General features: G+C 59.6%; 105 protein-coding genes and 1 tRNA gene (2 of these 106 running past the window's edge). 60 read left to right on the top strand and 46 right to left on the bottom strand.

All coding sequences use genetic code 11. The features are described 5' to 3' along the window. Together HDF09_RS07060 and HDF09_RS07055 are read right to left on the bottom strand one after the other, a co-directional pair. Positions 1–1,483, bottom strand: partial view of a sigma 54-interacting transcriptional regulator gene (locus tag HDF09_RS07060; protein WP_183763918.1) — the 5' portion only. 50 nt of this gene lie to the left of the window's left edge; only the first 1,483 of its 1,533 coding nucleotides appear in the window; it begins with the start codon at positions 1,481–1,483; the stop codon falls past the left edge of the window. A gap of 129 nt (positions 1,484–1,612) precedes the next feature. After that, complete coding sequence (locus HDF09_RS07055; protein ID WP_183763915.1) at positions 1,613–1,924, bottom strand: tetratricopeptide repeat protein; 312 nt, start codon at positions 1,922–1,924, stop codon at positions 1,613–1,615. Positions 1,925–2,150: 226 nt separating this feature from the next. On the opposite strand from HDF09_RS07055, the gene HDF09_RS07050 reads away from it, so the two are divergent. The 7 genes from HDF09_RS07050 (at position 2,151) to HDF09_RS07020 (ending at position 9,727) form a co-directional block, all read left to right on the top strand. Next, positions 2,151–2,672, top strand: coding sequence for an acyl-CoA thioesterase (locus HDF09_RS07050; RefSeq protein ID WP_183763912.1), 522 nt, complete (start codon positions 2,151–2,153; stop codon positions 2,670–2,672). 33 nt (positions 2,673–2,705) lie between these two features. Next, complete coding sequence (locus HDF09_RS07045; protein ID WP_183763909.1) at positions 2,706–3,266, top strand: hypothetical protein; 561 nt, start codon at positions 2,706–2,708, stop codon at positions 3,264–3,266. Between the two features lie 34 nt (positions 3,267–3,300). Then, a complete protein-coding gene (locus HDF09_RS07040; protein ID WP_183763906.1) occupies positions 3,301–4,134 on the top strand; it encodes an Mrp/NBP35 family ATP-binding protein in 834 nt (277 codons plus the stop codon). Between the two features lie 242 nt (positions 4,135–4,376). Continuing rightward, complete coding sequence (hrcA, locus tag HDF09_RS07035) at positions 4,377–5,453, top strand: heat-inducible transcriptional repressor HrcA (protein WP_183763903.1); 1,077 nt, start codon at positions 4,377–4,379, stop codon at positions 5,451–5,453. 775 nt (positions 5,454–6,228) lie between these two features. Continuing rightward, positions 6,229–6,813, top strand: a complete 585-nt coding sequence (locus tag HDF09_RS07030; protein WP_183763900.1) for a nucleotide exchange factor GrpE — start codon at positions 6,229–6,231, stop codon at positions 6,811–6,813. Positions 6,814–7,180: 367 nt separating this feature from the next. Next, complete coding sequence (dnaJ, locus tag HDF09_RS07025; protein ID WP_183763897.1) at positions 7,181–8,329, top strand: molecular chaperone DnaJ; 1,149 nt, start codon at positions 7,181–7,183, stop codon at positions 8,327–8,329. Positions 8,330–8,539: 210 nt separating this feature from the next. Then, complete coding sequence (locus HDF09_RS07020) at positions 8,540–9,727, top strand: permease (RefSeq protein ID WP_183763895.1); 1,188 nt, start codon at positions 8,540–8,542, stop codon at positions 9,725–9,727. 84 nt (positions 9,728–9,811) lie between these two features. On the opposite strand, the gene HDF09_RS07015 is transcribed toward HDF09_RS07020, so the two are convergent. The 13 genes from HDF09_RS07015 to HDF09_RS06955 form a co-directional block, all read right to left on the bottom strand. Next, on the bottom strand, positions 9,812–10,378 hold the full coding sequence (locus tag HDF09_RS07015) for a methyltransferase family protein (protein ID WP_183763892.1): 567 nt from the start codon (positions 10,376–10,378) through the stop codon (positions 9,812–9,814). Between the two features lie 13 nt (positions 10,379–10,391). Continuing rightward, positions 10,392–11,117, bottom strand: coding sequence for an RsmE family RNA methyltransferase (locus tag HDF09_RS07010; protein WP_183763889.1), 726 nt, complete (start codon positions 11,115–11,117; stop codon positions 10,392–10,394). Positions 11,118–11,346: 229 nt separating this feature from the next. Then, positions 11,347–11,946 carry a hypothetical protein gene (locus tag HDF09_RS07005; protein WP_183763886.1) on the bottom strand — a complete coding sequence of 200 codons (600 nt, stop codon included), beginning with the start codon at positions 11,944–11,946 and terminating at the stop codon, positions 11,347–11,349. A gap of 140 nt (positions 11,947–12,086) precedes the next feature. After that, complete coding sequence (locus tag HDF09_RS07000) at positions 12,087–13,274, bottom strand: AI-2E family transporter (protein WP_311718937.1); 1,188 nt, start codon at positions 13,272–13,274, stop codon at positions 12,087–12,089. 37 nt (positions 13,275–13,311) lie between these two features. Continuing rightward, complete coding sequence (locus HDF09_RS06995; RefSeq protein ID WP_183763883.1) at positions 13,312–13,923, bottom strand: shikimate kinase; 612 nt, start codon at positions 13,921–13,923, stop codon at positions 13,312–13,314. Between the two features lie 712 nt (positions 13,924–14,635). Continuing rightward, positions 14,636–14,959 carry a GIY-YIG nuclease family protein gene (locus tag HDF09_RS06990; protein WP_183763880.1) on the bottom strand — a complete coding sequence of 108 codons (324 nt, stop codon included), beginning with the start codon at positions 14,957–14,959 and terminating at the stop codon, positions 14,636–14,638. A 221-nt stretch (positions 14,960–15,180) separates the two neighbouring features. Further along, positions 15,181–15,729 carry a carboxymuconolactone decarboxylase family protein gene (locus tag HDF09_RS06985; protein ID WP_183763877.1) on the bottom strand — a complete coding sequence of 183 codons (549 nt, stop codon included), beginning with the start codon at positions 15,727–15,729 and terminating at the stop codon, positions 15,181–15,183. A gap of 30 nt (positions 15,730–15,759) precedes the next feature. Continuing rightward, positions 15,760–16,329, bottom strand: coding sequence for a carboxymuconolactone decarboxylase family protein (locus HDF09_RS06980; RefSeq protein WP_183763874.1), 570 nt, complete (start codon positions 16,327–16,329; stop codon positions 15,760–15,762). 13 nt (positions 16,330–16,342) lie between these two features. After that, a complete protein-coding gene (locus HDF09_RS06975; RefSeq protein WP_183763871.1) occupies positions 16,343–17,668 on the bottom strand; it encodes an APC family permease in 1,326 nt (441 codons plus the stop codon). 385 nt (positions 17,669–18,053) lie between these two features. Beyond that, positions 18,054–20,489, bottom strand: coding sequence for an ABC transporter permease (locus HDF09_RS06970; RefSeq protein ID WP_183763868.1), 2,436 nt, complete (start codon positions 20,487–20,489; stop codon positions 18,054–18,056). 463 nt (positions 20,490–20,952) lie between these two features. Then, entirely contained in the window at positions 20,953–21,261 is a 309-nt protein-coding gene (locus HDF09_RS06965; protein ID WP_183763866.1) for a hypothetical protein, read from the bottom strand. Beyond that, on the bottom strand, positions 21,258–21,902 hold the full coding sequence (locus HDF09_RS06960; protein ID WP_260180998.1) for an RNA polymerase sigma factor: 645 nt from the start codon (positions 21,900–21,902) through the stop codon (positions 21,258–21,260). Before HDF09_RS06960 ends, HDF09_RS06965 begins: the two co-directional genes overlap by 4 nt. Positions 21,903–22,110: 208 nt before the next feature. Next, a complete protein-coding gene (locus HDF09_RS06955; protein WP_406704529.1) occupies positions 22,111–23,346 on the bottom strand; it encodes a ThiF family adenylyltransferase in 1,236 nt (411 codons plus the stop codon). Between the two features lie 278 nt (positions 23,347–23,624). On the opposite strand from HDF09_RS06955, the gene HDF09_RS06950 reads away from it, so the two are divergent. From HDF09_RS06950 to HDF09_RS06930, 5 genes are all read left to right on the top strand, one after another. After that, the gene (locus tag HDF09_RS06950; protein WP_311718930.1) at positions 23,625–26,819 is read left to right on the top strand and encodes a POTRA domain-containing protein; all 3,195 of its coding nucleotides are present in this window, start codon (positions 23,625–23,627) and stop codon (positions 26,817–26,819) included. Further along, a complete protein-coding gene (locus tag HDF09_RS06945; protein ID WP_183763857.1) occupies positions 26,820–27,626 on the top strand; it encodes a peptidylprolyl isomerase in 807 nt (268 codons plus the stop codon). Next, positions 27,623–32,020, top strand: coding sequence for a translocation/assembly module TamB domain-containing protein (locus HDF09_RS06940; protein WP_183763854.1), 4,398 nt, complete (start codon positions 27,623–27,625; stop codon positions 32,018–32,020). The genes HDF09_RS06945 and HDF09_RS06940 overlap by 4 nt, the downstream gene beginning before the upstream one ends. A 36-nt stretch (positions 32,021–32,056) precedes the next feature. Beyond that, on the top strand, positions 32,057–32,917 hold the full coding sequence (locus HDF09_RS06935) for a BON domain-containing protein (protein WP_260180997.1): 861 nt from the start codon (positions 32,057–32,059) through the stop codon (positions 32,915–32,917). A 66-nt stretch (positions 32,918–32,983) separates the two neighbouring features. Then, positions 32,984–33,850, top strand: a complete 867-nt coding sequence (locus tag HDF09_RS06930) for a UbiA-like polyprenyltransferase (RefSeq protein ID WP_183763850.1) — start codon at positions 32,984–32,986, stop codon at positions 33,848–33,850. A gap of 45 nt (positions 33,851–33,895) precedes the next feature. Here HDF09_RS06930 and HDF09_RS06925 read toward each other — a convergent pair whose 3' ends face one another. Together HDF09_RS06925 and HDF09_RS06920 are read right to left on the bottom strand one after the other, a co-directional pair. Then, the gene (locus tag HDF09_RS06925) at positions 33,896–34,231 is read right to left on the bottom strand and encodes a CsbD family protein (RefSeq protein ID WP_183763847.1); all 336 of its coding nucleotides are present in this window, start codon (positions 34,229–34,231) and stop codon (positions 33,896–33,898) included. 56 nt (positions 34,232–34,287) lie between these two features. Then, positions 34,288–34,437: a lmo0937 family membrane protein gene (locus HDF09_RS06920; protein WP_125484556.1), complete on the bottom strand. Its 150-nt coding sequence runs from the start codon at positions 34,435–34,437 to the stop codon at positions 34,288–34,290. Positions 34,438–34,603: 166 nt separating this feature from the next. Here HDF09_RS06920 and pheA point away from each other — a divergent pair, with 166 nt between their 5' ends. Continuing rightward, a complete protein-coding gene (gene pheA / locus HDF09_RS06915; RefSeq protein WP_311718923.1) occupies positions 34,604–35,422 on the top strand; it encodes a prephenate dehydratase in 819 nt (272 codons plus the stop codon). Here pheA and HDF09_RS06910 read toward each other — a convergent pair. Beyond that, on the bottom strand, positions 35,419–36,426 hold the full coding sequence (locus HDF09_RS06910; protein WP_183763844.1) for a hypothetical protein: 1,008 nt from the start codon (positions 36,424–36,426) through the stop codon (positions 35,419–35,421). The genes pheA and HDF09_RS06910 overlap by 4 nt on opposite strands. Positions 36,427–36,667: 241 nt before the next feature. Between HDF09_RS06910 and lon the strand changes: the two genes are divergently transcribed. The 3 genes from lon (at position 36,668) to HDF09_RS06895 (ending at position 40,829) form a co-directional block, all read left to right on the top strand. Then, a complete protein-coding gene (gene lon / locus HDF09_RS06905; protein WP_183763841.1) occupies positions 36,668–39,118 on the top strand; it encodes an endopeptidase La in 2,451 nt (816 codons plus the stop codon). A 266-nt stretch (positions 39,119–39,384) separates the two neighbouring features. Further along, a complete protein-coding gene (locus tag HDF09_RS06900) occupies positions 39,385–39,927 on the top strand; it encodes a DUF488 domain-containing protein (protein WP_183763838.1) in 543 nt (180 codons plus the stop codon). 338 nt (positions 39,928–40,265) lie between these two features. Further along, complete coding sequence (locus HDF09_RS06895) at positions 40,266–40,829, top strand: dihydrofolate reductase family protein (RefSeq protein WP_183763835.1); 564 nt, start codon at positions 40,266–40,268, stop codon at positions 40,827–40,829. A 19-nt stretch (positions 40,830–40,848) separates the two neighbouring features. Here the strand turns inward: HDF09_RS06895 and HDF09_RS06890 are convergent, their stop codons facing one another. Then, positions 40,849–41,736, bottom strand: a complete 888-nt coding sequence (locus HDF09_RS06890; RefSeq protein ID WP_183763832.1) for a GGDEF domain-containing protein — start codon at positions 41,734–41,736, stop codon at positions 40,849–40,851. 240 nt (positions 41,737–41,976) lie between these two features. Between HDF09_RS06890 and HDF09_RS06885 the strand changes: the two genes are divergently transcribed. From HDF09_RS06885 to HDF09_RS06875, 3 genes are read left to right on the top strand one after another with little or no spacing between them, the layout of a single operon-like run. After that, complete coding sequence (locus HDF09_RS06885; protein ID WP_183763829.1) at positions 41,977–42,255, top strand: MoaD/ThiS family protein; 279 nt, start codon at positions 41,977–41,979, stop codon at positions 42,253–42,255. After that, on the top strand, positions 42,245–42,955 hold the full coding sequence (locus HDF09_RS20660) for a molybdenum cofactor biosynthesis protein MoaE (RefSeq protein ID WP_260180996.1): 711 nt from the start codon (positions 42,245–42,247) through the stop codon (positions 42,953–42,955). Before HDF09_RS06885 ends, HDF09_RS20660 begins: the two co-directional genes overlap by 11 nt. Next, positions 42,952–44,001, top strand: a complete 1,050-nt coding sequence (locus HDF09_RS06875) for a VWA domain-containing protein (protein ID WP_311718919.1) — start codon at positions 42,952–42,954, stop codon at positions 43,999–44,001. Before HDF09_RS20660 ends, HDF09_RS06875 begins: the two co-directional genes overlap by 4 nt. Before the next feature lie 3 nt (positions 44,002–44,004). Here HDF09_RS06875 and HDF09_RS06870 read toward each other — a convergent pair whose 3' ends face one another. Further along, positions 44,005–44,280 carry a DUF4242 domain-containing protein gene (locus HDF09_RS06870; RefSeq protein ID WP_183763826.1) on the bottom strand — a complete coding sequence of 92 codons (276 nt, stop codon included), beginning with the start codon at positions 44,278–44,280 and terminating at the stop codon, positions 44,005–44,007. 17 nt (positions 44,281–44,297) lie between these two features. Here HDF09_RS06870 and HDF09_RS06865 point away from each other — a divergent pair, with 17 nt between their 5' ends. From HDF09_RS06865 to HDF09_RS06855, 3 genes are all read left to right on the top strand, one after another. Beyond that, complete coding sequence (locus HDF09_RS06865; protein WP_183763823.1) at positions 44,298–45,260, top strand: inositol monophosphatase family protein; 963 nt, start codon at positions 44,298–44,300, stop codon at positions 45,258–45,260. A gap of 1 nt (position 45,261) precedes the next feature. Further along, positions 45,262–45,705, top strand: a complete 444-nt coding sequence (locus HDF09_RS06860) for an NUDIX domain-containing protein (protein WP_183763820.1) — start codon at positions 45,262–45,264, stop codon at positions 45,703–45,705. Positions 45,706–45,852: 147 nt separating this feature from the next. Beyond that, positions 45,853–46,113, top strand: coding sequence for a 4Fe-4S dicluster domain-containing protein (locus HDF09_RS06855; RefSeq protein ID WP_158943206.1), 261 nt, complete (start codon positions 45,853–45,855; stop codon positions 46,111–46,113). A gap of 119 nt (positions 46,114–46,232) precedes the next feature. Here HDF09_RS06855 and HDF09_RS06850 read toward each other — a convergent pair whose 3' ends face one another. Continuing rightward, complete coding sequence (locus HDF09_RS06850) at positions 46,233–46,559, bottom strand: hypothetical protein (RefSeq protein ID WP_183763817.1); 327 nt, start codon at positions 46,557–46,559, stop codon at positions 46,233–46,235. Positions 46,560–46,708: 149 nt separating this feature from the next. Between HDF09_RS06850 and recO the strand changes: the two genes are divergently transcribed. Together recO and HDF09_RS06840 are read left to right on the top strand one after the other, a co-directional pair. Further along, entirely contained in the window at positions 46,709–47,455 is a 747-nt protein-coding gene (gene recO / locus HDF09_RS06845) for a DNA repair protein RecO (protein WP_183763814.1), read from the top strand. A gap of 196 nt (positions 47,456–47,651) precedes the next feature. Then, positions 47,652–48,725 (top strand): hypothetical protein, encoded by a 1,074-nt coding sequence (locus tag HDF09_RS06840; RefSeq protein ID WP_183763811.1) that lies wholly within the window; start codon positions 47,652–47,654, stop codon positions 48,723–48,725. Positions 48,726–48,881: 156 nt separating this feature from the next. On the opposite strand, the gene HDF09_RS06835 is transcribed toward HDF09_RS06840, so the two are convergent. Then, entirely contained in the window at positions 48,882–49,658 is a 777-nt protein-coding gene (locus HDF09_RS06835) for an SDR family oxidoreductase (RefSeq protein WP_183763808.1), read from the bottom strand. Positions 49,659–49,757: 99 nt separating this feature from the next. Between HDF09_RS06835 and HDF09_RS06830 the strand changes: the two genes are divergently transcribed. Both HDF09_RS06830 and HDF09_RS06825 read left to right on the top strand, forming a co-directional pair. After that, positions 49,758–50,234, top strand: coding sequence for a winged helix-turn-helix transcriptional regulator (locus tag HDF09_RS06830; RefSeq protein WP_183763805.1), 477 nt, complete (start codon positions 49,758–49,760; stop codon positions 50,232–50,234). Continuing rightward, complete coding sequence (locus tag HDF09_RS06825; RefSeq protein ID WP_260180995.1) at positions 50,235–51,395, top strand: vWA domain-containing protein; 1,161 nt, start codon at positions 50,235–50,237, stop codon at positions 51,393–51,395. Positions 51,396–51,489: 94 nt separating this feature from the next. On the opposite strand, the gene HDF09_RS06820 is transcribed toward HDF09_RS06825, so the two are convergent. After that, a complete protein-coding gene (locus HDF09_RS06820; RefSeq protein ID WP_183763802.1) occupies positions 51,490–53,694 on the bottom strand; it encodes a DUF6600 domain-containing protein in 2,205 nt (734 codons plus the stop codon). 244 nt (positions 53,695–53,938) lie between these two features. On the opposite strand from HDF09_RS06820, the gene HDF09_RS06815 reads away from it, so the two are divergent. Both HDF09_RS06815 and glyS read left to right on the top strand, forming a co-directional pair. Then, positions 53,939–54,910 (top strand): glycine--tRNA ligase subunit alpha, encoded by a 972-nt coding sequence (locus HDF09_RS06815; protein WP_183763799.1) that lies wholly within the window; start codon positions 53,939–53,941, stop codon positions 54,908–54,910. 41 nt (positions 54,911–54,951) lie between these two features. Next, positions 54,952–57,063, top strand: coding sequence for a glycine--tRNA ligase subunit beta (gene glyS, locus HDF09_RS06810; protein WP_183763796.1), 2,112 nt, complete (start codon positions 54,952–54,954; stop codon positions 57,061–57,063). Here the strand turns inward: glyS and HDF09_RS06805 are convergent. The 3 genes from HDF09_RS06805 to HDF09_RS06795 form a co-directional block, all read right to left on the bottom strand. Further along, positions 57,060–57,236, bottom strand: coding sequence for a hypothetical protein (locus tag HDF09_RS06805; RefSeq protein WP_183763793.1), 177 nt, complete (start codon positions 57,234–57,236; stop codon positions 57,060–57,062). The two genes, glyS and HDF09_RS06805, sit on opposite strands and share 4 nt — an antisense overlap. Before the next feature lie 226 nt (positions 57,237–57,462). Beyond that, a complete protein-coding gene (locus HDF09_RS06800) occupies positions 57,463–58,152 on the bottom strand; it encodes a GNAT family N-acetyltransferase (protein ID WP_183763791.1) in 690 nt (229 codons plus the stop codon). Between the two features lie 84 nt (positions 58,153–58,236). Then, on the bottom strand, positions 58,237–58,461 hold the full coding sequence (locus HDF09_RS06795; protein WP_183763788.1) for a hypothetical protein: 225 nt from the start codon (positions 58,459–58,461) through the stop codon (positions 58,237–58,239). A gap of 316 nt (positions 58,462–58,777) precedes the next feature. Here HDF09_RS06795 and opgC point away from each other — a divergent pair, with 316 nt between their 5' ends. Next, positions 58,778–59,941, top strand: coding sequence for an OpgC domain-containing protein (gene opgC, locus HDF09_RS06790; RefSeq protein WP_183763786.1), 1,164 nt, complete (start codon positions 58,778–58,780; stop codon positions 59,939–59,941). On the opposite strand, the gene HDF09_RS06785 is transcribed toward opgC, so the two are convergent. After that, on the bottom strand, positions 59,934–60,638 hold the full coding sequence (locus tag HDF09_RS06785) for a hypothetical protein (RefSeq protein ID WP_183763784.1): 705 nt from the start codon (positions 60,636–60,638) through the stop codon (positions 59,934–59,936). The two genes, opgC and HDF09_RS06785, sit on opposite strands and share 8 nt — an antisense overlap. Positions 60,639–60,882: 244 nt before the next feature. Between HDF09_RS06785 and HDF09_RS06780 the strand changes: the two genes are divergently transcribed. From HDF09_RS06780 to HDF09_RS06735, 10 genes are all read left to right on the top strand, one after another. Further along, positions 60,883–63,423 (top strand): LptA/OstA family protein, encoded by a 2,541-nt coding sequence (locus tag HDF09_RS06780; protein WP_183763783.1) that lies wholly within the window; start codon positions 60,883–60,885, stop codon positions 63,421–63,423. After that, entirely contained in the window at positions 63,420–64,148 is a 729-nt protein-coding gene (gene lptB / locus HDF09_RS06775) for an LPS export ABC transporter ATP-binding protein (protein WP_183763782.1), read from the top strand. The genes HDF09_RS06780 and lptB overlap by 4 nt, the downstream gene beginning before the upstream one ends. Positions 64,149–64,373: 225 nt before the next feature. Further along, positions 64,374–66,116, top strand: coding sequence for an RNA polymerase factor sigma-54 (rpoN, locus tag HDF09_RS06770; RefSeq protein WP_183763780.1), 1,743 nt, complete (start codon positions 64,374–64,376; stop codon positions 66,114–66,116). Between the two features lie 53 nt (positions 66,117–66,169). Next, positions 66,170–66,793: a ribosome hibernation-promoting factor, HPF/YfiA family gene (hpf, locus tag HDF09_RS06765; protein ID WP_183763776.1), complete on the top strand. Its 624-nt coding sequence runs from the start codon at positions 66,170–66,172 to the stop codon at positions 66,791–66,793. Positions 66,794–66,844: 51 nt separating this feature from the next. Beyond that, complete coding sequence (gene rapZ / locus HDF09_RS06760) at positions 66,845–67,786, top strand: RNase adapter RapZ (RefSeq protein WP_183763773.1); 942 nt, start codon at positions 66,845–66,847, stop codon at positions 67,784–67,786. Positions 67,787–67,875: 89 nt separating this feature from the next. Further along, positions 67,876–69,753 carry an ABC transporter ATP-binding protein gene (locus tag HDF09_RS06755; protein ID WP_183763770.1) on the top strand — a complete coding sequence of 626 codons (1,878 nt, stop codon included), beginning with the start codon at positions 67,876–67,878 and terminating at the stop codon, positions 69,751–69,753. Next, positions 69,750–70,655: a YicC/YloC family endoribonuclease gene (locus HDF09_RS06750; protein WP_183763768.1), complete on the top strand. Its 906-nt coding sequence runs from the start codon at positions 69,750–69,752 to the stop codon at positions 70,653–70,655. Before HDF09_RS06755 ends, HDF09_RS06750 begins: the two co-directional genes overlap by 4 nt. A 56-nt stretch (positions 70,656–70,711) precedes the next feature. Then, positions 70,712–71,371, top strand: a complete 660-nt coding sequence (gene gmk, locus HDF09_RS06745) for a guanylate kinase (protein WP_183763764.1) — start codon at positions 70,712–70,714, stop codon at positions 71,369–71,371. 76 nt (positions 71,372–71,447) lie between these two features. After that, a complete protein-coding gene (gene rpoZ, locus HDF09_RS06740; protein ID WP_179639266.1) occupies positions 71,448–71,660 on the top strand; it encodes a DNA-directed RNA polymerase subunit omega in 213 nt (70 codons plus the stop codon). A gap of 47 nt (positions 71,661–71,707) precedes the next feature. Continuing rightward, positions 71,708–72,598 carry a uracil-DNA glycosylase gene (locus HDF09_RS06735; protein WP_183763761.1) on the top strand — a complete coding sequence of 297 codons (891 nt, stop codon included), beginning with the start codon at positions 71,708–71,710 and terminating at the stop codon, positions 72,596–72,598. A 626-nt stretch (positions 72,599–73,224) separates the two neighbouring features. On the opposite strand, the gene HDF09_RS06730 is transcribed toward HDF09_RS06735, so the two are convergent. The 4 genes from HDF09_RS06730 to HDF09_RS06715 all read right to left on the bottom strand — a co-directional run bounded on the left by HDF09_RS06730 (position 73,225) and on the right by HDF09_RS06715 (position 76,657). Continuing rightward, positions 73,225–73,929 (bottom strand): ribonuclease T2 family protein, encoded by a 705-nt coding sequence (locus HDF09_RS06730; protein WP_183763757.1) that lies wholly within the window; start codon positions 73,927–73,929, stop codon positions 73,225–73,227. 300 nt (positions 73,930–74,229) lie between these two features. Continuing rightward, the gene (locus tag HDF09_RS06725; protein ID WP_183763754.1) at positions 74,230–75,399 is read right to left on the bottom strand and encodes an LssY C-terminal domain-containing protein; all 1,170 of its coding nucleotides are present in this window, start codon (positions 75,397–75,399) and stop codon (positions 74,230–74,232) included. A 39-nt stretch (positions 75,400–75,438) separates the two neighbouring features. Then, positions 75,439–76,197, bottom strand: coding sequence for a helix-turn-helix domain-containing protein (locus HDF09_RS06720; protein ID WP_183763751.1), 759 nt, complete (start codon positions 76,195–76,197; stop codon positions 75,439–75,441). Positions 76,198–76,267: 70 nt separating this feature from the next. Then, a complete protein-coding gene (locus HDF09_RS06715; protein WP_183763748.1) occupies positions 76,268–76,657 on the bottom strand; it encodes a nuclear transport factor 2 family protein in 390 nt (129 codons plus the stop codon). Positions 76,658–76,870: 213 nt separating this feature from the next. On the opposite strand from HDF09_RS06715, the gene HDF09_RS06710 reads away from it, so the two are divergent. Together HDF09_RS06710 and priA are read left to right on the top strand one after the other, a co-directional pair. After that, positions 76,871–77,419, top strand: a complete 549-nt coding sequence (locus tag HDF09_RS06710) for an inorganic diphosphatase (RefSeq protein WP_183763745.1) — start codon at positions 76,871–76,873, stop codon at positions 77,417–77,419. 116 nt (positions 77,420–77,535) lie between these two features. Next, positions 77,536–80,079: a replication restart helicase PriA gene (gene priA / locus HDF09_RS06705; protein WP_183763742.1), complete on the top strand. Its 2,544-nt coding sequence runs from the start codon at positions 77,536–77,538 to the stop codon at positions 80,077–80,079. 83 nt (positions 80,080–80,162) lie between these two features. Here the strand turns inward: priA and HDF09_RS06700 are convergent, their stop codons facing one another. Then, complete coding sequence (locus tag HDF09_RS06700; RefSeq protein ID WP_158943184.1) at positions 80,163–80,432, bottom strand: HU family DNA-binding protein; 270 nt, start codon at positions 80,430–80,432, stop codon at positions 80,163–80,165. Between the two features lie 245 nt (positions 80,433–80,677). Between HDF09_RS06700 and dcd the strand changes: the two genes are divergently transcribed. The 6 genes from dcd (at position 80,678) to HDF09_RS06670 (ending at position 85,982) form a co-directional block, all read left to right on the top strand. Continuing rightward, positions 80,678–81,232, top strand: a complete 555-nt coding sequence (gene dcd / locus HDF09_RS06695) for a dCTP deaminase (RefSeq protein WP_183763739.1) — start codon at positions 80,678–80,680, stop codon at positions 81,230–81,232. An 84-nt stretch (positions 81,233–81,316) separates the two neighbouring features. After that, a complete protein-coding gene (locus HDF09_RS06690; protein WP_183763736.1) occupies positions 81,317–81,991 on the top strand; it encodes a helix-turn-helix transcriptional regulator in 675 nt (224 codons plus the stop codon). Between the two features lie 423 nt (positions 81,992–82,414). Then, positions 82,415–83,119 (top strand): lipid-binding SYLF domain-containing protein, encoded by a 705-nt coding sequence (locus HDF09_RS06685; RefSeq protein WP_406704277.1) that lies wholly within the window; start codon positions 82,415–82,417, stop codon positions 83,117–83,119. A 102-nt stretch (positions 83,120–83,221) separates the two neighbouring features. Next, entirely contained in the window at positions 83,222–84,166 is a 945-nt protein-coding gene (locus tag HDF09_RS06680) for a lysophospholipid acyltransferase family protein (protein ID WP_183763732.1), read from the top strand. Between the two features lie 33 nt (positions 84,167–84,199). Further along, positions 84,200–85,138: a UDP-3-O-(3-hydroxymyristoyl)glucosamine N-acyltransferase gene (gene lpxD / locus HDF09_RS06675; protein ID WP_183763729.1), complete on the top strand. Its 939-nt coding sequence runs from the start codon at positions 84,200–84,202 to the stop codon at positions 85,136–85,138. 223 nt (positions 85,139–85,361) lie between these two features. Then, a complete protein-coding gene (locus HDF09_RS06670) occupies positions 85,362–85,982 on the top strand; it encodes a hypothetical protein (RefSeq protein ID WP_183763726.1) in 621 nt (206 codons plus the stop codon). Positions 85,983–86,056: 74 nt separating this feature from the next. Here HDF09_RS06670 and HDF09_RS06665 read toward each other — a convergent pair whose 3' ends face one another. The 4 genes from HDF09_RS06665 to HDF09_RS06650 form a co-directional block, all read right to left on the bottom strand. Continuing rightward, positions 86,057–87,076: a ferritin-like domain-containing protein gene (locus HDF09_RS06665; protein WP_183763723.1), complete on the bottom strand. Its 1,020-nt coding sequence runs from the start codon at positions 87,074–87,076 to the stop codon at positions 86,057–86,059. A gap of 13 nt (positions 87,077–87,089) precedes the next feature. Then, complete coding sequence (locus HDF09_RS06660; RefSeq protein ID WP_221270063.1) at positions 87,090–88,031, bottom strand: ferritin-like domain-containing protein; 942 nt, start codon at positions 88,029–88,031, stop codon at positions 87,090–87,092. A 94-nt stretch (positions 88,032–88,125) separates the two neighbouring features. Then, positions 88,126–88,857 (bottom strand): bacillithiol biosynthesis deacetylase BshB1, encoded by a 732-nt coding sequence (gene bshB1, locus HDF09_RS06655; RefSeq protein ID WP_183763720.1) that lies wholly within the window; start codon positions 88,855–88,857, stop codon positions 88,126–88,128. Between the two features lie 126 nt (positions 88,858–88,983). Continuing rightward, positions 88,984–90,537, bottom strand: a complete 1,554-nt coding sequence (locus tag HDF09_RS06650; RefSeq protein ID WP_183763717.1) for a hypothetical protein — start codon at positions 90,535–90,537, stop codon at positions 88,984–88,986. Between the two features lie 180 nt (positions 90,538–90,717). Between HDF09_RS06650 and HDF09_RS06645 the strand changes: the two genes are divergently transcribed. Then, on the top strand, positions 90,718–92,658 hold the full coding sequence (locus HDF09_RS06645; RefSeq protein ID WP_183763714.1) for a bifunctional homocysteine S-methyltransferase/methylenetetrahydrofolate reductase: 1,941 nt from the start codon (positions 90,718–90,720) through the stop codon (positions 92,656–92,658). After that, entirely contained in the window at positions 92,658–92,894 is a 237-nt protein-coding gene (locus HDF09_RS06640) for an exodeoxyribonuclease VII small subunit (protein ID WP_183763711.1), read from the top strand. Before HDF09_RS06645 ends, HDF09_RS06640 begins: the two co-directional genes overlap by 1 nt. Before the next feature lie 79 nt (positions 92,895–92,973). On the opposite strand, the gene HDF09_RS06635 is transcribed toward HDF09_RS06640, so the two are convergent. From HDF09_RS06635 to HDF09_RS06620, 4 genes are all read right to left on the bottom strand, one after another. After that, complete coding sequence (locus tag HDF09_RS06635) at positions 92,974–93,408, bottom strand: hypothetical protein (protein WP_183763708.1); 435 nt, start codon at positions 93,406–93,408, stop codon at positions 92,974–92,976. Positions 93,409–93,478: 70 nt separating this feature from the next. Continuing rightward, positions 93,479–94,483 (bottom strand): polyprenyl synthetase family protein, encoded by a 1,005-nt coding sequence (locus tag HDF09_RS06630; protein WP_183763705.1) that lies wholly within the window; start codon positions 94,481–94,483, stop codon positions 93,479–93,481. A gap of 169 nt (positions 94,484–94,652) precedes the next feature. Continuing rightward, positions 94,653–95,153: a YajQ family cyclic di-GMP-binding protein gene (locus HDF09_RS06625; RefSeq protein WP_183763702.1), complete on the bottom strand. Its 501-nt coding sequence runs from the start codon at positions 95,151–95,153 to the stop codon at positions 94,653–94,655. A 106-nt stretch (positions 95,154–95,259) separates the two neighbouring features. After that, complete coding sequence (locus HDF09_RS06620) at positions 95,260–96,135, bottom strand: TatD family hydrolase (protein ID WP_183766045.1); 876 nt, start codon at positions 96,133–96,135, stop codon at positions 95,260–95,262. A gap of 124 nt (positions 96,136–96,259) precedes the next feature. On the opposite strand from HDF09_RS06620, the gene HDF09_RS06615 reads away from it, so the two are divergent. Further along, positions 96,260–96,745 carry a cupin domain-containing protein gene (locus HDF09_RS06615; RefSeq protein ID WP_183763699.1) on the top strand — a complete coding sequence of 162 codons (486 nt, stop codon included), beginning with the start codon at positions 96,260–96,262 and terminating at the stop codon, positions 96,743–96,745. A 187-nt stretch (positions 96,746–96,932) separates the two neighbouring features. On the opposite strand, the gene HDF09_RS06610 is transcribed toward HDF09_RS06615, so the two are convergent. From HDF09_RS06610 to HDF09_RS06595, 4 genes are all read right to left on the bottom strand, one after another. After that, positions 96,933–97,466 (bottom strand): PEP-CTERM sorting domain-containing protein, encoded by a 534-nt coding sequence (locus HDF09_RS06610; RefSeq protein ID WP_183763695.1) that lies wholly within the window; start codon positions 97,464–97,466, stop codon positions 96,933–96,935. A gap of 316 nt (positions 97,467–97,782) precedes the next feature. Next, positions 97,783–100,317 (bottom strand): methionine--tRNA ligase subunit beta, encoded by a 2,535-nt coding sequence (gene metG, locus HDF09_RS06605; RefSeq protein ID WP_183763692.1) that lies wholly within the window; start codon positions 100,315–100,317, stop codon positions 97,783–97,785. A gap of 255 nt (positions 100,318–100,572) precedes the next feature. Next, positions 100,573–101,370, bottom strand: a complete 798-nt coding sequence (locus tag HDF09_RS06600; RefSeq protein ID WP_311718896.1) for a FadR/GntR family transcriptional regulator — start codon at positions 101,368–101,370, stop codon at positions 100,573–100,575. A 142-nt stretch (positions 101,371–101,512) separates the two neighbouring features. After that, entirely contained in the window at positions 101,513–102,841 is a 1,329-nt protein-coding gene (locus HDF09_RS06595) for an MFS transporter (protein ID WP_183763688.1), read from the bottom strand. Between the two features lie 287 nt (positions 102,842–103,128). Between HDF09_RS06595 and meaB the strand changes: the two genes are divergently transcribed. The 10 genes from meaB to HDF09_RS06545 all read left to right on the top strand — a co-directional run bounded on the left by meaB (position 103,129) and on the right by HDF09_RS06545 (position 111,105). Further along, complete coding sequence (gene meaB / locus HDF09_RS06590) at positions 103,129–104,379, top strand: methylmalonyl Co-A mutase-associated GTPase MeaB (protein ID WP_183763686.1); 1,251 nt, start codon at positions 103,129–103,131, stop codon at positions 104,377–104,379. Between the two features lie 11 nt (positions 104,380–104,390). Next, positions 104,391–105,047, top strand: a complete 657-nt coding sequence (gene tsaB, locus HDF09_RS06585) for a tRNA (adenosine(37)-N6)-threonylcarbamoyltransferase complex dimerization subunit type 1 TsaB (protein WP_183763683.1) — start codon at positions 104,391–104,393, stop codon at positions 105,045–105,047. Further along, complete coding sequence (locus HDF09_RS06580) at positions 105,044–105,541, top strand: GNAT family N-acetyltransferase (RefSeq protein WP_183763680.1); 498 nt, start codon at positions 105,044–105,046, stop codon at positions 105,539–105,541. Before tsaB ends, HDF09_RS06580 begins: the two co-directional genes overlap by 4 nt. A gap of 82 nt (positions 105,542–105,623) precedes the next feature. Beyond that, positions 105,624–105,842: a DUF465 domain-containing protein gene (locus HDF09_RS06575; RefSeq protein ID WP_218884705.1), complete on the top strand. Its 219-nt coding sequence runs from the start codon at positions 105,624–105,626 to the stop codon at positions 105,840–105,842. Positions 105,843–105,936: 94 nt separating this feature from the next. Next, positions 105,937–106,587 (top strand): phosphatidylserine decarboxylase, encoded by a 651-nt coding sequence (locus tag HDF09_RS06570; RefSeq protein ID WP_183763677.1) that lies wholly within the window; start codon positions 105,937–105,939, stop codon positions 106,585–106,587. After that, the gene (gene pssA, locus HDF09_RS06565; protein ID WP_260177576.1) at positions 106,587–107,426 is read left to right on the top strand and encodes a CDP-diacylglycerol--serine O-phosphatidyltransferase; all 840 of its coding nucleotides are present in this window, start codon (positions 106,587–106,589) and stop codon (positions 107,424–107,426) included. The genes HDF09_RS06570 and pssA overlap by 1 nt, the downstream gene beginning before the upstream one ends. Before the next feature lie 90 nt (positions 107,427–107,516). Beyond that, positions 107,517–108,560, top strand: coding sequence for an Asd/ArgC dimerization domain-containing protein (locus HDF09_RS06560; RefSeq protein WP_260180992.1), 1,044 nt, complete (start codon positions 107,517–107,519; stop codon positions 108,558–108,560). Between the two features lie 52 nt (positions 108,561–108,612). Further along, positions 108,613–109,533, top strand: a complete 921-nt coding sequence (gene mak, locus HDF09_RS06555) for a fructokinase (protein WP_221270061.1) — start codon at positions 108,613–108,615, stop codon at positions 109,531–109,533. A gap of 130 nt (positions 109,534–109,663) precedes the next feature. Next, positions 109,664–109,750 (top strand) — tRNA-Leu (locus HDF09_RS06550). 149 nt (positions 109,751–109,899) lie between these two features. After that, positions 109,900–111,105 (top strand): class-III pyridoxal-phosphate-dependent aminotransferase, encoded by a 1,206-nt coding sequence (locus HDF09_RS06545; RefSeq protein ID WP_183763672.1) that lies wholly within the window; start codon positions 109,900–109,902, stop codon positions 111,103–111,105. Here HDF09_RS06545 and HDF09_RS06540 read toward each other — a convergent pair. Both HDF09_RS06540 and HDF09_RS06535 read right to left on the bottom strand, forming a co-directional pair. Continuing rightward, positions 111,099–111,308, bottom strand: coding sequence for a hypothetical protein (locus tag HDF09_RS06540; protein ID WP_183763669.1), 210 nt, complete (start codon positions 111,306–111,308; stop codon positions 111,099–111,101). The genes HDF09_RS06545 and HDF09_RS06540 overlap by 7 nt on opposite strands. A 20-nt stretch (positions 111,309–111,328) precedes the next feature. Next, positions 111,329–112,395, bottom strand: the 3' portion of a protein-coding gene (locus tag HDF09_RS06535; RefSeq protein ID WP_183763666.1) for a phenylacetate--CoA ligase family protein. Its footprint extends 274 nt past the window's final position; the window shows 1,067 of its 1,341 coding nt (coding positions 275–1,341); the start codon falls outside the window, past its right edge; it ends in the stop codon at positions 111,329–111,331.

The following is a 112,395-nucleotide window of genomic DNA, read 5'->3' as shown; positions in this document are numbered from 1 at the left end:
CGCGTTCGCGCATCTTTTCGGCGTACTGCGAGGCTTGGTCGTTGCGGGACTTCTTTTCGGCGGCGCTGAAGGAGCGCTCTTCGGTGCGGCTGAGACGCTTGTGGGCGTACATGCCTTCGAGGAGGAACTCGGCGGCGCTTACAGTGATCTCGGGTTTGGACTTTGAGTTGATCTCGAGTGGTGAGAGTTTTTCGATGAGGCCTTGAATCTGTTTTAGCTCTTCGAGGGAGCCGCTGGAGGGCTGTTCGTCGTTGAGCTGGACGGTGCCGCCGAGGTTGAACCACTGCTCGATCTGCTGGGTGTTGGTGGCGGCGAAGTACTTGTCGAAGACGTTCGCTACGCTGGTGCGGATGATCTCGCGGATGACGGTGTCGGCTCCGCGCATCTCGCCTTCGTACTCCAGTTCGATCTTGCCGCTGATGCCGGGAAGCGCGGTGTAGATGTCGCCTACGCGGGGGACGGCTACGGCTTCGTCGTGGAGGAGGGCGCGGCGTTCGGCGTTGGAGACGACAAGTTCCATGGTGCTGATGGGGAGGCGCTGCGAGACTCCGCTGCGCTTGTCGACCTTCTTGTCTTCGCGTGCGGTGAAGGCGATCTGTTCGACGATCTGGCGGATGTAGTGGGGGATTTCGATCTTCGAGGCCGGGCGTGTGGACCAGGCTTCCTGCGCGGTGATCGTGATGCCTTCTTCTACGTTCTCTGGATAGTGGGTGCGGATCTCGCTGCCGATGCGGTCTTTGAGCGGGGTTACGATCTTGCCGCGGGCGGTGTAGTCCTCGGGGTTGGCCGAGAAGACGATGGCCACGTCGAGCGGGAGACGAACGGGATAGCCTTTGATCTGCACGTCGCCCTCCTGCATGATGTTGAAGAGAGCGACTTGAATTTTGCCGGCGAGGTCGGGGATCTCGTTGATGGCGAAGATGCCGCGGTTGGCGCGGGGAAGAAGGCCGTAGTGCATGGTGAGTTCGCTGCCGAGGTCCTGGTTCGAGCGTGCGGCCTTGATGGGGTCGATATCTCCAACCAGATCAGCTACTGTCACGTCGGGGGTGGCGAGCTTTTCGACGAAGCGGTCATTAGGTGTAAGCCACGCTATTGGCGTGTCTTCTCCGAGGCGCGCGATGAGGTCGCGGCTGAACTTGGAGATGGGGGCGTAGGGGTTGTCGCGGATCTCGGAGCCGGCGATGTAGGGGCAGTGCGGGTCAAGCAGGGTGGTGAGGGAGCGCAGAATGCGGGACTTTGCCTGACCGCGGAGGCCGAGAAGGATGAAGTTGTGCTTGGAGAGGACGGCGTTGACGATCTGGGGGACGACGGTGTCCTCGAAGCCGACGATGCCGGGGAAGAGGGGGGCCTTAGTCTTCGCGGAGGCGCGGAGTTTGGCGATGAGATTTTCGCGGAGCTCGTCTTTGACGCTGCGGGCGAGGCGGGCTGGGGTGAATTCGCTGGCGCGGAGAGAGCCTAGGGTGGTCGGGAGTGAGGTCGCCATGTCTAAGTATAGATGTTTGGCGGGGGCGAAGGGTTCGGATGCAGGCCAGCGTAGGCTGAGGTGAAACAAATGCCGATAATTTTCAGTGTCGGAGGCGGATTGTGTTTGTCTTTGTGTTTGTCTGCGGTTTTAGAGTGTGAGGTCGTCGCGGAGGGCTTCCATCTCGGCGAGGGCATGCTGGTTGTTGGTGCGGTTGGCGGTGGCGATGCCGTGGTGGAGGCGATCGAGGGCCTCTTTGGTACGGCCTAGTTTGGCGAGGGTCTGTGCGGACATCTGATAGGCGGGGACGTAGTCGGGGCTGTGGTAGATGAGGGTGGTGAATTCGGCGAGGGCGGTGTCGGTGTGGCCCTGACTGATGTGCTCCATGGCGAGGCCGTAGCGGGCGAAGGCGTTGGTAGGGTCGGTGGTGAGGATTTCGGTGAGAGCGGCAATCTTGTCCATAGCTGGATTCTAGTGGGTCTAGAAGCGGAATGCCGACCGCGGGTTGGCGCGATGAGCACGGATCAGGTGGGGAGCTTTGAAAGTTCTTCGAGGCGCTTGGGCCTGTAGATGGTCTGTAGATCGATTGTTTGGCGATGTTGGATTCTTCGTTCCAATCTGGTGCTTTTGATCCGTGCTTATCCGCGCTGATCCGCGGTCAGTGTTCTGGGGATTTAGACTTGTAGGAATGAGCGATTTGGTTTTAGAGCGGACAGTAGCGGAGTCGCAGTCGGAGCGAAGTGAGATCGTGTTGCCGGCGGACTCGAATGCGCTGGGGAGCCTGTTTGGCGGGCGTTTGATGCAGTACATCGATCTGGTTGGCGCTATGGCCGCCAGCCGGCATGCGCGGGCGTTTACGGTGACGGCGAGCATGGATCATCTGGACTTTGTTGCTCCGGTACGGGTTGGAGAGCTGCTGATCTTGAAGGCGAGTGTGAACCGGGCGTTTCGAACGTCGATGGAGATTGGGGTGCGCGTGATGGTGGAGGATGTGCGGGAGCAGAGATTGCGGCATGTTTCTTCGGCTTATCTAACGTTTGTCGCCGTGGATCGAGAGGGGAACCGGCTGGTGGTGCCACAGGTGGTGCCGGAGACAGATCATCAAAAGCGCAGGTTTGAAGATGCGGGGCGCAGGCGCGAGATGCGGGCAGGAGAGACGCAGAGGAAGAAGGAGATGAGGGCTGCGTTAGGGGCGGGATGGCATGTTTGACCTGACCGCAAATCTTGAAAGGAAAATATTCGCATGATAACTCGCAAGCTAATGTGTCTACTGCTCGCATTACTTTATCTTTCCCCGCGTTCTGAAAGTCAAAGTGCTAGTAGTCAGCAAAATTTGGATATATACAAGAATTTTATTGGTCGATGGATCGGATACAACGAGACTCTTCAAAATGGCTCCCTAAAACGTGTCCCATTAGAACTCCTCGTGACTGAAGAGAAAGATGGTAAATCAATACGCGTCGACTACACCTACGGAAGGAAAGGCGACGATGGTTTTGAACGTCAAACCCGATATATCGAACTGCGACCTGAAAAGGCGGAAATGATTTTGCATTGGAAGGGCGAGGAAAGGGAAAAATTTCAGACGGATGGTCTAGAGCAATTTGCTGAAAACGGGCTTGGTAAATTTGTGGCTCAACAAAAGCCCTCTGGGAATGGGCAGAAAGTCATCTATAGAGCTACATTCGAACTTCAACCGAAGACCTTTTCTTATGTATGGGAGCGCAGCGGTGATGGTCAGAAATATGGAATAACAGGAACGTTTTCGTTTACGCGTGATACGGGTGAGGAAGCTAAAAAGTGATTCCGATTGCAAGTGAAAGTAAAAAGGGGATTTTATGGGACATATGGGAGCAGGAGCACCGCAGGGGCCGCAGCCTTTGCCGGGAGTAGCGCATGTGGTGGCGATTGGCAGTGGCAAAGGCGGAGTGGGGAAGACGACCGTTGCGGTGAACCTGGCGGTTTCGCTGGTGAGGCTGGGATATCGGGTTGGGTTGATCGATGCCGACATCTATGGGCCGAATGTGCCGATGATGCTGGGCGTGACGCGGCAGCCGAATATTGTGGGGGAGAACCGGATTGAGCCGATTCTGGCGCATGGGGTGAAGTTTATTTCTGTGGGGCTGATCTCGCCCGGCGACAAGCCGATGGTGATGCGCGGGCCGATGCTGCACCAGATCATCCGGCAGTTTCTGCAGCAGGTGGAGTGGGGGGAGCTGGATTATCTAATTGTCGATCTGCCTCCTGGGACGGGCGATGTGGTGATCTCGCTGGTGCAGACGGTGCCTTTGACGGGGGCGGTGGTGGTTTCGACGGGGTCGGGCGTGGCGCTGCAGGATGCGCGGAAGGCGTTGGAGATGTTTCATCAGGTGAAGGTGGAGGTGATTGGCCTGGTGGAGAATATGTCGCAGATGACGCTCGCGGATGGTCAGGTGATCGACGTGTTTGGCGCGGGTGGGACGGAGCGGACGGCGGCGCAGTTTGGGCTGGAGTTTCTTGGGGCTGTGGAGCTTGATCCGCAGATTCGAGAGGGTGGGGATAAGGGGCTTCCTGTGGCGCTGGCGGGGCCTGATTCGAAGCTGGCTAAGAGCTTTTATGAGGTTGCGGCTAAGGTTGCGGAGAGAGCTAAGGCGATTGCTGCGAAGACGGAGGATGTGCTGGAGATTTCGTAAATTGCTTGTCCTGCCGGACGGGCCCGCTGCGCGCGGGGCGGTCACTTCGTGACTTGTGTACCGCTTCGCGTGGCGCTCCCGTTGGTCGCGAGGGAAGATGATTCCGACCGACGGGAGGACCGATGCAGATCATCTTGCCGAGACCGGTATACGCGTCACGAAGTGACTGCCCCCGCAGCGGGCCCCTCCGGCAGGGCAGAGGCGCTTGACGGGTTGGCGTAAAGTTAAGGGTGGAGGGACGAATGGCGGATGCGGAGCGGGTTACGGCGCGGCAGAGAGCTATTCTGACCGCCATTATCGAGAGCTACATCGAGACGGGCGAGCCGGTTGGGTCGGGGACGATTGCTCGGCTGCAAAGCGGTGAGAGCGTGGGGCTTAGCCCGGCTACGGTGCGGAACGAGATGGCGGAACTGGCGGACGCGGGTTTGCTGGAGCAGCCGCATACCTCGGCTGGGCGGGTGCCTACGGCTCGGGCGTTTCGGATGTTTGTGGAGCAGTTGAGCGGCGGGGTGAACCCGAGGATCGATGCGGCGCGTTTGTCGGCGCGGTCGCGGTCGCAGATTGACTTGAGTTTTGTTGGAGTTGCGGGGACGCAGGCGGTGTTGGAGAGGACCTCGCATGTGCTGGCTACGCTGTCAAGCGGTGTGGGCGTGGCCATTGCAGCGGCTGCGGATGGAGACATGCTGGAGCATGTGCACTTTTCGCGGTTGGCTCCGGCGCGGGTGCTGGCGGTGGTGGTAACGCGCAGCGGGCTGGTGCGGGATCGGGTGTTGGCGCTTGATAAAGACTTGACGGTGAGGGAGTTAGAGGTTGCGGCTAATTTTCTGAATGAGAACTTTCGCGGGTGGAGCGTGGAGCGGGTTCGGGTGGAGATTGCGCGGTTGGTGGAGCGGGAGAAGAGTGAGTATCAGCGGTTGCTGAACTCGGTGCAGCAGCTTTGGGTGAAGGCGGTGCCGGAGATGGATGTGCCGGTGCAGACGGTTTATGTGGATGGGGTGGCGAATCTTGTTGGTTCTCAAGAGGATAGGGAGAGGCTGCGGGAGGTGTTGACGGCGCTCGAGGCGAAGCAGCGGCTGGTGGAGCTGTTGAATGCTTACATCGATGCGCGGCAGGAGAGCGTGCGGGTGGTGTTTGATCTGGAGGAGCAAGCTCCTGAAATGGCGGGACTTGTGTTGATTGCTGCGCCGGCGCGGATGGGCGGGGAGAGCCGCGGGACGGTGGGAGTGATTGGGCCGAAGCGGATGCACTACGAGAACACGATGAATGCCGTGAGCTATATTGCGCAGGTTTTTGACCGGATGCTGCATCCGGAGGAGTGATTTTTTTCTGGCGTGGCGGGGCGTGGTTTTTGCTGGGGTTTTTGAGAAAATAGGGTGTTTGGACGTGGTGAATCTGTGGTGTGGTTGTGGTGTTTTGCGTGGTGGATGTGGTGTTTTGGATGTTGTTTTTTGAGGCTCGAAAGATACGCCATGTTTTTGAGATTTATTTTGTGGGTTGATGGAGGAAGGCATACCCCAGGGGCTAAAGCCCCCTTTCTTGCCGGAGTGAGAGAGATCCGAGGCTGAAGCCTTGGGGTACCTAGAGGCAAGGGCAACTGCAAGGGCCACGGCAAAAGCAATGGCAACAGCAACTGCAAGGACAGAAGCAGATCCCCTTCGGGGATGACAACCAAAAGGCCACTGCAACGACGAGGGCCACTGCAACGACGAGGGCCACTGCAACGACGAGGGCTACTGCAACGACGAGGGCCACTGCAACGACGAGGGCTACTGCAACGACGAGGGCAACTGCAACGACGAGGGCTACTGCAACGACGAGGGCAACTGCAACGACGAGGGCAACTGCAACGACGAGGGCGGGTGGAAGGGGACGAGCGGTTTGGGCAGGACGAAGTTTGTCGGGATCCTTCACTGCGCTCAGGATGACAGCAAAGGCGTAAATACGGTGCTTCGCCAGGAAGTAGACCCTTTTCGGGGATGACAAACGAAGGCACAAAGAGTTTTTTGCGGACGGCAAGAGAGGTTTTTGGGGATGAACGCCAGGGAGCAGTTCGCGCGATGGGCCCGGATGGGCAACAATGGAAGAGGTAACGCGATGAGGAGTTCAAAGAAGATGCAGGATCAGATGGCGGGACACGAAACGACTGGGCAGGGAACGATGGAGCCGGAGGTGGCTGTGGGTTCTGAGGTTGAGCCGATCAATGAGATGAGCCCTGCTCAGGCGGAGCTGGAGCAGGTGAAGGGCGAGCGGGACCAGTTGCTGGACCGTCTGGCGCGACTGCAGGCCGAGTTCGACAATGCGCGGAAGCGTGAGGCGAAGGAGCGGGCTGACTCGCGGGACTATACGGTTTCGAATACGGTTGAGCCGTTTCTGGGCGTGATGGACAACTTTCAGCTGGCGCTGAAGGCGAATGGGACTGCTGCGCAGCTTCGTAGCGGAGTCGAGCTGATTCTGAAGCAGATGGAAGATGCGCTGAAAGGGTTGAACGTTCAGGCGGTGGAGACGGTTGGGACGCAGTTCGACCCCCGAATCCACGAGGCTCTGGGGAGCATCGAAACCAAGGAGTTCCCGGACCACCAGGTGCTGGAGGAGATTCGGCGGGGATACAGGATCCGCGAGAAGCTGTTGCGGCCGGCACTGGTCAGGATTGCCGCGAATCCGAATCAGGTTGCGGATTAGTGGCTGGGCAACAGCAAATGCAACAGCAAATGCAAATGCGGGGGTTTCTCCACTACGCGGACCACGATGAGACTGTGGTCCGCTTCGGTCGAAATGACGGTTTTATTGAGTGGGTGAGAAAAAGCAGATCCCTGCGGGATGACAAACAAAAGAGCAAGTGCAAGGACAGAATGCAACGACAAAATGCGGCTGAGTGAAGGCGTACTTTCCCACCCATCGCAAAAGCGCGATGGATGGGGCACCCGATGGGTATTGGCCGGTTGAGGGCGAGAAAGACACAACAGCAACTGCAAATGGATACCAGTACTGCGAGAGTTGTAGCTGCATAGATCTGTAGCTGCATAGAATGGAAAGAGATTTCAGGGATATGGCGACGGCAAACGTGACGAAGGTTGACTACTACGAAGTATTGAGTGTTTCGCGGGATGCGAGCGACCAGGAGTTGAAGACTGCGTATCGCAAGCTTGCCATGCAGTATCACCCGGACCGGAACCCGAACAATCCCTCTGCGGAGGAGAAGTTCAAGGAGTGCGGCGAGGCCTACTCGGTGCTGAGCGATGTGGAGAAGCGCGCGGCGTATGACCGGTATGGTCATGCGGCGTTTCAGAACGGCGGCGGCGCCGGTGGTCCGTTCGGCGGTGGGTTCAGTGGCAATCCGCAGGACCTGGGGGATATCTTCGGCGATCTGTTCGGCGAGATGTTCAACATGGGCGGGAATGGGCGCCAACAGGCCTCGCGAGTTCAGCGTGGACGCGACCTGCGGTACGACATGAAGCTCGAGTTTGAAGAGGCGGTGTTCGGCAAGGAGAAGGAGATTACGATTCGGCGGATGGAGACCTGCATTGATTGCAAGGGCTCGGGTGCGGCGAGGGGTAAGGCTCCGGTGACTTGTACGCAGTGCGGCGGGCGCGGACAGCAGAGGTTTCAGCAGGGGTTCTTTTCGGTGGCGCGGACCTGCTCGGCGTGCGGAGGGACGGGGTCGCTGATCGTTGACCCGTGCCAGACGTGTAAGGGCGAGACGCGGGTACAACGCGAGCACTCGATTTTGGTGAAGGTGCCGGCGGGTGTGGAGCAGGATACGCGGATTCGCTACTCGGGCGAGGGCGAGGCGGGTAAGTATGCCGGACCTGCCGGGGATCTGTATGTCGTGCTGAGTGTGAAGGCGCACAAGTTCTTTGAGCGCGATGGCGATGATCTGCATTGCGTGATGCCGATCTCGTTTCCGCAGGCGGCGCTGGGAACGGAGCTGGAGATTCAGACGCTGGAGGGCGCGGCGACGATCAAGGTTCCTGAGGGGACTCAGAATGGGAAGGCGTTCAAGCTGAAGGGCAAGGGTGTGCCGCATCTGAACTCGCATGGCAAGGGCGATTTGATTGTGGAGATTCGGGTGCAGACGCCGGGCAAGCTGAATAAGCAGCAGCGGGAGTTGTTGAAGCAACTGAGCGAGACGATGGTGGTGGAGAATACGCCGACCTCGCGCGGGCTGTTCGATAAGGTGAAGGATATGTTCAGCTAGATGTAGCGAGTCAGCTGGTTAGCGAGTTAGCGAGTCAGCTGGTTAGCGAGTTAGCGAGTCAGCTAGAGATTGAAGATGCCCGGGCCTTTTGCTCGGGCATTTTTTTTTGAAGCTCCACGCTATGTTTGGCATTCTTCGGATTGCAACGGCGAGGGTCTGGGCAGGGTTATAAGAGAGACGGCGGTATTGTAATTTGAAGCGGGGGATGGAATGTTTCAGGCGATTGGGCATGCGGTGATGATGTCGTTGACGATGGCCTGGGAGATTCTGTGGGCGTTGATTCTTGGATTTCTGCTGTCGGCAGTGGTGCAGGCGGTGGTGTCGAAGGAGGAGATGTCTAGGCTGCTGCCGGATGACAGGCCGAGCACGATTGTGAAGGCGTGCTGGCTGGGGGCGGCGAGTTCGTCGTGCTCGTATGCGGCGGTGGCGCTGGCGAGATCGATGTTCAGGAAAGGGGCGAACTTTACTGCTTCGATGGCGTTCCAGTTTGCTTCGACGAACCTGGTGATGGAGCTGGGGATTCTGCTGGCGGTGCTGATGGGATGGCGGTTTACGCTTGCGGAGTTTGTGGGTGGACCGGTGATGATCTGGGTGCTGGTGGTGCTGTTCAGGATGCTGCTTCGGCCTGAGATGGTGGAGGCTGCGCGGCAGCAGGCGGAGCGAGGGATTCAGGGTCGCATGGAAGGGCATGCGGCGATGGACATGAGTGTGCATGAAGGAACGCTGTGGCAGCGGGCTACCTCGGATAAGGGAAGAACGGCGATTAGTCACTTTTTTGTGATGGACTGGGCGTCGTTGTGGGTGGATATCGGAGTGGGGCTGCTGATTGCGGGAGCGCTGGCGGCGTGGGTCCCGAAGCATTTTTGGCAGACGTTCTTCTTTGCGGGGCATCCGTTGTTGGCGAAGCTGTGGGGGCCGCTGGTGGGGCCGGCGGTGGCGGTGATCTCGTTTGTGTGCTCGGTGGGCAATGTGCCGCTGGCGGCGGTGCTGTGGAATGGAGGCATCAGCTTTGGTGGCGTGATTGCGTTTCTTTTTGCGGACCTGATTATTCTTCCGATCCTGAATATCTATCGCAAGTATTACGGATGGAAGGTGAGCGCGTTTCTTTTTGTGACGTTCTACGTGGCGATGGCGGCTGCAGCTTTCGTGGTGGAGATTGTGTTCGGTGCGCTGCACCTGATTCCGGAGCAGAGGGATGTGCGGGTAATGGAGGAGGCCATATCGTGGAATTACACGACGTGGCTAAACATCGGATTTCTGGTAGTGGCGGGGGTGCTGGTGGTTAGGTTTTTGAGGACAGGCGGCCCGGCGATGCTGCGGATGATGGGTGAACCACAGAAGGCGGGTGGGAATCACTCCCATTCTCATACTGCGGCGACCATGGATGACCACGGATAAGGGGGTGAAGGACTCCTCTTAGCCGTCTACCCTGGACCTGCTCTAATACCTGTCGTTTACCTGTCGTTTCGGCGATCTTACTGCTTATAGATACCGCCTCACTCGATTGGAGTATTCGGAGTACTGCTGGCCGTAGTGACTTCTCAGGTATTGCTCTTCACGCAATACCTGGCGGTGGAATAGCCAGATGGCGGCAAACAGATAGACGAGGAGAATCCAGTTTGAGAAGAGCAGGAACTGGCCCAGCAGGACCGACGCAAAGGCCACGTAGATTGGGTTGCGGCTGAAGGCAAATATGCCGGTGGTTACGAGTTGGTCCGGGTGGGCCTGGTCGATGCCAACGCGGAAGCTCTTCCCGAAGGAGATGAGACTCAGGAGCAGGAGGAACAATCCTGCGAGACAGAGTAGGACCCCGAGCCAGAGGGCTATTGGGGAGTGAAAGAGTTCCTGGCTGCTTATCGTCGGAAGATTGAATGCAGCGGCAAACACGAGGTAGAAATAGAAAAAGGCAAAGGGTGGAATCAGGAAGTCCTTTTTGTCGATCTTGCCGAAGTTCATCGCCTGGATTCCTTTGCTTCTCATCAGCAAGACGCGGGTTCCTATCAGGCCCAGCAGCAGCACGATGGTCAGAGGTCCGAAGTACTTTTGCATGGAGGTCCTGCGTTCAGATGAGATGGGTGGAGGCTATGGCGATGGCGGCGATAGCGGCGGTTTCGGCGCGGAGGATGCGGGGGCCGAGGGTTACGGGCTGCCATTGATGGTGGGTGAAGAGGGTCATCTCTTCGGGGGTCCAGCCGCCTTCCGGGCCTATGGCTATGGCGGTGTCGGTTTCTTTTTGCGAAGAGGTTGCGGCTTTGAGGGCTGTGGTCAGGGTGAGGGTCTGTTCGGTTTCGCTTAGGAGGATGCGGGTGGGGGATTTTTCGCTTTCCAGGGCGGACTTTAGTGGGGTGGGATCGGCGATCTCGGGGATGTCGGTGCGGCGGGATTGCTTGGAGGCCTCGAGGGCTATGCGGCGCCAGCGTTCGGCGCGTTTGGCGGCGGATTGGGCGAGATGCTTTTCGGTGCGGCGGGCGAGGATGGGTGTGATCTTCGCTATGCCTAGTTCGGTGGCTTTTTCGATGGCCCACTCCATGTGGTCGAACTTGAAGACGGCGAGGAGGAGATGGAGGGGAAGGTTGGCGTCGGACGCGAGCTCTTCGTGGAGGGTGAAGAGGACTTCGTCTTCGGAGGCGCGGGTGATCTCGGCGCGGTGGAGGAAGCCGTCGGAGACGACATCGTAGATCTGGCCGGGTTCGGCGCGGAGGACGCGGGCGAGGTGGACGGCCTGGTCGCCGGTGAGGGATGCGGTGGTGGCGGTCCAGGTGTCGGCGATCCAGCGGCGTCGGGTCATGGGGTTAGTTTACGGGTTGGTAGGGTGGATTCTCACCGGGGGGTGGGGCGCTTCGGGCGAAATGCGGGGTCCCTCCACTGCCCCTTCGACGCGCTCCGCTGCTCAGGGTCCGGTCGGGATGACGGATTTGAGCGGATTTGCTGTTGGGGGAGGAGGGCAAACGCAGATTCCCTTCGGGAATGACAATCAAAAAAGGCAGGGCAACTGCAGATTCCAACGGTAAGTGGAGTCAGTTGGCTACTTTGGGGGCGGGGTTGGGGACGGCTTCGCTGGCGCGGCTGATCATGACGGCCTGTTTGCCCTGATGGTAGAGGTCGACGTTGAGGATGGCGGTGCGGCGGTGGTCCCATACGTCCTGTTTGACGGGGAAGTGGAGGAGGATCATGCCTTCGGCGGATTGGCCGGGGCTGATCATGGTCTCGCGGAGGAGGGGTTCGGAGGCGAGGGGCTTGAGGGCGGGAAAGGAGGTGTAGAGGTTGGCGAAGTCGTCTTTTTCGACGGCGCTGGTGGTGATCTCCTGGCCGTCGCCGGTGGTGAGGGTGGCGGTGAAGTCCTTGAGGAAGAGGGGGAGGCGGAGGCCGTCGGTGATGCGGAGGGTGGTGAGGACGTAGAGGTCGTCCTGGCCCTGATCGTGGCCGACGAGGATGGATTCGCCCTTGAAGACGGTGTGGGCGGGGTAGACGGTGGTGTGGAGGATGTCGAGGTCGGCGGTCTTATGCGGGGTGAAGCGCATGACCAGGGCGAGGGTGATGCCAAGGATCAGAAACGCCAGAAGGACCGGTGCCAGCAGGTTGCGGCGAGCGGATTGGGCAAACTTGAGGTCGGACACTGGGATGAGAATAGCAAGGCTGGTTGGTTTTCAGAAGATTAAAAAAGCTGGAATTTAACTTAGTCACGGTGGTGCAGGTCTGTAAACGCTGGTGGAGGTGAGAATGCGGGCGGTGTACCACAAGAGTTGCAGGTGGGAGGTCAGTCCTTTTGGACGGCGTACTCCTCCAGAAGGACGGTGATGAGGGCGGCGGTGGGGACCGAGACGAGGGCGCCGACGATGCCGGCGAGGGCGGTTCCGAGGAGAAGGGCTACGAGGACGGTGAGGCCCATGAGGTTGACGCTGGAACGCATGATGCGGGGGGTGAGGACGGCGTTTTCGAGATTGATGTAGACGGCGTAGAAGATGAGGACGCCTCCCATCTTGGTCCAGGAGTCGAGCGCGGCGACTCCAGCGGCGATGACGATGGTGATGACTCCGCCGGCGATGGGGATGAGGTTGAAGAGGCCCATGAGGAAGCCGAGGAGGAGGAAGTATCGGACGTGAAGGAGGCCGAAGACGATGGTGCTGGAGACTCCGAGGATGAGCATGAGGAGCCCCTGGCCGACGAGCCACTTGCTGATCTTGCGCTCGGCCTTTTTGAGGGTGTTGTTGAGGCGGTGGCGTTCGGCGCCGGGGAAGAGGGAGAGGAAGAAGTGGTAGGCGTGCTCGCCTTCGAGCATGAAGTAGATGCAGAGGAAGGCGGCGGTGAGGATGTCGAAGAGGTGGGAGAGCCAGAGGGGGAGTGAGGTGAAGAGATAGCTGGCGGTGGCGTCGAAGGCTCCGGCGGCGCGCTGGGCGAGGGAGTCGATGCCGAATTTGTCGGCGAGGGGGAGCTTCTTGATGCGGGCGACGACCTCGGGGATGCGGTGGGGGAGTTCGGCGGAGAAGTTGCGGAGGTCGCTGAGGACGGGAGGCAAGCCGGTGGTGAAGAAGACGGCGAGGACGAGGGCGACGGCTGCGATGAGAAGGACGATGGCGACGCCGCGGGAGGGCTGGTAGTTGCGGATCTTCAGCTCGCGGATGCGCGTGACTGCGGGCATGAGGACGACGGCGAAGAGAGCGCTGACGTAGAGGATCAGCAGCTCTTTCTGGAGGGTCCAGGCGAGGGCGAGCAGAAGGATAACGACGAAGAAGAAGAGGATGTTGCCGCGGACCTGGGCGCGGGTTTTTTTCTCGTAGGGGGTGAGGTCGTCTGGGATGGGGTTGGTCAGCCGGGTTCTCCTGTGGGTGCTGACGTTGAGATGCAGATAGTGTGCGCTTAATCGCTCAGGTCCGGGAGTGCGGAGTCTGAGTCTGGGGTTTGGGCTGTCTTCACGGTGGTGTGATGGGACGGTATCGCATCCCACCCTTCGCAAAGGCGCGAAGGATGGGGCACCCGGGCATTTACAGTCTGCTGGAAGGTGCTTTCGATGGGGGCAAGGCGAGGAGGAGGGCTTCGACGGTCTGGGCGGGCGTCTGGTCGGCGGTGGGGATGGTGAGTGCGGCCATTCGGCGGTAGAGGGGGTGGCGGCGCTCGAAGCGGAGTTGAGCGGCGGCGGGGTCTTCGAGGACGGGGCGGGCGATGTCCTGAAGCATGCAACGGTCGAAGAGGGTGGGGAAGGGGGCGTCAAGGAAGATGGTGAAGGTGGCGGGGGTCTGCTCGAGGAGGAGGCGGTTGGTGAGGTCCTCGGGGGTTCCTCCGCCGAGGGCGAGGACGATGTTGCTGTAGCCGAGGGCGGAGGCGAGGGCGGTGGACTCGAGGCGGCGGAAGCGGGCTTCGCCTTGCTGCTCGAAGAGCTGGGGGATGGTGGCGTTGGTGCGGGCTTCGAGGTGGGCGTCGAGGTCGAGGAAGTTCCAGCCGATACGGGCGGCGAGGAGGCGGCCGATGGTGGATTTGCCTGCGCCCATGAAGCCGGTGAGGACGAGACGTTTGAGGTGGGCTGGGGCCTGGGTCATGGTTTCGGTCTGGGTCTTGATTTGGGTCTGGGATTCGGTTTGGGATTCGGTGGACGTCATTGCCTCTCCTTAGTGTGCCTGTGAAACGAGTGGGGCGGAAAATGAAAGAGCCGCAACCTGGTGTGGGTTGCGGCTCGGGAAGGTCGAAGACTCTGAAGTTTTTAGGTGTTTTCAGAGATGCATGCGAGGACTCCACTGGCCGCTGGATGGCGCCAATAGGAGAAGGTAAAAAAAGCGGACTGGAAGCGGCTCGACATGCTGGTATGACGATACACCGTGGGTTTGGGGGATTGCAAGGTGAAACGTTGGGTAGTGAGTTAGTTTGAATTTAGGTTGCCGCTAAGAATGAAGGCTATGAATCCGAAGTAGGCGACGAAAGCTAAAGCGTAGATACCTAGAGCCCCGAGCATAATCCGCCTGCGAATTAGCTTGTTTTCAAAAAGCTTCCCAATGAGAAACGCTATTAAGAGCGTCGCCACAAATATTGCTACCGCGAGAGATAGCAACTCGATCAGTTGAGGTATCCCGCCCATTGCGTCATGCTCTCACCTCTTTTATGACGGTACAAGCTCTTCAACGATCCGTTGGTGGTGAACAAAAGGACAGACAAACAACAAAGACTGAATGCGGGGGTCTCTCCACTGCGCGACGGACGATAAGACGGTCCGTCGCTTCGGTCGAGATGACGTTTTTTGGGGTTCTGAGGGTGTTCTGGGTGCTGTGGTGTTCTGGGTGCTGTGGTGTTCTGGGTGCTGGGGGCGCTCTAAGGGTGTTATGGAGCTGGTTCTGTGAAGGGTGCGACGGGTTTGCCCCATTCTTCGCTCAAATCTTTCCAGGTCGGATTTTGCGCGACAATCAGGCGGATCTTCTTGATGCGAGACCAGCGTTTAAGCTGCTTCTCCCGCGCGATGGCGGCAGTGACTTCAGTGTACCGCTCGAAATAGACGAGCTTTTCGATCTTGTACTTCGAGGTAAAGCTGCTTTCGTAACTCCCTGCTTTGTGTTGGCTGGTACGGAGTGCGATTTGGGTCGTTATGCCTATGTAGAGTTTTTGAAAGGTGCTGGAGAGGATGTACACGTAGGCTTGCTCGACCATAGCGGGATTATTGCAGGGTTCGATGGAGGACAAACAACAGCAAAGACAGAATGCGGGGGTCTCTCCACTGCGCGACGGACGATGAGACTGTCCGTCGCTTCGGTCGAGATGACGATTTCTGGGTGTTATGGAGTTGGTTCAGTGAAGGGTGCGACGGGTTTGCCTCACTCCTCGCTCAGATCTTTTTGGAGGCGGCGGATTCCGACAGTGCTGAAGGCGCGTCAGGCTTTTATGGAGGGGGCCAGGTAGCCTTCGGTGGCGAGGTGCTGGCCCATTTTGGCGTACATCGCGGGGTCTTCGGGTTGCCAGGTGGCGAGGCCGTCGACGTAGCGGTTGAACATGCAGAAGGCTGCGGCGATCAGGACGGTGTCGTGGATTTCGAGGTCGGTGGCGCCTTGCTCGCGGGCTTTTGCGACGTCTTCTGAGGTGACGTGCTTGCCGCCTTGTTGGACCTTGCCTGCGATGGTTAGCAGGGCTTTTAGTTTTTCGGAGACGGGTGCTTGCTCGTAGTTTTGTTTTACCTGTTCGACGAGACCCCAGTCGTTGGCGAGATGCGCGGCGGCGGCTGAGGCGTGGCTGGTCTGGCAGAAGTAGCAGTCGTTTTGGGTGGAGACGTAGGTTGCGATTAGTTCGCGCTCGCCGGGGGTTAGCGTGCTGGGCTCGTGCAGGAGGACGTGGGCGAGCTCGCGCATGGGCTTGGCGGTCTCGGGGCGATAGACGAAGCCGCTGCTGATTCCTGCGAAGCCTTCGGGCAGTTTGATGTGGGGCATGAGAGCTCTCCTTTGTGTGTTAAGCGTGTGTTAGCGTGCGGCTTCGGCTGGTAGATATTCTTTGCTGACGTTGACGTATCCGTCGCGTGCGATCCACTTGCCGCGCTCGCGATACATGGCTTCGTCGCGGGGCTGGGTGGTTGCGAGTCCGTCGACGTAGCGATTGAACATGCAGAAGGCGGCGGCGATCAGGACGGTGTCGTGGATCTCGATGTCGGTTGCGCCGTGGGTGCGGGCGGCGGCTACGTCTTCGGTGGTGACGTGCTTGCCGCCGCGCTGGACCTTGCCGGCGATGACGAGGAGGGCTTTTAGTTTTTCGGAGATGGCGGCGTTGTGGAAGTCGTGCTTCACCTGTTTGACGAGTGCTTCGTCTCCGTTGAGGCTGGCGGCGGCGACGGCTCCGTGAATGGTTTGACAGTAGTAGCAGTCGTTTTCGGAGGAGACGTAGGTTGCGATCAGCTCGCGCTCTGCCGGGGTGAGGGAGTTGGGGGCGTGGAGGAGGATCTCTACGAGATCGTTGAGCGGCCTTGCGGTTGCGGGACGGAAGGCCATTGCGCCGCGGATGCCGGGGAGACCTTCGGGAAGTTGGATGTGTGCCATGAGGGTGGTCCTTTCAGGATGGAATTTGTTGGGGAAGTGGGTTGGCTTCAACGCTGGTCTTTGAAAAAAAGAGACGGCGGACGGGGTCGCCGCAGAGGACGATGACTAGGCCTACGAGTGCGGGGATGGGATCGTGCATGAGGATCATCAGGTTGATGACGGCGCAGCCGAGGAGGAAGACGATGGGCGCGGTGGGGAACCACCATCGGCGCACGGGCTGCGGCATGCGGAAGAGGGTGGTGACTGAGAGAGCGAGAAAGCAGACTGCGGAGAAGATGATGAAGGAGAGGATGCGGTTGAAGGCTCCGAAGGTAAGGACCAGGAGCGCGAGGCTCGTTTGCAGGAGTACGGCGTTTGCGGGAGTTCCGAAGCGCGGATGGAGCCTTCCGAATGGAGCGAAGAATGCGCCGTCTTTTGCCATGGCGTAGTAGACGCGTGGGGCCGCCATGGTGAGGGCCATGAGTCCTCCGAGGACGGAGAGCAGGACGCAGGCGGAGAGGACTTTGCCTCCGGTGGTGCCGAAGAGTGCTTCGCCGAACTGGGCGACGAAGGCTGTGTTGGAGACGATTTTTTCGAGCGGGACGACCATCAGGAACGAGGCGCTGACCAGGAGATAGACAGCGGTTACGAGGAGCACTCCACAGGTGAAGGCGAGGGGCATGTTGCGGCGTGGGTTGCGGACTTCGCCGGCGATCTTGCCTGCCTCCCACCATCCGCCGAAGCTGAAGAAGGCGCTGACGGTGGCTCCGGCGATGGCGGCGAAGAGAGGCTCGGAGCCGGTGCGGCGTACGGTGAGGGGCAGGAGGTTTGAGGTGGTGGCGTGTCCGGAGATCCATGCCCAGAGCACGAGGCATAGGAGGACTCCGATCTTCAAGAGGTTGGCTGTGGTCATGACGCGGCGGCTGAGGCGAGACCCTACGTAGTTGAGGAGAGCGAGGCCGATGAGGATCAGCGCGGGGATGACGATTTGTGTGTGCGGTGGGAGGCCGAAGAGGGACAGGACATAGGGGGCTGCGCCTACGGCGAGAGCGGCGGCGAGGCCTGGGTCCATGACTGCGGCGGACATCCAGCCGTAGAGGAATGCGAGGCGGGTGCCGTAGCCCTGGCGGAGGTAGATGTATTCGCCGCCGGTGAGGGGGTAGTTGATGGCCAGCTCTGAGTAGCAGAGTGCTCCGCATAGCGTGATGAGGCCCATGCCGCACCATACGGCTGCGAGGAGGAGAGGCGAGCCCAGCGATCTTGCCATCGCTGCGGGAGTGAGAAAGATGCCGAGCGCAATGGACTCTCCTGTAACTACGGAGAGGGTTGCGGCTAGGCCCATCTGCCGGCGCTGTTCCATCAGGGAGCCATGCTACTCGACGGAGCTGGAATAGCCCATCCATCAAAGGGTTGAGATTGTGGTTGCTCAACAGCCAGATGCCGGTTGGGAATGACAAGAAAAGGGCAAAGACAAATACGGGGATTCTTCGACTGCGTTGCTCACAAAAAGCCGTGAGCAACTTCGCTCAGAATGACGATCCTCTTTTGGGGAGGGGAACAATGCAAAGGCAAATGCAACAGCAAAGGCTGAATGCGGGGGATCTTGACGGATACCGCAGCATGAATTGGTTCGCTGCAACTGAGAGCTGTGGCTGCAATCCACTGCGCGACGGACGGTGAGACTGTCCGTCACTTCGGTCGAGATGACGATTCTGGGGTGTTATTGCGCTTCGGCTATGGGAGGGTTACTCGTAGCGGAGGGCTTCCATTGGTTCTACTTGGGTGGCGCGGCGGGCGGGGATTCCGCTGGCGATGAGGACTACGGATGCGAGGATGGCTACCGCGAAGAGCAGAGGAGTGAACGTCTGATTGGTCGCCGCTGCCCAGTGCGCCAGACCTTTTTGCAGCAGGATGGTGAGCAGGATTCCAATCGCAACGCCGGTGCCGACGCTGGTGATGGCTGAGCGCACGACTAACTCGAGTACGCTGCCGCGGGGGGCGCCGAGGGCCATGCGGATGCCGAACTCGTTGGTGCGCTGAGAGACGGTGTAGGAGACGACGCTGTAGAGGCCGACCGCTGCGAGAAGGAGAGCGAGCACGGCGAATCCGGCGAAGAGCCAGGAGAGGAGCTGGCCCTGGGCGTACTCCTGCTGGGTGCTGATCCAGTGGTCGAGGTCGCGGACCTGTCCGCCGATCTGCTGATCGTGATCGACTGAGGCGATCTGCAGACCGATGGTGTGGATCATTGCGGTGGGTGGGCCATCGGTGTGTACCAGAAACTGGGTATAACCCCACATGGCGAGTGTGTATGGGAGGAAGACCTCGGGGACGACTGGATTGCGCAGGCCGTCATCGAGCTTGTCTTCGATCACCCCGATGATTGGGATCCACCCTGTTGCACTCGGTTGAGGGGTCACCTCTGGAGGCGCGTTTTTGATAGCCCCCACCTGGAGGGAGTGGCCGATGGCATCGCCCTTCGGGAAGTACTTGCGGGCGAAGGTTTGGTTGATGACTGCGACCGCGTTTGCGTTATGGTTCTCGGCTTCGGTCCAGAGGCGGCCCTGGAGGAGGGAGATTTTGAGCAGCGGAAAGTATCCCTCGCTGACAAAGTTGAACCGCGCGGTGCGGTCCTGGGAGGAGGGTTGGCCGAGGAGCTCCATCGGCGAGTTGAGGCCGTTGTTTGGCGGCGTGGCGTTGGCGGAGATGGCTACCATGCGAACGCCGGGGATCTCGGCGATCTTGTTGCGGAGGAGTTCGACGTAGGCGATGCGATTGGGGAGGGTGGAGTAGGAGTCGCGAATGGGCAGACCGATGGACATGGTGTTGTGCGGGTCGTATCCGAGAGGCGTGTGGGCGAGCTTGAGGAAGCTTTGAACGGCTGCGCCGGCGGCGGAGAGGAGCAGGAGCGTGAGTGCGATCTGGCCGGCGATGAGTGCGTTGTGGAGGGCCCGGCCGCTGACGGTGCCGGCGACCTTGCGGGTGCCGGTCTGCATGGCCTCGCGAACATCGGGGCGCGAGAGACGCAGCGCAGGCCAGAGGCCGAAGAGGATGCCGGTAAGCAGAGAGACCACGACAGAGAACGCCAGGACGGGGAGGTTGATGGCGAAGGCGGCCTCGTGGGGGAAGGAGTATTCGGGCAGGAGCGCGATGATGCCGGCGAGCAGCTTGTAGGCGAGGAGCACTCCCAGCGCGGCGCCGGTGACGGAGAGGAGGAGGGCTTCGGTGAGGAGCTGGCGGACGATGCGCCCCCGCGAGGCACCGATGGCGGCGCGGACGGCAAACTCATGCTCGCGCGCCACACCGCGGGCGAGGAGAAGGATCGACACGTTGCCGCAGCCGATGGCGAGGAGCAGGAGCACGGCACCGAAGAGGAGGGCGAGGGAGGGGCCGATCGCTTTCATGAACTGATCGTTGAGGCCGATGACGGTCAACGGTCCAGGGTTGGGTGGGAAGTTTCGCGGAGAGTCCTTTTCAAACTGGGTGAGGAGCGGTTGCATCTGCTGTTCGGCGAGGTGGTGGCTGACTCCGGGCTTGAGGCGGGCCTCTACCTCGTAGGCGTCGGGGCCTGTGGTGGTCTTCAGGGGGAGATAGACGTCTGCGTCATTCCAGGTGAATCGCTTTGCGGCGACGCCTACTACGTTGTACGGCTGGTGATCCAGTTGGATGGTCTTGCCGATGATGGCGGGGTCGCCGTTGAAGCGGCGCTGCCAGAACTTGTAGCCGAGGACGAGGACGGGTTGCGGGTCGTGACCTTCGATTGCGTCCGATGGCAGAATTGCTCGGCCGAGCAGGGTGGGCACGCCGAAGAAGTTGAAGGCGTTGGACGTCATCTGGCTGCCCTGCACGTCTTCGGGCAGGTCGCTTCCGGTGATGGTGAAGCGTTTGAAGTTCATCAGGGCCGAGTCCTCGATGGATGGGACCTGGCGGAGTTGTTGCCATTGGGTGGCGGTTAGCTGGACGGGATAGTAGCCGTTGCCTGTGGTGCCGCCGAGGGTAAAGTGAACCATGCGGTCGGGTGCGGCGTAGGGGTAGGGATTCATCACGACTCCCCAGACCACGCTGAAGACGGCTGAGGTTGCTGCGATTCCGCAGGCGAGGGAAAGGATGGCGGTGGCTGCGAAGCCGGGACTCTTGAAGAGTTGGCGGAGGGCGTAACGAATGTCTTGAAGGAGAGATCTCATGCAGACTCCTTGCGCAGCCGATTGGACCTGCCGGAGTGAGTGCATGTGAGTGACCAAAGGAGATGGGGCGGGGGAGGGGTTAGATGGCCTGTATTTGCGGTGTTTCTGCGGTGTTTGCTGGTCTTCGGGGGTGAGGATTGCGAGAACGATGTCCGCTAATGGACGGAGGAGTCCATATACGCACAGGTTGCATAAGCTTGCAGCTTCGGCAGGAAGAGGCTTGGCGACAAATACAAATACAGGGATTCTTCGACTGCGTTGCTCACAAAAAGCCGTGAGCAACTTCGCTCAGAATGACGCTCCTTTTGGTGGAGGGGAAACAATACAAAGGCAAATGCAACAGCAAAGGCAAAATGCGGCGGTCTCTCCACTTCGCGACAGACGATGAGACTGTCCGTCGCTTCGGTCGAGATGACGATCTCCGGGGGATGGCGCTTAAACCCGCCGAATAGGTCGATACGCCCTAGACGGTTAGTGGGATGGGGAGGTCGTCGTCGCCGGCGACGCCCTGCTTCAGCTTGTTCTGGATGTTGCTCCAGACGGCGTCGCTGGGGTCCTGGTCCTCGGTGGGTTCGAAGAGGCTGCGGGCCTGGTCGGCGATGGCTTCGAGGTCGCGGACGAGGGCGGCGCAGTCGGGGTTGTTACGGAGGAAGGTCTGGAGGCGTGGATCGGTGCTGACGTGGCCGTCTCCGTTGGCAAAGAACTCGGGCAGATAAGTCTCGAAGTCGGCGGGAGTCATGGTGTCGAAGTCGAGAGATTTGAATTCAGTCATACCGCTACCTCCTTGAGGCCGTTTGGCTGGGCAGCTGGTTGAGGCTGGCGGAGGAGTTCGCGAAGTTTGAGGCGGGCCTTGTGGAGCTGCGACTTGCTGTTTCCGGTGGAGCACTCGAGCATGGTGGCGATCTCGTTGTGTTCGAAGCCTTCGACATCGTGAAGGACGAAGACCATGCGATAGCCGGGGGGCAGGGAGGCTACGGCGCGCTCGAGGGCTACGCGGTCGACCGAGCCGGTGAGGGCCAGGTCTCGACTGCCGAAGTCGCGCTTGGGTGCGTCTTCTTCCGAAGGGTTGATGGTCTCTTCGAGCGAGACCAGGTTGAGGCCTTTCTTGCGGAGGTGCATGAGCACCAAGTTTACGGTAAGCCTGTGGAGCCAGGTGGAGAAGGCGGACTCTCCGCGGAAGCTGCCGATCTTGCGGAAGAGATGCAGGAAGGCCTCCTGGGTCATGTCTTCGGCCTCTGAGACGTTGCCGAGCATGCGGAGGCAAAGGGTGTAGACGCGGCGTTTGTGCAGGGCGTAGAGCTTGGAGAAGGCTTCTGCGTCGCCGTTCTTCGCGGCTTCGATGGCTTCGGCTTCGCCCGCGATGGGTGGATTGCGTTTGAAGACGCCAGGAGTGGGTAGTGTTGGTTGGGTCATTTGTAGGCCTTGGACGTCCATAGCTAGACTCCGGACTAAATTAATCATTCACCGTTAGTTTTCGCCTGCATCGAGCCTACCGCAAACGGAGGAAATATTGTGTCGTAGAAACATTGGATGGAGGACGGGCGGGAAGGGTTGTTTTGAGGGGGTAAACAGCTGATCTCTGTTGATCTCTGTGGTTTCCGCCGATCTTTTGTTTGGTTGATCAGGAGCCGATGAAACGGGCGTAGAGAGAGCGTGCGAGGGTGATGTCGGTGGTGCCCTGGATGAGGGCGCGGCCGTCTGGGAAGAGGGTGAAGGTGTGAGGGCCGCGTTGGAAGCGGAGGAGGAGGTCGTTGAAGCGGAGGTTGTGGATGTCGGCGTGGGGCGCGAGCCGGTTGCGCATGGCTGCGAAGTCGACGGGGCGGTGGTGCTCGTGAATCTGGACGGAGTTGCGGCCGCAGAGAGTGATGTGAGGGCGGCCTTCGCCGGCAAGGTGGGTGAAGAGGCGTTGGCCGCAGACGGTGCAGGAGGGGTTGGGGCGGGCGGTGCTGATCTCGGTGCGCTCGTTAGACCAGAGGTCGTGGGAGAGGAGGGTGCGGCGCATGAGATGGGGCTGGTTGGTGAGGAGCTTGAGGGCCTCTGTGGTTTGGATGGAGGCGGCGAGGTTGACGGCGGTGGAGAGGATGCCGGCGGTGTCGCAGGTCTCTACCGGGCCGGTGGGTGGCTTGGGGAAGATGCAGGCGAGGCAGGCGGTGGGGGCGTAGTTCTCCGTTGCCGGTTCACCGTTTTCAGTCCCGGCTTGCATTCGACGCGGGAGGATGTTCATGGTGGCGGCATAGGCGCCGATGGCGGCGGCGTAGATCCAGGGTTTGGATTGCTGGACGCAGTAGTCGTTGAGGAGGTAGCGGGTCTCGAAGTTGTCGGTGGCGTCGAGGACGAGGTGAGCGGGGGCGAGGAGTTCGTGGATGTTGGCGGGGACGAGGTCGGCGATGTGCGAGTGGACGGTGACGTCGGAGTTGAAGAGGGCGATCTTGCGTCGGGCGGCTTCGGCCTTGGGGAGGGAGTCGCGGGCGTCGGCCTCATCGAAGAGGATCTGGCGCTGGAGGTTGGAGGGCTCGACGAAGTCGCGGTCGATGAGGGTGAGGGTGCCGACGCCGGCGCGGGCGAGGAGGGAGGCGGTGGCGGCTCCGGTGGCTCCGATGCCGATGATGGCGACGTGGGCGGAGGCTAGAAGTTGCTGGCCGGTGGCTCCGATGCCGGGGAAGAGAATCTGGCGGGAGTAGCGGTCCGTATCGAGGATGACGGGATGTGAGATGGCGCGATTGGGAGTGGAGGGAATGGTGGTGACAGTTTTAGGGGTCGTCTTGGGGGGCTTGGAGGATTGTGCGGCGGCGGGGGTGCCGATGTGGATGCTCTTGGCCGGTTCTTCGAAGGGAGGGGCTGGATGCTTTGACATGATGGAGGTCGCGCCGTCCAAAAAAGGCTGCTGTTTCGTAGTATAGGGAAGGACGGATGAGCAGGGAACCGGCTCGCAGGCCATTGGCTTTCGGCATCCTACGAAAAAAGAGCTTTGCCGCGATTGTGGAAGCTCTGGATGCGGGCTCGCGGGTGCATCGTGAAAGATTTGTCGGGCTCCTCAAAATTAGATAAGGAATGATGGGTGGTTTTTTGGGTCAGGTGCTTCGAGGTCGCGCGCGAATACCACGGTGGGTAAGGTGCGGGCGTGGGGCTGCGACTGTGTGGTTTGGTTTGTGGCTGATGGCGGGTGCGGCCCTGGGGCAGGCGGTCCCGGCCGCGTCGACTCCGGCACGGACGCCGAACACTGTGCCGAGTGGTGCGACTCCCGCGCAGGGGCAGCAGGCAAAACCGGTTGAGGATAAGCCGGATTCGGTTGACGAAAAAGGTGCGGGGCTGACTACTTCGCTGTGGCAGTGGAAGGGTCTGATTGTCGAGAAGATTTTGTTTGAGGGCGTGACGTTCGATGCGACCGATACGCTGCCGAAGGAGTTGACGCAGAAGGTGGGCGTGCCGCTGGATCCGCAGGAGGTGCGGGCGAGTCTGCGGCGACTGTTCGCGAGTGGGCGGTATCGGGATATTTCGGTTCGAGGGATTCGCCAGGGAGATCAGGTGACGCTGGTGTTTGCGGGGGCGGCGCGGTACTACGTGGGACGGGTGACGATCGCAGGGGTGAAGAGCGAACGGCTGACGTCGCTGCTGGAGTTTGCTACGAAGCTTTCGCCGGGGACTGCGTTTACCGAGGCGCAGATACCCGCGGGGACGACGGGGATCAAGGAGATTCTGCAACAGCAGGGGTACTACGAGCCGCAGGTCGCGGTGAAGTCGGAGATCGATGAGGCGGGCGATCAGGTTAATGTAACCTATACGGTTGCAATTGGACCGCAGGCGAGAGTGGGGCAGATAAAACTGGTGGGCGACGATACGGGGTTGACGCCGGAGGAGTTTCGCAAGAGGTCGAAGCTGAAGGAGAACAGCAAGGTGCGGCGCGATACGACGAGCAATGCGCTGGATCGGCTGCGGAAGTTGTATCAGAAGAAGAATCGCCTGGAGGCGACGGTTTCGCTGCAGAAGCAGACGTATGATGACGCGCGGGACAAGGTCGATTACGAGTTCCATGCGAGCCAGGGACCGGAGGTGAAGGTGTCGGTGGAGGGGGCGAAGATTTCGACAGGGCGGCTGCATCTTCTGGTTCCTATCTTCGAGGAAGGGACGATTGATAACGATCTGCTGAACGAGGGTGTGTTCAACATTCGCGACTACGAACAGCAGCAGGGATTCTTCGACTCGAAGGTGGATGTGAGGGTGGTGGGGAACGGTACGACGGCGGAGCAGGTGGTGTTTACGGTGGATCGCGGGGTGAAGCACAAGGTCGTGGCCGTGGATTTGAAAGGCAACAAATATTTCACGGACGATCTGCTGCGGGAGCGGATGCGGGTGCAGAAGTCGAATGCGTATCAGCGGAGTGGGCGGTATAGTCCTGCGCTGGTGTCGGGCGACGTGGGTGCGATTCAGGCGCTGTATCGGGCGAACGGATTCGATCAGGCCAAGGTGACGACAGATGTGAAGGATGTTACGACCGCGAAGAACGGAAAGAAGATGAAGGTGGGGGAGATTGCGGTGACCTTCACCATTGTTGAAGGGCCGCAGCAGAAGTTTGGCAAAGTTGATTTGAATGGAGTGGGCTCGACCAGAGTGCAGAATGTGCGGGGCCTGATGAATGCGCAGGCAGGCCAGCCGTTTTCGCTGGTGACGCTATCGGGCGATCGCGATACGGTGTTGCAGTATTACCTGGCGAACGGATTTGATCAGGTGAAGGTGGAGATACGGCAGACGAAGGAGACGGCGGATGCGGATAAGACGGATGTGTCGCTGAACGTGACCGAGGGGCAGCAGGTGTTTGTGAATCGTGTGCTGCTGTCGGGGGTGGAGAAGACGAGGCCGAGTGTTGTGGCGTCGCAGATTCTGGTGCATGCGGGGGATCCGCTGGACCAGACGGCACTGTTGCAGACACAGAGAAATCTTTACAACATTGCGTTGTTCAATGAGGTGGTGGCGGCGGTGCAGAACCCTGCGGGAGACGCACCGCAGAAGAATGTGGTGCTGCAGCTGACGGAGGCGAAGCGGTGGAACGTGACGTATGGGTTCGGCTTCGAGGCGGCGCTGGGAACACCGCAGACAGGGACCATCTCGGAGGCGTCGTGCATCCAGCTTGGACTGACCTATCCCTGTAACCAACTGTCTCCGGATGGCAAGCCCGGCGTGAGCCCACGGGTTTCGCTGGATGTGTCGAGGATTAATCTGCGGGGGTCGGAGGATTCGCTGACGCTGCACACGACGTACGGCTTGCTTGAGCAGGTGGCGACGTTGACGCTGCAGAATCCTCATCTGCGGGGGAGCAAGAACTTCAGTGCGGCGATCTCTGGCGGCTACTCGAATGTGCAGGATATTACGACGTTTCAAGCGTCGACGTTGCAGGGGGACTTTCGCATTACTGAGAAGTTTCGGCGGCGGGACACGTTTATCTATGACTTTCTCTATCGACGGGTGAAGGTGAATCCGAACAGCTTGCAGGTCTCGGCGGATCTGATTCCGCTGCTGTCGCAGCCGGTACGTGTGGGCGGGCCGAGCGTGACGTGGTTTCATGACACGCGGTCGCCGGGGCCGTTGGATGCGGTGAAGGGACAGTACTCGACGGTGCAGGGCTTTGTGGCTTCGTCGAAGTTTGGGTCGCAGACGGACTTCTGGAAGCTGGATGGAACGAACTCGACGTACTACCAGCTTGGCAAGCTGAAGTATGTGTTTGCTCGTGAGACACGAATTGGATATGAGCGGGCGTCGGGGATGAATCCGAATGCCGGAAGTGATGCCTGCGTGGGCGTACTGCTGACGACGAATCCGAGCTGCAATGCGATACCGCTGCCGGAACGGTTGTATGCGGGTGGTGCGAATTCACATCGGGGCTTTCCGATTAATGGCGCGGGGCCGAGGGACTTGCAGACCGGCTTTCCCGTGGGTGGATCGGCGGCGTTCGTAAATACGTTTGAGTTGAGACTGCCGGCGCAGACTTTGCCTCTGGTGGGCAATAACGTGAACTTTGTGATCTTTCACGATATGGGCAATGTGTTTCAGAATGCGAAGGATATGTTTCCGAGCTTTACGCGGTTTCATCAGCCGGACAAGGGGACTTGCGCGAATGTTTCAGGGATCATCGGGACCTGCAGCTTCAATTATTTTTCGCACGCGGTAGGGCTGGGCGCGCGGTACAGGACGCCGGTTGGGCCGATTCGTGTGGACTTCAGCTATAACCTTAATCCGCCGGTGTATCCGATTATTTATGACTTCAACAATAACCCTCCGCATGAGGGACAGGCTTCGCACTTCAACTTCTTCTTCAGCATTGGAGAGAGCTTCTAGATGCGTTGGATGACGCACAATACGAGGTTGTTGCTGGTTGCGTTTGCGATGACGCCTGCGTGGGGGAGCGGGCAGGTCTGGGCGTCTTTGCAGACATCTGCGGGGCAGACGGCGACGGCACAAACGGGGGCTGCGAGCTCCACGCCAGTTGCTACGCCTGGTTCTGCGCCTGGTGCTGGGGCGCAGAAGGGTGTGGTGCTGGATCGCGTGGTCGCGGTGGTGAATGGCGATGTGATTCTGGAGAGCGATGTCGATGAAGAACGGCGGTTCGAGGATATTCAGCCATATCGAAGGATCGCGGGTGACCGTTCGAGGGAGAGCACGATCGAACGATTGATCGATCGCGATTTGATCTTGCAGCAGGCGGAGCTCGAGCCGGAAGACGCAATCCCCGAAAAGGACTTGGATGACCAGTTGACGATGCTGCGAAAGGATATTCCCGACTGCAAGAAGTATCACTGCGAGACCGATGAGGGTTGGAAGAACTATCTTAGCGACCACGGATTTACGGTGGAGGAGTTCCGCGAGCGATGGCGGATGCGGATGCAGCTATTGAAGTTTATTGAGGTGCGGTTTCGGAATGGTATCAAGGTTTCGGACGCTGAGATCAAGGAGTTTTACGAGAAGAGGATGATGCCGGAGTATGCGGCGCGCAATGTGACTCCGCCCAAGCTGGATACGATCTCGAAGAGGATTGAAGAGGTGCTGCTGCAGCAGCAGGTGGGGGCGCTGCTGGTGGACTGGTTGAAGTCGCTGCGGGTGCAGGGCAGCGTGAAGATTATGAATCCAGGCGAGGTGGCGCCATGAGCGACCTGGAGAAGAGACTTCGCGACAAGGAGAAGGAGCTCGAGGCGAAGGTTGCCGGCGAGATTGCGAAGGTGAAGCGATCGCTGGCGAAGCGGATGATGATCTGGATCGGCTGGACCGTGGCGGCGTTGTTGTTGCTGGTGCTGGTGTTGTTCGGGGTGTTCGCGTGGTATTCGAGGACGAACGACTTCAACCGAAGAGTTGGCAAAGAGGTGGTTAAGGTTCTGGAGGACGCAACTGGCGGAAGGGTGGAGCTGGGGAAGATCAGCTTCGACCTCTGGCATCTTGCGGTCGAGGCTGATGGGTTGGTGATTCATGGGTTCGAGGGGCCGGGAGAGCCTCCTTATCTTGCGGTGGATAAGGTTCTGCTGCGGGTGGAGATCTTCGACTTCTTCACGCATGTAACCGGTAGCGGAGTCTCGTCGCATGTGCGGCTGAACTATCTCGGAGTGGAGCATCCTCAGTTCCACTTGATTGTTGATAAGGATGGAAAGACGAATCAGCCGGTGCCGAAGCATCCGAGCACAAGTAAAACTTCGGTTACCGATACGTTGCTTGATCTGAAGGCGCAACAGGTGGTGGTGTCGAATGGCGTGGCGCTTTTGAATAACCGGGCGATTCCGTTTAATCTCGCTGCGCGTGATCTGGATGCGGAGGTGCACTACATCGCGTCGACAGATCGCTATGGCGCGACGGTCGACCTGAAGGATCTGCGGACGAAGATGGGCAAGCAGGTGGAGGCGCAGTCGGCGTTGAGCCTGGCGGTAGAGCTGGGAAGAGACGCGATTGAGCTGCAGCGGTTGAATTTAACTACAGGCAAGAGTTCCAAACTGGATGCGACTGGGAGCTTCAAAGACTTTGCCAAGCCGGAGTGGCAGGCGACCGTAAAGGGAACGGTGGAGATCAGGCAGATCTCGGTGCTTGCCGATGTGGATGGTTTGAATGCAGGGACGGTGGACCTGGATTTGAATGGGCATAACTGCACGACCTCGCCTGCGGTGGCGCAGAAGCATCCACCGTTCTGGCGACGGAGCCATCCCGCGGAGACGACGAAGCCGCCGCGGCCGTTGCCACCGGATCCGGACTGTGTGGCTGGGTATCTTTTGGCGGGGACGGCGAAGATTCACAAGGCTGCTTACCGGAATGAGAATGTGCGATTGCACGATATCGATGGCGGTGCGACGCTGCATGTGACGCCGACGGAGTTGTTGTTGACGGCGTTGACGGGATATCTGCCGGGCGGGGGGAGTGCAGCGGGGGAGTTGCGGATTGCAAATTGGCTGGGTGAGGTGCCACCGCAGGATGTCGCGGTTAGCTCATCCTCGACGAAGGCTGCGATAACGACGGCCAATACAACAGCCAAGACGATTGGGGCGAAGGCTCCGATTACAGAGACTGCGAAGGTGCCGGCGGTACAAACGGCTCATGCGTATTTGACTGCGATGGTTACGAAGATTCCGCTGCGAACCATTATGGATGTGACGGCGCCGGAGGACTATGGCGATCTGGGATTTGATACCGCCGTGAGCGGGCCGGTGAAGGTGGAGTGGGGCGGACCCGCGAAGAACATTGCGGATACGGTGGAGGTGGATGGGAATCTGACGTTTGCGCCGACGGGGGTGAAACGGCGCGGCGCGTTGAACGATGTTCCCGTGACAGGACAGACTCTGGCGCACTACACGGGCCGTAACGAGACGGTGCGGATTCAGAGGATTACGTTGCAGATGCCACAGACGAACTTTGAGGCGTCGGGGATTCTGGGTGTGAATGAAGGCGATCCGCTGACGGATCTGCGGGTGGATCTGACGGTGCGGGATCTGTCGGAGTACAACCAGCTGCTGACGACGCTGGACCTGGAGGGAAATGGAAAGAGGGGCACGGCGGCGATTCCTGTGGTGCTGCATGGCGCGATGCAGTTCAACGGCACGGCTAAGGGGAAGATTGCGGATCTTGATGTGAAGGGGCATCTGCAGGCGACGAATGCGGAGTTTGCGCTGGGAACGACTGACGTGTTGCTTGATTCGCTAGTGACGGATGCGGAGTATTCGCCGAACTCCGGGGTGGTGGTGGCGAGTTCGACGATCAAGCGCGGGACCGCGGTGCTGAATGTGGAGGGCAAGATTGCGCCGCGGAAGGTGACGTCGCGGCGTGGTGTGGTGACTTATCTGTGGGACGACGGGATGGCTCTGGACGCGAAGGTGCAGCTGGCCAATGCGCAGGTCGTCGATGTGTTGCAGATTGTGGGACAGGAGGAGAAGGTTTCGCTGACGGGAACGGTAGCGGCGAACGGACATGCGGTGGGGACGCTGAGGAGTTTGAGTGGGGGTGGTCATGTCTCGTTGATGAACGGCGTGGCTTATGGGGAGCCGTATGAGTCGGCAGTAGCGGATTTGACGGTGCAGGGGAAGGACGTGGAGGCGAACAACGTTGTACTGCGGCTGCATGGGATGCAGATCGCGGGTAGCGGTGGGTACGACATGGGTACAGAGCACATGCATGGGCATGTCGAAGGGCATGATATTCAGCTGTCGAAGTTCGAGACGGTGAAGAAGGCGAAGAACGATGTCGATGGGACGGTGAACCTGGTTGCGGATGCGAATGGGACGCTGACGCAGCCGGGGTTGAAGGCGAATGTCACATTGAGTGGGGTGTCTTATCGAGGGCAGGCGATTGGCGAGGCGGCGGTGGAGGCGCATAGCGAGGGAGAGGTGATGTACTTCACCGCGGACTCGACGCTGGTGGGGGCGAAGCTGAATGCTTCGGGACAGTTGCGGCTGACGGGGGACTATCAGACGCAGGCGAAGATGACGGTGGCGGGTCTCGATATCGGCAAGCCGCTGGGGATGTTTGGGCCGGGGACGATGAAGGCACAGTCGATGATTAATGGGACTGCGACTGTGAGCGGGCCGCTGAAGACACCGAAGGCGTTGAGTGGCGAGGCTGAGTTCAACCAGGTGGATGTGAAGCTGCAGGGAGTGGAATTGAAGGCGGCGGAGCCATTGCGGGTGGGACTGCGTGATGGTTTGGCTACGCTCGAGCAGGTTCACATCACCGGGCAGGATACGGACATGCGGGCGAGCGGGACGGGACAGCTGTTTGGCGCGACGGATCCGAAGGGAGGCAAGCTGGATGTGAAGGCGACCGGGAGCGTGAGCATGACGGTGCTGCATACCTTCGACTCGGATGTTATTTCGACCGGCAAGGTGGAGTTCACCGTGGGCGCCGGCGGGTATGTGACGAATCCGGAGCTGACGGGAAAGGTTCAGTTTGACAAGGTGAATGTTGCGATCGATGGCGTGCCGAATGGGTTGAGCAATATGAACGGCACACTGGTGTTCAACGACGACCGGCTGCAGGTGCAGAGCCTGACTGCGACCACTGGTGGAGGAACGCTGAAGATTGGCGGATTTATTCGCTACAAGAATGGGTTGTATGCGGATCTGTCGGCGACCGGCGATGTGGTGAGGGTGAGGCTGTATGGGCTGAGCGCGACGGCGAATGCGAATCTGAAGTTGCAGGGGGGGCCGGAGAGCTCGCTGTTGAGCGGAACGATCTTGATTACGCGATTTGGTGTGGGGGCTGATGTAGATTTTGCGGCGTTTGGTTCTGCTGGTGGGGTGAGTCCGCCGCCCGATCCGAATGCTCCGGCGAACAGGATTCGTTTGGATGTGCATGTGACGAGTGCGCCGCAGCTTGATTTTCAGAACTCGTATGCGAAGCTGGCGGGGACGGTCGATCTGCAGATTCGCGGGACGGCTGCGGTGCCTTCCTTGCTGGGGCGGATCGAGATCAATGAGGGAAGCGCGACGTTCGCGGGGACGAAGTATCAACTGCAGCGCGGGGAGATTTACTTTACCAACCCAGTGCGTATCGATCCGATCATCGACCTGGATGCGACGGCGCAGGTGGAGAACTACGACATTACGATTGGGCTGCATGGGACTTCGACGAACTTGAAGCCGACGTATCGGTCGGAGCCGCCGCTGAGTGAGTCGGATGTGTTTGCTCTGCTGGCGCTGGGACGGACGCAGGAGGAGGCGCAGCTCTACCAGGAGCGGCAGGTGCAGCAGGGAACCGATCCGACGACGAGTGCGCTGTTGGGTGGTGCGTTGAACGCTACGGTCAGCAATCGCGTGGAGAAGCTGTTTGGGGTGGGCAGCGTGAAGATCGATCCGGCGTTTGTGGGGACGCTGGGCGGCTCGTCGGCGAGGATTACGGTGCAGCAACAGCTGTCGCGGCAGATTACGGCGACGTTTGCGACGAATGTGAATACTTCGGCGCAGCAGCTGATCCAGGTGCAGTATGACTTGAACCACGACAACTCGATTGTGGTGGCGCGAGACGAGTCGGGTGTATTCAGCATTGTCTATAAGCTGCGGAGAAGGTATCGTTAGCGCGCTGAGGCAGATGCTGCATCTTACGAAGTGTGGATGACGGCGCGGATGCCGTTTATCGCGGCGCTAACGATCTCCGGAGGGAAGACTATGGGCAGGATGAAGAACTTTGCATGCGTCGGCGTGTTGGGTTTTGCCGGTCTGGCGATGTTGGGCGGGGCATCGAGAGGCGTGGCCCAGAGTGCGGCCAGCAATGTCGGATCGGGGCCAAACGATGCGCAGATTCAGGCGGATGTGACGAAGGCGCTGGATAACAAGCGGTTCAAGGATGTGAAGAGTTCGGTGCAGAATGGCGTAGTGAAGCTGACGGGGACAGTGGAGCTTTACAGCGCGAAGCTGGACGCGGATGACCGTGCGCACCACCGCAAGAATGTGAAGGGGGTCGAGAATCAGATTGAGGTTGTGGGGCCTGAGGTCGATGATGTGACGCTTCGGAACAAACTGGCAGAGAAGCTGGCGTACGACCGGGTTGGGTATGGGACGACGGCGTTCAATGCGTTTACGATCGGCGTCGAGAAGGGTGTGGTGACTCTGGGCGGGACCGCGTATGGGCCTACGGATAAGGACTCGGCGTTGAGCCTGGCGGAGAACTATCCGGGGGTGAAAGATGTGATTGACAACGTGGAGGTGGCGCCGGTGTCGCCGATGGATGACCGGATTCGATTGGCGGAGGCGCGGTCGATCTATGGATTTCCGCAGCTGAACAAGTATGCGATTGATCCGGCAAAACCCATTCGGATCACGGTGGTGAATGGAAATGTGACCCTGTCGGGCGTGGTGGACAGCCAGTCGGATAAGGATGTGGCGAATATTCGGGCGAATGCTGTTCCGGGGGTGTTCAAGGTGGTGAACAACCTGGAGGTCGTTGGTGGTGAGGCGGAGAAATCGGATAAATAGAGCGGGTTTTTGAGGTTTGGGCACGCTGGTTAGGTTGGTGGGGCCTAACTCTTTTACGATAGAAGGATGGCATCGTTGTGGAAGAGTACAGTTGTAACGCTTGAGATGATCAAGTGGGAGCATTCGGTGTTTGCGCTGCCGTTTGCGTTGACGGGTGCTGTACTGGCGGCGGGTGGCTGGCCGACGTTGCGAGTTCTGGGCTGGATTATTGTGTGCATGGTGGCTGCGCGGTCTGCGGCGATGGCCTTCAATCGACTGGCTGATGCGCAGTTGGATGCGGCGAACCCGCGTACCGCGATGAGGGCTTTGCCTGCTGGTGCGCTGAGCAAGGGGTTTGTTGCGGGATTTGTGGTGGTGTCGATCGGGCTGTTCGTGGTGGGGGCGGCGATGCTGAACCGGCTGACGCTGGAGCTTGCTCCTGTGGCGCTTGCCGTGGTGCTGGCCTACAGCTACATGAAGCGGTTGACGCGGTGGTCGCATGTTGTGTTGGGACTGGCACTGGGGATTGCGCCTTCGGCAGCGTGGATTGCGGTGAGGGGATCGCTGGATATTAGGATTGTGGTGCTGACGGCGGCGGTGCTGTTGTGGGTCGGTGGCTTCGATGTGCTGTATGCGTGCCAGGACTTTGAACACGACCGCAAGGTGGGGCTGAACAGTGTGCCGCAGGCCTTCGGCATCACGGCGGCGTTTTGGATTGCGCGCGCGATGCATGTGGGGATGCTGCTGCTGCTGTGCTGGCTGATGGAGCTGTTTGGGCTGGGTTGGATTGCGATGCTGGGGGTTGGACTGGTTGCGATCCTGCTGCTGTATGAGCACTCCATTATTTCGCCGAAGGACCTGCGCCGCATGAATGCGGCTTTCTTTACGCTGAACGGCGTTATCTCGGTGGTGTTCTTTGGGTTTGTTGCCGCGGATGTATTGATGCACAAATAGAAAGGCCCGCTCGATGGCGGACCTTTCCAAAGGGTTGACTGCCGGTTAGGTGCGATGCTCTTTCTTGAAGTTGTCCAGCTTTTCGTTCACGCTGTCTTTGACATTGTGCGCTGTGTTGGCGATCTTTTCGCGCATATTGTGAGCCGCATCTTCAGCGCGGGCTTTCAAGTCTTCGCCTTTGACATCAGCGTGAGCGTGGACATCTTCATTCGCGGCAGCCGCGGCATCTTTAGCCTTGCCCCAGGTCTCCTTGGCGGCACCCTTGATCTGCTCGGCAACGCCGGAGTTGGCTAGTTTTTGATTGCCGACAGCTTCGCCAACGCCTTGTTTGATCTTGCCTGCTACCTGATCGAATTTACCTGTTACTTTTTCGGTGTTCATGGTTTGCTCCTTGCGTGTGTAAAGCGGGAGGGCTGCTGGGTGACTTCCAGGAACGGTTAGAGGGCTCGTCTACCGGACAGCAGGTTGAAGATGAGCACGATGATGGCGAGGACCAGAAGGATGTGAATCCATCCGCCGAGGGTGTAGCTGCTTACAAGCCCAACAACCCACAGGATGAAGAGAATAATTGTGATTGTCCAAAGCATTTGGGTCTCCTAGACGATTGCCGGTTTTGCGTCCCCGGTTCGCTGTGATGGTATTCAAAAACTCAGGCCCGTCTTGTGGTAAGTTGCCCGGTTCGACGAGGGGGTTGCCAGTGGGAATAAAATATGGATCAAACAGGAACGAATATACGGGGTGTTTGGATTGAAGGTGGCGATTCAAGGAGAGTTGGGCTCGAATAGCCACATGGCGACCGTCGAGATGCTGGGGAGCCGCGAGTTAGAGATTATCGCTTGTACCGTGTCGGCCCAGGTGCTGGCGAAGGTCATCGCCGGTGAGGTCGATGCGGCGGTGCTGCCGATTGAGAACAGCCTGCACGGATCGGTTGCCGAACACTATGATCTGCTGCTGGATCTTCCGGTGCATATTGAGCGCGAGAGCTTGCTAAGGATTCGACACAACGTGATTGTGATGCCGGGAGTAAAGCTGCAGGAGATAAGGAGAGTGATGTCGCATCCGGTGGCGTTGTCGCAGTGCCGGAGATTTCTGGCGTCGCATCCGGAGTGGGAGGTAGTTCCCTTCTACGACACGGCGGGGAGCGTGAAGCGACTGATGGGGGAGAGTCTGCGGGATGTGGCAGGGATCGCACCTGTGCTTGCGGCAACGGAGTATGGCGCAGAGGTAGTGGTGGCGGCCATTGAGGACCACGTGGAGAACTACACGAGGTTTCACCTGGTGCGGCGTGACGGTGCAGCTTTCGAGGAGCCGGCGGGTGACGAGAACAAGATGAGCCTGGCATTTGCCATCGAGCATCGCCCCGGAACGCTGGTGGCCGCGTTGCAGAGACTGGCGGAGGCCGGGGTAGATCTGACTAAGATCGAGTCCAGACCGGTTCCGGGGAGCCCATGGGAGTATGTCTTCTATGTCGATGTGCGATTCGATTCGGCGGAGAAGGCTGAGACTGCTTTGACTGCGTTGCGGGATCACTGCCGGATGGTGAAGGTGCTGGGGCGGTATCGGGCGGCTTAGGCTTCGAGCATCGTTTCAGGGGGTGGTACACGGAAGGCGGCGCGGTGGCGCTGAAGCAGCCAGATCAAGAAGAGGTTGATGATCAAACCGACCATGCCCGAAGAGATGATCATCGTGCTGGAGTAAAAGTAACTTGGTGTCGGCTGGCCAGGCATTGTGGGGATCATGGAGATGAAGTTAGCCGTGTATTGGCGGAACTGCGCCTGGTACCAGGGTAGAAAAGTGAGGGCCGCGTTGCAGATGCCCAGAATGAGGAATGCGATGGCGGCGATACGAGCCGGTTCCCTGAGTTTGATGAGGCCGTATCCGATTACCGAGATGAAGATCACGCATACGAGATAGAAGGCACGCGCTAAGGGTATCGGGAGGATGAAGCCCAAGAGGAAGGCCGGTAAGGGAAGAAAGAGAAGGGGTATGCAACAGACCGCGCCAAAGAGAAAGAAACAGGCTAAGAGGGTGATCGCAAGAGGAGCACTCTTGACGGCGCTCCCGGCGGTGCCAGGGTGCTCGGAGGCCAAAACTGGGTTTTGGAAGAGTTCGCGAACGGCGCGGCGATTGAAGTAGATCAGCCACCAGATACCAACGGCGGCGACGAGCAGATTGATTGCGCCCATGACCAGAAAGACGATGAACGTGATGCGAGGATCTGCTGCTGGTTGTTGAGTTTGAAGGGTGGGCAGCATCGTACGGCTAAGAAGCAAGCCAAATACGGCAAGAATGCTTATAAAGGCAAGTCCGCCGCCGATGATTAGGATGGAGTAGCGAGCCCAGGAGCGGAGGCGTAGGATTCCGATTACTGTGAGAATCGCCCAAATGGCGAGGGCGATATAGAAGCCGCTGATGGCAATCATCAGGTAGGTGACGAAATGTGGCGTCGCAGGGACGGTTGGCTGATGTCCGGCGGAAATACCTGCGAAAGCCATCAACGACGAGATGAGCAGAAGAAAAAGCGCTGCCAAACTGAGCACAACGGCAGAGAAGATAAGTCCTATGGGCCGCTTCATGAGGGCCCAGTTTAGCCGGTCAGGGAGACTCAGTTACAGATTATTTATGTTGGACTTCTAATTTGGTGGATTCCCTGGCTAGAACGGGAAGACTGAGGATTAGAGCTGACCATTGATGGGAATGGAGTTATGGCCGATGACAGAGTAGATAAACATACTTTCAGCGGAAGAGGGGCATAGTTTGCGACCAGACGAAGACTTGCTGCATCGAATAGTGGATAATCTGATAGAGGTACACTCAATGCCAAGCGACTTTGTAAGTGTGATTCAACCGACGGCGACCAAAACCAGCGAGGGGTCGGGTGTTGAAGTGGTAGGAAAACGTCCTGTTCCCGTGTTGCCGGTGCGGGATACCGTCCTGTTTCCTCACGCGGTGCTTCCGCTGACGGTGGGGCGCGATAGCTCGATTCAGCTGATTCAATCGCTGGGCGAGGAGAAGACCATCCTGGTAGTGGCGCAGCGTGATGCGCGGCAGGATGCTCCGCAGGCTGCGGATCTGTTTGCGACCGGTACCAGAGCGACGGTGCATAAGGTCGTCAAGATGCCGAACCAGAGCCTGTTCGTGTTTACCGAAGGCAATGAGAGGGTTCACCTTGGCGAGTTTGCGCAGCTGACGCCGTTTATGACCGCGGAGTATGAGGTTATTACCGACGTGGAGCCGGAGCGGACACCTGAGGCCGAAGCGTTGCAGCGGAATGTGGTCAGTCAGTTTCAGCAGATTGTGACGTCGTCGCCGACACTGAGCGACGACCTGCAGACCATTGCGATCAATATCGACGAGCCTGGAAGACTGGCGGACTTTATTGCTTCGTCGCTGCCGTTTTTGACTACGACGGACAAGCAGGAGCTGCTGGAGACGCCGGGTGTATCGGCTCGTTTGGAGCGCATCAACAAGCACCTGGCGAAGGAGCTCGAGGTGCAGCAGCTGCGCAACAAGATCCAGACCGAGGTGCAGGATTCGGTGCAGTCGTCGCAGCGGGATTACTATCTGCGCGAGCAGTTGAAGGCGATTCAGAAGGAGCTGGGCGATGTGGATGATACGCAGAAGGACATCGCTGAGCTGAAGGAGAAGATTGAGACCGCCGGGATGCCGGAGGATGTGAAGAAGGATGCGCTGAAGGAGCTGGGCCGGTTGAGCCGGATGAATCCTGCTGCTGCGGACTACTCTCTGACGCGGAACTATGTGGAGTGGCTGGCGGTGCTGCCGTGGTCGAAGACCTCTTCGGGCGAGGTGGACATTCTGAAGGCGAAGGCGATCCTCGATGAGGATCACTACGGCTTGAAGAAGGTGAAGGATCGCATTCTGGACTATCTTTCGGTGCGGCGTTTGAAGCCGGATATGAAGGGGCCGATTCTGTGCTTCGTTGGGCCTCCGGGCGTGGGTAAGACCTCGCTGGGCCGGTCGATTGCGAAGGCGCTGGATCGCAAGTTCTCACGTATCTCGCTGGGCGGTATGCATGATGAAGCCGAGATTCGCGGACATCGAAGGACGTACATCGGCGCGCTGCCGGGGCAGATTATTCAACACCTGAAGCGGGTTGAGGTGAAGGACCCGGTGTTCATGCTGGATGAGATCGATAAGCTGGGGCGCGACTTCAGGGGAGATCCTGCGAGTGCGTTGCTCGAGACGCTCGATCCGGAGCAGAACAATACGTTCCGCGACAACTATCTCGATCAGCCGTTTGATTTGAGCAAGGTGTTGTTTATCTGCACGGCGAACCAGCTGGATACGATTCCCGGTCCATTGCTTGATCGTATGGAGATCATTGAACTGACCGGTTATACGGAAGAGGAGAAGGTGAATATCGCCATCAAATACCTTATTCCGCGGCAGATCAAAGAGAACGGAATTACGGATGAGCAGATCGAGTTTCCGAAGGACAGCGTGCATCTGATTGCGCGACACTACACGCGGGAGGCTGGTGTTCGTAAGCTTGAGCAGCAGATTGGGACCGTATGCCGCAAGGTCGCCCGCAAGATTGCAGAGGGTCAGACGGAGAAGGTTGTGATCACTCCTGAGATCGTGCACGAGTTTCTTGGCGGCATCAAGGTGCGCGTGGATACCGAGATTGCGGAGCGGACCAAGCGCGCTGGGGTTGCGGTCGGACTGGCGTGGACACCGGCGGGCGGCGATGTTTTGTTCATCGAAGCGAACCGGATGAAGGGCAAGGGCGGGTTCACGATCACGGGTCAGATTGGCGATGTGATGAAGGAGAGCATGCAGGCTGCTTTGACCTGGGTGCGCTCGAATGCCGCGTCGTTAGGGCTCGATGAGGACTTTACCAAGGATGTGGACCTGCACATTCACGTGCCTGCAGGGGCGATTCCGAAGGATGGTCCTTCGGCTGGCGTGACGATGGCTACGGCTCTTGTCAGCCTGTTGACGGATACTCCGGTGCATCCGCTGACGGCGATGACGGGCGAGATTACGTTGAGCGGCAATGTGCTGCCGGTTGGCGGAATCAAGGAGAAGTTCCTTGCGGCGAAGCGGGCCGGCGTGCGGGATGTGATTCTGCCGGCGGATTGCAAACAGCAGGTGGATGAGGACTTGACGCCGGATCAGATTGAGGGCGTTACGTTGCACTACGCTACGCGGATCGAGGATGTCCTGGCGGTTGCGCTGCCGAAGACTCGAGCGGAGAAGGCCGAGGACGAGGTGGTTCGCGAAGAGGTCCTTCACGCTTCGGTGTAGTTTGGAGTGAGAAAAAAATGGGCGGTTCGGCGATCTGCCGGGCCGCCTTTTTTCTTTTTTTGGAGAGTTTTTTTGTTTTGTGGTGGAGGGGCGTTTTTGCAGGGGTTTTTTCGAAAAGTGGGTGTTTTGGTGTGGTGTTTTTGTGGTGTGGATGTGGTGATTTGCGTGGCTGGTGTGGTGATTTAGCCGTCATGTTTTTGGCGTCTAAAAATGTGACATGTTTTTGAAGTTTATTTTTTGCGGTGGCTGGGAGTGGGGAGGCTGGGATGATGACGGTTGGGCATTCGACGCTGGAGCTGGGGGCGTTTCTGCGGGCGCTCGGGGAGAACGGCTGCTCGACGCTGGTGGATGTGCGGCGGTATCCGGGGTCGAAGAGGTATCCGCAGTTTGGGCAGGAGAGGTTGTTTGCTTCGCTTGAGGGGGTCGGGATTCGTGGGGTTTGGCGGGTGGGGCTGGGAGGGCGGAGGGCGGCAAGGAAGGACAGCGTGAATACGGGGTGGCGGAACGAGAGCTTTCGCGGGTATGCGGACTATATGCAGACGCCGGAGTTTGGGGCGGAGATGGATTGGCTGATGGGGCTGCCGGATCTGGAGACTGCAGTGGTGATGTGCGCGGAGGCGGTGCCGTGGCGGTGTCACCGGTCGCTGATTGGGGATGCTGTGCTGGCTCGCGGTGGGGAAGTGGAGGATATCTTTGTGACGGCTGGGGGTGGGAGCTCGCGGAGGGTGCATGAGATGACGGAGTTTGCGCGGGTGGAGGGTGGGCGGGTGTGGTATCCGGGGAGCCAGGAGGCGCGGTTGTTCGATTGAGGGCTTGTTTGAGATGGGGACCGGACGGGTTAGCGAGTCAGCGAGTCAGCGAGTTGGCGAGACAGGGGAACTCTTCTGAAGGCGTTGCTTTTGGGCGGAGGGGTGGATTGGGGAGGAGATCGGTCGTCCTTCGGACGATGCCCACATCTCAAAATCGAGATATGGGGCACCCGGCTCGTGGGGATTGAGATGGGGTCTGAGCCTTGGCGGGGAAGGACGACAGACGACGGCAGCTAAAGGTACCATCTCGGGGGCGAAGCATAACGGGTTGCGTGGTCCCGTTCCAGCGTTGGATTCAGATTCAGGGTTCAGATTCAGGATGATCGGAGGAGAGAGCGATGCGCAGTGTGATGGTGTTCAATATGATTTCGCTGGATGGATATATCGCGGACGCGAACGGTGATATGAGCTGGGCGCGCCAGCAGGATAAGGAGTGGAACGAGTTTACGCAGGGGAACGCGAAGGGCGACGGCCTGATGCTGTTTGGCAGGAAGACCTATGACCTGATGGCCGGCTTCTGGCCGACACCGGCGGCGACTGCGATGATGCCTGAGGTTGCGGAGAGGATGAACAGCGCAAAGAAGGTGGTGTTTTCGCGGTCGATGGAGGGGGCGGGGTGGAAGAATACGACGCTGGTGAAGGGCGATCCGGTGGAGGCGGTACGGAAGATGAAGGCAGAGGGCGGGGAGGGTATGGTGATCTTCGGGAGTGGGACGATCGTTGCGCAGCTGGCGGGAGCCGGGCTGATTGACGAGTATCAGATTGCGGTGATCCCGATGGCTCTGGGCGGGGGGAAGACGATGTTCGAAGGGCTGGAGAAGCCTGTGAAGCTGAGGCTGATGAAGCATCGCGTGTTTGGGAATGGGTGTGTGCTGCTGCACTATGAGCCGGTGAAGCTGTGAGCCGGTGAGGAGATGGTGGTTATTGGGCTGCTGAGACTACGGTGAACTTCGACTCAAGTGGTCTTCCTGAAGATTCGAAGGCGTGGCAGACGCAGTTGCGCCCGGCGGCTTTGGCGGAGTAGAGGGCTTGGTCTGCGATCTCTATCAGGTCTTCGGAGGTCTCCTTCCAGCCGTAGGCGGTGGCGATGCCGATGCTGATGGTGGGGGAGTTGATGGGCGCTCTCTGGCTGGCGATCTTAGTGGACTGGACTGCTGCTCGAAGCTCTTCGGCGATGCGCCAGGCCTCGCTGGAGGCGGATTGCGGGAGGATGACGAGGAACTCCTCTCCTCCGTATCGGCCGATGCTTCTGGAGTCGGGGATGATGTGGGCGATGACGCGGCCAAGCTCTTTGAGCACGGTGTCTCCGGTGCGGTGGCCGAAGGTGTCGTTGATGGTTTTGAAGTTGTCGACGTCGATCAGGAGGATGGAGAAGGGGGAGTTGTGCTGGCTGGAGTGTTGGCACTGTGCGTCGAGAAGCGCCATGATGTGACGGCGGTTGAAGAGTTCGGTGACGGGATCGATGATGGCGGCATGCTCGAGATCTGCGATCTTCGAGAGGTCTTTGGCGGTATGGAGCGCCAGGGTGCAAACGGTGAGGACGAAGATGGATGCGGCAAGGAAGACGAGGCTGACGAGCCAGTCGTCGTGGGGGTTTGGGGCCTCTGTGGTGTTGATGCGGAGGAAGACCGCGACCCCGGCGGCAGAGAAGATGATGAGCACGCTCATGGAGCGCCAGGTGGAACGTGCGAGTCCACGAGGCAGCATGGCGCAGATCCAGCGGATGGGGAGGAGGGCTGAAAAAAGAAAAGCGACAGAGATGGCTAGTATCAGTTGAATGATGAGGTTTGAGATAGCTGGAATGGTCATGGGATAGTGCGGCGGCCGATGTGGATTTGATGCCAAAAGGTGCGTGGATGTTGGTCGGCTCGCTTTGCTTGAAAGGATGATGGGCAAGTGAGGCTATCGCAGCGGTTAGGGGGACGGGTTGGACGAGATCCATTACTACGGACTACGGATACCTTCGCGGCGGGGTGCGTTACTCCCTTGGGGAGTGATGTTGAGGTTGGCTGGACGTCAAAGAGTCGTGCTCGCGTATTCTGATGGGATATGCGGGTACGGGTTCTTTATTTTGGAGTGCTGAAGGATGTCTTTGGCAGGAGTGGTGAGGACGTGGAGCTCGCGGATGAGGCCTCGGTGGCGGATTTGATGGCGGCCTGCCGGGGGCGTGCTGTGGGCGTTGCGGGGGTTTGGGATTCGATGGCTGTCGCAGTGAATCAGGAGTATGCGCGGGGTGTGGATGTGTTGAAGGATGGCGATGAGGTAGCCTTGTTGCCGCCGGTGAGTGGGGGAGTTGAGAGCAGGTTTGAGGGCCAGGATGCGGGTTGAGATTACAGATGAGGTGATTCCGTCGGCGGAGATTGCGGCGGAGATTAAGGACGGCGCGGACGGCGCGGTGTGCGTCTTCGATGGGATCGTGCGGGATAATACGCGGGGACGGAAGACGCTGTATCTCGACTATGAGGCGTATCGGGAGATGGCGCTGGAGAAGATGCAGGGGTTGGCGGGTGAGGCGGTGGAGCGGTTCGGCGTAAGGGATGTGGCGCTGGTGCATCGGCTGGGGCGGCTTTATGTAGGGGAGACTAGCGTGCTGATTGTGGTGGCTTCGGCGCATCGAGGTGCGGCGTTTGAGGCTTGCCGGTGGCTGATCGATACGTTGAAGAAGACGGTGCCGATCTGGAAGAAGGAACAGTTTGTGGATGGGGCGGTGTGGGCGGATGGGGAGCCGTTTCCTGAGGAGCAGCGGGTTGGCGAGACAGCGAGTCAGCGAGTTAGCGAGTCGGAGGGCGCTTCCGAGGGTGTTGCTTTGGCAGGAGCGGATGGGCTTGGGGAGGAGAGCGGTCGTGCTTCGGACGATGCCCACATCTCAAAATCGAGATATGGGGCACCCGGTGGGTTAGCGAGTCAGCGAGTCAGCGAGACGGCGGGATCCGGCGGTCATGCTTCTTCGGATGATGCCGATACATCAGAGGCGATGTATGGGGCACCCGGTTCTGTGGCTAAGGTCGAGGGTGGAGGCGGTCGGTGAGAGTGCTGGTTGGGGCTGTGGTTGGGCTGGTGCTGGTGCGGGGGGATCTGCTGGCGCAGGCTCCGGTGGTGCGGCAGCCTCCTCCGGCGGTGGGGGCGCAGGCGCCTAAGGATCCGGAGGATGTGCAGAGTCCTCCGGTGGTGGCGACACAGACTCAGACGGGTGGTAAGGCGAACGGTGCGCCTGAGGGCGGGTTTCCTACTATTCGGGTGGAGACGCGGCTGGTGAACGTGGCTTTGAACGTGGTGGATGCGAAGGGTTCGCCGGTGGGTGGGTTGGGGCGGGATGACTTCCAGATTCTTGAGGATGGGAAGGTGCAGAAGATCGCGGTGTTTGAGAAGGAGGCTACGACGCCGCTGTCGATTGTGCTGGCGGTGGATGCGAGCGAGAGCGTGTTGAGCAATGAGCGGCTGGAGAAGGAGGCGGCGAAGCACTTTGTGCGGGCGCTGCTGCGGGAGCAGGATGAGCTGGATTTGATGGAGTTCTCGGATGTGGTGCGGGAGCTTGTGCCGTTTACGAATCAGCCGAAGCGGATTGAGAGTGGTTTGAACGCGATTCAGCATGGAGATGCTACGGCGTTGTATGACGCGATCTACCTGGCGTCGGACCGGCTGGCGGGGACTTCGGCTGCGAATGGGCGGAGGCGTGTGATTGTGCTGATCACCGATGGCGGCGATACGGTGAAGGGGGCGCGGTATACGCAGGCGCTGGAGGAGGCGCAGAGGGCGGGGGCGATGGTGTACTCGATCATTATTGTGCCGATCTATGCGGATGCGGGGAGGAATACGGGTGGGGAGCATGCGCTGATTCAGATGGCCGAGGATACGGGCGGGAAGTACTACTACGTGGTGGACCCGAAGGATCTGGAGCCGGCGTTCGCGCATGTGTCGGATGACCTGCGGACGCAGTATCTGCTGGGGTATTATGCGCCGCGGCGCGGGACGGATAGTTCGTTTCGGCAGATCAAGGTGCGGATGACGGATGCGGAGCTGAAGGGGAAGTATGATCTTCGGTATCGGTCGGGGTATTACGCGGATGCGAGGTAGCGGTCAGGCGTCGGCGTGGGTGGGGTCGATGGTGGAGTGGATGAGGGTGATGATGTTGGCGGGGAAGCCGTGCTCGAAGGCGTGGCGGCGGATGATCTCTTCGTCTGGCGCAATGTAGATGCAGTAGATCTTGTCGGCGGTGACGAAGGAGGTGAGCCACTTGACTTCGGTATCGATGCCGCGGAGGGTGGAGCAGGAGCTTTTGGAGATGGCGGTGAGCTGCTCGCGGGTGAGGTGCGCGGCGTCGGGGATGTCGCGTTCGATCAGAAATTTTGGCATGACTGACCTCGAGAGAGATGGAGTTTCGAGCGGGGCCGGCGGGGCACAGGATACTCTGGTGGACAACGATAGCACTGGAGAAGGCTTCGGTCGATGGGAGGGTTACGGTGAAGAAGTTTGAGTTTGCGCATATTGGTGAGGGGATCGCGCGGCAGGCGGGGGCGTTGTTGCGTGGGTTTTATACGAAGGGGGTGACGACGGAGTACAAGGGCGATGTGGACCTGGTGACGGAGGCCGATCGGGCGAGTGAGCGGTTGATTGTGGAGAAGCTGAAGGCGGCGTTTCCTGCGCATGGGGTGTATGGCGAGGAGGGGACGCGGAGTGGGTTGGAGAGCGAGTTCCGGTGGTATGTGGATCCGCTGGATGGGACGACGAACTTTGCGCATGGGTTTCCGGCGTTCTGCGTGGTGCTGGGGCTGGAGAGGCGCGTCGCGGGGTTGGCCGCGGATGCCGATGGAGAGATGGTGGCTGGGGTGATCTACGATCCGCTACGGGATGAGATGTTTTCTACAGAGAGGGGCAAGGGCGCGTGGCTGAATGGGCGTGCGATCCATGTGTCGAAGACCGCTTCGCTGCAGGAGTCGCTGACGGCCACGGGGTTTCCGAGCAAGAAGCGGCATGAGAGCCCGAATATTCACTTTTATAACGAGATCACGCTGCGGTCGCATGGGGTGAGGCGGGCGGGGAGTGCGGCGCTGGATATGGCTTATGTGGCGGCGGGGCGGCTGGATGGGTTCTGGGAGTTCAATCTGAATCCGTGGGATACTTCGGCGGGTTTTTTGCTGGTGGAGGAGGCGGGGGGGACGGTGACTCACTTCGATGGGGGGAAGTTCACGCTGGATAGCCGTGAGACTCTGGTTACGAATGGGCTGATTAAGAAGGAGATGGTGCATCTGTTTACGGAGATGTTTGCGGGGCGGGAGTTGACGGCGATTCCTTCGGCGGCGGAGTTTGCGGCGAAGCGGTTGACGGCGAAGTAGGGTGCGGAAGAGGCGGACGGCGCGGGTGATGCTGTTTGATGAGGCGGGAGATGTTCTGCTGATTCGATTTGTGGTGCCGCGGGAGGAGGGGGAGTTCGTCTTCTGGGCTTTGCCGGGTGGAGAGATTGAGGCGGGGGAGACCGAGGCTGCGGCGGCGGCGCGGGAGGTGAGGGAGGAGCTTGGGCTGGAGCTGGTGGTGACGGGGCCGGTGTACTGCGACAGGAATCAGTTTCTGCATCAGGGGGAGATGCAGGACAATACGGATTTTCTGTTCAGGGCGAAGTGTTGGCGGGAGGAGCCTCGGCTGATAGGAGTTACGCGGGATGAGAGGGAGATTATGAAGGAGATTCGCTGGTGGAGTGAGGCCAGGATTGTGGAGTCGCGGGAGAGAATCTTTCCGGAGAATCTGGCGGAGCGGATGCAGGAGCAGAGCGGCTTGAAGTGAGCGAAACAGGGGCTGAAACGTTCGTAGTTGCATTGAGGAGTGAGTTGCGGACGAGAGCGGATGTGCTGCTAGAATCTACGTACGAGCTGAATTTGCGCGGCGAGTTTGGACGGTGACTTTTAGACGTGGATAAGGGAGATTTTTAAGATGGCTTATGTGATTGCGGAACCGTGCATCGGGACGAAGGATTCGGCTTGCGTGGATGCCTGCCCGGTGGATTGTATCCATCCGAAGAAGGATGAGAACGGGTACAGCGACGCGGTGCAGCTGTTTATCGATCCGGTGGAGTGCATTGACTGCGGCGCGTGCGTGCCGGTTTGCCCGGTGTCGGCGATCTATGCGGGCGATGATCTCCCGGAGAAGTGGGCGGAGTATCAGACGAAGAATGCGGCTCACTTCGGGCGATAAAGTTCGTTCAGGTGATTTCAAAAAGAGACGCGTGGCCTACGGGCTGCGCGTCTTTTTTTGGATGCGGCTCCCCTCGAGCGACTACGCAGAGCAGTTCGGTCGAAGATCAGGCTGGCCGCTCATCTTGAGATAGTGTCGATGACGAGGCCGTGCGAGCCGTTTCTTGCGTAGTCCTTTCCGGTGATCGTAACGTGCTCTCCGGCGTAGGGCAGTAGCCTGGTGTTCTGGGATGCGGAGGGTGTGTTGCTGTCGATCGGCAGATAGATGGTTCCGTCATCCTGCAGGATGACCAGAGGCGAACCGTTTTTGGCGCAGGCTTTCGCGCACGCTACTCCGATGGGTTTGCTCAGGCCCTTGGTGTACGCACATGCTGAGTCGATGACCCAGCCGGTGACTTTGATGTTTGCCCCGGGTTCTTCTGCCATTGCGATTAGGGAAACTGTCATTGCTGCTGCGACAAAGAATCGTTGTTTTTTGTTCACGCTATTCCTCCAAGAGTGTTGCTGGCGGCAGATGGGTTTGCTCGCGGAACGCAATCCTATACCAGCGGTGGTGGTTTTCGTCTTCCAGTTAGCGGTGGAATAGTCTGGTAGGGATGATTGAGCGGCAGGGAGAGGCGATCGTGTTGCGGGTGTGGCCGTTTCAGGAGGCGGACCTGCTGGTGAGCCTGTTTACGCGGGAGCAGGGACGGGTGAAGGGGGTGGCTCGTCATGCGATGCGGTCGCGGCGTCGGTTTGGCGGGGCGCTGGAGCCGATGACGTATGTGCGGGCGACCTATGCGGAGAGGCCGAAGCAGGAGCTGGTGCGGCTGGATGCGTTTGAGATTTTGAGTTCGCCGCTGTCGCGGCCGATTGATTATGCGCGGACGGCGGCGCTGCAGTTTGTGGCGGAGGTGGTGGAGGAGGCGCTGCCGGAGCAGGCTCCGGAGGATGCGGTGTTTCGGCTGGTGCTGGCGGTGCTCGACCAGATACAGGTGGGGAAGGTGTGGATGCCGGTGACTTACTTTTCACTGTGGATGAGCAGGCTGATGGGATGGATGCCGGAGCTGGGACACTGTGTTGTTTGTGGGTTGGATCTGCGTGGGGGGACAGTTTGGTATTCGGCGACGAGCGATGGGGTGACCTGCGAGGATGACCGAAGGCCGGGGAGTGTGGCGCTGTTGGCGGGTTCGGTGGGGGAGGCGGTGAGGATCTTTCGCGGGACCGTGGGGGAGTTGGCGAAGGAGGATTGGCCTAAGGGGCGGGCGGCGGATCTGCGGAAGTTTGCGGTGGAGAACCTGGAGCGGCATCTGGAGCGGAGATTGGTGAGTGCTCGGGCGCTGGGGAGGGTCTTGGGCGATTGAGGGAGAGCGGTTCGCGCGTGGCGCGAATGGCCACATCTCAGAATCGAGATATGGGGCACCCGGCACCCGGCGCGTGGCGGATGCGTGCCTCTCAGAGGTCGAGATTTGGGCAGAGGCAGGTGAGGTGAGTCCGAACTAGTCAACCTTATGGTGGATGTTCAAAGGTGGGCAGCGTCGGGTAGACTTTGGCCTTCTTATGAGCACAACTGGGTTTACGGTTTCGACTTCGTCTCGACGTTCGCTTGAGATATCGCTGGCTGCGCTGATTGCTGTTGGCGTGCTGGTGACCTTCTGGAGTCAGCAGCGTTATCCTGCGTTGTTGAAGAAGCTGCATGCCGGTGCGGCGGTCAAGGTGGCGGGCCCGATATCGTTCGATGCGTTGTTGAAGGTGACGCCGACGATGCCGGCGCCGACCAGGGTGATGCGGACGAGTTTGAACTGGCTGTATACGAATCGGTTTGGGATGTACTTTGCGCTGCCATTCGGCGCTGCGATGATGACTCTGCTGGCGGGAGTTGGAATGCCGAAGCGGTTCAATTCGGCTGCGGGAAATGTGCTGTGTGGTGCGGTGGCTGGCGCGCCGATGGGAGTGTGTGCGAACTGCGCTACTCCGGTGGGTCAAAGTCTCCTGGCGAGTGGGGCGAGCACGCGGCTGACGGTGGCTGCGATGATCAGTTCGCCGAGCTTCAATCCTGTTGTGGTGGCGATGGCGTTTGTCTTGTTTCCGCTGCCGCTGGCTGCGATGCGAGTGGTGGTGCCGGCGTTATTGCTGATTGGTCTGCCGCTGCTGGTTTGGGAGAACGATGTGGTGGTGAGGAGTATTGGTGTTGCGATGGAGGGGGAGGGACTGGGTCCTCGGTTGGTGGCGCTTTGCCGAACGTACTTGCGGAATTTGCTGCGACTGACCGTGCTGACCTTGCCGTGGATGCTTCTGGCTGCAGTGTTTGGAGCGTTGGCGGCTGAGCTGATTCCGGCGTATGGGACGCATGTGCCGGTCTCGGTCGGTGGGGTTGTGCTGGTGGCGATTCTGGGTACGTTGCTGCCGGTTCCAATGGCGCTCGATGTGGCGTTGGCGTATGTGCTGTATCGCGCGGGCGCGCCGACGCCTTATGTTGCGGTGTTGCTGTGCACTCTGGGGCCGGTGAGTGTTTATTCGTTGAGTGCGCTGGGGAAGCAGCTGGACTGGCGGACGACCCTGCGGCTTGGTGGAGCGGTGGCTTTGCTGGGATGTGTTGTTGGGTTTGTTGTGATGCGGTTCCCGATTCTCTAAAAGACATTGTCCTGCCGGACGGGCCCACTGCGCGTGGGGCGGTCACTTCGTGACTTGTATACACCTTCGGTTTGCGCTCCCGTTGGTCGCGAGGGAAGATTGATTCCGACCAACGGGAGGACCACGCGAAGCTCTAAAAAGGCGTGCGAACGCCCACTAGTGAGGGTTGGCGGCCATGGCGTCGTTGAACTGTTTGAAGAAGGCGGTGTATTTTTCGGGGCCGTTTAGTTCGGAGAAGCGGAGAGGTTTGACGCGTTCGACGAGGACCTCGGTGACTTCGGGTTGGGATTTGAGGATGGCGATGGTCTCGTTGAGGTAGTCGGCGAGGGGCATGGCGCGTGGGTCGGAGGCTTGCTGGCTGCCCATGAGTTCGGTCTGGACGTAGGGTGGGACTAGCTCGATGACTTGAATGTTGGTGGACTGGAGCTGATAGCGCAGGGCCTGGGTGTAGGAGTGGATGGCAGCCTTGGTGGCGTTGTAGGTGGGCGTCATCGCCATGGGGATGAAGGCGAGGCCGGAGGAGACGGTGAGGATGGTGGCGTGGGGCTGCTTTTCAAGGTGAGGGAGCAGAGCCGCGGTGAGACGGATGGGGCCGAGGAGGTTGGTGGTGATGATGGCTTCGGCGTCGGTTAGGGCTTCTGGTTGAGTGAGGAGTTTTTCGGGACGCATGATGCCGGCGTTGTGGATGACGGCGTTGAGGGCGGGGAAGTCGGCGAGAAGTTTGGCGGCGAAGGCGCGGATGCTGGCGGCGTTTTCGATGTCGAGGATGGCGGAGGACATGCCGGGGTTGGCGGCGACGGTGTCGTCGAGGGCTTGCTTGCGGCGGCCGGCGATGATGACGTGGTTGCCGAGTTTGTGGAAGGCCTCTGCGAGGCCGCGTCCGATGCCGGAGCCGCCGCCGGTGATGAGGATGGTGTTTCCAGTGGTATTCATGGTGGTGATTTCTCCTGAGTTGATAGTAGGATCGTTTGTATCGATTGGGAAGTAGGCACCTGAAAAATCTATACTTACCTGAGAGAGAGTGAAGGATCTATGGGAAAAACGATTGGTTTGGCTCGGGGTGTCGATAAGAAAGTGGCGAAGAAGGTGGTCGCGAAGAAAGCAGCCGCGAAGGGGAGGCCGAAGTATGCGGTGGAGAACGATCCGAAGGTGGAGGCGCTGGTGCGGGAGATTATCGCGCGGGTGGCAGATAAGTGGACCATGCTGGTGTTGGAGGTGCTGGAGGAGCATGGGGTTGTGCGGTTTACGCGGCTGGGGAAGCTGGTGGGGGGCGTGAGCCAGAAGATGCTGACCAAGACGGTGCGGCAGATGGAGCGGGACGGGCTGGTGACGCGGACGGTGCATCCGGTGATTCCGCCGCGGGTGGAGTATGAGTTGACGGCGCTTGGGTCGAGTCTGGGCGAGGCGTTTTGTGGGGTGTGGATCTGGGCGGTGAAGCATGGGAAGGAGATCGAGCGGGCGCGGGCCTTGTTTGAGAGGGATGCCGCCGGACGACGGGACTCTGTCTAGATGCGGCTGCCAACCAAGTTCTGGCATACTGCTGCGATGGCGAGGATGAGCGGGTTCGCGTCTGGTTGGGGTAGGGTGGGCGGGTTTGCAGAGGGCTGTGTCTGGGAGCGTGGCTGGGTTTGTGTCTGGGTTTTTGTCTGGGCCTTGTGTGCGGAGGGGTGGGTAGGTGGCCTGCCGGCGAGGGCGCAGGATGCGGATGTTCCGACGTTGCATGTTTATGCGAACACGATCCAGATTCCGGTGCTGGTGCTGGGGGAGGATCGGAAGAAGATTGCTCCGATCGCGCCGAACAGGTTCAATGTGAGCTTTGATGGAGGGCCGCCGTTTCGCGCCTCGCATGTTCGCCTGGAGGGCGATGATCCGATCTCGCTTGCGATCCTGCTGGACATGAGCGGGCAGGAGGTGGAGCTGTCGTCGAAGCTGGAGGACGCGATTGCGGAGCTTGTGCCGTTGTCTCTGCGCGGGCAGGATCATGTCTCGGTCTACGGGCTGGATTGCGAGCTTACTCGCTATGCGAATGACGTGCCGGCGGATGCGGCGCATTTGAGGAAGCTGGTCCATGAGGAATTGCAGTCTTGGGTTGACCGGAGGCGTGCGAAGGGCGATTCGAGGTGCGAACCGGAGGTGAAGCTTTGGGACGCGCTGGCTTTCGTTACCAATCAACTTTCCGGGCTCCCTGGCCGGCGGGTGATTCTTGCGGTGACTGATGGAAAGGATAGGGGCAGTAAGTACAGATGGAACGAGGTGAGGGTTTTTGCGCAGGCCAGCGCGGTTGCGATCTTTGGCATGACGTATGTGCCGTGGCTTGCGGTGGGCGCACCAGGGGTGAGCAACGTGCTGGATCCCTTTCGTTCGATCTGCGAGCTGAGCGGAGGGTTGGTGTTTTCGGCGAATCGAAGTGACGTGGGGGCAAGGCTGAAGGGGTTTGTGGCACTCGTTCGCGGGCGCTATATTGTGGAGTTTCCACGGCCGTACAACTCGACCAAAGGACAGCACGAGCTTGTGGTGACCATTGATAAGAGCAAGGCGTTTATTCGCTCGACGGGGATTTCGGTTCCGCTTCAGGATGCGAAGGTGCTGGCCGATCCGACCACAATACACCCGGATAGTACCTCGGCTCCGGAGGAGGGGAGGCATCCCATTTTGACGCCGCCGCAGTAGGGGCGTGATTGCGATGTTCCTTTTAGAAAGAGACGCGAAAAAATCCCGCACTCCTTTTTGGGGATGCGGGATTGGGGTTGAGTGGCGGCAGCGGCTATTTGGGAGGCGACTGCTTTGACTCGTTTTTGGGTTGAGGGGGTTGAGGGGCGCGGGCGGCTGGATGGGCGATTGGCTCGGGCTGCTCATGTGGGCCGGCTGGGCGTCCGTTGCGGAGGTTTTCGACCTGCTGCGGGCCAAGAGGACGACCGGGATCGGTCTTCTGGATGGCTTGCCGCTGCTGGACGAAGGTAGGTTGGGCGGGTGGGGGCTCGCTTCGGTTGATGAGGGGACGAGGTTGATCCACGGGACGCGGCTGTGGCTTGGGTTGTGATGCTTGTACGGGAGGTTCAGGCCTCTGCTGGTTGATGGGTGCTGACTGCTGCGGCCTCTGTTGGTTGATGGGCGCTTCCGGTTGAGGCCTTTGCTGGTTGACGGGAGCTGCTGGTTGAGGCCTCTGCTGGTTGATGGGTGCTTCCTGTTGCGGCCTCTGCTGGTTGATAGGAGCTGTTGGTTGTGGTCTTGGCTGATTGAACTGGGTTGTTGGTTGTGCCTGTTGCGTTGGAACGGGGTGCGCGGGCGGGTTTGGAGTGGGGGTGGCTCGTTCTACGGGTGCCTGCCGTGAAACGGGTTGGGTTGCGGTCTGCTGGATTGGCTGTCGTTGGACGGGCGCGGGTGCAGGCTGTTGGATTGGTCGCTGGCCGTTGGGCAGAGGCTGGACTTTGACTGCCTGCTGCTGTTGCGGGGTGAGTGTGTGGACGGGGACGGGGTGGGCCTGCGCTCCGGGTACTGCTTGCGCGAGGCCGACGCGGGTTTGGAGGACGGGGCGTGCGATGTTGACGGGGACAGCTCGGGCGGGTGCCGGGGCTACGATCGCACGAGTGGGCGTGATCATGGGATGAGGCATGACCTGAGCCTGGGCGAGCTGCTTCTGGTCGACGTGAACGGCTGCTGAGGCTACGGGGCGTCCGGCAGCGAAGGAGCGCTGGGGAACGACGGTGGTGGCGACGGTGCGGTTGACGTAGGTGATGTTGTTGACGGTGGTGTTGTTGACGTAGATGTTGGTGGTCCGGTTGTTGTAGACGTTGCGGACCTCGGTGACGTTGCGGTTGTAGATGTTGGTTACGTTGACGCGGTTCACGTAGCCGGAGCTGGCGTGATACCAGGGAACGTAGGTCTCGCGCGGGCCGAGGGGGAACCATGCGGTAAGGCCAGCTCCGTTGCCTGCTCCAAAGCCGGCGCTGATGGAGAAGCTAGGGCCTCCGACGAAGGCTACCAGAGCGGGAGAGTAGACGGGGCGGACGATGGTGGGTCCGGGGATCCATCCCCAGCGTCCGTTGAAGCTGGCCCAGCGGCCGTAGTGGAAGGGAGCGAATCCCCAGGGCTCGGCTTCGACCCAGGTCCAGCCCCAGGGGGCGATCCAGGCCCAGTGGCCGTTGTGGTAGGGGGTCCAGTCGCGGTCGACGTTGCGGGGATACCAGACCTGACCGTAGTCGGATTGGGACGACCACTCGCCGTACTCCTGGAGGTCGCTGTATCCGATCATGTCGGGGTTGACGTACTGCTGCGAAGCGGCGCGTCCGGCCATCTGGCGGCGGTCGCGATCCTGATCGAAGCGATCGAGGTTGTCGCCGGGTGCGAGCTCTACGTATTCGACGTAGATGGGGTTGGAGCCGGTGAGGCGGAGTGCCTGGCCGGGGTTGATGGCCTGGGAGAGATTGGGGCCGGTGGCTTCGGCCTCGCCGGAGTTGACGGTGACGACGGTGGTGTCGTCCTGGGGGTAGCTGTCGATGCGGACGTCGCCGGGCTGGAGGATGGTGATGGTGCCGTTGGGGGTGTCGATTTCGATGGAGGCGCCATTCTGGAGGTTCCAGCTGCGGATATGGATGGAGCCCTGGGCGAGGCCGAGTTGGGCGACCTGGTCGGTCATGCTGGTGAGGGAGAGGTCGGCACCGAGGCCCATGCGGATGGCGAGGGCGTCGCTTTGGAGCTCGGCGAAGCTGGAGTTGTCGACGTAGACGCGGTCGCCGTTGGTGAGGGGATAGTTGGGCTCGGCCTGACTGAACTGATCGACGCCGGCGGGCTGGAGGGAGACATTGCCTTGAAGGATGCTGAGACGGGCGACGCGCTCGGGTGGGTCTGCGTCCTGCGGGTAGCTCTGGGCGTGGAGGGAGAGGGTGGTGAGGAGGGTTAGGACAAATGTGGCAAGGATGCTCTTTTTATAAAAGCCCCGGATGGTGGTATGCGCGTGCGAGGTGTTCATATTTGTTCCTCGATACTCAGGTTGTATCAACCCGGCTTTTTGCAGATGGTGTCGCCGATGGTTGGAATTGGGTTGTAAATACACTCGGCCATCATACATAGAGGGAAAGTTGATGCAGGAGGGAAGAGGCTGGAAGTTCCTTGTGTTTCTGCTGGGAGAAGATGTGTGCGTCACGAATGGTGCGGTGGGGAATTGGGCGATTGCATTTAGAATCGAGGGATTACCGTTTTGTGAAGAGAGATGCATGACTGAGAGAGTTGGAAAGAAGCGCGCGCTGACGTTTCAGGAGCTGTTGTTTACGCTGCAGCGTTTTTGGGCGGATCGGGGTTGCGTGCTGCAGCAGCCTTACGATGTGGAGGTTGGCGCGGGGACGATGTCTCCGGATACGTTTTTGCGGGTGCTGGGGCCGAAGCCGGTGCGGATCGCTTATGCGCAACCTTCGCGGAGGCCGGCCGACGGGCGCTATGGGGAGAATCCGAATCGGCTGTTTCGGCATACGCAGCTGCAGGTGATTTTGAAGCCGCCACCGGTAAGGATTCAGGAGATGTACCTCGAGTCGCTGGTGGCGATCGGGATCGATCTGAAGGAACATGACATCAAGTTCGAAGAGGACAACTGGGAGTGGCCGGTGGGCGGCGCGTGGGGCGTGGGCTGGCAGGTGATGCTGGATGGGCTGGAGATTACGCAGTTCACCTACTTTCAGCAGTGCGGCGGGATGGATCTGGATCCGATCTGCGGAGAGATTACGTATGGGCTGGAGCGGATCGCGGGATTTTTGCAGGATGTGGATTCGATCTACGACATTGTGTGGGCGGTGGAGCCGGATACGGGGCGCGAAGTGACGTATGGGGAGATGCGGTTGGCTGAGGAGGAGCAATTTTCGGCTTACAGCTTCGACTATGCGGATGTGGGGAAGCTTTGGGAGCATTTGAATCTGTATGAGAGTGAGTGCAAGGCTCTTTTGGAGAAGGCTGGATTTCGTGACGACTTCAAGGACTTCGCGAAGATGGATGAGCTAACACTGAAGCGGTTTCCGGTGATGGGGGCCTATGAGCTGGCGTTGAAGTGCTCGCATCTTTTCAATCTGCTGGATGCTCGCGGGGCGATCTCGGTGACCGAGCGCGTTGGCGTGATGGCGCGGATTCGGACGCTGGTGGTGGGAGTGGCGAAGGCTTATGCGGCGCAGGGTGAACGAGTCAGCGAGTTAGCAAGTTAGCAGGTCCGCGTTCAGGCGAATCAGATTTGAGTGAGAGGGTAATGGCTGATTTTTTGTTTGAGATTGGGTTGGAGGAAGTTCCGGCACGGATGATTGCGGGAGCGCAGGCGGAGCTGGAGCAGCGCGTGGTGAAGATGCTGGAGCGCGAGCGGCTGGTGCGGCTGGGTGCGGTAGCTAAGAGCTTTGCTACGCCGAGACGGCTGGCGGTTTGGGTGGAAGACGTTGCGGAGCAGCAGGAGGATGTGGCTGAGGAGCTGGTGGGGCCTTCGGTGAAGGTGGCTTATAAGGACGGGGTGGCGACTCCGGCGGCGGTGGCATTTGCGAAGAAGGCGGGGGTGGAGGTTGCTGCGCTGAAGACGATTACGAACGCTAAGGGGGAGTATCTTGCGGCGACTTCGGTGAAGGCGGGGCGGGGTGCGGCAGAGGTGATCGCGGCCGAGATGCCGAAGGAGCTGGCGGGGATCTATTGGGCGAAGAATATGTACTGGCGTGCAGGGCGGCCGGAGCGGTTTGTGAGACCGGTGCGGTGGATGGTGGCGATGCTGGGCGAGAAGACGGTGCCGGTGGAGTTTGGTGGATATGTAGCAGGCAGTGTTACGTATGGGCACCGGGTGTTGTTTGGGGATGCGGCGATTGGGTTGAAGGCTCCGGGGAAGTACGAGGATGCTTTGCTGGGCGGCTTTGTGGTTGCGGATGTGGAGGCGCGGCGGCAGAGGATTCGGAAGGCTCTGGATCATGTAACGCGGACGGTGCCTGGGCTGCGGTGGCGTGAGGACCATGAGCTGGTGGATAAGCTGACGCAACTGACGGAGTGGCCTTCGGCGCTGCTGGGTGGGTTTGAGAAGGAGTATCTGGCGCTGCCGGAGGAGGTGCTGGTGACGGTGATGCGGGATCACCAGAACTACTTTGCGGTGGAGACTGGATCTCCAAAGACGGGGGACGGGAAGCTTGCTCCGCACTTTGTGGCGGTGCTGAATACGGAGGCCGATGAGGCTGGGGTCGCGGTGATTCGGCACGGCAATGAACGGGTGCTGCGAGCGCGGTTCAATGATGCTCGGTTCTTCTGGGAGTTCGACCAGCGGGTGCCGTTGAGGGAGCGGGTGAAGCTGCTGGAGAATGTGACGTTTCAGAAGGATCTGGGGAGCTATGCGGCGAAGGCGGAGCGGGTGCGCGAGCTTTGCAAGAGGCTGGCCAGCAAGGTTGAAGGCCGTGGGGTTGCGGTGGATTTGAACGCGCTTTTGGATGCGGCTTCTTTGGCAAAGACGGATCTTACGACTGAGCTGGTCAAGGAGTTTACAGAGCTGCAGGGTGAGGTTGGTGGTCTTTATGCGCGTGCGCAGGGGATCAGTCCGGCGGCTTGTGACGCGATCTATGACCAGTACAGGCCCGTGTCGATGGAAGATAGGATTCCGCGAACGGCAGAGGGACAGTTGCTGGCCATTGCGGATAAAGCAGACACGATTGCCGGCATGTTTGGGTTGGGGCTTGAACCGACGGGATCGAAGGATCCGTTTGCGCTGCGACGGGCGGCGAATGGGATTGTCAAGATTCTGGGGGAGAGTTCGGTTGAACTTGGGTTGGGTGAGATTTCGCGGGCCGCTGTGGGTGGAAACGAAGAGCTCGTGCGAAAGATCGAGGTCTTTTTCGCGGAGCGGCTGGAGTTCTATCTGCGTGAGGCGAAGGGACAGGCCTATGACGTGGTGAAGGCTGTGTTGGCGGTGGGGGCAGATGATGTTCGCGATGCTTCGGCTCGGGCGGAGGCTGTGACGGCGGTTCGTGGGTCGGATGATTTTGCAGCGGTGTCTTCGGCGTTCAAGCGGATGAAGAATATTCTTACGCAGGCCAGAGAGAAGGGGATTTCGGCGGCGGGCGGTGTGAATGCTTCGCTGCTGAAGGAGCCTACGGAGAAGGCGCTGGCGGAGAAGTCGGCGGAGTTGGCGGAGAAGGTGAAGGGGCTGCGGGGGGAGAAGAGCTACAAGGCGGCGTTGGAGGAGATTGCTACGCTGCGGCCGCAGGTGGATGCGTTCTTCGAGGCGGTGATGGTGATGGCGCCCGAGGAGGCAGTGCGGGCGAACAGGTTGGCGCTGCTCGAGAAGGTGCTCGGGGATTTCTCCGGGATCGCAGAGTTTTCGGAGATCGTGATCGCGGGCTAGTGCGTGAGGAGCATGACGCCGAGCATGAAGAGAAAGACTGCGAAGAGGGAGCCCAGCGGGACGAGGACACCTTCGCGGAGGCCGCTCCAGCGACCGCGGTCGAGTTGGCCGTCTTCGGCGCGAATGTTGGATTGGAAGGTTGGGGCTATTTCTTTCGATTCGATGTAGTTCATCTTGTTTTCCTGGGCGATGTGTCGCTGGCATCCGGCAAGACGTACAGGCAGAGATTGCTTAGTTCTGCTTGTAAATCGATGCTGAATGCGAGATGCGAAGTGGGCAGCTAGAGTTGCCATTCTTCGCAAGACCACTATGTGCTCGTCATCATGCATGACGAAAACCATTGACGGCAAGGGTAACGCGAAGTGGTGGTGCCTTGAATGACACTTCCTGGGGATGCACTCAGAGCTGGAGTTGCACCAGCTCTGAATGTTGCCGGGGCAGAAAGAGGTCGTTCTGTGGCTTGTCTCGCGAGGCGGGAAGTTCGCCGATGGCCATGGCGGTCTCGTCGCAGGCGTTGCGGCGGGAGCAGTGCTGGCAGTCTTTGAGCACTTTGTCGCGGAAGAGTTGACGGTCGACAACTTCGAAGTGGAAGTGCTCGAAGAAAGCGGGGATGCGGGTGAAGAGGCAGAGGCACTGGATGCCGCGGGCGTTGGCCTGGCGCAGGAGCTCGTGGACGAGCTGGCCGCCGGCTCCGCAGCCTTTGATGTTGGGACGAACGACGATGGAACGGATCTCGGCGAGGTGCGGGCCGTAGATGTGGAGGGCGGCGCAGCCGAGGAACTGGTGGGTGTGGGTTTCGACGACGGTGAAGGTGCTGATGTTGGCGCAGACTTCAGCGTAGGAGCGGGGAAGGAGCGTGCCGTCGTGGGAGAAGCTGTCGATCAGTTGATGGATGGCGTGGGCGTCCTGCAGCTGCGCTTTGCGGGTTCGCAGGAAGATGGTTTTTGGTTCGCTGCGGAGGGTGGTGGAGTGGGCTGATGGGGCGATGCGCGGCTTTGAGAAGAGGGGTGAGGCTGTGGGAGTGATTGGTGTGGTTGGGGTGAAGTGGAACGGGGAGGTCGGAGGTTCCAGTACAGGGGACAATGCCATAGGACACTGCGCTTTTCTCTTTTTAGGATCGACGGCCGGGGCCGGTTGGTGGTTTTGGGTTGGACTTCTGACGGGAGAGACGGCTTAGCTGCCGTAGTGGCGGCCTTCGCTCGAGGACTCCCACGGGATGGGAGCGAAGGTGCGCTGGAAGAAGGCGTTGTCGACGATGTAACGCTCGCGGTTTTCGCCTTCGATGATCCAGTCGCCGGGATAGGCTTTGCGCTGGCCGGAGTCGGTGAGGATGAGGGTGGGGTGGAGGCATTGAGTGGCGTTTACCAGGAGCGGTCTGCGGGTGCGAAAGGTGTTCATCTAACTCTCCTGTCGGTTGTTGCTTCAGCCGACTTTCTATATTTCAGCACTGCGTTCGTAAAGAAGGCATAAGAGATTTCGATGAAGTTCGTAAAGACGATTGACCTCCGGGTTTCTGCTTCCTGATGCTCCCAGGGCTTTGAAAGTTGGTCTCGAACTTCGGCGCGGCTGAAGCGGATCTCTTGTTCGGGACGTCTCAATGTGAGGGGCTGGGAGAGGTTTTGGTGTTAGTCGACAGAGAGCGAATCGCTGCGCGGTTGCCGGTGGGTGTGTGGCCTATGCTGTAGGTGCGCTTTTTCGAGTGAGGGTTGCGGCGTTGACATTAACTAGTGCCAAGACGCAGAGGAGGCCGGAGCTGGATGCGTTGCGCGGGCTGTTCCTGGTGTGGATGACGTTCACGCACATGCCGACACACTTCAGCGACTTTGTGAATCAGCCGGTTGGTTTTGTGTCGTCGGCAGAGGGATTTGTGTTTCTTTCGGCGATGCTGGTGGGCACGGTCTATCTGCGGGACGCGTTGGAGGATGTGTCTGGTGTGATTGCGAGGCTGTGGCGGCGGACGTTGAAGATCTATGGGTATCACCTGCTGATGCTTGCGTTCGCGTTTACGATTGCGGCTGTATTTGCGGCTAAGACGCACCGGGCGGCGATCTATAACCTGATCAACTTTTATCTGGCTCATCCGAAGGAGGCGATAGTTGGCGGAGGGCTGCTGATCTACTGCCCTCCGCTGCTGGATATTCTGCCGATGTATGTGATCTTCATGTTTTTGACGCCGATTGCGCTGGCGGTGGGCGTGCGTTATGGGTGGAGGTGGGTGCTTGGGGGGAGCGCGGCGCTGTGGGTTTGGGCGCAGTTTGGGCTACGGGAGCTGGTGCATGATTGGACGGTGCGGGTGACTCATCTGCAGATTCCTTTGCAGGAGACGGGCGCGTTCAACTTGTTTGCGTGGCAGGCGGTTTGGATTGCGGGGCTATGGTTGGGGGCCAAGAGCGCTGAGGGCGAGATGCCGCTGAAGCGGGTTCCGGGATATGTGGTGGCGGTGTGCGGGGCGGTTTGTCTCTTATTTCTCGGGGTGAGGCATCACTGGCTGGGGCCTGTGTTGACGCAGGAGTCGCTGGGGATTGGGCTGGATAAGTGGCAGATTGGGCCTATGCGGGTGGTGAATCTGGCGGCTTTTCTAATCGTCTGCTACTCGATGCGGCGGTTTCTGGTGAAGCTGATCTCGGTTGAGCCGTTTTTGACGCTGGGGAAGGCTTCGCTGCAGGTGTTTTGCGCGCATGTGTTCTTTGTGTTCGTCGGGTTGACGCTGTTGTATGAAGATACTCCGCAGCTGCATGGTGCGCGGGCTTATGGGCTGCTGTCGCTGACCTTTGCCGGGCTGATGGTGGTGGCGATGCGGCAGGCTCGGCTGCGCAGAGAGGCCAGGGCTGTGGCGGCGGCGAAGAATGCGGCGGCTGTGGCTGAGAGCGCTAGTTGACGCGCTGCAGACGGTCGATGAGCTTCTGCGCGAGGGGTTCGCCGGACTCGGTCCAGAGGAGGCGGCTGCTGATGCCGCAGTTTTTTTCGACTGAGAGGGTGAAGGCTAAGAGCATCTCTACGTTCTGCTGGATGTGTTTGGTGGCGGCTTCGTCGAGCTGCTCGTCTTCGAGGGTCTCGGCGAGCCAGGGGGTGTCGAGGCCGAAGTCGATGCGGATGTGGCCGTTCTGGTCGAAGCTGGCATCGTCGAACTTGGGGCCGAAGCCGAGGATGCGGACGGTGGCTGGCTGGAGCTTCCAGAGGGGATCGAGAGCGGCGGACTGGTATTCGGGGTCGATGTCGGAGTCGGGATCGATGTCTGGGTTGGGGTAGTTGGGATCGATCTCAGGGGACCAGAGTTTCCAGCGCATCTCGAACTCGTAGGCCATGTCGTCGTGGAGCTGTTCGGTGGCTTCGGCTACGGCGTTTTCGATGATGGAGCCGGAGGTGTCGGAGTTCTCTTCGGCGCGGTCATCGTTGACGTAGATGCGCTGGTAGGTGGGGGCTTCGGTGAAGCTGATGGGATAGACGCTGGCTGCTGCTACGCGCTTTTCTCCGCTGATGAGCGCGAACTGGCGCATGACCGAGACCATGGTCGCGGGGAGGGTGTCGAAGCGGAAGTTGGGGAACCAGAGACTGAGGTAGAGCTGATCGGCCATGGGCTTAGTTTAGACCTTTAGTTGTATTTGATGACTTGTCCTGCCGGACGGGCCCCCTGCGCGGGCGGCGGTCACTTCGCGACGTGTATACCCCTTCGCTCGGCGCTCCCGTTGGTCGCGGGTTCAGATCTCGTGCCGACCAACGGGAGGGCCAGGCGAAGCTCTAAAAAGGCGTGCGAACGCCCGCCCCACGCGCAGTGGGCCCGTCCGGCAGGACACGTCGGGATGAGAAGATAGAAGATGAATGAACGTTTCGGTAGAACGGCTGCGTGTCTGGTTGCTGGCAGGTGCTGGCCTGCTGGTGATCGTGATCGCCTCTTTTCTGGGATATGCCCACTACCGGGCGCACCGCTTTCTGACCAATCTGCCGAAGAAGCTGGGGGTGAATGTTCGGCGGGAGACCAACGGGTTTACCTACTCTCAGTCGATGCAGGGTCGGACGATCTATACGGTTCATGCGGCGAAGGCGGTGGAACGCGCGGACGGCAAGGTGACGCTGCATGATGTGGGGATCGTGCTGTATGGGCGGAAGGAGGATCGGGCCGACAGGATCTACGGGAAAGAGTTTGAGTATGACCAGAAGAACGAGGTGATCCGTGCGGAGGGGGAGGTGCATATCGATCTGCAGGCCCCGGAGGCAGCGGATGCGAACGCGAAGATGGACTATGCGGCAGGGAAGGATCTGCATGGCGCGGGAGTGGGTGAGAAGGGTGCGGGATCGGCTGAGAAGAAAGATGTGAGGCTGATCCATGTGACGACCAGCGGGCTGGTGTTTTTGCAGAAGCTGGGTGTGGCGGCGACGGATAACGAGATTGAGTTCGAGTCGGGTGGGCTGACCGGACATGCGGTGGGCGCGGACTACAACTCGGATACTGGAGTGGTGGTGCTGCACTCGGCGGTGAGGGTGAATGGGCTGGAGCGCGACAGGCCGGTGGTGTTGACGGCGTCGCGGGCGGAGCTGGATCGGCAGAATGAGAGAGCGGTGCTGACGCAGGCGAAGTATATGGCGGTGGGCGGCAGAGGAGGCGCGGGGCAGACTGCGCAGGCGAGGAATGTTGTCGTGCATCTGCGGCCGGATGGGACGGCGGAGCGGATTGAGGCGGAGGGAGAGGTGACGCTCATGAATGGAATGGGCGGCATGGTGACGGCTCCGCGAGGCGAGATGACGTTGAGTGCGCAGAGTCAGCCGCAGTCGGCGGTGATGCTGGGCGGGGTGAAGTACTCGGCGGATGAATCGCTGCGGCAGGCTAAGGGGGAGGCATCGGAGGCACGGGCTGGGTTCGATAAGACGGGGCGGCCGGAGCATGTGGTGATGACAGGCGCGGTGCATCTGAACGAACGGGTTCGAACGGATGCGTCTAGTGACGCATGGGGTGAGCGTGAGTTGAACGCGGGGCAGGTAGAGTTAGCCTTATTTGCAGGGGCCGCTGGGAAGGCACAGTTGCGGGATGCGAAGGCTACTGGTGACGCGCGGTTGAAGGTGATGAACCCGGCTGCCAAGGGCGGTGGGCCGACGAGCAGTGGGTTGGCTGGAGATGTTTTGACGGCGCACTTTGTGCGTGTGGGGAGTGCGGATCATCTTGCGGAGGTGCATGGCGATGGGCATACAGCGATGCGTCGAGTGAATGGGAAGGGAGTTGTCGATACGAGTTCGGGGGATTCGCTGGTGGCGCACTTTCGGCCAGTGAGCGCGGGTGCAGCGCGTGGGGCAAATGCTACTGGTAAAGGTCAGAGTGCGGATGAGATTACGAGCGCGACGGAGCAGGGGCATGTGGTGATGACGGAGCTGCCGGTGAAGAAGCTGGGGGATTCTGCGGCTCCGGCAGAGGAGCGAGTGACGGCGGAGCGCGCTGTGTATGACGGCGAACTGGAACGGACGACGTTGACGGGCAATGTGCAGGTGAGCAATGGGACGAGCGTGTTGTGGGCCGATCGGGTGGTGACGGAGCAGCAGACGGGAGATGCTACTGCGGATGGTTCGGTGAAGGCGAGTTTCAGTCAGGTGGGGAGTGAAGGGGAGCCGGTGCATGTGCTGGCATCGCGTGCGGAGATGAAGCATGATTCGCAGATGGCGAAGTTTTATGGGGGGGGATTGAATGGCAAGCCGGCGCGGTTGTGGCAGGGTGCTTCGCAGGTAGACGCTCCGGTGATTGAGTTTGAACAGAAGCAGAAGAGGCTGCTGGCGCACGGCGAGGGACAGGGTGCTCCTGGCGCAGTGCATACTGTGTTGGTAAGTGGCGGGAGTGGTGTCAAAGCAGATTCAGCCAAGACTGATAACAAGGCCGGTAAGCAGGTGGGCGGCGGTAAGACCAGCGTGGTTCGGGTGATCAGCCGGGAGCTGGTTTATTCGGAAGAGGCACGCAGGGCGGACTTTACGGGTGGTGTTCAGGTGGATAGCGCGGATGGAAGTATGCGGGGGCAGCAGGCCGTGGTGTATCTGCAGGCGGCTCCGGCTATTGGTGGGAAAAAGGCTGATGGTGCGGCGGGGGGTGGATTTATGGGCGGCAATGTGGAGAGGGTCGTGGCGAGTGGGCATATCGAGATGCAACAACCTGGCCGGCGTGCGAGCGGGGAGCAGCTAGTGTATACCGCGAGTGATGGCATGTTTGTTTTGACTGGGACACCGACCGCGTTACCGAAGGTTGTGGACGATCAGCGGGGGACCGTGACAGGTACGTCTTTGCGATTCCACACCGGAGATGAGAACGTCGTGGTTTCTAATGAAGGAGAGAGTGGCGCGGGACAGCGAGTGCGCACGGAGACGCGGGTGAAGAACAAGGAATGAAGACCTTATCAACGGAGGAGATCGGCAAGTCGTATGGCGGCCGCCAGGTGGTGAAGGGGGTCAGCCTTGAGATCGAACAGGGCGAGGTGGTTGGGCTGCTTGGGCCGAACGGCGCGGGAAAGACGACGAGCTTTTACATGATCGTTGGGCTGGTGCGTCCGGATTCGGGGCGCGTGCTTGCGGATGGGCACGACATCAGCCGGCTGCCGATGTATCTGCGGGCGCGGAACTATGGGATTAGCTATTTGCCGCAGGAGCCTTCGGTGTTTCGCAAGCTGACGGTGCAGGACAACATCCTGGCGGTGCTGGAGGCGCAGCAGTTGAGCTGGGAGAGCCGGCGGACGCGCACGGAGAAGCTGATTGAGCAGCTAAATCTAGGCCATGTGCGGAAGACGCGGGGCTATGCGTTGAGCGGGGGAGAGCGCAGGCGAGTGGAGATTGCGCGGTGCCTGGCGATCGAACCAGCGTTCATTCTGCTGGATGAACCGTTTTCGGGGATCGATCCGATTGCGGTGCTGGATCTGCAGGAGATTATCTTCGGGTTGAAGAAGAGTGGGATTGGGGTGCTGATTACGGACCACAATGTGAGAGAGACTTTGTCCGTGACAGACAGGGCTTACATCATCGCTGAGGGAAAGATTTTTAAGACTGGAACGCCGGGTGAACTGGGGCGCGATCCTGAGGTGCGGCGGATCTATCTGGGCGAAAACTTCTCGATGAGTTAGCGAACTGTAACTTTACAACTTCTGTTGTAAGGCTGAGATGCTATCGGTGCAGGGCGCGCAGCCTTTGACAGCGTTAGACTTACAGCGAGATCGAGGCAGGGCGTGTAGACTGTGGCCAAGTCAGGGAATAGCGCTCTGTTTGAAATTAATTGCACAATGAGCACGAGACTTGCCAAATGGCAGGTCAAGGGCAAAGTTAAAGTAATCAGGTCGTGAGGGAATAACGTGTTGCTGCAACCGAAGCTGAACTTGAAAGTCTCACAACGACAGGTGTTGACCCCTGGACTGGTGCAGATGGTCAGCGTACTGGCGCTGAACAAGCTCGAGCTGAGAGAGATGATCAATACCGAGATGGTGGAGAATCCGGTGTTGGAGGAGTTGGAAGAGTCGGTTGCCACGCTGGATGAGAGAGCAGGGCTTGAGGGGGATCGGGAGCGCTCGGCGGAGGATGTGGCCGCGGAGAGCGAGAGGGTAGAAAAGGACCCGTTCGACGAGATCGACTTTGGCAGCTACTTTCAGGATTATCTTGATCCTGGCTTTCGAACGGCGTCGAACTTTGAGGAGTACGACAAGCCTTCGTTCGAGAACTTTCTTTCGCAGCCGAGTACACTGAGCGACCATCTGGCGTGGCAGCTTGGTTCGCTGACCTTGAGCCCTGAGGTGCGCGCCGCGGCAGAGTTGGTGGTGGGGAATCTGAATGAAAACGGCTATCTGACGGCTAGCGATGAGGAGCTGGTGGAGGCTCTAATGCAGATGCAGGAGCCGGAACGTTCGGAGCCGATTCCATTTGACCGTGGGGCCCGAAGCAGATCGGCGCATGTGTGGGATCTTCCGGAGACGAAGGACGAGGACGACCACTCCGTGCATGGCGAGTCGCTGGATTTAGCGGCTGCGTCCGACGAGACGGCTGGTGTGTTTTTGGCGGCGGTTCGCGAGGCACGGAAGGTGGTTAATTTCCTTGATCCGGTAGGGGTAGGGTCGAGAGATTTGCGGGAGTGTCTGCTGATTCAGATATGTGCTCAGCAGGGCGAGGCGGCGATCGTGCTGCGACGCCAACAGATGCACGCTGCGGAGAAGGCTGCAAGAAATGGTGCAGCCGGCGACGCCGACGAAGACTATGGCGCGATCGAGGCGGTTTCAGCCTCGGATAGTCCGGGGCGTGAAGATGTCTTCAGTATCGCGACGCACATTGTGACGAACTGCCTGCCGCTGTTGCAGAAGAAGGATATGCGCGAGCTGACACGGAGCTGTGGGCGGACGGCGGATGAGGTGAATGCGGCGGTGGAGTTTATCCGCACCCTGGATCCGCGGCCGGGACAGCGGTATAACCACAGCGAAACGCGGCTGATTGAGCCGGATGTGGCGTTTGTGAAGCGCGATGATGTCTATGTTGTGCTGATGAACGAAGAGGATATGCCTACGCTTCGGTTGAACCAAGGCTATCGCAAGATGCTGCAGCAGAAGCAGACGGAGAAGGAAGTCAAAGAGTACGTGAAGGAGCGGTACAAGTCGGCGATTCAGCTGCTGCGGAACATCGAGCAGAGAAAGAATACGATTGTGCGGACGTGTGAGGTGATCGTCAGGCGTCAGCAGGAGTTTCTCGAGCATGGGGTCAACGCTCTGAAGCCGATGATGATTAAAGAGGTTGCGGAGGAGATCGGGGTGCATCCTTCGACGGTTAGCCGCGCGGTGGCGAATAAATATGTGCATACCTCGCAGGGCGTGTTCGAGCTGCGCTTTTTCTTCTCCGAGGGAGTGAATGGGCCGGAGGGTGGAGATCTGCCGCTGGTGCTGCTGAAGCGCAAGGTGAAGAAGCTGATCGAGGAAGAGGATGAGCGGAAGCCGCTGACGGACGATCAACTGGCGGCTGAGTTGCAGCGGCAGGGGATTCAGGTGACCCGAAGGACGGTCGCGAAGTACCGGGAAGATATGCAGATTCCAAGTACGCACCAGCGTCGTGTACGCTGATCGTCTGCGAAAGATCCAAAAGATCCGAACGATCGCGGGAACGAGGTAAGCGTATGGACGTGGAGTACACCGGCAGACAGACCACTATTACAAAAAAGCTGAAGTCACAGACCGAGGAAGGAGTGGAGGCGATTGCGAAGATCGTCGGCAACTCCGGCAGCGTGCATGTGATTTTGTCCACGGACAAGTATCGGCAGATCGCTGAGGTGACGGTGCAGACCAGGCATCAGAAGCTGGTGGCACGGTGTGAGGCTACGGACATGATCGTCGCGTTGCATGATGCGCTGGCGAAGATTGAACAGCAGGCGATTCGTCATAAGAAGAGATACGGGACGATCAAGCGGCATCCCAAGTCAGATTTGAAGGGAGCTGCGGCTGAGGTGGCGGCACCTGCTGCGCGAAAGACTGCCGCGGTGAAGGTGGCGACGAAGAACAGCGTTGGCCGTAAGGCAGTGCCGATGCTGGTGCACTCTTTTCCGTCGCACTCGCCGCTTGCGGAGCCGCATGTGGTGCGCTCGAATGATTCGGTTGCGCTGCGGCCGATGTCGATCGAGGAGGCGGTGAAGGAGGCCGCGTTTCGAGACCGCGAGGTGTTTGTGTTTCGCGACCATGGCGGGCAGGCGATGGTGCTCTATCGCAAGCGTGACGGGAAGATGGAGCTGATTGAAGTTCCTTAGAGCGAGGCTCCTTGGCTGGGGTGCTAGAGACTGGGGTGCTAGGATTTCTGCATGACGAGCAAGCGGGTCACGAAGAGTTCTGTGAAGTCATTCACTGGAACACGCAGGAAGAAAATCGTGGAGGTCGCGCTTCCGGAACACCGGGGCGAGTTAGTCATTCTGACAGGGCTTTCGGGGTCGGGGAAGCTGTCGGCGCTGAAGGCGTTTGAAGACCTGGGATATTACTCGGTCGATAATTTGCCGCTGGAGCTGGTGCCGAGTTTTGCCGATCTTGTGCGACAGTCCGCGGAGATCGAACGCGCGGCGCTGGTGGTCGATGTGCGCGAGGGAATGCGACTGGATCAGTTTCCCTCGATTCTGAAAAAGGTATTAAAAATACTGCCTACGCGGGTGGTCTTTCTGGAGGCTAGTGAAGACGCGTTGATTCGGCGATTCTCCGAGACGCGGCGGCCTCATCCGATGGGACGCAGCGATACTGTGGTGAAGTCGATTCGGGCGGAGCGCAAGCGGCTGGACCCGATTCGCAATGTCGCCGACATCGTGTTGGATACGACGAAGTTCAACGTGCATGATCTTCGGGCACATATCAACTCACAGTTTGAACGCGAGGAGAGCGGACGAGCTCTTATGATCTCGTCGAACAGCTTTGGGTTCAAGAATGGCGTGCCCGCAGAGGCGGATCTGGTGTTTGACGTGCGGTTTTTGCCGAATCCTCACTTTGTGCCGGAGTTTCGCAAGCTGACTGGGAAGCATCCCAGGGTCGCGAAGTACGTCCTGCAGTTTCCTCAGACGAAGGAGTTTTTGGATAAGACCGCAGAGATGTTGAAGTTTCTTCTGCCTCACTACATCAAGGAAGGGAAGAGTTACCTGACGGTGGCGTTTGGATGCACCGGAGGACAGCATCGGTCCGTCTTTATCGCGGAAGAGATGAAGAAGCGGCTGGCGGCTGAGGGGTATCGAGTGAAGACCGCTCACCGGGATATGCCGAAGTAGCTGCTGCGCGCGGCTGCAAGCAGTAGAATAGGCGCGCAATAGAATAGTGAGATGTGCGATGCAATGGCGACAATCGGGAGAGTGACGGCTTGAGGCGCATCTGGCGATTGCTGCTGTATGTTCGGCCGTACGCCCTTTATTCGGTGGCGTCGGTGGCATTGATGGCAGTGGTGGGTGCGATGGCGGCGTTTCGCGTGCTGCTGGTAAAGCCAATCTTCGACAATGTGTTGAGTCCGGATGCGTACACGCATGATGTGCTTGTGTTTCCTCATGTGCCTCTTCTTGGCAGGCCGTTGAACCTGCACTTTCTGGTTCCGAGCCCGCTGCACAATGCGTGGACGGTGGTGGCTTATGCGCTGGTGGTCTCCGCACTGGTGAAGTCGGTGTGTGACTATGTGGGGACTTACCTGGTGAATTACGCGGGCTTCGGGATGATTACCGACCTGCGCAACGATCTGTACAACGCAGTTCTGCGACGTTCGGTGGGGTTCTTTCAGAAGCACACAACGGGCACTTTGCTGTCGACGCTGATCAATGATATTGAGCGCGTGCAGACGGCGATGTCGAGCGTGCTGGGGGAGTTTCTGCAGCAGATATTTACGCTGATTTTTATGATCGGCGTGGCGATCTTCTATGGTGGCAAGCTGGCCTGGGTACTGTTGTTGTTCGTTCCTGTGGTGATCTCCTCGGCGCGACGTATCGGGCGGCGGGTGCGGCAGACGACGCGCAAAGGGCAGGACAAGCTGGCAGAGATTCAGAACATTATTCACGAGACGATTACGGGTAATCGAATCGTGAAGGCCTTCGGCATGGAGTTGTGGGAGATGAACCGCTTCCGGCGTGCGGCGCGGAGGCTGTTCAGCGCCAATCTGCGGTCGGTGAGTGTGCAGGCGATCAGTTCTCCTTTGATGGATGGGCTCGGTTCGGTCGCGATTGCACTGCTGTTGCTGCTTGGCCGCGATCGCATCAAGAGCGGCTCGATGACGATCGGGTCGTTTATCTCCTTCTTGATAGCGGTGTTTACTCTTTACGATCCGGTGCGGAAGTTTGCGCTGTTTTATAACAGCTTTCAGCAGGCGCTGGGGGCGAGCGAAGAGATCTTCAAGTTTATGGATGCGCAGGACGATGTGCAGGAGAAGAAGCGCGCGTTTGTTTTGAAGGAGTTTAAAGAGGAGATCCGGTTTGAAGATGTCGGCTTCGCCTATGAGAGCGATGGCGAGGTGAAGCAGGTGCTGCGTGGGATTAATTTGAATGTGCGGCCGGGTGAGGTTATTGCGTTTGTTGGTCCGAGTGGAGCGGGCAAGTCCTCGCTGGTGAATCTGATTCCTCGTTTCTTCGATGTGAATGAAGGAAGGATTCTGTTGGATGGACACGATCTGCGCGATGTGACGATTGCTTCGCTGCGGCAGCAGATTGGAAAGGTGACGCAGGAGACGGTGCTGTTCAACGATACGGTGCGGAATAACATTGCTTACGGTCAGCCGGATGTGCCGATGAGCAAGGTGGAAGAGGCGGCGCGGATGGCGTTGGCGCATGAGTTCATTCTCAACATGCCCGACGGGTATAACACGATGGTCGGCGAGAAGGGGACTCGGCTGAGCGGGGGAGAGCGACAGAGGCTGGCGATTGCGCGGGCAATTTTGAAGAACGCCCCGATCCTGATTCTGGATGAGGCGACATCGGCTCTCGACATGGAGAGCGAACAGTATGTGCAGGCGGCGTTGGCGAATCTGATGCAGGGGCGGACGGTGTTTGTGATTGCACATCGTCTGTCGACGGTGCGACGAGCCTCTCGTATTGCGGTGATTGAAGGGGGACGGATCACGGAGATGGGTACGCATGATGAGCTGATGCAACACTCCGGGACCTATCGGCGACTCTACAATATGCAGTTCAGTGAGGACGATGTTGTGCCGGCAAGTAGCAGTGAAAGTGCACTGACGGTCGGGTTGGAGGGGATCGCGTGACGGATATTTATTCGATGACTGGGTACGCGAGTCTGCGCGGAGCGGTGCGGGATAGCATTGCTTTTACTTTGAGTATGAAGAGCGTGAACCATCGGTTTCTTGATCTCCATCTTCGGTTGCCTTCTTCCTGCGACGGTCTCGAGGTGCAGCTGCGAAGGATGTTGAAGGAGAATCTTCGCCGGGGGCATATCGAGGTGACGCTGCAAGTCGAGCGTAGGGCGAACGTTGAGATCCAGTTGAACGCGGGTTTGCTGGAGGCTTACGTGCAGGCGTTTCGTGAGGCTGCGGAGACGCATGGCGTGTCGAGTGAGCCGGACCTGAATGCGATGTTGCGCATACCGGGTGTGATGAGTGCTGAGGGCGTTGGTGGTGCGGCTGAGATTGAGGGGCTTGACGCGGCGGTGCTCTCGCTGGTCGTTCCGTTGGTTGGGAAGGTGAACGAGGGGCGAGCTCAGGAGGGTGCTTCGTTGGCGGCTGAGCTGAAGGCTTCGATGCTGCGGCTGCAGGCTTTCGGGGAAGAGATGGCTGGGTTGAGGAACGGAGTGCGCGAGGTGCAGTTCGAGCGGCTGCGGAGCCGGCTGATGGAGCTGACGCAGGGCGTGCCTGTGAGCGAGGAGCGGCTGCTGGCTGAGGCTGCAGTGCTGGCGGAGAAGAGCGATATCGAGGAGGAGATCGTTCGGTTGCGGACGCATGTGGAGCGCTTTGTGGTGATGCTGGAGGAGGGCGGCGAGTTGGGCAAGCGGCTGGACTTTCTGTTGCAGGAGCTGAATCGCGAGGCGAATACGATGCTGTCAAAGACCAGCGGAGCAGCCGGCGAGAACAGCTTGCGGATTACGGAACTGGGGCTCGAGATGAAGGCTGAGATCGAGAAGGCGCGGGAGCAGGTTCAGAATCTCGAGTAGCTTGTGCGCGCGGTTGTTAGACTGGCAGAGACAAATGGAATAGGTGATTGAGGCGCATGGCAGGAATTCTTTTTATCATTTCGGCGCCGTCGGGTTCGGGGAAGTCGACGCTGGTGAGTCAGCTGCGGACGTTGGTGGAGGGGTTGGACTTTTCGATTTCGTATACGACGCGGGCGCCACGGGGGTCGGAGACGGATGGGCGGGAGTATCACTTCACGACCCGAGCGGAGTTCGAGCGGATGATTGCGGCGGGAGACTTTCTGGAGTGGGCGGAGGTCTTCGGCAACTACTACGGGACGGCGATGTCGGCTCTGGGACATGCGAAGGATGCGGGGAAGGATCTGCTGCTCGACATCGATGTGCAGGGCGCGGTGCAGGTGATGAAGAAGATGCCGGCGGCGGTGTCAATCTTCATCTTGCCTCCTAGTCCGCAGGTGCTGGAGATGCGATTGCGCAACAGGAGCGAGGCGGAGCATGTGACCTCCGAGAAGGTGATTCAGAGTCGGCTGGCGGAGGCTCGGACTGAGTTGAAGCAGATGTGGGACTACAGGTATGCGCTGGTGAACGATGTGCTTGACCAGGCTGTGGCGGAGCTGAGGGCGATTGTTTTGTGTGAGCGCGGCGAGCGAGACGGGGTGCAGGCGCTGGCTTCGAGCTGCAGGACCGATGTTGCTTCGCCTCGTTTGAAGAGCGCGTTGAGTACCTTTCACGACTAAGGACGTGTTATCCACTACGAATTGTGTATGGCTTTTCATCGGGGTGAGTTATAACTTCTGCATCGGGGTGAAACGCATGACGATTGAGAATGCTTTCCACAATAAGTACAGTCTGGTAAAAGGTGCGGCGCGTCGGGCGCGGCAGCTACAGTCTGGCGCCTCTCCTCTGATCGTGGCCAAGTCGATGAAGGCTTGTCGCGTGGCGCAGGATGAGATCAAACAGGGACACGTCAAGTTTGTTCTGCCAGAGAAGGTGGTAGAACCTGTGCTCGACATTCCTGTGCACTGAGCTTGACGCACTGAACCTGACGACGCTGGCCGCGATACCATAGAGCCATGGCAGGAGAAGCAGAGCAGCTGCGGGCTTACGTGGAATATCTTCGCGACATGGGCGTCCATGACTTCTATCGTCGGGGCGAGCCGGTGTACGCCGAGGCTGTTCCGGTTCCGGCTCCTGCTGCCGTTGCTGCGGTCTCCGTTGTCGACGAGGTGGCTGAAGCGCGACCGCTGCCTGCGAAGACGACTGTGGTGGAGCAGCCGGTTGTTCCAGTTGCTGTTCCGGTTCGACCTCAATTTCTGGAGCCTCCCATCGCGAAGCTTGTGAGTTTCGATGATCTTCTACCCCTGCCTGCTGCGCGGGTGGATGCGGCGCATAAGGCTGAGGCGCTGGCTGAGATTAAGACTGAGATTGGCGATTGCACCCGCTGTCCGCTGGCGTATGCGGGCAGGCGGACGATTGTGTTTGGCGATGGCGATGCCAATGCGCGGTTGATGTTTGTCGGCGAGGGGCCGGGGGCGGATGAGGACACCTCGGGGATTCCGTTCGTCGGCAAGGCTGGGCAGTTGCTCAACAACATGATCCAGGCGATGGGCCTCAAGCGCGAGGAGGTTTACATCGCCAACATCGTGAAGTGCAGGCCGCCGGCGAACCGGGTTCCTGAGCCGGTGGAGGCGAATACCTGCGATCAGTTTTTATTGCAGCAGATCGATGTGGTGCAGCCCCAGGTGATTGTGGCGCTGGGGGCGACGGCGGCGATGTATCTGCTGGGAGTGAAGCAGTCTCTGAGCGCTCTGCGGGGCAGGTGGCATAGTTGCAGGGGAGCGAAGCTGGCGGTGACCTATCACCCGGCGTTTCTGCTGCGCGATCCGGCGATGAAGGGTGAGGCGTGGAAGGATCTGCAGAGGGTGATGGGGGAGATGGGGTTGAAGTCTCCCGCCAAGGCGTAGAGCTGTCTCGTTTCCTTTCTTCATCTCCATCTACCTTGGTCTTTATCCTGGGGGGGCCCCTCCTATTACAGAGGCGCAAGTTTCCTAGAATCATTATCTTACGGAAGGTCTAGGCTTCTAAAAATGTCATAACAAAGGAGTTGCCTGCAGATTCCTCCAAACAAAGGGTTTATGAGTTTAATGACGAAAGCCCGGCTGTGTGCCGGGCCTTTTTCTTCTCTTCCTTTATTTTACCGGATTTGGGATAACTGATACGCCACGCGAATCTCCTTGATTGACGCGGGTTTTCGTTGTTTCGGGGCTTGACAGCGAATTTCTGCGCTCTTGTGTTGAGTTTCTCCGTTGATGGAGGAAATACGGGGATCTTGACGGATACCGCAGCATGAATTAATTCGCTGCAACTGAGAGCTATGGCCGCAATCCACTCCGCAACGAACGATGATGCTGTTCGTTGCTTCGGTCGAGATGACGTATCTAGTTGGTGTACCTGGTCGAGGCGTGTCTTGTTGCAGTGGTGTGTCTGACTGCATGTTCTAGTTGCAGTGGCGGCGTGACACGGTGAGGTGTTCTAGTCGCGGCGGCGCGCTCTGGTGCAGTGACGTGTTCCTGAGGGAACGGGTGTCTTGTCAGTTTGCGGTGAGTTTTACGGGTGGGGTGATGCGGACTGCGTTGGCTCGGCAGGAGCGGATGGGGCCGCATGGGGTTGGGTGGGCGGTTTTGTCGAGGCAGACCTCTACGGCCGTGAGGTAGTTGTTGCCGCAGCTGATGGCGAGGCTGGCGGCGGGTATGGTCGGGTTCGCGGTCTGGAAGAGGTCGATCAGTTGAGCCGGGGTGAGCGAGATTTGGTGGTCGAGCTGGGCGAGTGTGGGCGGAATGGTGACAGCCTGGTATGCGGTGCGGGCGAGGGTGAAGAAGGCATCGGGAGAGAGGCCGGAGCAGGTGCCGTGGGTGCGCCACTCGTGACGGAGGAGGCCGGGGTCGGGGTAGATGTCGCTGTAAGTGGAGGGGTCGCGCGGGCCGTAGTCGGTGGAGCAGTTCTGAGGGTAGCCGCCGTTGGTGTTCTGGGGCCAGAGGCCGTGGAGGACGAAGGCTGGGCGCTGGGCGCACTCGGTTGCGTTGGGGTGCGAGTGGCAGAACTCGGGCGACCAGGAGAGATTGAGGAGGTAGTAGTCGAAGGCTTGCTGGCCGGCGGCGGCTTGGTCTGGAGATTGGCTTGGGAGCGCGGTGGCGCGGGGGCGGGGTGCGGGCTCGGGCGTGGGCTGGGGGTGCGGCTCGCAGGCGGCGAGGGGGAGAAGAAGGGCCAGGAGGGCGGGAAGGGTGATCTTCTTCATGGTGGGAGAAGCATATCAAGATGGTGGAGCAAGAGGGCAATATCCTGACGCAGTGTCTCGTGTTGTGTCTTAGACGCTGTCCTGCCGGGCGGGCCTCCTGCGCGGAGCGGTCACTTCGTGACTTGCATACTGCTTCGCTTGGTCCTCCCGTTGGTCGGAGGAAAAGTTGATTCCGACCAACGGGAGGACCACAGCAGATCGTCGCTGCAAGACAAGGTATACGCGTCACGAAGTGACCGCTCCGCGGTAGCGGGCCCGTCCGGCAGGACAGCTTCTTAGAAGCTGCCCGGTCGTTCCACCTCAGTGGCGCAGAACCATCGCTACTACGTTTCCATCAGATTGGAATGTTCCACCTGTTGCCGTCTTCGCCTCGTGCAGAGGATCCTTCGGCGTGATGTAGGCGGCTGCATCCAGCACTCCCGCGGCTGCAAAGCTCGATTGGATAAAGTCCCGCTCCTTGTCCACCTCCGGATCGATGTGGTGGGTTATGCCGTTGTTCCTCTGATCCTTCTCGAGGCCCTCGTCGTGCGTCGAAGAGCCAACCCACACCGGCAGGCCGCCAGCGGTGCGCCCGGTGTCCCACACCCGCAGATGATGGCGGACGAAGGCGACGGTGATCGCGTCGCCGCGCGCATAGCTCATGTCCTGCGGGCGGCCGAAGAGGTAGAGCGTGCTCATCGGCACCGCGGTGTAGGCTTTCTTGGACAGGGTCGAGAGGAGGCCATGGAGAACTGCCGCATTGTTTGTCTGGTCCACCTGCACCCAGCCTGCCGCGGTGAACGCCTTTTCGACTGCGTCCTTCGTGCCTACGATGCAGAAGTTCACCATGTCGCCCGGATTACCTTGCTCATCGCCTACCCGCTGGGGTACGCCGTCCAGCAGCGCCGGGGTGAACAGCGCCGTCGCCTGCGAGACGGTCGTCTGCGAGACGGGCTTGGCCGCTGTGATCTTCAGCGACACTTTGTAGCTGCCCTGAGCGCCGACCTCCTTCGGCACATTGGCGGCAAGGAATAGCTCGCCGCTGGCCGGCACGGTCTGCTCCAACTGGCCGCCGATGGCAAACGGCACCGCTGCGTCGGCGCTGCCGATGCGCCCGATGAGCGCACCTGCGCTTGCGCTGTCCAGGGGAAACTGCCGGAGAAGATCCTTCCAGCCGCGCGCGACTCCGGCTGGCGCTGAGGCTCGTGCATCCCACAGGGTGAGCTGTCCGGTGGCGCTATAGCTCATGGTGTCTCCCGCGGCCACCACGAAGCCCGCATCGGTCCAGTCTCCGCTTCCGGGAACGGTGACGCTGTAGCTTCCCTTGCGCTGGGAAGCCTGGGCCGTCGTCATCGCCGGCAGCGCAATCGGCGTTACGGTCCCTGGCGCGCTTACTGGGGCCTTTGAAGCCGCATCCTGCGCGACGGCGACGACGCCACAGGCCAGCCATAGCGTGCAAGATAGTTCAAAGCGATAGCTCTTGATTTTCACGCCTATATTCTAAGCACACGAATACCGCGTTGACATTACTCATTCGACGGGAAACATGCATTCGATGCGGAACTCCTGCGCGGTGATATCTTGCGGCAGGCCGATGGTCGAGATCATCGAAAAAAACGAAGACCTCTTGTTTCCTTTGACGAAGGTGATCGGCAGGACCGGGGCTTGATTTTTGACGGACCTGCTTAGTTCGGTCACTCCCGGGTATTTCTTCAATTCGTCGAGCAGTTCCTTTGTCTTTTTATCTGTGACGTGTCCTACCGCTTCGCGATGGACGCGCTGTAGAAGCCCCGAGGCGACGTCTTCCCAGTCTTCTAGGAATGGCCGCATGCCATCAGGGTCGAACATAAGATGGAGAAGATTTTGCGGCTTGGGTCTCTTCGATAGATCGACGAACGAATTGAAGAAACGCGGTGCGGCTTCGTTGGTCCTGAGGACGTTCCAGTAGCGATCCATCATGAGGGCGGGGTGCGGCTCGTTCTGCCGCAACATGCGATCGATGACACGGTTGACGACGGCCATCTCCGGGGAGTCCCGCGCGCTTTCGAGGTAGACGGGGGCGTATCCGGAGGCGAGGAGGAGGACGTTCTGTTCGCGAAGGGGCACGTCGAGTCTTTTGGCCAGACTGAGGAGCAGGTCTCTGCTGGGAGTGCTGCGGCCGCTCTCCACAAAACTGATGTGGCGTTGAGAGACTCCGGCGTCGAGGGAGAGATCGAGCTGGCTCTTCCCTCGCTGCTGTCGCCAGTAGCGAAGGAAGGTGCCTAGCTCGTGTTCGGTTTGCTGGGTCATTTGGTTTGAGATGTTCGGTGATGGGTTGGCAGGTGACGGATGAGTTTGCGCGACGGTTAGAACTGGACGGTTAAAACTGGACGGGGCCTACCGATCCAATCCAGCTGCGGACCTTGGTGGGATCGGCTTCGTCCATGTAGAAGAAGTGTGTCATGACTGGCTTGACGGTGGGTTTGGTGGTGTCGTCAGGCTTCATGGTCACGATGCCGCGGAAGATCTTTAGCGGGCCGCTGTCCCAGTATTCGGTGACATCGTGATGCGCGGTGAAGCCTGTGTCGATAAAGGCGCGAAGGCTTTCGCGAATCTGCTCGCGTCCGTTCCACTCTGCGATGCCTAAGTGACAGGTTGCATTTTTCGCGAAGCAGTCAAAACCTTTGCCGAAGGTTTTGTTATCGATTTCACTCCAAAAATCAAGGAGCCATTGAGGGGGAGTGGTCTTGATGATGGTCAGCGTGTTCAAAGCATTCTCCGAGGCGACGTGTCGCTTGTTTCAATATCGACCGGTTGGAATTCGCTCGCAATTACCCTTGAGGTAATTGTGGCGTTGGTGTGCGATGGGGATTGGAGTTATTGATCTGCCAGAACGCTCCGGGCGGGACCTATGCAACCTATGTGTTGAGGGGTGTCTCTAAGGCTTGTGACAATCTGTTAACAAAACAGCCAAAGGGGCGCTATGGCAGGGAAGAGTTCCAAGAGTTTGATCGATCCTACGCGGCTGGAGCCGGTTTTGAAGAAAGACGGGTTGCTGCAGGTGATTGTGGAGACGCCTAAGGGCAGCCGCAACAAGTTCTCCTTCGATACGAAACAGGAGATATTTGCGTTGAAGAAGGTGTTGCCTGCGGGGATGGTCTTTCCGTATGACTTTGGGTTTCTGCCGCGCACGCTTGCAGACGATGGGGATCCCATCGATGTGCTGCTGCTGATGGATGAGCCGGCGTTTCCGGGGGTGCTGGTGCCTTCGCGGCTGATTGGTGTGATTGAAGGCGAGCAGGTGGACGGCAAGAAGAGGATTCGCAACGATCGCCTGGTGGCCATTGCAGACGCCAACCACATGTATGCGAATGTTCGCAAGCTAAACGATCTGCCAAAGAAATTTCTGAAGGAGCTGCAGGATTTTTTCGTCAACTATCACCAGCTTGAGGGCAAGGTTTACAAGCTGCTCGGGTACAAGGAGATTGCCGTGGCGGAGAAGCTGATCAAGAAGGCCAGGCGGGCGGCCTAGGTGGTAGTGCGATTTGCGGGAGCGGACGGGGAGAGTGCCGGGCGGCGCGAATAGTTGCGCGTGTGGGCAAAGGGTATGTTGCGGTGGAGGCGAGCGGGAGGCATTAGGCTAGAGGGATGCCGCAGTTTTGTGATGTTGCTTTGCCGGTGCCGCTGGACCAGACATTTACCTATGGGGTGAATGGGCTTGTGCCCGTGGTGGGGGCGCGGGTGCTGGTGCCGTTCAGTGGGCAGAGGCTGATGGGCGTGGTGGTTCGGGTGCATGAGGATGCGCCGGCGGAGGAGTTTGAGATCAAGCCGGTACAGCAGGTGTTGGATGAGGCCGCCCTGCTGCCGGAGGAGTTGATGAAGCTGGCGGCGTGGATTGCGCAGTACTATGTCGCTCCGCTTGGCGAGGTGCTGCGGGGGATGCTGCCGCTGGCGGCGGAGGTGAAGCGGCATTTTTCTTATCGGATCGCTGAGGCTGGTCGGAGGGTGTTGTATGAGGGGGCGGTGAAGGGGTCTTCGCGGCGATCGAAGCTGACGGTGGAGGAGCAGAATCGCGAGTACTCGGTGCTGAATTATTTGGAGGGGGGCGAGGTGGCGAAGATGTCGGCGCTGCGGTCGGCTACGGGGGCGAATAAGGGGCTGCTGGAGGGGATGGTCCGGAAGAAGTGGTTGGTGCGCGAGGCGGTGGCGGAGGAGCGGGATGCGCGGCGGCTGGAGAAGGTGGCGGTGTTGGTGCAGGGCTTAGGGAGTAGGGAAGAGGGCGTAGGGAGTAGCGAGCAAAAGCCTGTCGGAGGGCGACTGCCGCGGTTGAATGAGAACCAGCTGGCGGTGATGGCGGAGCTGGCGGCGGTGGGTGGGCGGATGCGGGTACGGGATCTGCGGCTTAGCCTGACGCGCGCGGGAGTGCCGGAGTCTACACTGGGGACGCTGGTGAAGCGTGGACTGGTGGGGATTGAAGAGGTTGCGGAGGAGTTTCATCTGGGCGGCGTGGGCGCGGAGGGGAAGAAGCATGCGCATGAACATGCTTTGAATGAAGCGCAGATGGAGGCGCTGGGGACGATTGCGGCGGCAATGGAGAAGGGTGGTTTCAAACCGCATCTGCTGTATGGGATTACGGGGAGCGGGAAGACTTCGGTTTATTTTGCTGCGATGCAGCGGGCTTTGGATGCGGGGAAGAGCGCGTTGCTGCTCGTGCCGGAGATTGGGTTGACGCCGGCGATGGCGGGGCAGATGGTGGCGGCGTTTGGTGGTGAGGTGGCGCTTTTGCACTCTCAACTGACGCCGGATGAGCGGGCGGAGCAGTGGCACAGGATTCGGCGGGGCGAGGCGAGGATCGTGGTGGGGACGCGGTCGGCGGTGTTTGCGCCGATGGTGGATCTGGGGCTGATCATCGTAGATGAGGAGCACGACTCGAGCTACAAGCAGGAGGAGACGCCGCGGTATCACGGGCGCGATGTTGCGGTGATGCGGGCGAAGCTGAATGAGTCAGTGGTGGTGCTCGGGTCGGCGACGCCGTCGCTCGAGAGCTGGGCGAATGCAGAGAAGGGGCGTTATGCGCTGGTGGAGATGCGCGCGCGGGTTGCGGATAGGCCGCTGCCGCTGGTTGAGCTGGTGGATATGCGGGAGGAGTTTCGCGAGACGGGGCAGGAGCAGATCTTTTCGCGGAGGTTGATGGAGGAGACGCAGGCTACGCTCGATCGCGGAGAGCAGGTGATCTTGTTGTTGAATCGGCGTGGGTACTCATCGACGGTGCTGTGCCGGAGCTGCGGGGAGAAGATCGAGTGCGAGAACTGCGCGGTGTCGATGACCTACCACAAGCCGGTGAGCGGGAATGATGCGATTGCGCAGCCGGGGCAGAGGCTGGAGTGCCACTACTGCGGATCGCGGCGGTCGGTGCCGAAGGCTTGTCCGAAGTGTGAGAGTGAACATCTTTATTTTCTTGGGGTGGGCTCGCAGCAGGGAGAGGAGAGGCTGCAGGAGCTGTTTCCGACGGCGCGGATCGGTCGGATGGATCGCGATACCGTGCGCGGGAGGAGCGACATGGAGCGGCTGTTGGCGCGGCTGCATGGGGGCGAGATTAACCTGCTGGTGGGGACGCAGATGATCGCCAAGGGACATGACATTCACGGGGTGACGCTGGTGGGAGTCGTGGGGGCGGACTTTCAGCTGGGGCTGCCGGACTTTCGCGCGGCGGAGCGGGTGTTTCAGTTGCTGACGCAGGTGTCGGGCCGGGCGGGGCGCGGGGATCTTATCGGCAAGGTGCTGGTGCAGACGTATCACCCGGATCACTATGCGATTCAGTTCGCTGCGAAGCATGACTATCCGGGGTTTGTGGCGAAGGAGATGCAATACCGGCGGTGGATGCACTACCCGCCGTATGCTGTGCTGGCCAATGTGGTCATTCAGAGCGAGAAGCTGGAGGAGGCTACGGGGTGGGCGGGCACGCTGGGGCGATGGTTTCAGAAGGCACGGCTGGATAAGGTGCGGGTGCTGGGGCCGGCGGCGGCTCCGATTGTGCGGCTGAAGCGGATCTATCGCTACCACTTTGTGCTGAAGGCGGAGCGGCGGCAGACGCTGGGCGAGACGCTGCGGGCGATGCTGGCGTACGCGGAGACGCAGGGGATTGCGCGCCGGAACCTGGTGGTCGACGTGGATGCGGTGCACCTGATGTGACGCATCGCTCTTGAAGAAAATGTTGGGGAGGTTATCGCAAACGAGTCCCGACTGCTGGTGCGCCGAGACTTAGATCGGATGCGTTAGTCGAGCAGATGAAGCTCTTTGCCAGGCTTGAAGCGGACTGCTTTGCCTGGGGCGATGGTGACCTCGGCGCCGGTCCTTGGGTTGCGGCCGATTCCGGTTTTGCGCGGCTTGACGGTAAAGACACCAAATCCGCGGAGTTCAATGCGGTCGCCCGCGATGAGAGTCGCTTTCATGCTTTCAAAGATCGCATCGACAGCCGACTCTGCTTTTGTCCTTGGAAGGCCGGTTCTTTCTACCACCCTCTGTATGAGATCCTGCTTAATCATCTGGGCCGCCGTCCTTGGGCTGTAATTTTTAGAAAACTGGTGCTGACCTGGTAGTACGGTGATGTTAGAAACTCGAACTTAGATTGTCAACGAAAGAACGCTACCGTAAGATGAAGAATCTAATGAGGCAAGGGGACCTGGGACACTACCGCACCCAATTTACACCCTTCTGCGACAATTAGGGATATCACCTTCTGCGAGAATTGAAGAAATTTCAAAAAGAGCAGGACCGAAGGGGCACCAGAGTGGCAATTAAAAGCGACCGTTGGATTCGCCAGCAGGCGAACGAACACCGAATGATCTCTCCGTTCAGCGAAAAACAGGTTCGAGAGGGTGTTATTTCGTATGGACTTTCTTCGTACGGATACGATCTTCGGGTCTCGGACGAGTTCAAGATCTTTACCAATGTCAACAGTGCGATCATCGATCCCAAGGCGTTCGACGAGCGCTCGTTTGTGACGGTGCAGGCCGACAGCGTGATCGTTCCGCCGAACTCGTTTGCGCTGGCGCGGTCGATCGAGTACTTCAAGATTCCTCGCGATGTGCTGACGATCTGCGTGGGCAAGTCAACCTACGCGCGCTGCGGAATTATTGTGAACGTGACACCGTTCGAGCCGGAGTGGGAGGGGTTTGTGACGCTCGAGATCTCGAACACAACGCCGCTGCCGGCGCGGGTGTACGCGAACGAAGGGCTCTGCCAGATCCTGTTCTTCCAGTCCGACGAGGTGTGTGAGGTCAGCTACGCGGACCGTAAAGGGAAGTACCAGCATCAGCAGGGAATCGTGCTGCCGAAGCTGTAGTAGAACTCCGGGTCACGATCTTTTCTGAAGCGCTTAAGTCGGCCTACTAAATGCACGACGCTGAGTAAAGGGGCTGCGCAGGCGATGAAGGATGCCAAACAGAAGAAGGGGAAGAAGGCCGGGGGATCTCTGCGCGTCGGCCTGGTGGCTGCGGATCCGCTGCGGATTCTGGGGTTGCAGACGATCTTTCCCGATGGCGGGCCGGTGGAGGTGGTTCCGCTGTCGGTTCCGGGCGCGCTCGATGCCTCGGGAGTGTCGCTGATCCTGATCGATTCGGCGTGTACGGATCACATCTTCGAGCTGCTGGCTACGTTTCGCAGGACCCGTCCGCGCTTTCGGCTGATCGTGCTGGGGCTGGAGGAGGATCACGATCACATCCAACGCATTATCGGCGCGGGGGCGAAGGGCTACCTGGCCCATTCGGCGAAGGAGAGCGAGATTCGGATGGCGATCGATGTTGTGCAGGATGGGTCGGTGTGGGCTCCGCGCAAGGTATTGGCGCGCTTGCTGGAGTCGACTTCAGCTGGAGCGGAGACGACCAAGCCGGCCAAGGAACCGAAGTTCACGAAACGGGAGCTGCAGGTGTTGCGTTTGCTGGCTGCCGGACATCCTAACCCGGCGATTGGCCGGGAGCTCGGAATCGACGTGGGCACTGTGAAGAAGCACGTGGGCAACCTGATGCGGAAGGTGGGGGTTGATAATCGCATCGCGCTGTCTGTTCAGGCCGTTAATCAGAAGCTGCTGCGGCAGGTACCCTAAGATTTTGTTGCAGAATTTGACCGGCTGCGATGGGCTGTTTTGCGGCTCTGAGTTGCAAGTCCATGTCTGGCGTTAGTTGGGGAAGATTTTCGCGCCAATAGTTTGTTAACTACTAAGTTAACAAAAACCGCTCAAAGGTGTACCCACCTTCGTACCGTTGTGAGCGAAGGTAATGTGGGGCAAAGTACTACCAAGCAACACAGACCTGGGAGAGGGGTTGTAGAGATAGCGTCGGAGTTCTGCCGACATTATCTCTACAACCCCCATTTTTTTTGCGTGTGTGTAGCTATCTCGGCGTATTCTGGTCCCGTTCTGTTGGCGGGACAACTTAGAACGGTTTCTCCTCATCGTATATATTGTTGGAAATAGGCAGCTTGCCGGGCCCCCTCCAAAATACAGAACTAAAGAGTGAAAGGGATAACGATGATGCTAAAGAAGATTTCAGTGGCTTTGTGTGGTTTGGCGATGATCGCCGGTTCTCTGTCGGCGCAGGCGGAGGGCGATAAGGCGAAGGTTGCGGAGCGTCTCAATGCCGCCAGCCAGGTGCTTCACGAGATTATGGCAACCCCGGACAAGGCGATTCCGGGTGGCATTCTGTCGGGCGCATCGTGCGTAGTGGTGATTCCCAGCTACAAGAAGGGCGCGTTCGTTGTGGGCGCGCAGTATGGCCAGGGTGTTGCAACCTGCCGTACGCCAAGCGGAAAGTGGAGCGCTCCGGTGTGTGTTCAACTGGCCGGCGGCAGCTTCGGGTTCCAGATTGGCGGACAGGCGACGGACCTGGTGCTGATCGCAATGAACCAGCAGGGCCTGCAGGACATGTTGAAGAACAAGTTCAAGCTGGGCGCGGATGCGGCGGCTTCGGCTGGTCCTGTGGGACGCAATGCGCAGGCAGGAACGGACTGGAAGTTGAATGCCGAGTTCCTGAGCTACTCGCGTAGCAAGGGTCTGTTTGCGGGTATCAATCTCGACGGCACGGTGCTGTCGCAGAACCAGGACGATACTCGCGCGCTCTACGGTTCGGACATCGGGTTCGATCAGATCCTCGGCGGCAAGCAGGTTACGCCGGTTGAGGCTCGTCCCTTTGTGCGCACTGTGGCGAAGTACTTCGTCGTTGCCAAGAACCAGTAATGCATCTGTTGCTTGAACGTTGTTCGATTGCGGAGGGGCGGCTTATTCGGCCGCCCTTTCTGTTTTTCCGGCGGCGCGGGTTGGAATCGGTAGACTAGAGGCTTGAGCAAAGGTCCACAAAAAGAGGGAATTGACGCAGAGGTGAGCTTCCGCGAACGGGTTGAGTTTGCCGTGGTGTGGCTGGCGGTTCACGGGATGCGGTTGCTTCCGCGGGGATCGGCCAGGGCGGTAGGCGCGGGGATTGCAGCCATTGCCTATCATGCGCTGGGGCGGCTGCGCGGAGTGGGTGTGCGGAACCTGAAGCTTGCGTTTCCAGAGATGCCGGAGGGGGAGCGGGAGAGGATTCTGCGGTCGTTGTACCGGCGTCTTGGCTGGCTGCTGGCGGAGTTCTGCCTGATGCCGGGATACACGCAGAAGAGTGCGAGCCGGTTTATTCGCTATGAGGGACTGGAGAATTATGTGGCGGCTCGCGAGCGTGGGAAGGGTGTGCTGGTGTTGACGGGGCACCTGGGGGCGTGGGAGTTGTCGAGTTTTTATCACTCGCTGATGGGCATGCCGATGGGGATGGTGATACGGCGGCTGGACAACCCGCTCGTGGATGAGTTTGTGAATCGCATTCGGTGCCTGCATGGAAACCGTGTCATTCATAAGGACGACTTTGCGCGAGGTTTGATTGCGTCGATGCGCGCGGGGGAGACGGTGGGGATTCTGATGGATACGAATATGACTCCGCCGCAGGGCGTGTTTGTGCCGTTCTTTGGCGTGCCGGCGTGTACGGCCTCGGGGATGGCACGGATTGCAGGCAAGACGGGTGCGGCGGTGGTGCCGGGGTTTCTCCTGTGGGAGGAGAGCGACCAGAAGTATGTGTTGCGCTTCGGCAGAGAGCTTGAAGTGAGGCATACGGGGGATTCTGAAACCGATGCGGTTACAAATACGGCGGCCTTTACGGCGGCGATTGAGGCGACGATTCGGCAGTATCCTGATCAGTGGCTGTGGATGCATCGGCGGTGGAAGACGCGGCCTCCGGGAGAAGAGGGGATCTACTGATGGCGGGGATCTACTGATGGCGGGGAGCTATTGATGACAACGATGAGCAAGATCGCGGACTGGGTTGGGGTGAGCGCGCCGCTGCTGGAGGTGGAGGTTACCTCGGTCTCGAGTATCGAGGATGCGGGCGAGAACTCGGTTGTGTTTGCGGTCGAAGGGGAGGCGCTGGGCAGGGCGCTGCGGTCGAAGGCTGGGGTGATTCTGGCGAGCAGGAAGCTGGAGTCGGCGGAGATGCAGCCCTATCGGACGCCGGACCCGCGGGTGTTGTGGGTGGCGGATGCGAGGTATGCGTTTGCGCTGGTGGCGCGAAGACTTAGTGTCAGCGGAGTTAGGGCGGGAGTGCATGCTTCGGCCGTGGTGGGGCAGAGAGTGGCGATTGGTGTTGGAACGGCGGTTGGGCCGAGTGCTGTGCTTGGTGATGGCGTGGTGATAGGGAGTGGATGCGAGATTGGTGCGCGGGTGACGATCTATGCAGGGACGGTGCTGGGGGACCGCGTGGTGGTGCAGGCTGGAGCCGTGCTGGGATCGACGGGGTTTGGGTATGTGCGGAGTGCGGAGACGGGAGAGTATCTGATCTTTCCGCAGCAGGGGCGGCTGGTGGTGGAGGACGATGTCGAGATTGGCGCGAATACTACGATTGATCGTGGTGCGCTGGGGGAGACGCGGATCGGGCGTGGAACGAAGATCGATAACCTGGTGCATATCGGGCATAACTGTGTGATTGGGAAGAACGTGATTATCGCGGCGCAGACGGGGATCTCAGGGTCGAGTGTGGTGGAGGATGGCGCGATTCTGGGTGGGCAGGTCGGGATTGGAGAGCATGCAACGGTGGGGGCGGGAGTGATTCTTGGCGGCGGAGCGGGAGTGCTGAGCGGGAAGAAGATGCGCGGGCCGGGCGAGGTGTTCTGGGGACGGCCGGCGCGGCCTTTGAAGGAGTATCTGCGGGATCTTGCGCGGTTGAAGCGGCGTTAAAGCTGTCCTGCCGGACGGGCCCACTGCGCGTGGGGCGGTCACTTCGTGACGCGTATACCGGTCGTGGCAAACTCATCAGCATGAGTCCTCCCGTTGGTCGGAATCATCTTCCCTCCGACCAACGGGATGACCACGCGAAGCTCTAAAAAGGCGTGCGAACGCCCGCCCCACGCGCAGTGGGCCCGTCCGGCAGGACTAAAATTAGTGGAACGCGTGGTGCTAGATGGCGATTATGGTGGCTGGCGGGCATACAAGAAACATCGGAAAGACCAGCGTCGTGGCAGGTCTGGTTGCCGCGATGCCGGAGATGCATTGGACCGCGTTCAAGATCACGCAGTTCGGGCATGGGATGTGCTCGGCCAATGGTGAGCCCTGCGACTGCGAGACCGCCGAACATACGGTTGCGGTGAGTGAAGAGCGCCCGGGGGGAGATGCAACGACGGATTCGGGACGCTATCTGGCGGCGGGTGCGGCGCGGTCATTTTGGGTGAGGACGCGGCAGGGCGATCTGTCTGAGGCGATGCCGCGCATTCGCAAGGAGATCGAGCGAGCGGAGAACGTGGTGATCGAGTCGAACAGCATCCTGCGATTCCTGAGGCCAGATCTTTATCTGAGCGTGCTCGATCCCGAGACGGCGGACTTCAAAGATTCGGCGAAGTACTTTCTGGATCGCGCCGATGCCGTGCTGGTGCCAGAGGGCGTGCTGGGAAGGCCCGAGTGGAAGGGTGTTTCGCTGAAGCTGGTAGAGGGAACGCCAGTGCTGCCGATACGGCCGCCGATCTATGTGACGGACGAGGTGGTGGGGTTTGTGCGGCGGCGGCTGCGAGCGCGAGTGATTGTTTGAAGGTCTTTGAACAATAGAAACAAGAAAAGCCGCAGCTTTGTAGGCCGCGGCTCTTGTTGATACGAGTAATGGAACTAAGCGATGAGACCGTTGAGGCCATTGGGGAAGAAGACTCCCTGATGGACCGTATCTGTTGGTTTCGTGCCGGTGACGATTGCGAGGATCTGGGAGGTATTGCGGGACCAGCCCAGCGAGTTCTGGTCGCAGTCGACGATGGTGGATGCGGTGATGTTCGCGGTGGCGGTGTTGAGCGCGACCGGGGTTGTGGTGATTCCGATGTCGTCTGCCGCTGAGCCTGTGAAGGTGACGAACGGAGTCGTGATCGGTTTGGTGGGATCGGGATTCGCCAGCGAAGAACGCGCTGCCGAGATCATCTGAGTCAGCGTGCTGAGCGGTCCGGTGCCACCGCCGCCATCGAGTCCATTGATGGTGGTGCGGATGAGACCGGCGTGATATGCCTCGACGGCGTGGATACCTACTGCAGCCGGGAGGACATTGACCTTGTCAGAGATCAGGGCGGCGGCTCCACCATAGGCGGAGACTCCCACGTCCTCGAAGATATAGGCCCCGATCAGGAAGTTAGCGTCGTTTGCGAAGGGGTTGAAGGAGGGTCCGATGAGCGCTGCTGCGGCAAGGGCGTTGAAGGAGTTGTACAGATCGATGTTGGGCATCGAGACTGCCTTGGCGCCGAGAGCGCTCTGGAGGAAGAGGACGTGCTTGCCTTCTTCCGTTGCGGTTTCCGTGGCATAGGCCTGGACGTAGGAAAGCGAGAAAGGCACTTTGGCGAAGGTCGGGCTCAGAGTAACGGTTCCAGCGGCGTTGCCGTTGACGCTGACGGGAATCGGCGTCGACAGCTTGTCGATGGTGACGCCGTAGACCGCGAGGTTGTAGAACTGCGCCTCGAGATACTCCAGGTTGAGGGCGAAGTTGAGGATGTCCGAGTCGCCGATCGTAGCCGACTGGGCCTCTGCTTTTTTAGGGGTTGCCGTTGCGCCGAAGGCAAGAGCGGCGAGCGCGGCGCCTCCCTTGGTGAGCATCTTTCGGCGGGTACTTACGATAATTTCGTCGAGTTGCTGTGTCTCTAAAGTTGCCATGATGTCTCCGTCCTTAGGAAGCTGTCGCTGTGATTTTGCCGTTGAGTCCATTGGGGAAGAAGCCGCCTTTGGAGAGGCCTGCTCCGCCCGCCGCGCCGTATACGATGTGCAGAACCTGATCGGTTGTGCGACCGAAGGCGATGGCGTAAGTAGGATCAGCAGCAACGATGCTGGAGACGCTGAGTGGGGTCTCTTTTCCTCCGCCGAGCGTGGCGCGGAGAGCAGACACCTGGTTGGCAATGGTGGTGTAGGTCTGATTTCCGGCCGCGCCATCTACGGCAGTGATCAGGGTGCGGATCTCGGCAGCGTGATAGGCCTCCGTCGCCTGGATACCGGCGGCGGCGGTCAGGATGTTGTTGTTGGCAAGCAGAGGAGCGGCGCCGCTGTAAGCCGTAACCCCGACATCTTCGAAGACAAAGGCTCCGATAAGGAAGTCGTTGTTGCCGTCGAAGGGATTGAAGGTGGGGGAGGTGGTGATCTTGGCTGCGACAGCCAGCGGACCGAAGAAGGTAAGGTCGAGAGCAGGACGGGGAACTGGAGTTCCCTTGTTGCCCGTGATGGCTGCCTGGAGGAAGCGAACGTGATTCAGCTCATCCTGTGCGATCTCGGCGGCGTACTGAGCGAAGACTGGGCTGGTCCACGGAACTGCCTTAATGCCCGCAGGAACGATCGTGGTACCTGCCCCGGTGAGTGCATCGGCGGAGGAGAGACCGGCTCCGGTCGCGGCGTAGAGGTAGAACTCGGCCTCAAGATATTCGAGGTTGAGGGCGAAGTTCAGAATGTCGTTGTCAGGGATGTCGAGCGGGGTTGGCGTCGGTGTGGGTGTGGTGGTGGGTGCTGGTGTGCTGTTGTTGCAACCGATAATCATTGCTCCGGCAGCGGCCGTCCCTGCTCCGGCCAAAAACTTTCGGCGGGACAGGGCTTTGTCTATCAAGTCATTTAGCTTTTTTTCCACGATGTACCTCTCCTCAATGCACGTTGCTGGCTGCACCTCGTTGTGATGACGAGGCGCAGGGCGGAACGGATTGCGGAGACAATAATATTCGTGGCTAGATTGATTGGACAGGAAGGGTCATGATGTCATCAACAAGACTTACTTCCTTCTGAACAAAAGGCTCGGCGTAGCGGACTCCAGCCAGCAGGCCGTAGTGGCGGGCGGTGGCGAAGGTTCGCTCGCGAATCTCCTCCTCGGGGACGAAGAGGCCAGTGCCTTCAGGCTGCGCGCCGTATTGCGAGCGGTAGGCCAGCAGAGACTGCAGGCGCTGCTCGGCAAAGGGCGTGATGTCGACGACGAAGGTGGGGCGCACGTCGGCGTAGAGGCTAGCGTAGAGGATCTTGTAGGGCCGATGCGGCGGGTGGGGGGCGCCGGGCGTTACGACCTTGGCGAGGCCGCTGACGAAGCAGGCTTCATAGCCCAGCGTGGCCGAGGTGTAGTGGTCGGGATGACGGCCCTGCCAGTAGGGAAGGATCACGACGCGGGGGCGCAGGCGGCGGAGGACGGCGGCCAGTTTGAGGCGGTTGGCCAGGGTGTTCTCTATGTTGCCGTCGGGAAGGTCGAGAGCCTCGCGATGGGCGACGTTGAGGATGCGGGCGGCGGCGTTGGCCTCGGCTTCACGGTCGGCGGCGGTGCCGCGGGTGCCTGACTCGCCCTGGGTGAGATCGAGGATGCCGGTGGTCCAGCCGCGGGCGTGCATGGCCATCAGAGTGCCGCCGCAGGTCTGCTCGACGTCGTCGCGATGGGCTGCAATAGCGAGGATGTCGAGTTGAGCGGGCGAGGACATAGGGGCTTAGGGTGCAGGGCTTAGGGTGCAGGGTTTAGGGTGCAGGGTTTAGGTCCAAGGAAGATCCTGCCTCTCTCCCCTGCCCGAGCCCTAGGCTTTACACCCTGAGCACTACACCCTACACCCTTAGTTGGCTGCGTCGGTGACAGCGTCCAGGTAGGCAACGTCGAGCGCTGTTCCCTGAACGGTAACATTGGCGTTGTTGATCTCGGAGCCGTCCGTAGTGTTGAAGACGTGGACCTGTCCACCGTAGGCGGTGTAGACCTTGTGGAAGCCCTGGACCCAGCAGAGGCCGGTCAGGTCGCCATAGTAGTACTGGTTCTGGTTCGTGTTGGGGTAAGGGACGACGACCGGCGACGTTGCGCTCTGTGTGACCGCAGGAACGATGAATGCGCTGGCCCCGGTGGAACCCGACGGCAGAACCACGCGGGTGAGGCAGTTGTAGTTGGCGCTCTGGTCGGTGGCCTGGCCGGTTGCGATCTGCTGGGCGGCACGGGCCGCGCGCTCGCCGGTGGCGCAGAGCTGGGAGCCGATCCACAGCGTATTGTCGTCGGCGAAGAGAATCTTGGTGTGAGTGCCGTCGGAGATGGAGACGGTGCTGGTGACAGCGTTGGTCGCGAGGCTGATGATGGAGAGGTTGCCGGCAAAGAGGCCGTCGGGCTGCCGCTGCTGACCGGCTACGTAAAGATTATTTCCATCCGAGACTGCCGTTGTAACCCCGCCTGGGACCGGGAGATTGGAGGAGAAGGCGTTGGGGTTCTGCTGTGCCGGGACGGTGCTGTTGGTGTAGCTGTTGACCTGGAGCGCGCCCGGCAGCAGGTAGGTGATGCTGGAGGTGGTTCCACCGCACTCTGCGCCACAGTTGAGAACGTAGACCGTGTTGCCGTCGAGGGAGAAGTAGGCTCCAGCGGGCCGGTCGAAGGCGCTCGTATTGCTTCCGGTGTTGACCGGGATGACGCAGTAGATAGGAAGGTTGAAGGGCTGGCAGTCGACCGCGCCAATCGCGGCAATTGCGGCGGTTGAGGTGGTGTACTGGCTGGCGTTCAGCTTGATGACGCGGTAGAGCGAGTTGGAGTTGCGGACCATCGCCAGGATGACCGTGTCGCCCTGGTTGACAACGACCTGGAAGACATTCGGCAGGTTGAGCGCGTAGGTCCCTCCCGTGGTCTTGTCGATGATCCCGAGTAGGCCGGCGCCCTCTTCGGCCGAGTAGACGTGGCCGAAGGTTGGCGGGACAGCGATGCTGGTGGACCTGGCCGGGAAGGTGCCGGCAGAACCGGTGGCGGACTCGGTGCCATAGTTGATGATCTGCACGTCGCCCAGAGTGTTGGAGTAGACGTACCCGGCGATCTCAGAGGGGAAGTTGAGGATGAGGTTGGGATAGCCGGAGGAGTAGCCGCTGATCGAGAACGACGTCCGGGTGTTCTCGACGTTGTTGCGCAGGTCACGCTTCGCATCGAGGATCTGCAGGCTGCCGCTGGTGCCGCCGTTCGCCGTGACGCCCACCATCACGCGTTGGGCAAGCTTGCTGGGCGGAATCGGCCGGTTGGCGAAGGGAAACTGGGGAAACTTGTAGTAGTACGGGCCGCAGGCTGTAAGTCCCAGCGTGACAGCGGCGATCAGGAAGCCGCAGAAGATCTGGGCACGGAGAGACTGGGTAAAGAGACTTCGATTCGTCAACGGTAACTAACTCCAACCTGAGCGCTGCGGCATAATCTGGCGGCCAACGGCTATCTGCCGAGTATAACAAAGGACTCGGCCAGTCCGCGGTTTGGGAGAAATCGGCAAAGGGTTGAATTTTCTTAGTTTGGAGCAGGTCCGCCGAGTGGCTTAAGATGGTGAGAACACTTGGAGACGGTTATGGCAGATGGTGTACGTAGTGCGGAGTTGGCGTCTGTTGCAGGCTATGCTGCGGCCGGCCGGTTGTTTGACGGCGCAACGGTGCTGTGCGACGGAGCCATGGGCACGATGCTGTACGCGCGCGGCGTCTTCATCAACCGCTGTTACGACGAGCTGAACCTCTCGCAACCGGAGTTGGTGCGCGAGATCCATAACGAATACCTCCAGGCCGGCGCGGAGGTGGTCGAGACCAACACCTTTGGCGGCAACAGGTTTCGCCTCGGTCTGCACGGGCTGCAGGATCAGGTGCACGCAATCAACGTGGCGGGCGTCAAGCTGGCGCGGGAGTGCGTCAACCAGATCCAGGAGAAGCAGGCCTGCGAGGCGTTTGTTGCGGGGTCGATCGGGCCGCTGGGCGTAAGGCTGGAGCCGCTGGGCAAGGTGGGCCTCGAGGAGGCGCAGGATGCCTTCGCCGAGCAGATCCGCGCGCTGGTCGAAGGCGGCCCCGGCGTGGGCGTCGATCTGCTGATCGTGGAGACGATGACCTCGCTGACCGAGGCGGAGCAGGCGATTCTGGCAGCGCGGCGCGTCGCTCCGGGAGTTCGCGTCGTGGTGATGATGACCGTCGATGAAGAGGGCAACTGCCTGGACGGAGCTTCGGCAGAGACCGCCGCCATCAAGCTGACGGAGTGGGGCGCCGACGCCGTGGGATGCAACTGCAGCGCAGGCCCGGCGACGGTGTTGAGCGTGATCGAGCGCATGCGGCCACTGACCCCGCTGCCGCTGGCTGCGATGCCCAACGCAGGAATTCCACGGGCCGTCGAAGGGCGCACGATCTATCTCACCTCGCCCGAGTACATGGCCAGCTTTACCCGCAAGTTAGTGAAGGCCGGCGCGAGCATTGTTGGCGGATGCTGCGGAACCACGCCAAGCTACACGCGCGCGATGAAGAGTTCGCTGCGTGCGCTCGACGCGATGGAGAGCGGCGTCGAGGTGATGCAGCGCGACCCAACCGGCAAGGCCACGATCATCAAGGAGAGTAAGGTTTCGCCGCCGCCGCTGGCCGAACGGTCGAAGATCGGCTCGATGGTAGCGGCGGGCGAGTTCGTCACGATGGTGGAGATCGTGCCGCCGAAGGGCATCGACTGCAGCAAGGAGCTCGATGGCGCGACGCAGCTGCACCGGCTGGGCGTGGATGCGATCAACGTACCGGACTCGCCGCGGGCCAGCGCGAGGATGAGCGCGCAGAGCCTGTGCGTGCAGATCCAGCAGCACGTCGGCATCGAGACGATTCTGCACTACACCTGCCGCGACCGCAACGTGCTGAGCATTCAGAGCGATCTGCTGGGCGCGTCCTCGATCGGGCTGAAGAATATTCTCTGCCTCACGGGCGATCCGCCGAAGCTGGGCAATTATCCCAATGCGACCGCGGTCTTCGATGTCGACGCGATCGGGCTGGTCAATATCGTGCACAATCTGAACTACGGGCTCGACATCGGCAGCAACTCCATTGGCGGGTCCACAGGCTTCTCCATCGCGGTCGCGGCGAACCCTGGCGTGCAGGATATGGATCAGGAGGTCCGCCGGTTTGCGTTCAAGGTAGAGGCGGGTGCGGAGTATGCCATCACGCAGCCGGTCTTCGACATACGCGTGCTCGAAGAGTTTCTGCGCAGGATCGAAGGCTTCCGCATTCCGGTGATCGCGGGCATCTGGCCGTTGACCAGCCTGCGCAACGCGGAGTTTATGAAGAACGATCTGCGCGTAAGCATGCCGGATGAGATCATGGCGCGGATGGCCAGGGCCTTGACGCCCGAGGCAGGCAGGCTTGAGGGCGTCAAGATTGCTCAGGAGATGCTGGCCGAGGCCAAGCCCATGGTGCAGGGCGTTCAGGTCAGTGCGCCCTTCGGACGATACGGTGTCGCCGCCGATGTGCTCGGTCTCGCCGAAGTTGAGGTTGCATAATGGCAAACTTTGAAGAGCAGTTGACAGCGCTGGAGAGTGTGGTCGAAAAGCTGGAGCGCGGAGACCTCTCGCTCGACGACTCGGTGCATCTGTTCGAGGAGGGCCTGAAGCTCTCGAACGCCTGCAAGAAGGAGCTGGAGGCAGCAGAGGGCAGAATCCAGGTGCTCGTCGAGCAGGGCAGAAATGCAATGCGGGTCGTGGACCTGGATGAAGTGAAAGACGTCCAAGCAGGGTGAGCACGAGGAGTAGCGTTTGGCGGTTGAATACGCCTAGGTGCGGGAGTAAGAGAAAGTAGCGTCTCTAATTCCAGAGATTTCACTTTTTCTCGAATAGACGAACGGTAGTCGGATCTGGCAAGCCAAATGGAATGGGAGGGTCTCCAAAAGCGTAGACCTCAAGTCCGGACAGTCGGCCTCCTGCTTGGAACAGGATGACTCCGACAGGATTTTCATCTGTACCTGCGACAAAATCGGCAAGGATGTTGCTTTGGGCGTGAGCAGCGGGGATGGAAACAGGAACTTCTATGTTGATCGTTGGGCAACCGCAGCTACATCCACAGTAGACGTGTGCTGCTTCCAATTGTGGAAGAAATTCTGATGCGCTTGGTTCGCCATGCAGTAGAAGCCACTCTATGAGGCTTTGTTCTTCAAGCGTCAATGGACGGTCCAAGGGGATGGATGTCGCGGCTTCGCTCGAGTCTTTGATGTTGAAGAGGCGAAGCAACCTGTTCGTCAACTCAGGAAAGGGCATGGCTGTGCGAGCAGTTTACATCCTGCCCTGAGAAGCGAAAGATGGAGCAGTCCCGAAAGTATCGACGATCTTAGCGGTCGCGGGTGGTGACGAAGCCGGGAACCCAGAGCAGGGCGCGCTTGGCTTCGGAGTCGGGCAGGTCGGCGATGGTGAGGCGGGCTGCTTCGGCGTAGGCGCAGGCGGTGTCCATGGCGTAGTCGATCGAGCCGTGGCGCTGCAGAATCTCAAGGATCTGCGGGTGGGAGACACGGGCGAAGCTGCGGTCGGCGAGGACGGTGCGAATCGCCTCGCGGTCGGCTCCTGTGCCGCGCTCAAGCGCGTGGATGACGGCGAGCGTGGCTTTGCCTTCGCGCAGGTCCGAGGCGACAGGCTTGCCGAGGACATCTTCGGCGGCGGTCAGGTCGAGAACGTCGTCGACGATCTGGAACGCGAGGCCCAGGTTGCGGCCGTACTCGCCCAGTTGAGCCTCAAGCTCGTCAGGGTCGCCGAAGCCGTGAGCCGGCGTGATCGCCGCGCCAAGCTGCATCGAGACTTTGAAGAGGCAAGCCGTCTTGCGGAAGATGAGGTCGAAGTACTCCTCTTCGTTGATCAGGTGGCCGAGCTTTTCGATCTGGAGCAGCTCGCCCTCGACCATCTGCTGGGTGAGCGAGATCAGCAGCTCGAGGACGCGAAAGTTCCGCTCTTCGAGGGCCGCCGAGAAGGATTGCATGTAGAGCCAGTCGCCCGCGAGGACGCATTTGGCGTTGCCCCAGGTGGTGTTCGAAGAGGGGCGGCCGCGGCGCGTGTCGGCCTCGTCGATGATGTCGTCGTGAACGAGGGTCGCGGTGTGGAGCATCTCGACGACCGCGCCCAGCCGTATGCGGCTCTCGCTGGTGCAGCCCAGGGCCTTGGCCGAGAGCAGCAGAAGCAGCGGCCGGATGCGCTTGCCGCCACCCGCGATAAGGTACCGCGCGATGTCGGTGACAACCTCGACGTCGGAGGCGGATTGCCGGGAGAACTCCTGCTCGATGGCGGCTAGATCGTCACGGAGGAGGTCGAACACCTCGGCTGCGGTCGCGATGGAGAGCGTACTCACTTACTAGTCAGAGTATCAGGATGTGGATTTGGCTTCAGGTCAGGCTCGAAAAAGTAACTCAGAATTTTGATCGCACCAAGGATTGGCGAGGTGGCAGCCAGGAACAGTCTTTTTGCCGCCCTGGGTTTCAGGTCGCAGGGGTTCAGGTCGCAGGGGTTCAGGTAGCAGATCAGTTGGAGCGGAAGTTGGTGAACTGCAGCTCGACGCCGATATCTTTACCCTTCAGCAGCGCCATCACCTCCTGCAGAACGTCGCGGTCCTTGCTCACCACCCGGACGGTGTCGCCCTGAATGCTGGCCTGTGCCTTCTTCTTCGAGTCCTTGATGGCCGCGACGATGATCTTCGCCTTCTCCGACGGAATCCCCTGCACCAGCTTGATCTTCTGCCTGACGCTCGAGTTTGCCGCCGGCTCGATCTTCTCGAACTCCAGGTTCTTCAAAGACACGCCGCGCTTGACCAGCTTCTGCGACAGAATCTCGGTCACCGCCTGCAGCTTGTACTCGTCCTGCGAGGCGAGCTGAATCGTGTCGGTCCCCTCAAGCTCGATCTTCGACTTCGAATCTTTGAGGTCGAAGCGGGCATGGACCTCCTTCGAGGCCTGATCGATCGCGTTCTTCACTTCCTGAATCTCTACCTTGCTCACTACGTCGAAGCTGTTATCGGATGCCATGGTGTGTTCCTTCGTCGGTATCTTGGTCGATCTCTATTTGTCTGTAACTTGGCCGTCTCTATTTGTCTGTAACTGGTCGCTCTCTATTATGTCAGCGCTCGACAGTTTAGCGCGTTGTGGGGAAGAGATTTTTGAAGTTCTCCGTCGTCAGGGTAGCGAGCTCCTCTGGTGAGATGCCGCGAAGCTCCGCCAGGGCTGCCGCCGTATGGACGACCAGGGCAGGCTCGTTGCGCTGGCCACGCAGCGGGATCGGCGCAAGAAACGGCGCATCCGTCTCGACCAGGATGCGGTCAGCCGGAGCAGCAACCGCGGCGTCGCGAATCCCCTGCGCCCTCGGGTAGGTCAGGTTCCCGGCAAAAGAGAGATGAAAGCCCGCGGCAAGAGACTGTTCCGCCTGGTCGACCGTCCCCGAAAAGCAATGCATGATCCCCCCCAGCCCATGCGGCGTCCAATGCTCGTCGATCAGCGCGAGCAGGTCCTCCCAGGTGTCGGCGCCGCCGAACTTCTCTTTCGCCTGCGGGGTGGCGAGCTCGCTCGTCCGGCAGTGGATCAGGATCGGCTTGCGCAACTTCGCAGCCACTCGCATCTGGGCGATAAAAGCCTGTTTCTGCGTGGCGATGTCGGGGTTGTCGAAGTGGTAGTAGTCGAGCCCGATCTCGCCGACAGCGATGCATCGTTCCTGCGCGCCCAGGGCGGCCAGCTTTTCGAGCGCCTCCGAAGTCGCGTGAGCCGCCTCCTGCGGATGAATCCCGGCGCTGGCATAAATCTGAGGATAGATCTGGGGATAGCCTTGCGGAAGCCCAGCGCCCGCGGTTGAGTCAGCAATCTCAAGCGCCTGCTGCATCGTCGCCGGGCCATCGCCGATGCCGATCGCGAGAATGCTATGGACCCCTGCGGCGTAGGCGCGGCGCAGCACCTCATCGCGCTCCGTCGGGGTCTCGATGTAGAAGTCAAGGTGGGCGTGGGAGTCGATCAGAGCCATCTCTTTCAGGGTACCCCATCGGCGCGCCGCATGAGCCTGCCAGGGAAGCGGCGAAGAGGAGCGGCGAAGAGGAGCGGCAAGGGAGTGCGTGACGGGTATAGTTCGGACCGCGTAGTATGTCGGCATGAACAATCTAACCCGACGTGATCTTTGTGTCGCTCTCTCGGCCTTTGCGGCGATGGGCGGCGTGGCGGAAGGCCAAAGCAATGTGTCTCCAGAAGGACAGAGCAGCACTCACGCCGCAGAGCCGGTGCTGGCGCACTCCGAGATCTTCGCCTTCGACAAGCTGCCCATCCATGCCTCGGCGAACGGCGGCGCAAGCCGTGCCGTCATTCAGGGGCGGCTGGCCACGGGCGAGTTTGTCGAGGTGCACGAGACCGCGCTGCCTCCCGGCCAGATGCCGCATCAGCCCCATCGCCACACCCACTCCGAGTTCCTGATGATTCGCGAGGGCAGGCTTGAGGTGACCAGCGACGGCAAGACCGGCATCGTCGAACCCGGCGGCGTCATCTTCACGGCATCGGGCGTGCTGCACGGGCTAAAGAACGTCGGCGACGTGATGGCAAACTACTTCGTCGTCGCCATCGGCGTACAAAAAGCGATCGTCTAGGCGGGAAACCTATCCAGCGACCAACGGGAGCACCCGAGCGTTGCGGTACACAAGTCACGAAGTGACCGCAGCGAACCGGGGTCCCCGCAAACAGGTCTTCGTTTGTGGGGTGGCCACGCGCAGGGCGCCCGTCCGGCAGGACAGGCCCTGAGACTATTTCAGTCGAGAGCCCAGCGCAATCTCTTCATCAAACGCGCCTCTTCCGGGTACGCGCGAACTCGATCAGGCCGACAAGACCTGTTCCGAAAAGAGCTAGTGTCGAGGGCTCAGGCGTCGGCGCAGTAGTCTCTGGCGTGATGGTCAGGCTATAGGTGAGCGGGGGGCCCGCGCCAAAAGAAAAGAGATCATAGGTTCCCGGAACGAAGGTTGGATCTTCCCCATTGAGAACATAAAGTGTCGGGCCAAAGTACCTCTGCAGGTCGATATAGAAGCCTCCTCCAGCCCGTCCGGTCAGGAACGTGAGATCTTCGTCCGTTGTGACGCCGTTGGTAGTGACCGGAGCGCTTGCGATGAAGGAGAGCAGATAGGGCGGAACGCAAGACGGAGAAACGGGCGGGCAGGTGGCTGTATTGCCCGGCGGCGAGGCGGGAAGAGAAAAAGTGATGAGGTTGCTATTCCCAACGCCGGTCAGGACAAAGTCATCGATAGCATCGGCGTGGGCGGTTAAAGGCTGAACGAAGGCAGAGGCAAGCAGAACAAGTGGGAAGACAATCTTTCTCATGGGTGAGAGCTTCCTTCCGTGGATCTGGCTGAATTTACGCCACAAGAATGCGTCCGCAGGAAGCAGGTGTCAAGCGGATTCGCACGGCAGCGAGCGTCTTGGGGTCATCGGCAATCGGATCCGAAGTACGACGACAGCCGTTGCCGCAGGCCTAAAGACTACAAAATCATCCTGAGGCGGAGTGAAGGCTCCCCGTTCATTCGCGACCAACGTGAGCACCCGAACGAAGCGGTACACACGTCACGAAGTGACCGCTGGCCGCGCAGGGCGCCCGTCCGGCAGGACAGGTTCTTGAGATTTATTTCAGGCGAGAGATTTATTTCAGTCGAGAGCCCAAGGCAATCTCTTCGCCAAACGTTGCTAGCACAGGCTTACCGTCTTCGCCATGCGAGGCGGCCAGCAGCATCCCATGCGACTCCAGGCCACGCATCTTGCGAGGAGCAAGATTTGCGATGACGACGATCTTCTTGCCAATCAGTTCCTCCGGCGTATACCACTCGGCGATTCCGGAGAGGATCTGGCGCTTCTCATAGCCAAGATCAACCTCGAGGCGGAGCAGCTTGTCGGCCTTGGGAATACGCTCGGCGACGACGATCTGCGCGACGCGAAGGTCGATCTTGACGAAGTCGTCGATGGCGATCTGCGGCGTGTCGGGCGCAGTGCCGGAGAGGCTCGACTGCGCCGCCGAGTTGGCGAAGATGCCCGAGGCGGGCGCTTCAGTGTGCGAGGGCGTGCCGGTGCGCTCGGTGCTGATGGCGAGACTGCCTGCGACGGTCATGCCGGGTGCTGCACCACCCAGGGCGAAGGTGCGAGGGGGCGCGCCGGGATGCGTGGGGTCGGTTGGGACAGGAGCGGTGTGCGTCGTCGTCTCGTCGACGAAGCGTGAGGGCGTGGGCTGTTCTGGCTTCGGGGCGGAGGGGTTTTCCATGTCGATCATGATCTGCGCGAGTCCTTTGTCTGCTCGAGGAAAAATGGGGGCCAGCGGGCCAAGTTTTGTGCTGGGCTTCAAGCCGCCCCATTCTAGATTCTTCAGTTCGCCATTGCGAGTGGCGACTTCGATGTCCCCGAGTCCGAGTTGCGCCCAGACTTTGGCCGTGGCGTAGGGAAGAACAGGATAGAGCAAAGCCGTGATGATGCGTATGGATTCTGCAGCTGTGTAAAGAATCCCTTCAACTCGCACTAAGGCCGCTGCGTGTTCAGGTGTCAAGGTCTCAAGAGTTTCTAGATTCTGTGCTGTCGCTACCTCTTTAAGCAGTTTCCATGGCGATGTCTCGCTGATAAATGAATCCGTTCTAGCAATCAGGATCCAAACGCTTTCGAGAGATTTTGCGAGGTCGAAAGAGTTAAAGGTTTGTCCAAAACTTCTTGCCGTCGTCTCAGACAGTGAACTGATCTCAGGATAAAAGCGGATATGCGATTCGTCGTGCAGAGTTCTGAGAGGAGGTACGCTAGCACCGCTAAGTCGCCCCATCACATTGGCCGAACTACAAAACCGAGCGATCATACTCAAGGTTCGGCTGACTAGGTTGCCGTAGCCGTTGGCGAGGTCGGCGTTGTAGCGGGTGATCATGGCTTCGAAGCTGAAGCTGCCGTCTTGGCCGAAGGGGATCTCGCGGAGGAGGAAGTAGCGGAGGACGTCGGTGGCGAAGAGGTCCTGCTCGGCCTTGGTTGGAGGCCGAGGCGATTCTGGTTGGGCCGATATGGGGGGACAGAGGGTGCCGAAGGCGTCGAGGATGGTCTCGGTGCGAACGATGTTGCCCTTGGACTTCGACATCTTGCTGTCATCGAAGAGCAGCCAGCCGTGGGCTGTCACGGCCTTCGGTAGAGGCAGGCCGGCGGCGAGAAGGAAGGCAGGCCAGTAGATGCAGTGCTGGCGCGTGATCTCCTTTGCCATGAGGTGGAGATTGGCGGGCCAGTACTTTTCAAACTTTGCAACGTCCTCAGGCGCGTCACTGCCATAGCCGACCGCGGTCATGTAGTTGGCCAGGGCATCGAGCCAGACATAGATGACGTGTTTTTGCGTGGTCTCGGAGGCCGCTGGCTCAGGAACGGGAATCCCCCACGTGAAGCTGGAGCGGGAGACTGAGAGGTCGCGGAGGTGTCCTTTGACGTAGCGGTTGCCTAGAGCGGTCCGGCCGATCTTTCCATCTTCCTCAGCGTTGCGGAGAGGATCTGCCGGAAGGTTGAATGGTGTTGGTCTCGAAGAAACATCATCGGTCTGCTCAAAGAGTGCCCGATCGTATGCAGCCGAAACAAAGCCTTTGACGTCGCCGCGGAGGAAGCTGAGAACCTCGTTCTTGCGGGACTCGGGCTGGATCAGGAACGTGTCGGATTCGATGAGGTCGATGAGCGGAAGCTGGTACTCGCTCAGCTTGAAGAAGAAGTTCTCTTCGGTGACGGTCTCGGTTGGCTTGCCATCGGGGCCGAGGACGCCCGGAGGTCCGTCGACGAAGATCTCCTCCCCGATGGAGTACTGGCCCGTGTAGGTGCTGAGGTAGATCTGCCCGCGCTGGTGCAGGTCGGCAAACAAGCGCTGAACTCCCCGCTGGTGCCGAGGCTCGGTGGTGCGGATGTAATCGTCGTAGGTCAGGCCCATGCGGTCCCAGAGGGTGCGAAACTCGGCCGAGACCTGGTCGGTGAACTGCTGGGGCGCAATGCCGGCCGCGGCGGCCGAGCGCTCGATCTTCTGGCCGTGCTCGTCGGTGCCGGTGAGGAAGAAGGTGTCCTCGCCGAGCAGGCGGTGACGGCGCGCAATCACGTCGGCCGCGAGGGTCGAGTACGCATGGCCGATGTGCGGGCGTGCGTTGACGTAGTAGATAGGGGTAGTGAGATAGAACTTTTGCTCGGGCATGGGCCAGAGCCCAGTTTAGCAGGGTGGGGACGCGCACTTCCCGCCGGAGGGAGCATCGGGGAGGCTGCGCCCGAAAATAAATCCCGAAAGATTGGCGTATTTTTCGCAGCCAAAAAAGTGACTGCTAAAACACCACGTTTACCACGCAAACCACCACAGTTTCACCATCAAAAAACCACGTCTAAAACACGATTTTCGCCAAAAACCCCTGCAAAAACACTCTCGTTCCCCACCGGATAAAAAAAGTGCCAAAAACTACCGGCTCAGATGAGCTTTGTCCTCGGCAGGCGCAGGAACCTCTCCAACCTCCCCTGCGACCCCAACGACCGGCGCGGCAACCTCGGTCTCGGACTCCTGGGCGATCCGGGCAAGGTCGAGGTGCTGCTCCATGGCGCGGCGGGCCTGCGCGGGGTTGTGCGAGCGGATGGCGCGGTAGATCTCCCGGTGCATCTCGGAGGATTCCTTCAGATCAACCGCGTTCTGGATCGTCTTGCTGCGCCGCTCATAGAGATTGGCGATGATGGTCTCCATCACCGCGGCGAGGATTGGGTTAGCCGCAGCCCGCGCGATAGCGCGATGAAAGCGAACATCGTGAATGAGGTACTCGTGAGGATCGTCGAGCGCGGCGTACATCTCAGCAACCTCTTCTGCGAGCTCTGTGATCTGCTCGTCGGTGGCGCGTTCGGCGGCGAGAGAGGCGAGGTTGGACTCAATGACACTGCGGGCTTCGAACATCTGTCCAGGAAGGAAGCCATGCAGAGTCCCGAGGACGGAGAAGGAGCTGGAGTCGAACGAGGGCGGTCCGGAGGCGACGAAGGTGCCGGCGCCGTGGCGGCTTTTGAGGACCCCCATGGCCGCGAGAAAGCCAATGCCGGAGCGCAGACTGGACCGGCTGATCTTGAGCTGGCGAGCGAGGTCGCGTTCAGGGGGCAGGCGGTCGCCGGGACGCACCTCGCCCGAACTGATGAGCAGGCGAATGTGTTCGACGACCTGCATGGTGAGCTGGCTGTGGCTGGAGACCTCCTCGAACTGCTCCTTGACCTCTTTTTTCACGCTGAACAACACTCCTTTGCGCCTGATTTGATGAAGGGTAACACGGTGGTGGGCCGTGTGTTCGGGTCGGGATAAGGGAAGCAGAGAGGCAGGGTGGGCTATGTCCGACTCAGCTTGCTGGTTGCGATGGAGAAGTCTGAGTTTAGGTAGTTTGCCGCCCACCAAGGCGCGGGACCAGGAGCTGAAAGATCAGGAGGGCAATGACGTAGGCGAGGCCAGCCATCATGAAGATCAGCAAGGGGTGGAGAGAGAAGTAGTGAGAGACAAGCCACGTGAAGCACGCGCCGCCGAGGGCTCCGGCGGCGCCGCCGATGCCGACGACGGTGCTGACGCCGGTCGAGGGGAACATGTCGGTTGGCGTGGAAAAGAGGTTGGCGGACCAGCCCTGATGCGCGGCGGTGGCCAAACAAAAGAGTCCGATGGCTGGCCAGGCATTGCTGGGGAAGAGTGTGTGCATGTGTGGGACGAGCATGATGGGAGTGACGCACAGGGCGCAGAGGAGAAGTGCGAACTTGCGTCCGGAGTTGACGCTGTGGCCGTGCTTCATGCGGAAGCCGGAGAGCCAGCCCCCGGCGATGGAGCCGATGCTCGCGGCGGTGTAGATGACGATGAGCGGATATTTGACGTGGCTTAGGTTGAGGCCGTAGTTGTCGTTGAGGAACTTAGGGAGATAGAAGAGATAGAACCACCAGATGGGGTCCGTGATGCCTTTGGCGATGCAGAAGGCCCAGAAGCCGCGGTGGCGAAGGAGGATGGGATAGATGGAGCCGCCCTGGGTGACGGGGGCGAGGTCGGTCTGGGTCTGGGTCGCGGCGCGGCGGAGTTTGTTGTAGGGGAAGATGAGCCAGACAACCGCCCAGATGAGTCCCATGGAGCCGGTGCAGATAAAGGCTGCATGCCATCCCCAACGGGCGGCGACGGCTGCTATGAGGACTGGTGCGATGAAGGCGGAGGCGTTGGAGCCAGAGTTGAAGAGGCCGGTAGCGAGGGCGCGCTCTTCAGAGGGAAACCACTCGGTGGTGGCCTTGATGGCGGCGGGGAAGTTGCCGGATTCGCCGAGGCCGAGGAAGACGCGGGCGATACAGAAGCCGGCGACGCTGGCCACGATGGAGTGGCTGATCGAGGCACATCCCCAGATCAGGATGGCGAGGGCGTATCCGGTTTTGGTGCCGAGCTTGTCGATGATGCGGCCGGCGAAGAGGAAGCCGACGCCATAGGCGATCTGGAAGCAGATGAGGACGCGGCCGTAGTTGATGTTGTAGGCGGTCTGATGGGCGGCGTCGATGCCGGGAATCCAGCCCATGAAGTCGAGGTGGAGGAGCGGCTCGATGAGGGAGAAGACCGAGCGGTCCATGTAGTTGATGGTGGTGGCGAGGAAGAGAAGACCGCAGACGAGCCAGCGGATGTTGGATCTCTCCGGGGCGGCGGTGGTGAAGCCCGAATCAGGCAGGCTGGCAGTGTTGATCGACATTAGTTGCAACTCCAGCGTAACTATACGTCTGACGGGTTCCCCGGTTTTGCGCCTGCTGAGGCAGATTCGGAGAAAAGGGTGTCGAGGATGAGGATAGTCTGTGTTGGGCAGTAGGTGTCAAGCGCCATTCTGACGAAGGGGAAAGATCATTTTTGATTACAAATAGCCCTTGATCGGTGTTGAAGGAAACGCATGCTCGCAAGCGAACGCGAATTGGGTGAATGGGATCTGAGGCATAGGGCTTGTTTATGGATGGATGCAGAGCGAAGCACGATATCATCGCTGACGTGGCTAAGGATTTCAGGACGGCTGGGGTTGAAGTTACGCAGATGATGGTGCGGATGCGGGAAGGCGATCTTCGCGCTCTGGCCCGGACTGTCTCTCTCGTGGAGGATGGCGGGGGAGCGGAGTTGCTGGAGGCCTGCCGCGAGTTTTCAGGGGGATCGCTGCGGGTGGGCGTGACGGGACCTCCCGGGGCGGGGAAGAGCACGCTGGTGGACCAGATGGTGAGGTGGCTGCGACGGGAGGGACAGAGTGTAGGGGTGGTCGCGGTGGATCCGTCGAGCCCTTATACGGGCGGGGCGTTGCTGGGGGACAGGATTCGGATGCAGGGCTTTGCCGGGGATGACGGCGTGTTTATTCGCAGTATGGCCTCGCGTGGAGCGATGGGTGGGGTGGCGCGTGCGGCTGCCGATGTCTGCTCGGTGATGGAGGCGGCGGGGCGGAAGACGATTGTGATTGAGACGGTGGGCGTGGGGCAGGATGAGGTCGATGTGATTGGCCTGGCGAATGTGACTGTGCTGGTGCTTGTTCCGGGGATGGGGGATGGGGTGCAGAGTCTGAAGGCCGGCGTGATGGAGGTCGCGGATGTGTTTGTTGTGAACAAGAGCGACCGTGGCGGCGCGGAGCTGGTGGAGCAGGAGATCGTTGCTATGCAGGGCTTGGCGATGGAACGCGGGGAGTGGGTGCCTCCAGTTGTGCGGACGGTGGCGACGACAGGAGAGGGTGTTGGGGAGTTGATGGAGACGGTGAGGCGATGTGCCGTCGAGAAGGGCGCGCGAAGAGTAAGGATCGAGGATGCTGCCGGGAAGAATGTGATGGCGCAGAGTGGGTTGGGTGGTTTGCGGCTGGATCATCTGGGTGTCGCAGTGAAGAGCATTGCGGGGGCGCGTGGGTTTTATGAGGCGCTTGGGCTGGTGGTGAGTCATGAAGAGACTGTGGAGCACGAGCGGGTGAAGACGGCGATGTTGCCTCTGGGCGAAAGCCGGATTGAGCTGCTGGAGGCGACCGAGGCAGACTCCACGATCGGGAGATTTTTGGCCAAGCGAGGTGAAGGGCTGCACCATATCGCCGTACATGTGGATGGGATTGATGCGATGTTTGCGCGGCTGATGAAGCAGGGTGTCAGGTTGGCGAGCGATGCGGTGAGGGTGGGGGCTGGGGGGCATCGGTATTTCTTTGTGCATCCGGCCAGCACGGGGGGCGTGCTGCTGGAGATTGTCGGGGATGCAGTTGAGCCGCGTGAGGGTGGGGCGTGATGCGGTTTTTGATGATTCAAACGGCGGGCGGAGAGGGGAGCGTTGCGCTGGTGGATACCGAGATGGCTCAGGCGATCGTCGCTACCGAGGTGTTGCCGGGCAGGAGTTCGTCGGAGCGATTGATACCGGCTGTGCGGCGTTTGATGACGGAGAGTGGTTGGCGACTGGATGGGTTGGCGGCGGTGGTGGTGGTGTATGGGCCGGGATCTTTTACTGGGGTGCGGGTGGGGGTGAGCGCGGCTAAGGGGCTGAGCGAGGCTGGTGCGGTACCTCTGATTGCGGTGTCGCGGCTGGCGCTGCTTGCTGCTTCTGTCGATGGCGGGGAGCAGAGGGTGCATGCGGTTCTGGATGCTGGTCGCGGGGAGTTTTACTACGGGGAGTATGTGGGGAGGAGACGCGTGCGGGAGGTCTTGATGAGCGCGCAGGATGTGATGATGGCGGCTTCGGGTGGTCTGGTGGTGGCCTGTGAATCAAAGGTGGCGGAGGCTTTGGCGGAGTTGCGTCCGAAGCTGGTGGAGGAGCCGTTGGCTGGGGATGCTCTGCCGTTTGCAGTGGAGCGGGTGGCGTCGGGGCGATTCGAGAATGCGGCTGCGCTCGATGCGAATTATCTGAGACGAACCGATGCTGAGATATTTGCCAAGCCTGCCGTTCCGCGAGCCGCTCGATGAGTTTCGAAAGCTATCGGATTCGAGCAGTCAATGCTGGGGATCTTGTTGGTGTGATGCGGCTGGAGAGGGCTACACCAGAGGCTCCGCATTGGGCGGAGGCGGAGTATGCGGCGATTGTGAGTTCGGATGGATCTGCTGAGGCTGGAGTGAGGCGGTGTCTGTTTGTTGCGGAGGCAAAGGGAAATTTGCTGGGGTTTGCGGTGGGGAAGGTTGTTGTTTCGGGAGCTCTGAGGTTGGCGGAGCTGGAGAGCGTGGCGGTGAGTGCGTCGGCGCGACGAGTGGGTGTGGGAAGGGCGTTGTGCGAGGCTGTCATTTCCTGGTGTAGGGACCAGGACGCGACTGAGATGGAACTCGAGGTGAGGGCTGGAGGCGTGGGGGCCGTCGCGCTTTATCAGGGGCTGGGATTTGCCGTTGTTGGACAGCGCAGTGGCTATTATCGAGATCCGACGGAGGACGCGTTGCTGATGCAGTTGAGGTTAGCGGGAGACGAGTAATCCACATTGCGGGTGCTGATTCGGCTGTGATAGCTTGTCGGCCATCAGTGCGAATGTCGTCTGTTGCTGGAGGTACTCTCACGTGCAAACTGGCAAGTTCACCGAGCTGCCCCATCCTGCGTCGTTTCCTTCCATTCAACAATTAATGCAAGAACATAGCCTTTACGATCGCAGGCTGGATACGCTGCGGTCCAAGTTATTTCTCACCGACTCGGAGCAGTTGGAAGAGGTAAGACTGAAGAAGCTGAAGCTGAGTTTGAAGGATGAGATGGAACGGCTTCGGCGTCTGGGAGCATCCTAAGGTTTAGCGCACGGTTCGTTGGTATGGAGGCGACAGGCTAGAGTGGGGCTGCGCTCGGGGCTGAGGTGTGCGTGGCCTTATAATCGAGTCACTTATGGTGCGAGACGGTTTTTTCTATGCCTTAGGGCTCGGGGTTGTGGCGGCGGCGCTCTGGTATCTGAACATGCCGATTGCGTTAGTGGCGCTACCGGTGGTGCTGGCGGCCTTCTTTTTGTGGTTTTTTCGCGATCCCAACAGGACGATTCCGCAGGCGCCGGGACAGATTGTGTCTCCTGGCGACGGTGTGGTGACAGAAGCGGAGTGGATCGAGACGATTAGCGGGAGCCGGTTGCGGCTCAGCATCTTTCTGAATGTCTTTGATGTGCATGTGAACCGGTCGCCGGTGGGCGGAGTCGTGAAGGTATGCGAGTTTCGCAAGGGCGAATTTATGAATGCGATGAAGCCGGAGTCGGTGTTGAACAACGAGCAGACTCTGATCACGATCGATGCCGGAGGATACGAGGTCAGCTTCAAGCAGATCGCAGGACTGTTGGCGCGGCGCATCGTTTGTAACCTGAAGGTGGGCGACCGGGTGGAGCGCGGACAGAGAATCGGACTTATCAAATTTGGGTCGCGGGTAGATGTGCTGATGCCGGCAGCGGCGAATCTGAAGGTGAAGACGGGGGCTCGCGTGAAGGGTGGATCGACCGTGCTGGCCGTGCTCCCCGAGCAATCGCTAAGAAACACGACCGCAGTGGTGGCCTGATGGAGGACGCGCAGATCGGGACCGACGGGAAGATAAGGCGGCAGCCTAGTCGCGGGATGTATGTGCTGCCTTCGCTATTTACGGCGGGCAATATGGCTGCTGGATACTACGCAATTACGCAGAGTATTCAGGGGTCGGTTGCAGATCAGAGTTACTTTGATCGAGCTGCGCTGGCGCTTGGGATTGCCGTTTTGTTTGATGGTCTCGATGGCATCATCGCACGAATGACCAACACAACGAGCGACTTTGGGAAAGAACTCGACTCGCTGGCGGACGTGATTACGTTTGGCGTGGCACCGAGTTTGCTGGCTTATATCTGGGGTTTCCGAATGCTGCCGCTGATGGCGCATCCGGAGGCGCGACAACAGATCGTGCATATCGGAGTGTTTGTCTGCTTTATCTTTTTGATCTGCGGTGCCAGTCGACTGGCGCGATTTAACATCAGCATCAATCCGCAGCCTCGCAATCCGGGACGGCCGGGCAAGAAATATTTTGTGGGCATGCCGATTCCAGCAGGTGCGGGTGTAATCAGCTCGGTGATTCACTTTCAGCATGGATCGCCGATCGACAGCCCGTGGATAGCGCTGGTATGGCTGTGCCTGCTGCTGTTCACCAGCTTTTTGATGGTGAGCAACTGGCGGTTCTGGAGTGCAAAAGAGATCACACTCGGCAAGCGTCATCCCTTTCAACTGGTGGCGGTGATAGCGTTTATAGGAGCGCTGATTGTGCTCTATTCGGAGTACATGCTGATCATCCTGGCGATGGCGTACCTGGTGTCTGGTGTGGTGGCTCGGCTTGCGTATTCGTGGGGTAGAGAGCGACGGCACTCCACGGTGTAATCCAGTGATGTGCAAAGGGCGGATAAGATAATAGTCTGGCGCTGCAGGACCTCAGATCGCGACGACATTCAGGACAATATGGCGGAACAAATGTATCGAATCGGAATCGTTGGGGCATCTTCGCTCGCCGGTAAGGAGCTGAGTGAGGAGTTGGGCGAGTCGTCGCTGGGCACATCGGATTTTGTGCTGCTCGACGAAGAAGAGGCTGCGGGACAAGTGACTGCCGCTGGCGATGAGGTTGCGTTTATACAGAGGCTCGAAGCATCGTCTTTCGAACGGATGGACTTCGTTTTTTTTGCTGGCGATGCAGCAGTGACGAAGAAGCATTGGCAGACGGCACGACGCGCGGGGGCGAGTATTGTCGACCTGACCTATGCATTGGACGGCGAGAAGGACGTTCTGGTTCGAGCGCCGTGGGTGACTGAGGTGCTTGCAGACAAAAGCGCGCTTGCGAGCCCGGAGCCGGATTTGAAGACGCCTGCTCTTGTGGCTGCGCATCCGGTCGCCGTGATGCTTGCCCTGGTTGCTGGAAGACTGCACGCGAAGCTGGCTCTGACGAGTGTAGCTGCAACCGTTATGGAGCCTGCGTCAGAGTATGGTCGTGCCGCGATGGATGAGTTGCATCAGCAGACGGTCACGCTGCTTTCGTTTCAGACGCTGCCACGGGAACAGTATGATGCGCAGGTGGCATTCAATCTGTTGCCTTCGCTGGGCGATGCTGCAAAGGTGAAGTTGAGCACCACCGAAAAGCGTATCCGCAAACACTATGCCGGGCTTGCTGATTCGCTGCTGCCTGAGCTGGCACTGCAGCTCGTTCAGGCGCCGGTGTTTCACGGATATGTCGTTTCGATGCTGGTGGAGTTTTCGGCAGGGGTGACGAAGGAAGAGATAGAGGCTGCGCTAGGCGGAGAACATATAGACGTTGTCAGCGAGGAATCCGACCCGCCGAGCAACCTGAGTGCGGCGGGGCAGGAGGACATTATGGTACGAGTGAGCGGAGACTCTGGGGAGAACGAGCGAGGAAGACGCTTCTGGCTTTGGCTCGCTGCGGACAATCTGAAGCTGGCGGCGCTGAATGCGATTGCATGCGGTGCGGAGCTGCGCAGGTTGCGTCCCCGCGGCAAGGTGCAGTAGGTTCGTTGTGCCCATGTTTTTGAATGGCAAGTGAAGGGATTGGAAGACTCAAATGGCAGAGATCGGGATGCGCATCGGGATTGATCTTGGTGGGACAAAAATCGAGGCGCTCGCTATCGATGAACGCGGGATGGAACTGGCTAGGCATCGTGTCGATACGCCTCGAGATGACTATGAGGCAACGATCAAAGCGATGGTTGCGCTGGTTCACCAGATGGAAGCGGAGACTGGAAAGACAGGCACGGTGGGGGCCGGAATTCCAGGTACCATCTCGAGAGTTACAGGGCTGGTTAAGAACGCCAATTCAACGTGGTTGAATGGCCGACCATTTCATAGAGATCTGATGGCTACGCTCGGGCGCGAGGTAAGGGTTGCTAACGATGCAAATTGTCTAGCGGTGTCAGAGGCGACGGACGGTGCCGCCGCCGGTGTGCGCTTTGTGTATGGCGTGATTCTGGGGACTGGGTGCGGAGGCGGAGTTGCTCTGGAGGGATGCGTCCACGACGGTCCGAACGGAGTTGCAGGCGAATGGGGGCACAATCCACTGCCATGGCCGAAGCCTGAAGAATCTCCTGGGCCTGCATGCTACTGCGGGAAGAATGGGTGCATGGAGATGTGGGTCTCGGGCACTGGGATCGCACTGGATTACAAGACCGTGACCGGCAGAGCGCGGACTACGCGAGAGATCGTTGCTGACTTCGCTGCAGGTGATCAGGCTGCGGCGGAGACCGTGGAGCGGTTCGAAGATCGTTTGGCGCGCGGGTTGTCCAATGTGATCAACATACTGGATCCGGATGTCATTGTGGTTGGTGGTGGCGTATCAAGGTTGGAGCATATCTATGATGCATTGCCCAAGTTGCTGCCGAAGTATGTCTTTGGGGGAGAGGCATCGACGCCCGTAGTGCAGGCAAAGTATGGAGATTCCAGCGGGGTCCGCGGCGCGGCATGGCTTTGGCCTAACAAGCGAATTTGAGAAGATGCGGATCAACAGATGCTATGCGATACTTAAGAAAGAGCCACTGATTCCGAGATTGAATTCAGTATGCGCTTTTTTGCGATGATTATCGGCGATTGGATTAGCCTCTGTTCGGGCAAGGCAAAAGGCCGGGATGGCGGAACTGGCAGACGCAGCGGACTCAAAATCCGCCGAGGGCAACCTCGTGGGGGTTCGACCCCCCCTCCCGGCACCAAAGATAACAAATGACTTATACGGATTTGGCCTCTCATCATCGAGAGGCCAAAATTGTTTGGTGGCTGTTTTGATGGCTGTTTACATGCTCAGTGGATGACTCATAATCTGATCGGTTGCGACGGGATGGTATTTCGGACACTATGACGTATGCCCCTCTGGAAGAATCGTGGAGTAAATCAGTTCGAGTTCGTATCCGGTGAGGGAGCCCATCTTTACGACGGCTCGGGGCGTAGATTCCTTGATCTAACCTCGGGATGGAATGTCGCGAACGTAGGCTGGCAAAACCGGCGGTTGCTTGAAGCGTTCACCAATCAAGCTCAGCAGCTCAGTTTCTCACCATCTTGGTGTTGGCATGAACTTCGAAATCGACTAGCCATATCGCTCAAGCGCTACTTTCCGATGGACGTGGACGTAATCGGCGCGTGTACCGGCGCTGAAGCAATCGAAAATGCTCTAAAGATCGCGCGGCGATATTCCGGTCGCCATACGATCGTGGGTTTTCGGGAGACGTATCACGGCTCCACCCTTGGGGCGCTCCAGGCTGGCGGTGTGCCGAGCTTTCGAGGGGTGGACATCCCCCAAAATGATTTACACAGATTTTTGCCGCTACCGGAGCCTCACATAACTGAAGAGGAATTGGGCGAAGCAATTAGTGACTGTGTGACGCGTAAACCTTATCCCGCTGCTATCTTGATCGAACCGCTATTTAGCAATCCTGGTGTGATTGAGGGCCAGCCTCATTTCTTCGAGGTTCTGCAAAAGGCTGCGAGGTCTGTCGATGCGCTCATCATCGTCGACGAAGTCGGAACCGGCTTCGGCCGGACAGGAAGAATGTTCGCTTTCGAACACCTTGGTATCAACCCAGATATTGTGGCGCTTGGAAAAGCCATGGGAGGGGCAGTAGCACCGATATCGGCGGCGATCGCACGCAAACCTCTGGGGGATGTTTGCAAAGGTCTCGCGTTCGATTCGTCCTACGCTTGGAATCCTCCCTCGTGCGCTGTCGCTCTGGAAAACATTCAAATCCTTGAAGACGAGAGCCTGATCGCTCGCGCTCACGATCTTGGGGAGAAGATCAAGCTCCAGTTCGAGCAATCAACTGGGAATTTCGGAGAAAGCGTGGGACTCTTCGGCCGAGGTTTGGAAATGGCGATCCGGTTGCCAGCCGGACCCACCGGAAATGAAAACTTACGATTACTCATGGCCCAACTAGCTGATGAAAACATCTTCGCAGAGCGGTCGCGTTATACGAACTCTCTACTATTGATGCCGCCTCTCACAATCGCAGAGACAGATTTAGATTCAGCGATTGCTCAGATAGTTCGAATTCTAGGTGAGAGAAAACCCTATTGAGCACCGCCCACTTCTCTTGCCACAAGTGCTGCGAAATGGGCGGACACGGGAGGCAGGCCCGACAAAATTTCTGCAGTAGCCGAATCGGCGACGACTTTCTGAGCTTCTGCGTCTGTCGACACCTTGGATATTTTCTTATAAAGCGCTGTGAGACGCGCCATCTGTTCTGTGGTGAGCGTGATCTCTACTGTCTCAGGGGCCATGCGTGAGTCTCCTTTGTGCGCTACTCTACCATGTCAGGCATAAATGAATCGATACTTCCGGGCGGCTTCAAGTTGATTCTGAGACTCATGTGACCGGCCTGAATGCTCTCGCGCAAAGACCCTGACCGCTTGCAGAGGGCATCCCGGATTCTGAATTTAAGAGATTCCGATTGTTCTGGGTAAAGGTGTGGAGTGAAGCGTGTTTCGATCGTTGCCACTAAGGTGTGACTCCCGCGGTCGGAGTCCATCCGCAAATCGAACTTCAGGTGTCCAAGTTGGGAATGATCCTTAATCTCCCATAGCCACTTAAACATGCCACTGCTGGCAATCTCGGAGAAATCATCCAAGGCGTCATATGCTTCGATCGCGGAAAGCACAATGCCCGAACCCGTCAGTCCGGGAAGGCTCACCGATTTGTATAAACGGCCAAGGAGGCGAAATCCTAATAGGTCAACGGGACACGACACTTCGGATATTTCGACCAGGTCTCCGCTCCAGTACCTTATGAACGGTTGACATTGAACAAACGGTGCAAGAGTTGTAAAGACGGCGATGCCTACTCCATCGCTTACCGGCTCAGATGAGATCGGGTTAACAACCTCCATAATGACGTGTGGGTCAGGGTGCAAATGACCGCAGACTCCACACTGATTGCAAGAGCCAAAAATTTCGCTCAATCCATATTGGTCAAAGAGTGGGGCTCTCCAAGTCGACTCGTAGTATCGACGGAGTCGGCGGGTGATCACATCGCCAGATGTGATCAGCGAAGAGATTGAGGCACTCGAAAAATCAAAGCTGCATTCGCGCAGCAATGCCGTTAATACTCGGAGATCAGACTCCAGACCGACGATCACCGCAGGACGAGCATGGTGTGTTCCCTCGACGTACTCCCAAGGCGCACGCACTACATCTTGTATTCGGCTCCGCCACGTGGGATCACGAAGGTTAAGACGAAAAACCTGGCCTACTGCTGGTGCGGGTGTCTGAATGGCATCCGTCGTCGATCCCAATATAGAGATAATTACAGGCGTGGTTTTGTCGGTTGGTTCGTCGGACTTCGAAAAAAACGACTCTATTGCCGCTAATT

The organism is Edaphobacter lichenicola (assembly GCF_014201315.1).
GTDB classification, from domain to species: Bacteria; Acidobacteriota; Terriglobia; order Terriglobales; family Acidobacteriaceae; genus Edaphobacter; species Edaphobacter lichenicola_B.
This window is presented reverse-complemented; position numbering and strand designations above follow the sequence as displayed.

What these genes read in the sequence shown, in the direction of transcription:
- HDF09_RS06635 (WP_183763708.1), bottom strand. Translation starts at nt 93,408, where the DNA reads ATGCCCTTTCCTGAGTTGACGAACAGGTTGCTTCGCCTCTTCAACATC.
- HDF09_RS06800 (WP_183763791.1), bottom strand. Translation starts at nt 58,152, where the DNA reads ATGGCATTGTCCCCTGTACTGGAACCTCCGACCTCCCCGTTCCACTTC.
- HDF09_RS06935 (WP_260180997.1), top strand. Translation starts at nt 32,057, where the DNA reads ATGACGGCGCGGATGCCGTTTATCGCGGCGCTAACGATCTCCGGAGGG.
- bshB1 (WP_183763720.1), bottom strand. Translation starts at nt 88,857, where the DNA reads ATGTCCTCGCCCGCTCAACTCGACATCCTCGCTATTGCAGCCCATCGC.
- HDF09_RS06620 (WP_183766045.1), bottom strand. Translation starts at nt 96,135, where the DNA reads ATGGCTCTGATCGACTCCCACGCCCACCTTGACTTCTACATCGAGACC.
- HDF09_RS06940 (WP_183763854.1), top strand. Translation starts at nt 27,623, where the DNA reads ATGAGCGACCTGGAGAAGAGACTTCGCGACAAGGAGAAGGAGCTCGAG.
- recO (WP_183763814.1), top strand. Translation starts at nt 46,709, where the DNA reads ATGATTGAGCGGCAGGGAGAGGCGATCGTGTTGCGGGTGTGGCCGTTT.
- HDF09_RS06645 (WP_183763714.1), top strand. Translation starts at nt 90,718, where the DNA reads ATGGCAGATGGTGTACGTAGTGCGGAGTTGGCGTCTGTTGCAGGCTAT.
- HDF09_RS06865 (WP_183763823.1), top strand. Translation starts at nt 44,298, where the DNA reads ATGGAGTTTCGAGCGGGGCCGGCGGGGCACAGGATACTCTGGTGGACA.
- HDF09_RS06580 (WP_183763680.1), top strand. Translation starts at nt 105,044, where the DNA reads ATGAGTTTCGAAAGCTATCGGATTCGAGCAGTCAATGCTGGGGATCTT.
- HDF09_RS06665 (WP_183763723.1), bottom strand. Translation starts at nt 87,076, where the DNA reads ATGGCAACTTTAGAGACACAGCAACTCGACGAAATTATCGTAAGTACC.
- HDF09_RS06735 (WP_183763761.1), top strand. Translation starts at nt 71,708, where the DNA reads ATGGCAGGAGAAGCAGAGCAGCTGCGGGCTTACGTGGAATATCTTCGC.
- lpxD (WP_183763729.1), top strand. Translation starts at nt 84,200, where the DNA reads ATGACAACGATGAGCAAGATCGCGGACTGGGTTGGGGTGAGCGCGCCG.
- HDF09_RS06965 (WP_183763866.1), bottom strand. Translation starts at nt 21,261, where the DNA reads ATGACTGAATTCAAATCTCTCGACTTCGACACCATGACTCCCGCCGAC.
- HDF09_RS06560 (WP_260180992.1), top strand. Translation starts at nt 107,517, where the DNA reads ATGTATCGAATCGGAATCGTTGGGGCATCTTCGCTCGCCGGTAAGGAG.
- HDF09_RS06785 (WP_183763784.1), bottom strand. Translation starts at nt 60,638, where the DNA reads ATGGCCGATCAGCTCTACCTCAGTCTCTGGTTCCCCAACTTCCGCTTC.
- HDF09_RS06850 (WP_183763817.1), bottom strand. Translation starts at nt 46,559, where the DNA reads ATGACAGTTTCCCTAATCGCAATGGCAGAAGAACCCGGGGCAAACATC.
- HDF09_RS06795 (WP_183763788.1), bottom strand. Translation starts at nt 58,461, where the DNA reads ATGAACACCTTTCGCACCCGCAGACCGCTCCTGGTAAACGCCACTCAA.
- HDF09_RS06890 (WP_183763832.1), bottom strand. Translation starts at nt 41,736, where the DNA reads ATGACCATTCCAGCTATCTCAAACCTCATCATTCAACTGATACTAGCC.
- HDF09_RS06910 (WP_183763844.1), bottom strand. Translation starts at nt 36,426, where the DNA reads ATGAAGCGGCCCATAGGACTTATCTTCTCTGCCGTTGTGCTCAGTTTG.
- hpf (WP_183763776.1), top strand. Translation starts at nt 66,170, where the DNA reads ATGGACGTGGAGTACACCGGCAGACAGACCACTATTACAAAAAAGCTG.
- HDF09_RS06820 (WP_183763802.1), bottom strand. Translation starts at nt 53,694, where the DNA reads ATGAACACCTCGCACGCGCATACCACCATCCGGGGCTTTTATAAAAAG.
- HDF09_RS20660 (WP_260180996.1), top strand. Translation starts at nt 42,245, where the DNA reads ATGCGGGTTGAGATTACAGATGAGGTGATTCCGTCGGCGGAGATTGCG.
- HDF09_RS06690 (WP_183763736.1), top strand. Translation starts at nt 81,317, where the DNA reads ATGAAGGATGCCAAACAGAAGAAGGGGAAGAAGGCCGGGGGATCTCTG.
- HDF09_RS06960 (WP_260180998.1), bottom strand. Translation starts at nt 21,902, where the DNA reads ATGACCCAACCAACACTACCCACTCCTGGCGTCTTCAAACGCAATCCA.
- lon (WP_183763841.1), top strand. Translation starts at nt 36,668, where the DNA reads ATGCCAAGCGACTTTGTAAGTGTGATTCAACCGACGGCGACCAAAACC.
- HDF09_RS06855 (WP_158943206.1), top strand. Translation starts at nt 45,853, where the DNA reads ATGGCTTATGTGATTGCGGAACCGTGCATCGGGACGAAGGATTCGGCT.
- HDF09_RS06885 (WP_183763829.1), top strand. Translation starts at nt 41,977, where the DNA reads ATGCGGGTACGGGTTCTTTATTTTGGAGTGCTGAAGGATGTCTTTGGC.
- HDF09_RS06830 (WP_183763805.1), top strand. Translation starts at nt 49,758, where the DNA reads ATGGGAAAAACGATTGGTTTGGCTCGGGGTGTCGATAAGAAAGTGGCG.
- hrcA (WP_183763903.1), top strand. Translation starts at nt 4,377, where the DNA reads ATGGCGGATGCGGAGCGGGTTACGGCGCGGCAGAGAGCTATTCTGACC.
- HDF09_RS06870 (WP_183763826.1), bottom strand. Translation starts at nt 44,280, where the DNA reads ATGCCAAAATTTCTGATCGAACGCGACATCCCCGACGCCGCGCACCTC.
- HDF09_RS06970 (WP_183763868.1), bottom strand. Translation starts at nt 20,489, where the DNA reads ATGAGATCTCTCCTTCAAGACATTCGTTACGCCCTCCGCCAACTCTTC.
- HDF09_RS07020 (WP_183763895.1), top strand. Translation starts at nt 8,540, where the DNA reads ATGTTTCAGGCGATTGGGCATGCGGTGATGATGTCGTTGACGATGGCC.
- HDF09_RS06945 (WP_183763857.1), top strand. Translation starts at nt 26,820, where the DNA reads ATGCGTTGGATGACGCACAATACGAGGTTGTTGCTGGTTGCGTTTGCG.
- gmk (WP_183763764.1), top strand. Translation starts at nt 70,712, where the DNA reads ATGGCAGGAATTCTTTTTATCATTTCGGCGCCGTCGGGTTCGGGGAAG.
- HDF09_RS07015 (WP_183763892.1), bottom strand. Translation starts at nt 10,378, where the DNA reads ATGCAAAAGTACTTCGGACCTCTGACCATCGTGCTGCTGCTGGGCCTG.
- HDF09_RS06545 (WP_183763672.1), top strand. Translation starts at nt 109,900, where the DNA reads ATGCCCCTCTGGAAGAATCGTGGAGTAAATCAGTTCGAGTTCGTATCC.
- HDF09_RS06615 (WP_183763699.1), top strand. Translation starts at nt 96,260, where the DNA reads ATGAACAATCTAACCCGACGTGATCTTTGTGTCGCTCTCTCGGCCTTT.
- HDF09_RS06625 (WP_183763702.1), bottom strand. Translation starts at nt 95,153, where the DNA reads ATGGCATCCGATAACAGCTTCGACGTAGTGAGCAAGGTAGAGATTCAG.
- HDF09_RS06895 (WP_183763835.1), top strand. Translation starts at nt 40,266, where the DNA reads ATGCGCAGTGTGATGGTGTTCAATATGATTTCGCTGGATGGATATATC.
- HDF09_RS06780 (WP_183763783.1), top strand. Translation starts at nt 60,883, where the DNA reads ATGAACGTTTCGGTAGAACGGCTGCGTGTCTGGTTGCTGGCAGGTGCT.
- HDF09_RS06805 (WP_183763793.1), bottom strand. Translation starts at nt 57,236, where the DNA reads ATGAACTACATCGAATCGAAAGAAATAGCCCCAACCTTCCAATCCAAC.
- HDF09_RS06710 (WP_183763745.1), top strand. Translation starts at nt 76,871, where the DNA reads ATGGCAGGGAAGAGTTCCAAGAGTTTGATCGATCCTACGCGGCTGGAG.
- HDF09_RS06975 (WP_183763871.1), bottom strand. Translation starts at nt 17,668, where the DNA reads ATGGAACAGCGCCGGCAGATGGGCCTAGCCGCAACCCTCTCCGTAGTT.
- HDF09_RS06670 (WP_183763726.1), top strand. Translation starts at nt 85,362, where the DNA reads ATGGCGATTATGGTGGCTGGCGGGCATACAAGAAACATCGGAAAGACC.
- rapZ (WP_183763773.1), top strand. Translation starts at nt 66,845, where the DNA reads ATGACGAGCAAGCGGGTCACGAAGAGTTCTGTGAAGTCATTCACTGGA.
- HDF09_RS06980 (WP_183763874.1), bottom strand. Translation starts at nt 16,329, where the DNA reads ATGGCACACATCCAACTTCCCGAAGGTCTCCCCGGCATCCGCGGCGCA.
- priA (WP_183763742.1), top strand. Translation starts at nt 77,536, where the DNA reads ATGCCGCAGTTTTGTGATGTTGCTTTGCCGGTGCCGCTGGACCAGACA.
- HDF09_RS06930 (WP_183763850.1), top strand. Translation starts at nt 32,984, where the DNA reads ATGGCATCGTTGTGGAAGAGTACAGTTGTAACGCTTGAGATGATCAAG.
- tsaB (WP_183763683.1), top strand. Translation starts at nt 104,391, where the DNA reads ATGATTCAAACGGCGGGCGGAGAGGGGAGCGTTGCGCTGGTGGATACC.
- pssA (WP_260177576.1), top strand. Translation starts at nt 106,587, where the DNA reads ATGGAGGACGCGCAGATCGGGACCGACGGGAAGATAAGGCGGCAGCCT.
- HDF09_RS06990 (WP_183763880.1), bottom strand. Translation starts at nt 14,959, where the DNA reads ATGGTCGAGCAAGCCTACGTGTACATCCTCTCCAGCACCTTTCAAAAA.
- HDF09_RS07010 (WP_183763889.1), bottom strand. Translation starts at nt 11,117, where the DNA reads ATGACCCGACGCCGCTGGATCGCCGACACCTGGACCGCCACCACCGCA.
- HDF09_RS06570 (WP_183763677.1), top strand. Translation starts at nt 105,937, where the DNA reads ATGGTGCGAGACGGTTTTTTCTATGCCTTAGGGCTCGGGGTTGTGGCG.
- HDF09_RS06985 (WP_183763877.1), bottom strand. Translation starts at nt 15,729, where the DNA reads ATGCCCCACATCAAACTGCCCGAAGGCTTCGCAGGAATCAGCAGCGGC.
- HDF09_RS06900 (WP_183763838.1), top strand. Translation starts at nt 39,385, where the DNA reads ATGATGACGGTTGGGCATTCGACGCTGGAGCTGGGGGCGTTTCTGCGG.
- mak (WP_221270061.1), top strand. Translation starts at nt 108,613, where the DNA reads ATGGCAGAGATCGGGATGCGCATCGGGATTGATCTTGGTGGGACAAAA.
- HDF09_RS06920 (WP_125484556.1), bottom strand. Translation starts at nt 34,437, where the DNA reads ATGCTTTGGACAATCACAATTATTCTCTTCATCCTGTGGGTTGTTGGG.
- HDF09_RS06835 (WP_183763808.1), bottom strand. Translation starts at nt 49,658, where the DNA reads ATGAATACCACTGGAAACACCATCCTCATCACCGGCGGCGGCTCCGGC.
- HDF09_RS06730 (WP_183763757.1), bottom strand. Translation starts at nt 73,929, where the DNA reads ATGAAGAAGATCACCCTTCCCGCCCTCCTGGCCCTTCTTCTCCCCCTC.
- HDF09_RS06720 (WP_183763751.1), bottom strand. Translation starts at nt 76,197, where the DNA reads ATGACCCAGCAAACCGAACACGAGCTAGGCACCTTCCTTCGCTACTGG.
- HDF09_RS06640 (WP_183763711.1), top strand. Translation starts at nt 92,658, where the DNA reads ATGGCAAACTTTGAAGAGCAGTTGACAGCGCTGGAGAGTGTGGTCGAA.
- metG (WP_183763692.1), bottom strand. Translation starts at nt 100,317, where the DNA reads ATGCCCGAGCAAAAGTTCTATCTCACTACCCCTATCTACTACGTCAAC.
- HDF09_RS06825 (WP_260180995.1), top strand. Translation starts at nt 50,235, where the DNA reads ATGCGGCTGCCAACCAAGTTCTGGCATACTGCTGCGATGGCGAGGATG.
- HDF09_RS06595 (WP_183763688.1), bottom strand. Translation starts at nt 102,841, where the DNA reads ATGTCGATCAACACTGCCAGCCTGCCTGATTCGGGCTTCACCACCGCC.
- HDF09_RS06815 (WP_183763799.1), top strand. Translation starts at nt 53,939, where the DNA reads ATGACTGAGAGAGTTGGAAAGAAGCGCGCGCTGACGTTTCAGGAGCTG.
- HDF09_RS06925 (WP_183763847.1), bottom strand. Translation starts at nt 34,231, where the DNA reads ATGAACACCGAAAAAGTAACAGGTAAATTCGATCAGGTAGCAGGCAAG.
- HDF09_RS06610 (WP_183763695.1), bottom strand. Translation starts at nt 97,466, where the DNA reads ATGAGAAAGATTGTCTTCCCACTTGTTCTGCTTGCCTCTGCCTTCGTT.
- HDF09_RS07030 (WP_183763900.1), top strand. Translation starts at nt 6,229, where the DNA reads ATGAGGAGTTCAAAGAAGATGCAGGATCAGATGGCGGGACACGAAACG.
- HDF09_RS06540 (WP_183763669.1), bottom strand. Translation starts at nt 111,308, where the DNA reads ATGGCCCCTGAGACAGTAGAGATCACGCTCACCACAGAACAGATGGCG.
- lptB (WP_183763782.1), top strand. Translation starts at nt 63,420, where the DNA reads ATGAAGACCTTATCAACGGAGGAGATCGGCAAGTCGTATGGCGGCCGC.
- HDF09_RS06685 (WP_406704277.1), top strand. Translation starts at nt 82,415, where the DNA reads ATGATGCTAAAGAAGATTTCAGTGGCTTTGTGTGGTTTGGCGATGATC.
- HDF09_RS07050 (WP_183763912.1), top strand. Translation starts at nt 2,151, where the DNA reads ATGAGCGATTTGGTTTTAGAGCGGACAGTAGCGGAGTCGCAGTCGGAG.
- HDF09_RS06840 (WP_183763811.1), top strand. Translation starts at nt 47,652, where the DNA reads ATGAGCACAACTGGGTTTACGGTTTCGACTTCGTCTCGACGTTCGCTT.
- HDF09_RS06995 (WP_183763883.1), bottom strand. Translation starts at nt 13,923, where the DNA reads ATGACGTCCACCGAATCCCAAACCGAATCCCAGACCCAAATCAAGACC.
- dnaJ (WP_183763897.1), top strand. Translation starts at nt 7,181, where the DNA reads ATGGCGACGGCAAACGTGACGAAGGTTGACTACTACGAAGTATTGAGT.
- rpoZ (WP_179639266.1), top strand. Translation starts at nt 71,448, where the DNA reads ATGACGATTGAGAATGCTTTCCACAATAAGTACAGTCTGGTAAAAGGT.
- HDF09_RS07045 (WP_183763909.1), top strand. Translation starts at nt 2,706, where the DNA reads ATGATAACTCGCAAGCTAATGTGTCTACTGCTCGCATTACTTTATCTT.
- HDF09_RS07040 (WP_183763906.1), top strand. Translation starts at nt 3,301, where the DNA reads ATGGGACATATGGGAGCAGGAGCACCGCAGGGGCCGCAGCCTTTGCCG.
- HDF09_RS07055 (WP_183763915.1), bottom strand. Translation starts at nt 1,924, where the DNA reads ATGGACAAGATTGCCGCTCTCACCGAAATCCTCACCACCGACCCTACC.
- HDF09_RS06700 (WP_158943184.1), bottom strand. Translation starts at nt 80,432, where the DNA reads ATGATTAAGCAGGATCTCATACAGAGGGTGGTAGAAAGAACCGGCCTT.
- glyS (WP_183763796.1), top strand. Translation starts at nt 54,952, where the DNA reads ATGGCTGATTTTTTGTTTGAGATTGGGTTGGAGGAAGTTCCGGCACGG.